107 protein-coding genes and 5 pseudogenes (1 of these 112 running past the window's edge) are annotated in these 115,343 nt (G+C 33.5%); 38 read left to right on the top strand and 74 right to left on the bottom strand.

The annotated features are described in order from the left end of the window. The 7 genes from KA909_RS08605 to KA909_RS08575 all read right to left on the bottom strand — a co-directional run. A protein-coding gene (locus tag KA909_RS08605; protein WP_193839048.1) for an FAD-dependent monooxygenase crosses the window boundary here: on the bottom strand, positions 1 to 117 show its start. Its footprint begins 1,008 nt before the window's first position; the window shows 117 of its 1,125 coding nt (coding positions 1-117); its start codon is at positions 115 to 117; its stop codon lies beyond the left edge, outside the window. Positions 118 to 213: 96 nt separating this feature from the next. Further along, positions 214 to 993 carry an N-acetylglucosaminidase gene (locus KA909_RS08600; protein ID WP_193839047.1) on the bottom strand — a complete coding sequence of 260 codons (780 nt, stop codon included), beginning with the start codon at positions 991 to 993 and terminating at the stop codon, positions 214 to 216. Between the two features lie 27 nt (positions 994 to 1,020). Next, a complete protein-coding gene (locus KA909_RS08595; protein WP_053029047.1) occupies positions 1,021 to 1,239 on the bottom strand; it encodes a hypothetical protein in 219 nt (72 codons plus the stop codon). A 164-nt stretch (positions 1,240 to 1,403) separates the two neighbouring features. Continuing rightward, entirely contained in the window at positions 1,404 to 1,877 is a 474-nt protein-coding gene (locus KA909_RS08590) for a helical membrane plugin domain-containing protein (protein ID WP_053028601.1), read from the bottom strand. Further along, a complete protein-coding gene (gene fdhF / locus KA909_RS08585; RefSeq protein ID WP_070855310.1) occupies positions 1,877 to 4,831 on the bottom strand; it encodes a formate dehydrogenase subunit alpha in 2,955 nt (984 codons plus the stop codon). Before fdhF ends, KA909_RS08590 begins: the two co-directional genes overlap by 1 nt. A 367-nt stretch (positions 4,832 to 5,198) precedes the next feature. Then, positions 5,199 to 6,140: an LCP family glycopolymer transferase gene (locus tag KA909_RS08580; protein ID WP_193839046.1), complete on the bottom strand. Its 942-nt coding sequence runs from the start codon at positions 6,138 to 6,140 to the stop codon at positions 5,199 to 5,201. A 110-nt stretch (positions 6,141 to 6,250) separates the two neighbouring features. Beyond that, positions 6,251 to 7,042 carry an inositol monophosphatase family protein gene (locus KA909_RS08575; protein WP_193839045.1) on the bottom strand — a complete coding sequence of 264 codons (792 nt, stop codon included), beginning with the start codon at positions 7,040 to 7,042 and terminating at the stop codon, positions 6,251 to 6,253. 388 nt (positions 7,043 to 7,430) lie between these two features. On the opposite strand from KA909_RS08575, the gene KA909_RS08570 reads away from it, so the two are divergent. The 6 genes from KA909_RS08570 (at position 7,431) to KA909_RS08545 (ending at position 13,034) form a co-directional block, all read left to right on the top strand. Continuing rightward, positions 7,431 to 8,129: a helix-turn-helix transcriptional regulator gene (locus tag KA909_RS08570; protein ID WP_193839955.1), complete on the top strand. Its 699-nt coding sequence runs from the start codon at positions 7,431 to 7,433 to the stop codon at positions 8,127 to 8,129. A 74-nt stretch (positions 8,130 to 8,203) separates the two neighbouring features. Beyond that, on the top strand, positions 8,204 to 8,554 hold the full coding sequence (locus KA909_RS08565) for a hypothetical protein (protein WP_193839044.1): 351 nt from the start codon (positions 8,204 to 8,206) through the stop codon (positions 8,552 to 8,554). Between the two features lie 221 nt (positions 8,555 to 8,775). Further along, positions 8,776 to 9,828 (top strand): MupG family TIM beta-alpha barrel fold protein, encoded by a 1,053-nt coding sequence (locus KA909_RS08560; RefSeq protein WP_193839043.1) that lies wholly within the window; start codon positions 8,776 to 8,778, stop codon positions 9,826 to 9,828. Then, entirely contained in the window at positions 9,828 to 10,715 is an 888-nt protein-coding gene (gene murQ, locus KA909_RS08555; RefSeq protein WP_210130102.1) for an N-acetylmuramic acid 6-phosphate etherase, read from the top strand. Before KA909_RS08560 ends, murQ begins: the two co-directional genes overlap by 1 nt. A 12-nt stretch (positions 10,716 to 10,727) precedes the next feature. Then, a complete protein-coding gene (locus KA909_RS08550; RefSeq protein ID WP_210130101.1) occupies positions 10,728 to 12,161 on the top strand; it encodes a PTS transporter subunit EIIC in 1,434 nt (477 codons plus the stop codon). Next, on the top strand, positions 12,162 to 13,034 hold the full coding sequence (locus tag KA909_RS08545) for a MurR/RpiR family transcriptional regulator (RefSeq protein ID WP_053028609.1): 873 nt from the start codon (positions 12,162 to 12,164) through the stop codon (positions 13,032 to 13,034). 274 nt (positions 13,035 to 13,308) lie between these two features. Here KA909_RS08545 and KA909_RS08540 read toward each other — a convergent pair whose 3' ends face one another. Further along, a complete protein-coding gene (locus KA909_RS08540; protein WP_075108046.1) occupies positions 13,309 to 14,697 on the bottom strand; it encodes an amino acid permease in 1,389 nt (462 codons plus the stop codon). A gap of 422 nt (positions 14,698 to 15,119) precedes the next feature. Between KA909_RS08540 and KA909_RS08535 the strand changes: the two genes are divergently transcribed. Together KA909_RS08535 and KA909_RS08530 are read left to right on the top strand one after the other, a co-directional pair. Next, the gene (locus tag KA909_RS08535; RefSeq protein ID WP_193839040.1) at positions 15,120 to 15,470 is read left to right on the top strand and encodes a hypothetical protein; all 351 of its coding nucleotides are present in this window, start codon (positions 15,120 to 15,122) and stop codon (positions 15,468 to 15,470) included. Then, complete coding sequence (locus tag KA909_RS08530; protein WP_053028612.1) at positions 15,470 to 15,661, top strand: hypothetical protein; 192 nt, start codon at positions 15,470 to 15,472, stop codon at positions 15,659 to 15,661. The genes KA909_RS08535 and KA909_RS08530 overlap by 1 nt, the downstream gene beginning before the upstream one ends. A gap of 122 nt (positions 15,662 to 15,783) precedes the next feature. On the opposite strand, the gene KA909_RS08525 is transcribed toward KA909_RS08530, so the two are convergent. Both KA909_RS08525 and KA909_RS08520 read right to left on the bottom strand, forming a co-directional pair. After that, the gene (locus KA909_RS08525) at positions 15,784 to 15,975 is read right to left on the bottom strand and encodes a hypothetical protein (RefSeq protein ID WP_053028613.1); all 192 of its coding nucleotides are present in this window, start codon (positions 15,973 to 15,975) and stop codon (positions 15,784 to 15,786) included. Positions 15,976 to 15,980: 5 nt separating this feature from the next. Beyond that, complete coding sequence (locus KA909_RS08520) at positions 15,981 to 16,625, bottom strand: HAD family hydrolase (RefSeq protein WP_193839039.1); 645 nt, start codon at positions 16,623 to 16,625, stop codon at positions 15,981 to 15,983. Positions 16,626 to 16,934: 309 nt separating this feature from the next. Between KA909_RS08520 and KA909_RS08515 the strand changes: the two genes are divergently transcribed. Beyond that, on the top strand, positions 16,935 to 17,465 hold the full coding sequence (locus tag KA909_RS08515) for a hypothetical protein (RefSeq protein WP_075108049.1): 531 nt from the start codon (positions 16,935 to 16,937) through the stop codon (positions 17,463 to 17,465). Between the two features lie 254 nt (positions 17,466 to 17,719). On the opposite strand, the gene KA909_RS08510 is transcribed toward KA909_RS08515, so the two are convergent. Continuing rightward, positions 17,720 to 19,321 carry an alpha-glucoside-specific PTS transporter subunit IIBC gene (locus KA909_RS08510; RefSeq protein ID WP_075108050.1) on the bottom strand — a complete coding sequence of 534 codons (1,602 nt, stop codon included), beginning with the start codon at positions 19,319 to 19,321 and terminating at the stop codon, positions 17,720 to 17,722. Between the two features lie 190 nt (positions 19,322 to 19,511). On the opposite strand from KA909_RS08510, the gene KA909_RS08505 reads away from it, so the two are divergent. After that, positions 19,512 to 20,273: a MurR/RpiR family transcriptional regulator gene (locus tag KA909_RS08505; RefSeq protein ID WP_075108051.1), complete on the top strand. Its 762-nt coding sequence runs from the start codon at positions 19,512 to 19,514 to the stop codon at positions 20,271 to 20,273. Between the two features lie 154 nt (positions 20,274 to 20,427). On the opposite strand, the gene KA909_RS08500 is transcribed toward KA909_RS08505, so the two are convergent. From KA909_RS08500 to hutG, 7 genes are all read right to left on the bottom strand, one after another. Then, a complete protein-coding gene (locus tag KA909_RS08500; protein ID WP_075108115.1) occupies positions 20,428 to 20,943 on the bottom strand; it encodes an SRPBCC family protein in 516 nt (171 codons plus the stop codon). A gap of 127 nt (positions 20,944 to 21,070) precedes the next feature. Further along, entirely contained in the window at positions 21,071 to 22,381 is a 1,311-nt protein-coding gene (locus KA909_RS08495) for a Na+/H+ antiporter NhaC family protein (RefSeq protein WP_053028618.1), read from the bottom strand. A gap of 118 nt (positions 22,382 to 22,499) precedes the next feature. Then, positions 22,500 to 23,111, bottom strand: coding sequence for a flavin reductase family protein (locus KA909_RS08490; protein ID WP_075108052.1), 612 nt, complete (start codon positions 23,109 to 23,111; stop codon positions 22,500 to 22,502). A gap of 80 nt (positions 23,112 to 23,191) precedes the next feature. Beyond that, a complete protein-coding gene (locus KA909_RS08485) occupies positions 23,192 to 24,073 on the bottom strand; it encodes an SDR family oxidoreductase (RefSeq protein ID WP_075108053.1) in 882 nt (293 codons plus the stop codon). Between the two features lie 126 nt (positions 24,074 to 24,199). Continuing rightward, complete coding sequence (locus KA909_RS08480) at positions 24,200 to 25,324, bottom strand: amidohydrolase (RefSeq protein WP_193839038.1); 1,125 nt, start codon at positions 25,322 to 25,324, stop codon at positions 24,200 to 24,202. Beyond that, on the bottom strand, positions 25,321 to 26,496 hold the full coding sequence (locus tag KA909_RS08475; RefSeq protein ID WP_210125341.1) for a SulP family inorganic anion transporter: 1,176 nt from the start codon (positions 26,494 to 26,496) through the stop codon (positions 25,321 to 25,323). Before KA909_RS08475 ends, KA909_RS08480 begins: the two co-directional genes overlap by 4 nt. A gap of 221 nt (positions 26,497 to 26,717) precedes the next feature. Further along, positions 26,718 to 27,653 (bottom strand): formimidoylglutamase, encoded by a 936-nt coding sequence (gene hutG, locus KA909_RS08470; RefSeq protein WP_070854612.1) that lies wholly within the window; start codon positions 27,651 to 27,653, stop codon positions 26,718 to 26,720. A 255-nt stretch (positions 27,654 to 27,908) separates the two neighbouring features. Here hutG and sdpC point away from each other — a divergent pair, with 255 nt between their 5' ends. Further along, a complete protein-coding gene (gene sdpC, locus KA909_RS08465; protein ID WP_193839036.1) occupies positions 27,909 to 29,000 on the top strand; it encodes a peptidoglycan release complex CPBP-like subunit SdpC in 1,092 nt (363 codons plus the stop codon). 202 nt (positions 29,001 to 29,202) lie between these two features. Here the strand turns inward: sdpC and KA909_RS08460 are convergent, their stop codons facing one another. After that, positions 29,203 to 29,904 carry a ribose 5-phosphate isomerase A gene (locus tag KA909_RS08460; RefSeq protein WP_075108057.1) on the bottom strand — a complete coding sequence of 234 codons (702 nt, stop codon included), beginning with the start codon at positions 29,902 to 29,904 and terminating at the stop codon, positions 29,203 to 29,205. A gap of 161 nt (positions 29,905 to 30,065) precedes the next feature. Here KA909_RS08460 and KA909_RS08455 point away from each other — a divergent pair, with 161 nt between their 5' ends. Beyond that, entirely contained in the window at positions 30,066 to 30,728 is a 663-nt protein-coding gene (locus KA909_RS08455) for an MOSC domain-containing protein (RefSeq protein WP_193839035.1), read from the top strand. 77 nt (positions 30,729 to 30,805) lie between these two features. Here KA909_RS08455 and KA909_RS08450 read toward each other — a convergent pair. The 4 genes and pseudogenes from KA909_RS08450 to KA909_RS08435 form a co-directional block, all read right to left on the bottom strand. Beyond that, positions 30,806 to 31,816, bottom strand: a pseudogene (locus tag KA909_RS08450) (aldose epimerase family protein). Between the two features lie 30 nt (positions 31,817 to 31,846). Further along, entirely contained in the window at positions 31,847 to 32,173 is a 327-nt protein-coding gene (locus KA909_RS08445) for a YnfA family protein (RefSeq protein WP_070854607.1), read from the bottom strand. 200 nt (positions 32,174 to 32,373) lie between these two features. Beyond that, on the bottom strand, positions 32,374 to 33,129 hold the full coding sequence (locus tag KA909_RS08440) for a hypothetical protein (RefSeq protein ID WP_193839033.1): 756 nt from the start codon (positions 33,127 to 33,129) through the stop codon (positions 32,374 to 32,376). Then, entirely contained in the window at positions 33,116 to 33,313 is a 198-nt protein-coding gene (locus tag KA909_RS08435; protein ID WP_075108061.1) for a helix-turn-helix transcriptional regulator, read from the bottom strand. The genes KA909_RS08440 and KA909_RS08435 overlap by 14 nt, the downstream gene beginning before the upstream one ends. Positions 33,314 to 33,526: 213 nt before the next feature. On the opposite strand from KA909_RS08435, the gene KA909_RS08430 reads away from it, so the two are divergent. Both KA909_RS08430 and gltS read left to right on the top strand, forming a co-directional pair. Continuing rightward, positions 33,527 to 34,135 carry a DNA-3-methyladenine glycosylase gene (locus KA909_RS08430; RefSeq protein WP_053028630.1) on the top strand — a complete coding sequence of 203 codons (609 nt, stop codon included), beginning with the start codon at positions 33,527 to 33,529 and terminating at the stop codon, positions 34,133 to 34,135. 313 nt (positions 34,136 to 34,448) lie between these two features. Then, entirely contained in the window at positions 34,449 to 35,660 is a 1,212-nt protein-coding gene (gene gltS / locus KA909_RS08425) for a sodium/glutamate symporter (RefSeq protein ID WP_075108062.1), read from the top strand. Positions 35,661 to 35,743: 83 nt separating this feature from the next. Here gltS and fni read toward each other — a convergent pair whose 3' ends face one another. Both fni and corA read right to left on the bottom strand, forming a co-directional pair. After that, positions 35,744 to 36,793, bottom strand: coding sequence for a type 2 isopentenyl-diphosphate Delta-isomerase (gene fni / locus KA909_RS08420; protein WP_193839032.1), 1,050 nt, complete (start codon positions 36,791 to 36,793; stop codon positions 35,744 to 35,746). A gap of 44 nt (positions 36,794 to 36,837) precedes the next feature. Further along, positions 36,838 to 37,785, bottom strand: coding sequence for a magnesium/cobalt transporter CorA (gene corA, locus KA909_RS08415; protein ID WP_053028633.1), 948 nt, complete (start codon positions 37,783 to 37,785; stop codon positions 36,838 to 36,840). Between the two features lie 120 nt (positions 37,786 to 37,905). Between corA and KA909_RS08410 the strand changes: the two genes are divergently transcribed. Continuing rightward, positions 37,906 to 38,382, top strand: a complete 477-nt coding sequence (locus KA909_RS08410) for a thioesterase family protein (RefSeq protein WP_075108064.1) — start codon at positions 37,906 to 37,908, stop codon at positions 38,380 to 38,382. Positions 38,383 to 38,385: 3 nt separating this feature from the next. After that, on the top strand, positions 38,386 to 38,790 hold the full coding sequence (locus tag KA909_RS08405) for a hypothetical protein (RefSeq protein ID WP_193839031.1): 405 nt from the start codon (positions 38,386 to 38,388) through the stop codon (positions 38,788 to 38,790). 271 nt (positions 38,791 to 39,061) lie between these two features. On the opposite strand, the gene KA909_RS08400 is transcribed toward KA909_RS08405, so the two are convergent. Beyond that, positions 39,062 to 39,961 (bottom strand): alpha/beta hydrolase fold domain-containing protein, encoded by a 900-nt coding sequence (locus tag KA909_RS08400; RefSeq protein ID WP_210130100.1) that lies wholly within the window; start codon positions 39,959 to 39,961, stop codon positions 39,062 to 39,064. 194 nt (positions 39,962 to 40,155) lie between these two features. Between KA909_RS08400 and KA909_RS08395 the strand changes: the two genes are divergently transcribed. Then, positions 40,156 to 40,803, top strand: a complete 648-nt coding sequence (locus KA909_RS08395; RefSeq protein ID WP_075108067.1) for a hypothetical protein — start codon at positions 40,156 to 40,158, stop codon at positions 40,801 to 40,803. A 127-nt stretch (positions 40,804 to 40,930) separates the two neighbouring features. On the opposite strand, the gene KA909_RS08390 is transcribed toward KA909_RS08395, so the two are convergent. Then, positions 40,931 to 42,985, bottom strand: coding sequence for a DHA2 family efflux MFS transporter permease subunit (locus tag KA909_RS08390; protein WP_193839028.1), 2,055 nt, complete (start codon positions 42,983 to 42,985; stop codon positions 40,931 to 40,933). Positions 42,986 to 42,997: 12 nt separating this feature from the next. Then, complete coding sequence (locus KA909_RS08385) at positions 42,998 to 43,645, bottom strand: HlyD family secretion protein (protein WP_053028639.1); 648 nt, start codon at positions 43,643 to 43,645, stop codon at positions 42,998 to 43,000. A gap of 128 nt (positions 43,646 to 43,773) precedes the next feature. Here KA909_RS08385 and KA909_RS08380 point away from each other — a divergent pair, with 128 nt between their 5' ends. Beyond that, positions 43,774 to 44,340, top strand: coding sequence for a TetR/AcrR family transcriptional regulator (locus tag KA909_RS08380; RefSeq protein WP_210130099.1), 567 nt, complete (start codon positions 43,774 to 43,776; stop codon positions 44,338 to 44,340). A 58-nt stretch (positions 44,341 to 44,398) separates the two neighbouring features. Here the strand turns inward: KA909_RS08380 and KA909_RS08375 are convergent, their stop codons facing one another. From KA909_RS08375 to KA909_RS08365, 3 genes are all read right to left on the bottom strand, one after another. Beyond that, a complete protein-coding gene (locus tag KA909_RS08375) occupies positions 44,399 to 45,607 on the bottom strand; it encodes a putative multidrug effflux MFS transporter TcaB (RefSeq protein WP_193839027.1) in 1,209 nt (402 codons plus the stop codon). Positions 45,608 to 45,930: 323 nt separating this feature from the next. After that, the gene (locus KA909_RS08370; RefSeq protein ID WP_075108070.1) at positions 45,931 to 47,307 is read right to left on the bottom strand and encodes a membrane-associated protein TcaA; all 1,377 of its coding nucleotides are present in this window, start codon (positions 47,305 to 47,307) and stop codon (positions 45,931 to 45,933) included. A gap of 111 nt (positions 47,308 to 47,418) precedes the next feature. Then, positions 47,419 to 47,877 (bottom strand): MarR family transcriptional regulator TcaR, encoded by a 459-nt coding sequence (locus KA909_RS08365; RefSeq protein ID WP_107629005.1) that lies wholly within the window; start codon positions 47,875 to 47,877, stop codon positions 47,419 to 47,421. Positions 47,878 to 48,042: 165 nt separating this feature from the next. On the opposite strand from KA909_RS08365, the gene KA909_RS08360 reads away from it, so the two are divergent. Beyond that, entirely contained in the window at positions 48,043 to 48,999 is a 957-nt protein-coding gene (locus tag KA909_RS08360; RefSeq protein WP_193839026.1) for a YdcF family protein, read from the top strand. Between the two features lie 172 nt (positions 49,000 to 49,171). On the opposite strand, the gene KA909_RS08355 is transcribed toward KA909_RS08360, so the two are convergent. Both KA909_RS08355 and KA909_RS08350 read right to left on the bottom strand, forming a co-directional pair. Continuing rightward, on the bottom strand, positions 49,172 to 49,837 hold the full coding sequence (locus KA909_RS08355) for an ABC transporter ATP-binding protein (protein ID WP_075108072.1): 666 nt from the start codon (positions 49,835 to 49,837) through the stop codon (positions 49,172 to 49,174). Further along, positions 49,837 to 50,892: an ABC transporter permease gene (locus tag KA909_RS08350; RefSeq protein ID WP_075108073.1), complete on the bottom strand. Its 1,056-nt coding sequence runs from the start codon at positions 50,890 to 50,892 to the stop codon at positions 49,837 to 49,839. The genes KA909_RS08355 and KA909_RS08350 overlap by 1 nt, the downstream gene beginning before the upstream one ends. 135 nt (positions 50,893 to 51,027) lie before the next feature. On the opposite strand from KA909_RS08350, the gene KA909_RS08345 reads away from it, so the two are divergent. Genes KA909_RS08345 through KA909_RS13510 form a run of 3 tightly spaced genes read left to right on the top strand, consistent with a single transcriptional unit; the run spans position 51,028 to position 53,367 of the window. Further along, positions 51,028 to 51,702: a response regulator transcription factor gene (locus KA909_RS08345; protein WP_053028646.1), complete on the top strand. Its 675-nt coding sequence runs from the start codon at positions 51,028 to 51,030 to the stop codon at positions 51,700 to 51,702. After that, entirely contained in the window at positions 51,695 to 53,068 is a 1,374-nt protein-coding gene (locus KA909_RS08340; protein WP_193839025.1) for a sensor histidine kinase, read from the top strand. Before KA909_RS08345 ends, KA909_RS08340 begins: the two co-directional genes overlap by 8 nt. Next, positions 53,056 to 53,367 (top strand): DUF3021 domain-containing protein, encoded by a 312-nt coding sequence (locus tag KA909_RS13510; RefSeq protein WP_075108076.1) that lies wholly within the window; start codon positions 53,056 to 53,058, stop codon positions 53,365 to 53,367. The genes KA909_RS08340 and KA909_RS13510 overlap by 13 nt, the downstream gene beginning before the upstream one ends. Positions 53,368 to 53,441: 74 nt before the next feature. Here KA909_RS13510 and mqo read toward each other — a convergent pair whose 3' ends face one another. After that, positions 53,442 to 54,920 (bottom strand): malate dehydrogenase (quinone), encoded by a 1,479-nt coding sequence (mqo, locus tag KA909_RS08330; RefSeq protein WP_070854589.1) that lies wholly within the window; start codon positions 54,918 to 54,920, stop codon positions 53,442 to 53,444. Between the two features lie 308 nt (positions 54,921 to 55,228). Between mqo and KA909_RS08325 the strand changes: the two genes are divergently transcribed. After that, a complete protein-coding gene (locus tag KA909_RS08325; protein ID WP_193839024.1) occupies positions 55,229 to 56,380 on the top strand; it encodes a glycosyltransferase family 4 protein in 1,152 nt (383 codons plus the stop codon). Between the two features lie 511 nt (positions 56,381 to 56,891). On the opposite strand, the gene KA909_RS08320 is transcribed toward KA909_RS08325, so the two are convergent. Beyond that, positions 56,892 to 58,493: an L-lactate permease gene (locus tag KA909_RS08320; RefSeq protein WP_075108078.1), complete on the bottom strand. Its 1,602-nt coding sequence runs from the start codon at positions 58,491 to 58,493 to the stop codon at positions 56,892 to 56,894. Positions 58,494 to 58,868: 375 nt separating this feature from the next. On the opposite strand from KA909_RS08320, the gene KA909_RS08315 reads away from it, so the two are divergent. Continuing rightward, on the top strand, positions 58,869 to 60,557 hold the full coding sequence (locus KA909_RS08315; protein WP_193839023.1) for a CDP-glycerol glycerophosphotransferase family protein: 1,689 nt from the start codon (positions 58,869 to 58,871) through the stop codon (positions 60,555 to 60,557). Positions 60,558 to 60,633: 76 nt separating this feature from the next. Here KA909_RS08315 and KA909_RS08310 read toward each other — a convergent pair whose 3' ends face one another. Continuing rightward, positions 60,634 to 61,149 carry a GNAT family N-acetyltransferase gene (locus KA909_RS08310; RefSeq protein ID WP_193839022.1) on the bottom strand — a complete coding sequence of 172 codons (516 nt, stop codon included), beginning with the start codon at positions 61,147 to 61,149 and terminating at the stop codon, positions 60,634 to 60,636. 162 nt (positions 61,150 to 61,311) lie between these two features. Here KA909_RS08310 and KA909_RS08305 point away from each other — a divergent pair, with 162 nt between their 5' ends. Together KA909_RS08305 and tatC are read left to right on the top strand one after the other, a co-directional pair. Continuing rightward, positions 61,312 to 61,545, top strand: coding sequence for a twin-arginine translocase TatA/TatE family subunit (locus KA909_RS08305; RefSeq protein WP_107629235.1), 234 nt, complete (start codon positions 61,312 to 61,314; stop codon positions 61,543 to 61,545). Further along, positions 61,487 to 62,242, top strand: coding sequence for a twin-arginine translocase subunit TatC (gene tatC / locus KA909_RS08300; RefSeq protein WP_075108082.1), 756 nt, complete (start codon positions 61,487 to 61,489; stop codon positions 62,240 to 62,242). The genes KA909_RS08305 and tatC overlap by 59 nt, the downstream gene beginning before the upstream one ends. 67 nt (positions 62,243 to 62,309) lie before the next feature. Here tatC and KA909_RS08295 read toward each other — a convergent pair whose 3' ends face one another. From KA909_RS08295 to efeO, 3 genes are read right to left on the bottom strand one after another with little or no spacing between them, the layout of a single operon-like run. After that, entirely contained in the window at positions 62,310 to 64,055 is a 1,746-nt protein-coding gene (locus KA909_RS08295) for an FTR1 family iron permease (protein WP_193839021.1), read from the bottom strand. Continuing rightward, a complete protein-coding gene (efeB, locus tag KA909_RS08290) occupies positions 64,036 to 65,262 on the bottom strand; it encodes an iron uptake transporter deferrochelatase/peroxidase subunit (protein ID WP_193839020.1) in 1,227 nt (408 codons plus the stop codon). The genes KA909_RS08295 and efeB overlap by 20 nt, the downstream gene beginning before the upstream one ends. After that, positions 65,259 to 66,119: an iron uptake system protein EfeO gene (gene efeO, locus KA909_RS08285; RefSeq protein WP_053028659.1), complete on the bottom strand. Its 861-nt coding sequence runs from the start codon at positions 66,117 to 66,119 to the stop codon at positions 65,259 to 65,261. The genes efeB and efeO overlap by 4 nt, the downstream gene beginning before the upstream one ends. Before the next feature lie 334 nt (positions 66,120 to 66,453). On the opposite strand from efeO, the gene KA909_RS08280 reads away from it, so the two are divergent. Next, positions 66,454 to 67,449, top strand: a complete 996-nt coding sequence (locus KA909_RS08280; protein ID WP_210130098.1) for an acrylyl-CoA reductase family protein — start codon at positions 66,454 to 66,456, stop codon at positions 67,447 to 67,449. A gap of 56 nt (positions 67,450 to 67,505) precedes the next feature. Here the strand turns inward: KA909_RS08280 and KA909_RS08275 are convergent, their stop codons facing one another. The 8 genes and pseudogenes from KA909_RS08275 to KA909_RS08240 form a co-directional block, all read right to left on the bottom strand. After that, a complete protein-coding gene (locus tag KA909_RS08275) occupies positions 67,506 to 67,907 on the bottom strand; it encodes a GNAT family N-acetyltransferase (RefSeq protein ID WP_075108086.1) in 402 nt (133 codons plus the stop codon). A gap of 21 nt (positions 67,908 to 67,928) precedes the next feature. Then, the gene (locus tag KA909_RS08270; RefSeq protein WP_053028662.1) at positions 67,929 to 68,960 is read right to left on the bottom strand and encodes an NAD(P)/FAD-dependent oxidoreductase; all 1,032 of its coding nucleotides are present in this window, start codon (positions 68,958 to 68,960) and stop codon (positions 67,929 to 67,931) included. Between the two features lie 196 nt (positions 68,961 to 69,156). Further along, on the bottom strand, positions 69,157 to 69,573 hold the full coding sequence (locus tag KA909_RS08265; protein WP_075108088.1) for a DUF2871 domain-containing protein: 417 nt from the start codon (positions 69,571 to 69,573) through the stop codon (positions 69,157 to 69,159). Positions 69,574 to 69,780: 207 nt separating this feature from the next. Next, the gene (locus KA909_RS08260; protein ID WP_053028664.1) at positions 69,781 to 70,392 is read right to left on the bottom strand and encodes a YcnI family protein; all 612 of its coding nucleotides are present in this window, start codon (positions 70,390 to 70,392) and stop codon (positions 69,781 to 69,783) included. A 14-nt stretch (positions 70,393 to 70,406) separates the two neighbouring features. Next, complete coding sequence (locus KA909_RS08255) at positions 70,407 to 71,654, bottom strand: copper resistance protein CopC (protein ID WP_075108089.1); 1,248 nt, start codon at positions 71,652 to 71,654, stop codon at positions 70,407 to 70,409. A gap of 417 nt (positions 71,655 to 72,071) precedes the next feature. Then, positions 72,072 to 73,427 carry an MATE family efflux transporter gene (locus tag KA909_RS08250; protein ID WP_193839017.1) on the bottom strand — a complete coding sequence of 452 codons (1,356 nt, stop codon included), beginning with the start codon at positions 73,425 to 73,427 and terminating at the stop codon, positions 72,072 to 72,074. A 112-nt stretch (positions 73,428 to 73,539) separates the two neighbouring features. After that, on the bottom strand, positions 73,540 to 73,968 hold the full coding sequence (locus KA909_RS08245; protein WP_053028667.1) for a MarR family winged helix-turn-helix transcriptional regulator: 429 nt from the start codon (positions 73,966 to 73,968) through the stop codon (positions 73,540 to 73,542). 159 nt (positions 73,969 to 74,127) lie between these two features. Then, a pseudogene (locus KA909_RS08240) lies at positions 74,128 to 75,404 on the bottom strand (YhgE/Pip domain-containing protein). A gap of 165 nt (positions 75,405 to 75,569) precedes the next feature. Between KA909_RS08240 and KA909_RS08235 the strand changes: the two are divergent. Beyond that, a complete protein-coding gene (locus KA909_RS08235) occupies positions 75,570 to 76,184 on the top strand; it encodes a TetR/AcrR family transcriptional regulator (protein WP_002487365.1) in 615 nt (204 codons plus the stop codon). Between the two features lie 31 nt (positions 76,185 to 76,215). Next, positions 76,216 to 77,157, top strand: coding sequence for a magnesium transporter CorA family protein (locus KA909_RS08230; RefSeq protein ID WP_075108091.1), 942 nt, complete (start codon positions 76,216 to 76,218; stop codon positions 77,155 to 77,157). A gap of 47 nt (positions 77,158 to 77,204) precedes the next feature. On the opposite strand, the gene KA909_RS08225 is transcribed toward KA909_RS08230, so the two are convergent. Next, a complete protein-coding gene (locus KA909_RS08225) occupies positions 77,205 to 78,647 on the bottom strand; it encodes a sucrose-specific PTS transporter subunit IIBC (protein WP_075108092.1) in 1,443 nt (480 codons plus the stop codon). A 180-nt stretch (positions 78,648 to 78,827) separates the two neighbouring features. Between KA909_RS08225 and KA909_RS08220 the strand changes: the two genes are divergently transcribed. The 4 genes and pseudogenes from KA909_RS08220 to KA909_RS08205 all read left to right on the top strand — a co-directional run bounded on the left by KA909_RS08220 (position 78,828) and on the right by KA909_RS08205 (position 83,388). Further along, complete coding sequence (locus tag KA909_RS08220; RefSeq protein WP_193839015.1) at positions 78,828 to 79,205, top strand: YbgA family protein; 378 nt, start codon at positions 78,828 to 78,830, stop codon at positions 79,203 to 79,205. Positions 79,206 to 80,228: 1,023 nt separating this feature from the next. Next, positions 80,229 to 82,334 (top strand): annotated as a pseudogene (rsp, locus tag KA909_RS08215) (AraC family transcriptional regulator Rsp). A gap of 67 nt (positions 82,335 to 82,401) precedes the next feature. Next, entirely contained in the window at positions 82,402 to 82,824 is a 423-nt protein-coding gene (locus KA909_RS08210) for a pyridoxamine 5'-phosphate oxidase family protein (protein ID WP_193839013.1), read from the top strand. A 210-nt stretch (positions 82,825 to 83,034) separates the two neighbouring features. Continuing rightward, entirely contained in the window at positions 83,035 to 83,388 is a 354-nt protein-coding gene (locus KA909_RS08205; RefSeq protein WP_053028691.1) for a DUF4889 domain-containing protein, read from the top strand. A 154-nt stretch (positions 83,389 to 83,542) separates the two neighbouring features. Here KA909_RS08205 and KA909_RS08200 read toward each other — a convergent pair whose 3' ends face one another. Next, complete coding sequence (locus tag KA909_RS08200) at positions 83,543 to 84,820, bottom strand: cation:dicarboxylate symporter family transporter (RefSeq protein WP_193839012.1); 1,278 nt, start codon at positions 84,818 to 84,820, stop codon at positions 83,543 to 83,545. 162 nt (positions 84,821 to 84,982) lie between these two features. After that, positions 84,983 to 85,342 carry a DUF3139 domain-containing protein gene (locus KA909_RS08195; protein ID WP_193839011.1) on the bottom strand — a complete coding sequence of 120 codons (360 nt, stop codon included), beginning with the start codon at positions 85,340 to 85,342 and terminating at the stop codon, positions 84,983 to 84,985. Between the two features lie 281 nt (positions 85,343 to 85,623). Between KA909_RS08195 and KA909_RS08190 the strand changes: the two genes are divergently transcribed. After that, a complete protein-coding gene (locus KA909_RS08190) occupies positions 85,624 to 86,067 on the top strand; it encodes a MarR family winged helix-turn-helix transcriptional regulator (RefSeq protein ID WP_075108098.1) in 444 nt (147 codons plus the stop codon). Positions 86,068 to 86,290: 223 nt separating this feature from the next. After that, positions 86,291 to 86,707, top strand: coding sequence for an Hsp20/alpha crystallin family protein (locus tag KA909_RS08185; protein WP_075108099.1), 417 nt, complete (start codon positions 86,291 to 86,293; stop codon positions 86,705 to 86,707). A gap of 74 nt (positions 86,708 to 86,781) precedes the next feature. On the opposite strand, the gene KA909_RS08180 is transcribed toward KA909_RS08185, so the two are convergent. The 19 genes and pseudogenes from KA909_RS08180 to KA909_RS08090 form a co-directional block, all read right to left on the bottom strand. Beyond that, positions 86,782 to 87,939: a nitrate/nitrite transporter gene (locus KA909_RS08180; RefSeq protein ID WP_193839010.1), complete on the bottom strand. Its 1,158-nt coding sequence runs from the start codon at positions 87,937 to 87,939 to the stop codon at positions 86,782 to 86,784. Positions 87,940 to 88,306: 367 nt separating this feature from the next. Then, positions 88,307 to 88,960, bottom strand: a complete 654-nt coding sequence (gene nreC / locus KA909_RS08175; protein WP_011274985.1) for a nitrate respiration regulation response regulator NreC — start codon at positions 88,958 to 88,960, stop codon at positions 88,307 to 88,309. A gap of 21 nt (positions 88,961 to 88,981) precedes the next feature. After that, complete coding sequence (gene nreB / locus KA909_RS08170) at positions 88,982 to 90,016, bottom strand: nitrate respiration regulation sensor histidine kinase NreB (protein ID WP_053028697.1); 1,035 nt, start codon at positions 90,014 to 90,016, stop codon at positions 88,982 to 88,984. Between the two features lie 9 nt (positions 90,017 to 90,025). Continuing rightward, positions 90,026 to 90,475 (bottom strand): nitrate respiration regulation accessory nitrate sensor NreA, encoded by a 450-nt coding sequence (gene nreA, locus KA909_RS08165; RefSeq protein WP_210125911.1) that lies wholly within the window; start codon positions 90,473 to 90,475, stop codon positions 90,026 to 90,028. A 23-nt stretch (positions 90,476 to 90,498) separates the two neighbouring features. After that, a complete protein-coding gene (gene narI / locus KA909_RS08160) occupies positions 90,499 to 91,182 on the bottom strand; it encodes a respiratory nitrate reductase subunit gamma (protein ID WP_070854659.1) in 684 nt (227 codons plus the stop codon). Next, entirely contained in the window at positions 91,175 to 91,750 is a 576-nt protein-coding gene (gene narJ, locus KA909_RS08155) for a nitrate reductase molybdenum cofactor assembly chaperone (RefSeq protein ID WP_053028699.1), read from the bottom strand. Before narJ ends, narI begins: the two co-directional genes overlap by 8 nt. Further along, positions 91,743 to 93,296 (bottom strand): nitrate reductase subunit beta, encoded by a 1,554-nt coding sequence (gene narH, locus KA909_RS08150; RefSeq protein ID WP_053028700.1) that lies wholly within the window; start codon positions 93,294 to 93,296, stop codon positions 91,743 to 91,745. Before narH ends, narJ begins: the two co-directional genes overlap by 8 nt. Next, entirely contained in the window at positions 93,286 to 96,969 is a 3,684-nt protein-coding gene (locus KA909_RS08145) for a nitrate reductase subunit alpha (RefSeq protein ID WP_193839008.1), read from the bottom strand. The genes narH and KA909_RS08145 overlap by 11 nt, the downstream gene beginning before the upstream one ends. A gap of 207 nt (positions 96,970 to 97,176) precedes the next feature. Then, positions 97,177 to 98,121 (bottom strand): uroporphyrinogen-III C-methyltransferase, encoded by a 945-nt coding sequence (cobA, locus tag KA909_RS08140; protein ID WP_075108102.1) that lies wholly within the window; start codon positions 98,119 to 98,121, stop codon positions 97,177 to 97,179. Continuing rightward, positions 98,112 to 98,426, bottom strand: a complete 315-nt coding sequence (gene nirD, locus KA909_RS08135; RefSeq protein ID WP_011274977.1) for a nitrite reductase small subunit NirD — start codon at positions 98,424 to 98,426, stop codon at positions 98,112 to 98,114. Before nirD ends, cobA begins: the two co-directional genes overlap by 10 nt. A gap of 3 nt (positions 98,427 to 98,429) precedes the next feature. After that, positions 98,430 to 100,841, bottom strand: coding sequence for a nitrite reductase large subunit NirB (gene nirB / locus KA909_RS08130; protein WP_075108103.1), 2,412 nt, complete (start codon positions 100,839 to 100,841; stop codon positions 98,430 to 98,432). 248 nt (positions 100,842 to 101,089) lie between these two features. Then, positions 101,090 to 101,806: a sirohydrochlorin chelatase gene (locus KA909_RS08125; protein ID WP_193839007.1), complete on the bottom strand. Its 717-nt coding sequence runs from the start codon at positions 101,804 to 101,806 to the stop codon at positions 101,090 to 101,092. Positions 101,807 to 102,012: 206 nt separating this feature from the next. Continuing rightward, the gene (locus KA909_RS08120) at positions 102,013 to 102,834 is read right to left on the bottom strand and encodes a formate/nitrite transporter family protein (RefSeq protein WP_075108105.1); all 822 of its coding nucleotides are present in this window, start codon (positions 102,832 to 102,834) and stop codon (positions 102,013 to 102,015) included. Positions 102,835 to 102,976: 142 nt separating this feature from the next. Next, positions 102,977 to 103,159, bottom strand: coding sequence for a hypothetical protein (locus KA909_RS08115; RefSeq protein WP_053028706.1), 183 nt, complete (start codon positions 103,157 to 103,159; stop codon positions 102,977 to 102,979). Positions 103,160 to 103,218: 59 nt separating this feature from the next. Then, positions 103,219 to 103,687, bottom strand: a pseudogene (locus KA909_RS08110) (SRPBCC family protein). 158 nt (positions 103,688 to 103,845) lie between these two features. Next, positions 103,846 to 104,361: a YceI family protein gene (locus KA909_RS08105; protein ID WP_053028707.1), complete on the bottom strand. Its 516-nt coding sequence runs from the start codon at positions 104,359 to 104,361 to the stop codon at positions 103,846 to 103,848. Between the two features lie 136 nt (positions 104,362 to 104,497). Next, positions 104,498 to 106,048: pseudogene (gene adcA, locus KA909_RS08100) on the bottom strand (zinc ABC transporter substrate-binding lipoprotein AdcA). A 442-nt stretch (positions 106,049 to 106,490) separates the two neighbouring features. Then, entirely contained in the window at positions 106,491 to 107,084 is a 594-nt protein-coding gene (locus tag KA909_RS08095; protein WP_075108110.1) for a DsbA family protein, read from the bottom strand. 22 nt (positions 107,085 to 107,106) lie between these two features. Beyond that, positions 107,107 to 107,466, bottom strand: coding sequence for a DUF4467 domain-containing protein (locus KA909_RS08090; RefSeq protein WP_053028710.1), 360 nt, complete (start codon positions 107,464 to 107,466; stop codon positions 107,107 to 107,109). Positions 107,467 to 107,720: 254 nt separating this feature from the next. On the opposite strand from KA909_RS08090, the gene KA909_RS08085 reads away from it, so the two are divergent. Continuing rightward, on the top strand, positions 107,721 to 108,965 hold the full coding sequence (locus KA909_RS08085; RefSeq protein ID WP_193839005.1) for an aminoacyltransferase: 1,245 nt from the start codon (positions 107,721 to 107,723) through the stop codon (positions 108,963 to 108,965). 73 nt (positions 108,966 to 109,038) lie between these two features. Here KA909_RS08085 and KA909_RS08080 read toward each other — a convergent pair whose 3' ends face one another. The 4 genes from KA909_RS08080 to KA909_RS08065 all read right to left on the bottom strand — a co-directional run bounded on the left by KA909_RS08080 (position 109,039) and on the right by KA909_RS08065 (position 112,984). Next, positions 109,039 to 109,770 carry an amino acid ABC transporter ATP-binding protein gene (locus tag KA909_RS08080; protein ID WP_193839004.1) on the bottom strand — a complete coding sequence of 244 codons (732 nt, stop codon included), beginning with the start codon at positions 109,768 to 109,770 and terminating at the stop codon, positions 109,039 to 109,041. Continuing rightward, complete coding sequence (locus KA909_RS08075) at positions 109,767 to 110,486, bottom strand: amino acid ABC transporter permease (protein ID WP_053029051.1); 720 nt, start codon at positions 110,484 to 110,486, stop codon at positions 109,767 to 109,769. Before KA909_RS08075 ends, KA909_RS08080 begins: the two co-directional genes overlap by 4 nt. Continuing rightward, a complete protein-coding gene (locus KA909_RS08070; protein ID WP_053028713.1) occupies positions 110,467 to 111,267 on the bottom strand; it encodes a transporter substrate-binding domain-containing protein in 801 nt (266 codons plus the stop codon). The genes KA909_RS08075 and KA909_RS08070 overlap by 20 nt, the downstream gene beginning before the upstream one ends. Before the next feature lie 265 nt (positions 111,268 to 111,532). Further along, positions 111,533 to 112,984, bottom strand: a complete 1,452-nt coding sequence (locus tag KA909_RS08065) for an MDR family MFS transporter (protein ID WP_193839003.1) — start codon at positions 112,982 to 112,984, stop codon at positions 111,533 to 111,535. Positions 112,985 to 113,152: 168 nt separating this feature from the next. Here KA909_RS08065 and KA909_RS08060 point away from each other — a divergent pair, with 168 nt between their 5' ends. After that, positions 113,153 to 113,266 (top strand): putative metal homeostasis protein, encoded by a 114-nt coding sequence (locus KA909_RS08060; RefSeq protein WP_142237115.1) that lies wholly within the window; start codon positions 113,153 to 113,155, stop codon positions 113,264 to 113,266. Positions 113,267 to 113,361: 95 nt separating this feature from the next. Here the strand turns inward: KA909_RS08060 and KA909_RS08055 are convergent, their stop codons facing one another. Beyond that, a complete protein-coding gene (locus KA909_RS08055) occupies positions 113,362 to 114,048 on the bottom strand; it encodes a 2,3-diphosphoglycerate-dependent phosphoglycerate mutase (RefSeq protein WP_011274961.1) in 687 nt (228 codons plus the stop codon). A gap of 512 nt (positions 114,049 to 114,560) precedes the next feature. On the opposite strand from KA909_RS08055, the gene KA909_RS08050 reads away from it, so the two are divergent. Further along, entirely contained in the window at positions 114,561 to 115,082 is a 522-nt protein-coding gene (locus tag KA909_RS08050) for an aggregation-promoting factor C-terminal-like domain-containing protein (protein ID WP_193839002.1), read from the top strand. Positions 115,083 to 115,343: the final 261 nt, after the last annotated feature.

Below are 115,343 nucleotides of genomic sequence, written 5' to 3'. Positions count from 1 at the left end.
GCCAACTTCACTAATGCTTGGTTGTCTTTCAAAGATAGAAACGTCATGTCCTTTTTCTGAAAGTAGTGCACCAGCGGTTAAACCACCTATTCCTGCACCAATTATTGCAATTTTCATTTATTTACACCTCAGTATTAAATTCTACTAAATTTTATCATAACTATGCTTTATCATTGCAGTTGGAAATGTAACATCCTGCAATTGTTAACCTAATCAAGAGGTATAGAAGTTTTTGCGAATATCATCTTTTTTAATACCAAATTCATCATAATATGATTGCATAAATGTTGCGATATGATCTGCCCATAAGATATCGCTCGCATACTGATGCTGCCCTGGATTCTTAGGATTCCATCGCATTTGATAGAGCGTAATTTGGTCATTATCAAAATAGTTCGCACGAATAAATTTGGCACCACCTAGTATGGCTTTGCGTGGTGTCGTCCATGCTGCTTCTTTCGCGTAGCTTTTACCTGTATGTATCGCATTTTCATCGAAGGCACCTACACCAAAAAAATTATAATAGCGTGTCTTGCCATCTTTGATACCACTAGCAAGTTTAGATTCACCATTCGCCGTTTCAACACGTGCATGGCTTATTAAGTAGATGATATTCACTTTATATTTATCTTGCGCCTCTATAAAAGCATCGGCTTGATTTTCAAGAATACCGTATCCTTTTAGCATCTGATTTACTTCTCGTTTCGACATTGGAACTTGCTGAGAAATATCCATGTATTTAAAGTTATTATCATCTCGTGATATGCGCATCGCCTTCTCTATGTCTTGGTTATTCGCATTCACAAATTGACCATTGCTTTCAACTGTATTTAACACACTTGCATCTGTTTGTTTCTGTAATGCTTCTTGAAAGCTATAATGGCGATCATTTTTCAACAAATCCGAGTGATTAATAATTAATAAAACAATGAAAATAATGATGATAGTGCCTAACAATATGATTGGCAAACGTAAATGGGATAATTGTTTCATGTCAGTGACAATCCTTTATATAGCTAATTAAGATAAATATAAGTAAGTAATGATAATAACAATTAAGACAATCGCAAACGATATGTTGATGACAATCTTCATGCCAGTTCGGTCTCTGAATAACACATTGAAGATAACCAAACTAATTGCCAGTGATACAGCAAACATTGAAATTGCTAGCACCATTTGCATCATCACTAAAAAAATAATTCCTAAAATAATGAACACATTAGAAATCACTGTCATAATTTTAATTGCGTTTGGATGAATTGTTCTCACCCCTTTTTATTAATATATAGTCCACCTTACCATAATTTAAGTTGAAAGTACTTATAAATTTATTTAAAGAAACGAAGTAAGGAGTGAGACTGAATTCATCGTCTCACTCCCTACTTATTATTTTAATTACATTATTTCTCGTCTCTTGACATACCTTTCAGCAAGTTAAGCATATATGTTAAGCTACGATTCATATCATCGTCTTTAAGGACACCCATTAGACTACGAATACTTGTTTTAGCATTAGGATTAGCTTGATTTGCAACATGTAAGCCTTTATTCAGTTTATTTAAGAATTGGCTTAATTCTTGTACATTGAGCTCTCCTAACATAAAGACCATTGGTGCTAAATTTGTAATTAAACCTGCGTATAAGTCTTTATTAAGCTCGGTCATAAATTTATTAATGATCACTTGACGACCTCTAATGCCGCCATTCATTAAATCAAGAATTTTCGCCTCATCTAAAGCTTTCACTATACGAATTGCTTTTAAAATACTATCTTTATTTTCAGCAATAGCATCTGTGACTTCATTAATACTTTCAAGTTTAATTTGCGCTTCAGACTTCTCTAAACGTTTAATTTTTGTTATTCTTTCAGCCATTATTTATCCACCACATTTCCCGGGAAAACATAATCAGGACGTTCCCATTTTTTCTGTACTTGGACACTATATTGCGGATTACGTTGCTTATCGACACGGAAGTTAGTTGGATTTAATGGTGACTTACCTTTACGTGTCAATACTTCCATACGACAACTTGTTCGTTTATATGATGGTGTGTCTGTATATTGATCGACATCACTGTTCGTTAATTTATTGATAGCACCTAAATCACCATTTGACATAGCATCATTATTTAAAGGAATATAAATTTCTTTACCTTTAACTCGATCGGTGATTGTGGCAATCAATGTTGCTTCCCCAGTTTCAGAAATCAATCGTAGTTCTGCACCTTCATGAATATCACGTTCTTTTGCTAGTTCTGGTGAAATTTCAACAAATGCATTAGGCATTTTATATTTAATCATTTCAGTTTGATATGTCATATTACCTTCATGGAAATGTTCAAGTAAACGACCGTTATTCACATGTAGGTCATACACTTCGTCTTCTTTAAAGAAGTTATCAAATGTTAATGGGAATAATTTAGCACGACCATTTTCAAAATTAAATCCATTCATATATAACGTTGGTTCATCTGTACCGTCTGGTGCTACTGGCCATTGAAGACTGTTGAAACCTTGTAATCGATCATAGCTTACACCTGAATAAGATGGTGTTAATCGCGCGATTTCATCCATGATTTCACTTGGATGTTTATAATTCCAATCCGCACCCATACGTTGTGCAATTAATTGGAAGATTTCCCAGTCTGGTTTAGACTCACCTAATGGTTGTAATGCTTTGTTAATACGTTGAATACGACGTTCTGTATTTGTGAACGTACCATCTTTTTCTAATGATGGACTTGCTGGTAAGACAACGTCTGCATAAGTTGCTGTAAATGTTAAGAATTCATCTTGAACTACTAGGAAGTCTACTTTTTCTAAAGCTGATTGAACAAAATTAATATTAGAATCTACAATACCTGTATCTTCACCGTATAAGTATAATGATTGAATATCTCCATTATGGATACCTTCCATCATTTGGTGATTGTCACGTCCAGGTGTTGGGTTTAATGCAACACCATATTCTTTTTCAAATTTCGCTCTAACTTCATCGTCGGCCACTTTTTGATAGCCTGGGAATTGGTCAGGCATACTACCCATGTCACTTGCACCTTGTACGTTATTGTGACCACGTAACGGATACGCACCTGAACCTGGTTTTCTGTAGTTACCTGTGACAAGTAATAAGTTAGAAATGGCTGTACTTGTATCACTACCAATATCTTGTTGCGTAACACCCATTGCCCAACAAATTGACATTGATTCAGCTTTTGCAGCCTCTTCAGCAAAACTAATGATTTGTTCTTTTGGAATACCAGTTGCTTCTTCCGCAAAATCCATCGTAAATAATTCTAATGATTTGTAATATTCATCATAATTATCTACCCATTCATTTAAGAAATCTTTATCATGTAAATCATGATCAATGATGTATTTCGTAGCCGCACCAAGCCATACTAAATCCGTACCAGGTTTCGGTTGATAGAAGGCATCCGCACGCTCTGCCATTTCATGTTTTCTGATATCGAATACATGCATTTTTTGTCCGAATAATTTTTGTGCACGTTTCATTCTTGAAGCAATAACTGGGTGTGCTTCAGCAGTATTGGTACCGATTAAAACTGTCATTGCTGCTTTTTCAAGATCTTCAATTGAGCCTGAGTCCCCACCATGACCAACTGTTCTAAATAGGCCTTTTGTAGCTGGAGCTTGACAATATCTTGAGCAGTTATCAACATTGTTAGAACCGAAAACTTGTCTTGAAAGTTTTTGCATTAAATATGACTCTTCATTTGTTCCTTTAGAAGATGCGATAAATGCTAGGTGATCGCCACCGTATTCATCTTTAATACGTTTGAAGTTAGATTCAATTACATCCAATGCTTCATCCCATTCAACTTCATGGAACTCGCCGTCTTTTCTCACAAGCGGTTTTGTTAAACGTTGGTCTGAATTAATATGACCCCAAGAGAATTTACCTTTCACACATGTAGCAATTTTGTTTGCTGGTGAATCGTGTGATGGTTGAACTTTAAGCACTTCTCTATCTTTAGTCCATACATCAAATGAGCAACCTACGCCACAATATGTACAAACCGTTTTCGTTTTCTTAATACGTTCTTTACGCATTTCCGCTTCAGAATCTGATACTGCGAATAATAGACCATCACCTGGTTCAGCTTTCTTAGTTAAATCAATCATTGCTGCTAATGAACCTGGTTCAGTATCTGTCATATAACCAGCATTGCCCTCCATGTTAACTTCCATCATGGCATTACAAGGACAAACAGTTGCACATTGACCACATGATACACATGATGACTCATTAATTGGAACATCATTATCCCAGATAACTCTAGGATGTTCACGATTCCAGTCGATTGAGATGGTTTCATTTACTTCGATATCCTGACATGCTTCGACACATCGACCACAGAGAATACATTGATCTGGGTCATATCGATAAAATGGACCATAGTCTTTTTCATATGGCTTCGTCTTATATTCGTATGACTGCTCCTCTAACCCCCATGCATCCATGGCATTATGTATTTCACAGTCACCGTTGTTATAATCACATACTGTACAATACAACATGTGTTTTTCTAATATACGATCTAAAGCTTCTTTTTGACTCGCTTTCACATCGCTATTTTGAGTATTAACTGTCATAGGTCGATCTACAACAGTGCTACACGCACGTTCAATTTTGCCGTCAATTTCGACCATACATGTATCACATGTTTGGATTGGTCCCATTGACTCGTTATAACAAATTGAAGGTACGAAAGTATCACGAGATTTTATAAACTCGAGCAAACTTGTTCCTGGTTCTACAAGATAATCTGTGCCATCAAGCGTGACGATTAAATGTTCTTGCATACTCTCCACCCCATCTATATTAAAATTTTCCGTAAAATGACTTTAACGACGTAACCATTCCATTCCAATACCCCACATATATTGAACATAGAATTACATTAATTGTATTACTTATTTCATTAAATGTTAAGCGTTTCATAAATTTTTGCAATTTTAAAAGAATTAAATATTAATAATACATTCCACTACTACAAAATTAATTTTTAAAGATTTATTATATTTTAATTTTTTAGAGTATATAAAAAGAGGTAGGACCAAACGCTTTTGAGTTTGATCGCCTACCTCTATAAGTATAGGTTTACTTGAATGGCAAAAGTAAAGGAGTGGAACAACGCATTTATTTTAACTTTTGTCCCGCTCATTATGCTTACAAGTTATTATTTAACACATCTGTAGCATTCTGTTTTGAGTCATCATTTGGTATAAAGTACCAAAGGCCATCATCTTGAATGCCACCTTGCCCTTCTAATTGATGACGGTTCACTGTTGCATTGGCATTTTTATAATTTTTTCTAATATCGTTCATGTCATTTAATGTTAAATCTGTTTTTACATTTTTCTGGATTTGATTCATTAATGATGGGAAATGTGTCAATGCTGACGCACTTGTCATCTTATTAGCCATCGCTTGAAGGATCAATTGTTGTCGTTCTTGACGACCGAAATCTCCACCAGCGCCCTCTTCTTTACGACTACGTATAAAGGCCATTGCAGTATCACCATCTACGTGTGTAGATTGTCCTTTTACAAAGTTTGTTCCTTTCGTAGTGAAAGTATCATTACTCGTAACATCGACGCCACCTAAAGCATCAATCATATCATGTAAGCCATCCATATCAACCGTCGCATAATGATCGATAGGGACATTCATTAGTTTCTCTAATGATTTAACAGCCATCGTCGGCCCACCATAAGCATAAGCATGATTGATTTTCTCTGTTGTACCTTTACCTACAATGTCAGCTTGTGTATCTCGAGGCACACTGACGATTTCTGTTGTTTGTTTCTTCGGATTAATAGAAAGAAGCATGATTGTGTCACTTCTTTCACCATCATTTTGACTTTTACGTTGTGCATCTGAGTCAACACCAAATAATGCAATGGTAAATGGGTCACCGTTAGATAAACTTATATTCTTTGATCTCAATTCTGAATGTTGTCTATTTAATGGATTATGAATCTTACCACTCGTGATAAAAATACTAGCCACCACAAAAATTGTCGCTACAATTGCTAGTACAAACAATATCCCTATAAACCATGTAACTATTTTTACGGGCAGGCTCATTCGTTTATGCGTTCTACGCATCCTACCACTCCTATTCTTTTTTATGAATTAATATTATAATTATATATTAAAATGATTAACTTGCTATACGTCTTAAGAACTAACTTTTCTTAAACTAGCGATTATGAGTGTTAAATATGATAGCCACCATCTCGATTGAAAATAGCCAAAATAGCTTTATAACAACCACGGTTACTAATAATGAAAGGACCACTCTTAGCAAAGTCTAACGGTTCGCCATTTAATTGTGTCATTTCCAGATTTAATTCTTTTGCAAATAAAAATTGTGCTGCTATATCCCACGGTTTAGGGTTTGTATTCATATGTGCGCCAAATTGCCCTTTAATGACTCTGACTGAATCTAATCCACATGATCCAATATTTCTCACGCTAAATGACGCATCATATAATGCTTTACTTGTATCATCATTTATATATTGTGTTCCAAAAGAAATGATTGCATCACATAATTGTAATTCACGAGGTGGCAATAATGGCTGACCATTAACATATGCCCCCTTACCCGCTACAGCCTTGTACAATTTATCATGAGGATAATCATATATGTACGACAGTTTAGGTTCCCCATCAACGAAATATGCAATAATAATACAATAATCTTCTTGTTGCTTAACTAAATTTGCCGTGCCGTCAATTGGATCCATAATCCATAAATGACCCTCGTATGGCTGAATCGTATCATTATCTTTTTCTTCAGCTAACAATTGATGTCCAGGAAAGTATTCAGATAAATACGTTTCAAATTTGTTTTGAAGTTGCTTGTCTACATTAGTAACTAAATCAAAGCGATTTAGTTTGGTATCCGTAGACATATCTTTGATTAATTGTGGAATAACATCATCTAAGTGTGTTAACCAATTCATAATATGTGTATCTATATAATGAAGTTCATTTTGCATCATTTCACCTCAACGATCTATTTCACTTTATTGTATCTTACTGTATTTATTTGTCATAGGTATTTTTAAATTGCGACACAAAAAAATCGGCTAGTCATCTGCTAGCCGACAAATAGAAAGGAAAGTAAGTAATAAATATTGAAGATGTTTCGATGTAACTCGAACGATTCACAACAAGCTATCTGTTATATAGCTTCTACCCCTTTGTTTGAATTCGTTCTCCCCTGTTACAAATAATATATTAGCATAAAACACTTTAATTTGTAAGCGTTTTCTAAATAAAAAACGTTTAATTTTACACACATAATCTACGAATATTCTCAAAATGTCTTCAATATCAGTGTTATGTTATAATTAATGTAATATGTAATGGTTATAGGTGGTGTTTATGTTGAAGAAATTGGATCGCCAAAATCAAATTATTTCATTGATACAACAAGGCAAAACAATCAATGCATCAGAATTGGCACAACACTTAAATGTTTCTGTTCGTACAATTAGTCGCGATATTGCTGATTTAGAAAATCAAGGTGTTCAAATATACGCACATAAAGGGAAACATGGTGGCTATCAAATTCAGAATACTGAGGATAAAATACAAATTCATTTTAATGAACAGCAGTTGGTATCTCTATATTTAACCTTAATAGAAAGCCAATCTTATTCAACATTACCTTATACGAAAGAGATTGAATCTATAATTAATCAGCTTATCAATATACCTAACACGCATGTTCGTAAATCACTCACCCATATGACTGACTTGATTAAATTTGAAGATACAGAACAAATTACTTTACCTCGTCTATTTACAGACATATTAATCTATAGTTCTGAACGAAATGTTATGCTGATTGACTTCAATGATAATCATGACACTATTGCTGAAAATGTGATATTTATTGGTTTACTATGTCGTAATGGTGAATGGCTAGCAATTATATATGAAATCGGTTTAGGTCGAACACGGGAACTACCAGTACTCGATATTTATGATATTTCTTATTCCTTCGAAAAGACGATTAAAACATACGATATTTCAATACAAAATTATACTCAATTTTTAAATCCAATCGAGCATACTGAATAATATGTTCGGTTGGGTCCTCTACGTTCTACCTCTTTTATGACTTAATACCTTCAAAGTAAGGAGTTTCACATACCATGGATCAATTAACTCAAATTCGTCAACAACTCATTGTGCTACTCACGCACATCGAAAAGATACGATATTACTATCTAATGGATGACCGGTACTTAAATCAAGAAATTGACGCGTATCATACTTCGATTCATCATTTCAGTCTTGATTTAGCTTTAACACTTCAAAATGACGCTAACAACAGTCACACATCATCTTCCCTTGAACTCAAACATACTTATCATAAATTACTAAATCATTTATCCTCACACCCGTTACATGATTTTCAACAAGGAACGATATTAATTGATTTACAACAACGCCAAAATCAAATTCATCAAACATTCGTTCACTTGTCAAATGCGTTCCAGTAGTTTCATTCCCCCTGTACAACCATCGATGCCCATTATTTCTTCAAACTTTTATGCATCTTTCTTAGTTATAAATTAACGTCAATTCTGTCATTCAATCTCATCTTTGAATACGTAGCGATTCACCAATTAAATATAAAAATTATATAATATATATGTAAATTGTAATAAAAAACGTGAAACGCTATAATTGTAAGTGATTACAGTAATTAAGGAGGATTCACATGCTAGGTTTCTCAGTCTATTTAGGTCAACCATTAAATATTTCTTATATTTTAGATATGGTTCATCATGGTTATGACGTTATTTTCACATCATTACAAATACCTGAGGAAAATGATGAGACAAAATTGACGTATTTGGGAGAATTATGTCAATTACTAAAAGATACATCAGTAACCTATATCATTGATATCAATCCTTCATTGCTGAATCAAAACGTTTACCGTTTTTTCGATCAATTTCCAAATGGGGATTTTGTTATTAGAATAGATGAAGATTTTAAGCGTAGTTTAATAGAAGACTTATATCAGCATCATTTAAAGTGTTGTTTAAATGCTAGTACGATTACCGCTCATACCCTTGATACACTTTACAATCAAAAATCATTACCGAAAATTTATTTTTGCCATAATTACTACCCTAGACCTGATACAGGTTTAGCTTTAAGTTTCATTGAACAACAAAATGAACTTATACGAAAATATGATGAACATGCTCCGATTATGGCCTTTATTCCTGGAACTACTTTTAGAGGTCCAATGTTCAAGGGACTTCCAACTATTGAGCAACACAGACATATGACGTTACTTCAATCTGCACAAGCTTTAGTTGATTCTAGACTAAACTATATTCTTATTGGTGACACTGCTATCACCCGCTCAGAGGCAATCGCTTTACAGCAGATGATTGATCATCGTCATTTCAAGCTTCGTCTAACTTATTTTGATGAATCATACGAGCAACTCATCTTCAAACATCATACATCTCGTCTTGATGCACCAGAACATGTCATACGATCTAAGTATTCTAGATCAACAAAGGTCAATATTCCTCCTAATAATCAGTCGAATCATAATCGTACTAGAGGAGATATTACAGTGGATAATTCACTTAACAAACGTTACGAAGGTGAGTTGCAAATTATTAAATCAGATTTGCCTAGTCATAAAGCGATTAATCATGTTGCTTCAATATGTGCTGAAGATATAGCAATCATTGACTTAATCCAACCTGGTGACACATTTGAATTTATTACTGAAAAGGAGAAACGCTAATGGAACATTTAACAACTGAAAGTAGAAATACACAAACGATGCATTTAGATGAAATGTCTATTTTTGAAGCTTTAAAAGCAATGAATCAAGAAGATCAATTAGTAGCTAAAGCAGTAGCCTCTATACTGCCACAGTTAAATAAAGTCATTGAAGCAACCATCACTCGATTTCGCGATGGTGGTCGCATTATATATATTGGAGCAGGTACAAGTGGTCGTTTAGGTGTATTAGATGCAGCCGAATGTGTTCCAACCTTTAATACACAGCCAAATGAAGTAATCGGTTTAATTGCTGGAGGTCAACAAGCTATGACTGAAGCAATTGAAGGTGCTGAAGATAACGTAGAAATGGGAATGACCGATTTAAAAACAATCCATTTAAATCATAAAGATGTTGTCATAGGTATTTCCGCAAGTGGACGTACGCCTTATGTTAAAGGAGCGTTAACGTACGCTAATGAAATCAATGCAATGACAGTCGCTCTATCATGCAATTCAAATAGTGACATCAGTACAATCGCCAATCATGCACTTGAAGTCAATGTTGGACCTGAAGTATTAGCTGGCTCTACGAGACTAAAATCAGGCACAGCACAAAAGCTTGTGCTTAATATGATATCAACCATTACTATGATTGGTGTTGGAAAAGTGTATGATAACTTGATGGTTGACTTAAAGGCGACAAATTACAAACTTGAACAACGCTCTATACATATTATTGAAGACATTTGTGGCTTAACTTTTGAAGAAGCGCAATCACTATATCAACAAGCCGACAATGATATCAAAGTTGCAATCGTTATGAATCTATGTGACACAACGAAAAGTGATGCTAAATCGAGACTAGTAAAGCATAACGGTATTGTGAAACAAGCAATTCAATCTTAAGGAGGCAATGATATGAATAAGGATCAACAATTAGCCCATCACATCTTAGATGCGGTTGGTGGCATTGATAACGTGGATAATATCATTCATTGTATGACACGTGTGCGTTTAAAAATAAATGATGAGTCAAAAATTGATTACTCAAAACTTAAAAATATAGATGGTGTACTCGGCGTAGTACAAGATGAGCGTCTTCAAGTCGTGGTTGGACCCGGTACAGTTAATAAGGTATCAGCTGAAATGGTCAAGCTAAGTGGTGTGCAACTAGGAGAAGATATCCCCCATCATAGCAATAAGTCTAATATTGAAGCGCAAGCTAAAGAAAATAAAAGTGACTATCAACAAAAGCACAAACAAAGTAAACTAAACAAGATTTTAAAGTCTATTGCTAACATCTTTATACCATTAATCCCTGCATTTATAGGTGCTGGTTTAATTGGTGGTATTGTAGCAGTACTCAATAACTTTATCACAGCAGGCACTATTTCAGCCGATTGGGTCAAACAGCTTGTAGCCGTACTTAATGTCATTAAAGATGGTATGTTAGCGTATTTAGCTATCTTTACTGGATTTAATGCTGCTAAAGTATTCGGTGCAACACCAGGTTTAGGTGGTGTTATTGGGGGTACCACATTATTAACAGGTATTACTGAAGACAACCCAATCAAAAATATCTTTACTGGTGAACCTTTATTAGCAGGTCAAGGTGGTATTATAGGGGTTATCTTAGCAGTATGGTTATTAAGTATGATTGAGAAAAAGTTACATAAAGTCGTTCCAAATGCGATAGATATTATCGTAACACCAACAATTTCATTACTCATTATAGGTTTGCTAACGATATTCTTAATTATGCCTATTGCCGGATTTATATCTGACGGTTTGGTGGGCGTCGTAAATTGGGTCATTGGTGTAGGTGGCATATTTAGCGGATTTATTATAGGTGCGTTCTTCTTACCACTTGTTATGTTAGGCTTACATCATATATTCACCCCGATACACATCGAATTAATTAATCAATCTGGTGCAACTTACTTACTACCTATCGCAGCAATGGCTGGTGCTGGACAAGTAGGTGCAGCTTTAGCTTTATGGGTAAGATGTAAGCACAATACAACACTAAGAAATGCGATTAAAGGTGCATTACCTGTTGGTTTCTTAGGAATTGGTGAACCGCTTATTTATGGTGTGACTTTACCATTAGGTCGACCTTTTATTACCGCTTGTATCGGTGGTGGTATTGGCGGTGCTGTTATCGGTGGAATTGGTCATATCGGTGCTACCGCAATAGGACCTAGTGGTATTTCATTATTACCTTTAATTGCACATCAGAAATATTTAGGCTACATTATAGGATTACTATCTGCGTACCTAGGTGGTTTTATTTTCACATACTTTTTCGGTACGACTAAAGAAATGAGAAACTTAAATAAACTAGGTGATTAGATGACAAACATTTTATATTTAATCGACGACAATTATCCTTCTTTTTCTAAAAATGAAAAGAAATTATCACGATTTATATTAAACTCACCACATAAAGTGATTCGCATGTCGAATCAGGAGATTGCTGAAGAACTGGAAATGAGTGTTTCAACATTAAATCGATATAGCCAAAAATTAATTAATCAAAGCTTTCATGAAGTCAGAACACAATTAGCAACATTATTCCCTAAACAGGAAACACCGTATAAGATTGAACTGCTTAACAATGAGTCGGTAGACACTTTAAAAAAGAAGTTATATCATCGTGCAGAAGAAGCACTTCAAAAGAGTTCTACCTTTGCGGATAATGCAACAATAGATAACATATGCAAACAGTTTAAACGTGCGAATACGATTTTTATATTTGGCTATGGCGCATCATACGTCTGTGCTACGGATTTATATCAAAAATTATCGCGTATTGGGCTAAATGTTCAACTTGTACAAGAAACACATTTATTCACAACGATGTTGTCTACGCATGATAAAGATGATTGTGTAGTATTTATAACGAATAACGGCGATCAAAGTGAACTTCGAGCGATGGTCAAAGTGGTTTCAGATTACCATATTCCAATTATTACCATCTCAAGTTCTGAGCATAATCATGTAGCCAAGCTTTCTGATATTGTTCTAACGTATGGCCATTCAGACGAAAATGAATTGCGTATGGGGGCAACTACTTCTTTATTTGCTCAGATGTTTACGATTGATGTTCTTTTCTATCGTTATATTGCATTAAATTATGAAACGTCATTAGATTTCATTACGCAATCAAAAATGGCACTTGATAATTATCGTAAGCATTTATCAAATGTGGAATTTAAGCATTAATCTTTTCAAACAAGAAATAAGATATAGAAAAGCCAGTAAGTGAATTTAATAAAAATTCTCTTACTGGCTTATTTAATGTAACCAAGACATTATGACTTGGGTTTTAGCTCATTTTGTTACGACGCTTTCTTTCGGTAAAAGCGTTAAAAAGAGAGCGGTACAGAATTGATTTAAATTCATTGTACCACTCCCCTTCATATGAATCTAAGCACTTTGTGTCTTAGTCCATTTTGAATCATGTGTTGATGATGTTTGATTTGATTGATTTATGCGCTTATTTAACTTTACGGTATCCATCATTTTTGTGATGTCCACGAACGAAGTAGTAAGTCGTTACCGCTGCTAAGAAAATAATACCAATGACAACTGAAACAACTGTTTCTTTGTTGAATAACATGCCAATTAATACAATTAATAAGAATAAGATTGTAATTGCACTCGCAAACGTTCCACCTGGCATTTTAAATGGATGACCTTCAACTTTCTCAGGATGCAATCTTCTGAAACGAATGTGACTAATTAAAATCATAAACCAAGGAATCATACCAGGTAATATAGATGCACTATATACATATACGAAAATACTATCCGCACCTTTAATAAATAAAGGAAGAATAACATTTAATAACGCACCTACTAAGATACCTAAAGCAATGGCTAATACTGGATAGAATGGCACACCATTTTTCATAACTCGTGTAAAGATTTTAGGCATTTGACCTTTTTGAGCTAATGTAAAGATCATACGACTTGCACTAAAGATACCTGAGTTACATCCAGATAATGCTGCAGTTAAAACAACGAAGTTAATTAATCCAGCTGCAAAAGTGATACCAATTTTAGCAAATGTAGCTACGAATGGGCTACCGATTTCACCTAATTGATCCCATGGATAGATAGTAACAATTACGAAAATCGCACCAATGTAGAAAATTAATATACGCCAGATAACACCGTTTACTGCACTTTTAATATTTTTCTGAGGATCTTTTGTTTCTCCGGCAGTGATACCAATTAATTCAACGCCTTGGTAAGAACCAATAACAATTGATAATGCAAAGAAGAAACCTACAAATCCATTAGGCATAAAGCCACCATGAGACCATAAATTTGAAAGTCCAATCGCATGGCCACCATTACCAATTCCAAAGAAGATTAATCCTAAACCAGCAATGATCATTAATATAATTGTTACAACTTTAATCATTGCAAACCAGAATTCAAATTCACCGAATGCTTTAACAGAAGTTAAGTTAGCTGCTAATAATAACAGCACGGCAACGACACCAGGAATCCATTGTGGCAAGTTCGGGAACCAATAATTCATATACTCGCCCACTGCAATAACTTCACTCATTCCTACAACAATCCATTGGAAGATATTACTCCATGCTGTCATATATCCTGCTGCAGGGTGAATGTAATCACTCGCAAATGTAGCGAAAGATCCAGTAGTTGGATTTAAGTAAATCATTTCCCCCATTGCTCTCATGATTAAGAATAAAAAGATCCCTGCGATTAAATACGCAAAAATAACTGATGGACCAGTCCATTTAATCGTACTTGTTGCTCCCATAAATAAACCAACACCAATAGTACCACCAAGTGCGATCATTCTAATTTGACGTGCACTTAGCCCCCTATGTAATTCATTGTTATCCATTAAAATAACCCCATCTCTATTAAATCTAAGGTTCGAATACTTTTGTCTTTCAGAAAACCCTCTTTTGCTTTCCTTCTTTTCCCTTAAAAGTTCCTTTACCTTAATGAAGTTATTATACTATAATTTGACAAAATTAAAACATAAATTTTACAACTTTTTGAAATCGCTTCCATTACTGTTGTAATAACTCTTTTCAAATTTTTAAAAACCTTGATTTTACAGTATTTTTGCCATTTAAACAAAGTTACTTTTTACAATATTTTTTATTGAGATTTTTCACTTTTACAAATAATCTTTTTTTAATTCAATTGTTTATAATCATTTTCTATGCGTTTGATTGATGGGAATGTCGTAAAAATGAATTTAGAGTGTGATATACTTTTGTTAGAATTTTTACTGATCAATACAAGGAGTATTAATGAATGCAAGCATTGTTAAAAAAGAGTGTTAAAATTTCTATTATATTTGGCATCGTTTTCTTTCTATTAAACTATTTCAGTGCCAATCATGATACCGTTAATCCACTAATCATAAGAACAATTATCGCAACTTTAACTTTTTTCTTATTATATTTTGCTGTGTTTACAATTTTCAATTCAGATGAGCGTAAGTTAAAATTTGGCATTACGTTGCCAATCGCTTTAATTCTTTTCATAATTATAGGTGCCCTCTTCTTTACACTGGAAATGGGTGTTATAGCGGGTCTCATTGTTGGTCTTTTAGCAGGATTTATTTGGGAATGGATTGATAAACAGAATGGAGGTACAAAATAATGTCTGTCACAATAGGTATCATTTTAATTATTGTCTTACTTATACTAAGTTTAGTGCCTAATTATAAAGCGATGCAACAAGCTAAATCACAAGGTCAAAAATCCACACGTTATACAATTATGGTAGGTATTGATTTAATTCTCATCGTCTTATTAATCGTCACTATTATATTAAAAGTATTTATGAATTAAGCGGTAATCATAATCTAATCGTAAAACTAGATTTTTATAGAAAGAGGGAGTGGGACGACGAATTTAAAAGAATTCTGTCCCACTCCCACTCTTTTCTATTTACTAACTATCATACGAGTGCTTTATATTCTTCCTTGTAACAATAAGTAATAGCCTATAGTAGCTAAAATCAAATAGATCATTGTACCGACAACGAAAGAACGCACTTGAACTTTAAAAGGTATATGTTTACTAAATATAGGGCCTAATACTAAATTTCCTATGCCTATGATAATAGGACCTGCTAAAAAGAATATGATAATTTGCCACGACATCATATTTACTCCTTATTCGCTTCAAAGAATGTATTTACTATCTCTTCAAAGCTTAAATCTTTGCCGACATAAGCGATGTCAGAAAAGTCTTGTGCTTCTGTCATCTCATTTGTATTAATAATTACATCTAACCCAGCATTCATTGCACCAGTAGCACCATTAGCTGAATCTTCAATAGCTAAGCAGTGTGCAGGTGAATAATTTAAGCGTTGTACAGCCGTTAAATAAAGCTCTGGGTCTGGTTTCACCGCTTCAACATCTTCTCTTCCTACAATCACATCAATATAATCGTTAATACCTAACGTTTGAATCGTAGGCATAATTTCTTCCCTATAACTACTTGTCGCAATCGCCATAGGTATGTGTCGTTGCTTTAAATATTTCATTAATGAAGACACTGTGTCGATAATATCTAATTCATGACTCGTATTATTATGTTCATCATATATTTTTTGTTTCTTCTCAATGCCAATTTGTTGTTCAAGATAGTCATGTAACCCTTGCGCATGTCCCCCAATGTGACTTCTGTAAAACTCAAGTGTTACAGGTTTCACGCCATGAAATGAAAGATGTTTATTAATTATTTCATATAAGTGTTTCTCAGTATCTATTATGGTACCGTCGAAATCAAATACTATAGCTTTATACATAAGATTGCTCCTTTAATTACTCCAATTATTGCTAAGTTTATCATATGACATATGAATTTCATACTTCGCCGAATACGTACTAACACGTTTAGAAGAAAACGCTATTTGAATGCGCAAATTTAATTCCATGTTAAATCGCGTTACGATTAGATTACAAAATAATTAAATCGAAGTTCATTCAAAAGTCCTAGTGCTAATATTAATAAAGAGTGATACAATCAGTGTGTATAAAAGAACGGTGTACGACTTAAGGGAATTTACAGGCTAAATGCTTTTTACATACGTTAAATAAATATAGGAGGTCATTGCATGTTGTTAGACAAATTTGAAACTTACATCATCAACATTGTAGGTTTAAAATCTAGATCAACTCGAAAACATTTAATTAAAGTCTGCAAAGACGTTAAATTTTGCGATTCATTTCAATATTCAATAATCAAATACGATGATATACCCGTTTTAGAAGTTAGCTTACCTAAGCAGCAACTGCCATATTTTATTAGCTTTTTAAGTTTTTATCAATTCTCAATTTATCAAATTTTATCTCCTAAACGAGTAAATACGTTACTAGATACTGAACAACCTTATCAATCATCTAAACGTTTCGATTTAGCAATAGACGGCCTCCAAGATGCATTCATTAAAGATAAAGTTATTGATATTATGACTTATTTCTCAAATAACTTTGATATCAAATACACATTAAATAACAACTGTGCAAGCGTATGTTGTGCACCTGAAACATTCAGCAAATTACTACAAACGATTGCATGCAGAAATATTGATATTCTTTCTGCATCTTATAAAACACGTGTACTACATAAAGCAAACATTTCTTAATTAACTATCATCATAGTAGTTCAATAATACGTAGAATAACCAAACTAGTTAGGAGTGGGACAAAGAATTTAAATAGCATTCTGTCCCACTCCTTATGCATTTTCTTTTTATGATAACAATGGGTTTAAATCCAAGTGACGCTCTGTTTAAGGTGAGTAAGTGATAGAAACGTTTTACCAAAAAGGATTGTACACAAAAAAAGACCAGTAGAAAATCTTATTCCAGATTTTCTACTGGTCTTTTAATTAAATACATTATTTTTTATCATTGTCATCATAAACTAAATGTTCAAATGCTTCACGTACTTGTGGGACAGTCATTCCAACTACCACCTGAACGTTTTTACCACTTTTCACGAGTCCATGAGCCATTTGTTCATGAGTGAAGTAACCACTATCTTCAACTTTTGATTCATCATTAACTGTTAGGCGTAAACGCGTTGTACAATTTGTAACGTCTTTAATATTTTCTTTTCCGCCTAATCCTTCTAGATAATAATGTGCTTTCGCTTCATATTCATTGCTAGGTTCAAAGCCTGAATTATCCGTACTTCCATCGCCTTTTTTCTCTTTATAATCTTTCTTAGAGAATAATTTAACTTCTTCTTCAGCTCGACGTCCTGGTAATGGAATATCAAATTTCAAGATTAAGTATCTGAATACAACGAAATAGATACCTGAGAAAATCAATCCTATCACAACTTGAGCTACATAAGTTAACCAATGATTTTGTCCTAATGGAATCCAGTTCGTCGCGATGAAATCGAGTAAACCACCGCCCATGTTACCAACAACGCCGAAACCATACATAATTGTATCCATTGTCGCTGCTAATAATGCATGAATTACAAATAAGTAAGGTGCGATAAATAAGAATGTAAATTCTAAAGGTTCAGTAATACCAACAACTACCGCAGTTAAAGTAGCTGGTACTAACAATGCTGCAACCTTTTTACGGTTTGCTTTAGGCGTTGTAGAATACATTGCTAGTGCAATACCAATCGCACCAAACACTTTACCGTTACCTTGTAACATGAAACCATAATGGAATTGTTCTTTTAAAGGTTTACTACTTTCAGCAAACTCATTTAAATGTCTAAACCATTCTGCTTTAAGTCCATCTTTTGCTACAACTGGACCTACTTCAATTGGTGCATAAATGAAGTGATGTAAACCAGTTGGAATTAACACACGTTCTAAGAAATGATATAACCAAACACCAATATAACCAGATGCGATAATGAAATGTTGCATTGATTCAATACCACTTTGTATTGTTGGCCATACAACACATGTGATTGCTGCAATTGGTAACATAACAAAGAATGATATTGTTACAACAAATGTTAAACCTTGGAATACACCTAACATTTCTGGTAATTTCTTGCTATAGAATCGGTTATGTATCCATGTCACGATGGCAGAAATAATGATACCACCAAGAATATTTGTATCTAATGTTTCGATACCAGCAATTGCTTTTAACCCAGTTACATTTTCAACACCTTTTTCTAAGTTGGCACCAAATGTATGTGGCCATTGCGTTAAAATCGCGTTGATAAATGTATTGAACATTAAATAGCCCATTAATGCAGCTAAAGCAGCATGACCAGGTGCTTTCTTAGCTAATGATAAAGGCAATCCAACCACGAATACAATTTCCATATGATTGAAGATAACCCAACCACCTGATTCAATCACAGACCAAAATTTAAACCAAAATGTATGATCATTTGCTAATCCGCCCATGATAGTTGGATTTTTGAATAATGTCGCAAAACCTAATACAATCCCAAAGAATGCAAACATTAATACGGGAACGATCATAGCACTCCCAAATCGTTTAATAGCGTTCATAATTTAACCCCCAAATCTTTCTATGTTGTACTTAAGTCCATCGTACATATAAAAGCGTTTTCTTAATATCTATTATAGTAAACGCTTACACATATACAATGACGTTGACCGATTTTGAAATAATTTTGTATAATCAGTTTATGTTTTCTATACATGAAAATATTTTCAGGAAAGAATGAGAGGTGTCTTTGTGCTATTAGATGAAAAAGTAAATGCTAATTTCGACAAGTTAAATGATAACGACCTTCAAATTGCACATTTTGTAAATACGCATGTCAATCAATGTAAAACTTTAAAAATACATGAACTCTCGCAATTCACTCATGCATCTAATGCTACGATTCATCGTTTCACACGAAAATTAGGATTTGATGGTTATAGTGACTTTAAATCCTATCTTAAATTTGAAAGCGAACATTTAAGTCAACTGCCCAAAGATTCAATGGATGCTTTTAAACAAGAAATAGAAACAACATTTAGCTATTTAGATCGCATCGATTATAATTTGATTACAGATAAACTGAATCATGCATCTACTGTTTATTTATATGGCACCGGTCGCGCGCAAAAAAACGTTGCGGAAGAAGCGCAACGAATACTGTTAACAATGCATAAAAATATCATTGTCTTACATGACGTGCACGAATTAAAGATGGTACTGAACCGTTCAGTAGCTGAAGATTTATTTTTCATTATTTCTCTTTCTGGTGAAAGTCATCAACTTTCAGATGTAACTAATCTACTTCAATTACGTCAAAAATATTTTATCTCAGTGACAACAATGAAAGATAATACACTAGCGCAAAAGGCTAGCTACAACGTTTATGTATCAAGTAATACGTTCTATTTATATGATGGTACAGATTACTCAAGTTTTATTAGTTATCATATTTTCTTCGAAACATTACTACGAAAATATAACGAACGTAAAGATATCGGTGAACTCAGTTAAGCACGATTAACAAATTAGGGGTGGTACACCATTCGTAATGAATGTAGTGTACCACCCCTACTTTTATGACTGACTTATCTTGAGATATCATGAGACCATTGTTAACTGAAATCAACCAACTACTGTCAATGTTTGTAGTCGTTTCAGTCATTGATTATAATAATTGATTATCTTCTACATATTGTTCAAGTATTTGATGCATTTTATCGAACATCAATTCTAGACCATGAACAGTTGAGTCATGATATTCTTTTTTCTTTTGTTTATATTCTAATGTTGTTAAACGTCTTTCACGTTCGACTAATGACTGATAATAGAAGAACATTTGTGTACCGCCACTTTCACGTTCTTCAAATTCGACTTCAATAATATCTTCTTGATCACTTAATTCAGGCATACCAATTGTCATTTTAATATACTCGTTATTAACGAGTTCTTGATATGTACCTTGAATTATATTTTGACGCCCATTACGTGAATCTACAATTCGATATGAACCGCCTTCTTTCATATCTACATCAATAGATTTATTTGTACGTTGAGAAGTCATAAACCATTGTTTTAATAAATCTGCGTCTGTCCAAGCTTGATATACTAATTCTGGTGAGTATTTCAATAAGCGTTCGATATGAATTTCAACATGTTCATTCTCTACATTATATTTTGCCACTTGTTTCACCTACTTTCACTCTTACTTCTATTTTAACGTATTTCAATACAGTTCCAAACTTTGAACTATTAAAATGTTTAATTATTTTAAATTTCTTAATAAAAAACAACCTACACAACTGAGCTGATTACTTAGGATTGCTGTTCGGCTTAGCTTTAACACGTGGATATCTTAATATAATAGCTAAAATGCCACAAATTCCTAGTAAAAAGGAATAAATACAATACGGCATAACACTAAACGGAGATATACTTGCCACGCCAGCCGCTGCAATGACTTGTGGACTATAAGGTAAAAAGCCTTGGAAACATCCCGCAAATATATCTAACAAACTTGCTGATTTACGCGGATCAACATCATATTCATCAGCAATATTTTTCGCAAGTGGCCCCGACATGATAATTGAAATTGTATTATTAGCTGTTGCAATATCTGCAGCACTCACTAATCCAGCAATACCAAATTCTGCGCCACGTTTCGTTTTAACTTTAGAACGAACAAAATTCAATAACCATTCAATGCCACCGTTGTGTTGAATGATTCCAACTAAACCACCAATTAGCACTGCAATGATTGCAATATCCTCCATACCAATAATTCCTTCTGATACTGCTTGTAATAATCCCTTCCAACCAAAAGAACCATCAAACAAGCCAATCAAACCAGATAATAATGTACCACCGATTAAAACGATGATTACATTCACACCAATCAGTGCTAAGGCTAATACCAATACGTAAGGAATGACTTTAATTAGATTGTAGTCATAGCTTTTAGAGTGATCTATTGAAATGCCATTAGTAAGGAAGAATAAGACAACGATTGTTAATAGTGCTCCTGGTAATACAATCCAAAAATTCACTTTAAATTTATCTTTCATTCGTGTCTTTTGCGTTCGAACTGCAGCTATCGTTGTATCAGAAATCATCGATAAATTATCGCCGAACATGGCACCACCTACAACCGTACCCATTGCTAACGCTGCTGGAATATCCGTTGCTTGAGCAAACCCAAAGCCAACAGGTGCTAATGCCGCAACGGTTCCTACTGAAGTACCCATTGAAATAGAAACAAACATACATATTACAAATAAACCAACGATAATTAAATTTTGCGGTATTAATGATAAACCTAAATTTACAGTTGATTCAACGCCACCCATTTTTTCAGTTGTGGTTGAAAAGGCACCGGCCAATATAAAGATAAAGACCATCAAAATAATGTTTGAATGACCTGCACCTCTTGTAAATACCTCAACTTTATTTGCGAATGTTTCTTTTCTATTCATAATTAAGGCAACGATAACAGTAATTGTGATTGCTACATTAAGGGGCATATTTGTAAAATCACCTGTAACTGCACCAACACCTAAAAACAAGGCAATAAATAATACTAGTGGCAGTAATGCCCATGCATTGCCTTTTCTTTGTTCTTCCATACTTAACCTACTTTCCTTATAAAAATAATTTTATTATTAAAGTTACAAGAATACTGTCATAACGTCAATAAAGTTTTATGGAAATTGCATATTTAAAACCATCGTTTGTGACATGACATTAACGATTAGGTCGTTCAATTGTAAATTGCTCTCCTAATTTAGCGTAATCATTACCTGCTAAACGTGCAACAGGTTTGAGTTGATTTGCATTAATTTTACTGTCTCCAAAATATACATCGTCCTGTATATGATACTTAACAATTGTTCCAATAATTAAATCGGCGCCCTCATCTTCAGAGCCTAATAAAATCATTTGTTCAAGTTGACACTCAAATCTAATTTTGGCTTCTTTGATTGCTGGTACATCAATAATATCAGAAGTAATCATATGGAGTTCAGTCAAATCAAGTTCATTGTCTTCAGGTTGGATTGGCGCTGCAGTTTTATTAATTTCTTCAACATTATCTTCATCCGTAATATGAACAACAAATGATTTAACGTTTTCAATATTGATTGCAGTATCTTTGCGTTTTCCTGCTTTTCTTTGTGCGGAAATAGCAATCATAGGTGGCGCATTATTAACGATATTGAAAAAGCTAAATGGCGCGGCATTTAAACGCCCTTCACTATCTGAAGATGTAACAAATGCGATAGGTCTTGGAATAATCGAACCACTTAATAATTTATAATTTTGAACATCTGATAATTGGTTAGGATCAATGTGCTTCACGTTCTATCACTCCTACTCATTTCATTATAAAAACGCAAGAGTCTTATTCAAACCCTTGCGTTGGATTTACAATCTTATATTTAATTAATTTGAATACCACCAGTTACACCGAAGACTTGACCAGTTGTATAACTTGAGTCCTCAGAAGCAAGTAAGACGTATGTGCCAGCGAGTTCTACAGGTTGTCCTGCTCTACCTAGTGGTGTATCTTGACCAAATTGCGGTATCGCAGACTGTGGTTGACCTCCAGTGATTTGTAAAGGAGACCAGAATGGACCAGGTGCAACGCAATTCACTCGAATCCCCTTCTCTCCTAATTGTTCAGAGAAGCTTTTCGTGAGTGAGATGATGGCTGCTTTTGATGCTGCATAGTCGTGAATGAGTGGATTTGGATTATACCCTTGAACAGATGATGTTGTTGTTATAGATCCTCCAGGTTGTAAATAATCTAATGCCTTTTGCACGGTCCAAAATACTGGATATACATTGGTTTCAAATGTTTCTTTAAACGATTGCGTATCAAATCCTTGTAATGTGTCATGATACTGTTGATGACCTGCTACTAATGTCACATTATCTAAACCACCTAGTTCATTATACGCTTGTTCAACTAAATCATAATTAAATTGTTCATCACGAACATCCCCAGGTATTAAGACAGCTTTACGCCCTGCCTTTTCAATAACGTCTTTAACTTCTTGCGCATCCTGTTCTTCACTTGGAAGGTAGTTAATGGCAACATCGGCGCCTTCTTTCGCATAAGCGATGGCAGCCGCACGTCCAATTGCTGAATCGCCTCCCGTTACAAGTATTTTATAATCCAATAAACGATGATGTCCCTCATAGGAAGTTTCGCCACAATCAGGCTGTGGTGTTAAATTGGATTGAAGTCCTGGTAAATCTTGTTCTTGTTTTTCATAATCAGATGACTTAAATTTAGTTCTTGGATCTTGTGCGCCCATTTTATTCAACTCCTAAAGCATGTTTAGTGTTTGTTTACCCGTTCTTATTGATTTTTAAATCAATTATTGAAAAATATCATACAGCCACACACCATATTTAAATTTCATCATTGACGATGAATTAAATTAAAGTTCTTCAAACAACTGATCAATGAGCGTTATAAAATATTCTGGGACTTTCTCAAGTATACGTTCATCTGGATCAAATTTCGGATGATGTAGATCGTATTTACTATTTGAACCAATAAATGCAAACACACCAGGATGATTAGTTAATAAACCAGAAAAATCTTCGCCAATCGTATATGGATTCTCTAATTCAATGATGTTATAACCGACCTTTTTAGCGGCTTCTTTAGCATGTTGCGTTAAGTACGCATCATTGACTACCGTTCCTGGAAGTCTAGTGTAAACAACTTCAATTTCTACATTAAATAATTGCTCTAACCCTTGGGCTATCTCATGAAATCGTTGTTCTATATAATTTTGAATCTCAGGTTTAAACGAACGCACTGTGCCTTGGACATAAGCTTGATCAGCAATTACATTCCATGTATTACCAGATGATACTTCTCCAACCGTCACTACCGCGCTATCAAAAGCCGATATATTTCGACTTACAATCGTTTGTAGACTTGTAATTAATTGACCGAGTACCATAACTGGATCATTACCTTGTTCAGGTTTCGCAGCATGTGCACCTTTACCGTGAATTTTAAATTCAAAACGATCAACAGCGGACGTAATAGGCCCAGCCTTAATTGCAAATTCTCCAATATCTAATGTTGGATAGTTATGGAATCCAAGAATAGCTTTGACATCATCCAAGACGTCTGTCTCTGCAATTGCTTTAGCACCATAACCCGTTTCCTCTGCAGGTTGGAATATCAATTTCACACGACCTTTAAGCGTTTGCTCTTGTTCTTTTAATTTAGTGGCAATAGCTAAGATGCTAGCCATATGAATATCGTGGCCACACGCATGCATCACGCCTTCATTAGTTGAAGTGAATTCATGTTCAACTTGCTCTGTAATCGGTAACGCATCTATATCTGTACGTACAGCAATACATGGTTCTCCTTGACCAATTTCAGCTATGAGACCTGTTTCTAAAGGAAGGTCAATGATTTTAATATCATATGCTTGTAATATACGTTTTATACGTTTCGTCGTTTCGTATTCTTTCTGAGATACTTCAGGAAATTGATGAAATGTTCGTCTCCAATTGACATAGTCATTAAACGTTGTCATATCGATTGTCGTCCTTTCTTTTTAAAAATAAAGTGAATACCATAATAAATCAATGTCCCTATAACGACACCAATAGCTAAATTGTGAGACATTAAAATTAAAATCATCGTTATCATCATAACGATGCCATGTGTAATTGGTGCTTCTCTCAAATGTTTAAATGTACGTCTATCAAACGTATTTAAGGATATCGTAATAAGTACCGATGCCAAAACTGCCATAGGAATTAATCCTACAATTGGGCCCAAAATGACAACACAAGATAAAAGAAACATTCCAGTAATCAATGTCGCTAACCGTGTTGTGGCGCCCATTTTAAAATTAAACTTTGACTGACCTACTAAAGCGCTTGAACCATAGCCACCTAGAAATCCAACTAACACATTAGCTAACCCTTGACCCATCACTTCACGATCTTTATTCGATTCACTTTGCGTTATGGTGTCCATCATATCGTTAGTAAGATTGGTTTGAACGACAGAAATGATAGCCATGGTTAATGCATATAACATGATAATACTAAGTGCATGTGCATTTAGTAATTCTGTATAAACAGAAGGCTTAGGGAGGGTGAGTCGAATTTGTGCTAAATCATGTACCAATTGAACATTGGGTTTAATTAAATAACTTACTACTGTTAATACGATGATGGCGATTAGTGGCGCCGGTATCAATCGTATCAATTTCGAGGATAGATAAATGATAAGAAATGTTGCAATTGCTACATAATACGTTGCAGTTGTAATGCCAAAGATATATTTTATTTGTGTCGTAAGTAGTAAAATCCCCAATGCATTCATAAATCCTATAACGACAGTATCGGGAATATGATGGAGTATCTTATCAATACGACATAACCCAAAGATAATCAAAATGATGCCCATAACAATTGTTGACATAACTAAATAATGAACATTGTATTGTTCAACAAGTGGTGCACCTACAATAGAAATACCACTACTCGGACCAGATACCATACTAATCCGTTCTCCTAATAAACTTATAAACAACATCATTAATCCACAACTCATCAGCCCTACAGTAGGACTAATATGCACGATAAACGAGAAAGCTATAGATACTGGGAGTAATGCTAACCCCATTAAGATACCAGCCAAGATATTTTGTGCAACATCACCACGCCATTGTTGCTTATAGCTTAATCGTTTCATTACCAGTCACTCCCCTATTAGTTTATATCGTAACATAATTGTCAAACTTTTCTATCAATTTAAATTTAAAAAAGAGCGCAACAGGAGTGGGACAGAATTCTTTTTAAATTCGTTGTCCCAGCCTCACGTTCCGCTCTCACATATATGAATACATGATTTATAAGCAATTGATACGTCATCGATAACGATATAATCTTATCATTCACGTTAATTATTGATACTTATACTAAGAAATGATGAATTAAATTTGCTGCTAATTTAGATGTACGATCATCTACATCATAGTCAGGATTGGTCTCTGCAATACTAATGGAAGATACCTTCTCACTTAATATGATTCGTTTACTAATTTCAAATACTGAATGCGGATATAATCCCAACACACTTGGTGCACTAACGCCCGGCGCAAAGGCACTATCAATCACATCCATACATATCGTAAACATAATCGTATCGTGATCGTGAATAAATCGTTCTACTTTATCTTTAATGGTTGGTGATACTTGATGTAAGAGTTCATCCGCATACACATAGATAACATCGTTGTCTTTCGCATAATCATACAATGCGCGCGTATTGCCACCTTGAGCTAATCCTAGTACTAAATAATCAGCCTTATCATCATTATCTAGTATTTCTCGAAACATCGTGCCAGATGTAGGTGGTTCATCAGGTCGTGTATCGAAATGCGCATCAATATTTATAATGCCAATTGAAGCATCTGGATAGACATCTCTTGTCGCTAAATATTGGGCATAGGCAATATCATGTCCACCACCAATGAGAAAGGCTTGCTGGTGTTGTTGAATAACTTTAGCGGATAACTGTGCCATCTCTTGTTGCGTCTCTCTTAGACAGTCATTCGTATGTGAGACATTGCCATAGTCAACAAGCATATCACACTCACTTAAATCCGGAAGTTTCGCAAACTCACGTTTAATAGCGTCTGGTCCTTTTCTTGCTCCGACTCTCCCCTTATTGTTCTCTACACCTTTATCAACCGCATATCCTAAGAAACCAACGCCTGTCTTCTCTCCTACATTTTCCATTTTTTCTAAATTAGCAAATTGTACTGTTTGAAAATGTCTAAACTGTTTGGGATCTGTGTCGCTATCTAAACGACCTGTCCAAAGTTGCGGATTACCTTGTGTATACATTTCATTGCCCCCTATTGATTTACTCTATACCATTATCTTACACCACAATGTAATGCATCGTTAATGTTACGTTATACTTTTGCTTACCCTTTTCAAATTAATTTAAGACATTAAAAATTGTTTTCAATCATATAAAAATAATTCAAGACTATTACATTTTAATGATATTTAAAATGGACAATTTATTTATACCCTTGTAATATGTATAATATTAAAGAAAGAGTTTTTACGGTTACCCTAATGGAGGTTACATAAATGAAGACGAATCGTATATCAGGATTTCAATGGGCGTTAACAATATTCGTATTCTTCGTAGTTACGATGGCGCTATCATTAATCCTACGAGATTTCCAAGCAACAGTAGGTATCAAGCGTTTTGTATTTGATCTTACTGACCTTGCACCGTTTATCGCAGCAGTTGTTTGTATTATTGCATTTAAAGATAAACGTGCTCAATTAGCTGGATTAAAATTTTCAGTTGATATCAGAGTTATTGAACGTATATTACTAGCACTAATTTTACCGCTAGTGATTTTCATGATTGGCATGTTTAGTTTTAATACTTTTGCCGATAGTTTCATTTTATTACAAGCAACTGATTTATCTGTATCAGTGCCAACAATCATTATCGGTCATCTTTTAATGGCACTTTTTGCGGAATTTGGATTCCGTTCATATTTACAAAATATTGTTGAAAATAAAGTGAATACATTTTTTGCTTCAATCATTGTTGGTTTAATTTATTCTATTTGGGCAGCAAATACAACTTACGGAATGGAATATGCAGGATATCACTTCTTATATACATTCATGTTCTCAATGATTATCGGTGAATTAATTCGTGCAACAAAAGGACGTACAATCTATATTGCAGTTGTATTCCATGCCGCAATGACATTTGCGCAAGTGTTCTTATTTAGCGAAGAAACTGGTGACTTGTTCTCAATGAAAGTCATTGCTTTGAGTACAACATTAGTGGGTATTATCTTTATCATTTTAAGTTTAATCATCAGATTTATTGTATATAAAACAACAAATCGTTCACTAGATGAAGTCGAACCTAACAATTATTTAGATCATGTGAATGATGACGACATTACAAACTCAGATAGTGAAGATGTAGCTGATGACACAAGTGCTGACAAAGAAGACAACAAGACCGTTCATCCTAACTATGATGACAGTGTAAGTCACGCATCACAGTCTGAGACATCTTCAAGTAGTTCAGATGTAGAACTTAAAGAGAATACGGCTTATAAAGAAGAAAGACGTTCATCTGTTGTTGATGATGCCAAAGATGAAATCGACCATGTAAATGACACAGCGAATCATAAAACGGATAAGTAAAGCTTATACGCCTTGTGATTTCTTATAAAGACTCACAAGATATTTAAAAAGCCTAGGACATAATTAATATGATGGTGCTATTTTGCAAATTCGCAGTAGCTGACTGAACTGAAAATGCACTTAAATCAAGCTTTTTTCAGTTCTAGTCATCCTTGAGGGGGTGGGACGACGAATTTTAAAAGAATTCTGTCCCACTCCCTTATTATTCGTTTAAACTCGTTTTATTTATAATTTTAACCCCATCTTGTGTACCAACAATCACTTGATCAGTAATATTTAAAAAATATCCTGTTTCCAAGACGCCAGTTAAATGAATTAAATAATCATGAAATGTAAATGGATCAATCTGTTTATTTAATTGACAGTCTAAAATATAATTCCCATTATCAGTAATAAATGGTACATCATCACTCATACGACGCTCTGTCACGACATCTTCATACATTTCAATTTTTTTAGCAATATGCAACCAATTAAATTTATCTACTTCGACTGGTAGTTTAAAACCTTCACCTAAATAATTAACGAGTTTGCTTTCATCCGCTAAAACAACAAATCGATGCGCCATTTCATCAATTACTTTTTCACGAAATAAAGCACCGCCACCACCTTTAATTAAATTAAGGTTAGGATCAACTTCATCAGCGCCATCTATAGCCAAGTCAACGTGATCAACATCATTGATATCAACAATATGAATATCTAACTTCTTCGCAATTAATGCACTTTTATTAGAGGTACACACACCTGTAATATTTAATTGTTCATTATGAATTCTTTCAGCAATCTTTGGGATAAGCAATTCTATTGTGCTCCCCGTACCAATTCCTAGTATCATATTGTCTTTGATTTGAGCTACAGCATCATCTACTGTCATGAATTTAAGTTCTTTAGCATCTTTCATCTTAACTGTGACCCCTTTTCAATTATACTCAACTATTATTTTACATGACGTTGAAACAAATACCTAGTTCAATATGAGAAATTCTTTTATCATTTTTCTTATCTTTTAATTGTGAGTATAGTAAAATTTTGCTTATTAACTTTATCTGGGGGGAGAAGGCAATGATTTCAGTCTATGCAATTTCAGTAGGCAAAATTGAACAATTAGATTACGGTCAAAAAAGAGAAATGCGATCAGCTTTAAACAAGGCACCTATTTCAGGAAAAATGTGGTTATCCAAAACTGGCTTTGCAGAAGATGAACAAGCGTACAAAGACCATGGTGGGCCTCATAAAGCAGTATGTTGCTTTAGCAAATCGCATTATAACATGTATAAACATGCGTTGGACACAGTTCCAGATTATGCAATGTTTGGTGAAAATTTAACTGTAGAAGACTTAGATGAAGCAGATGTCTATTTTGGAAATCAATATCAATTAGGTGAAGCAGTGATTGAGGTGTCTGAAATTAGAGAACCGTGTTGGAAGATTCAAACTAAGTATGGCATTACAGATTTGGTTAAACGAATGACTTCGAGTGGCAAAACTGGCTTTTACTTTCGAGTCATACAAGAAGGCTATGTAGACCAAGATGATGATTTAAAATTAATTCATTTAGCAGATGAAACAACACGACTCTCTGTACAAGAACTGAATGAAATTTATTATAACGACCGCAAAAACGTCAATCGATTGCGCTATGCGTTACAAAATCCATATTTAAGTGAAACTCGTATAGCTAAATTACAAAAGCTATATCATCATGCACTTAAAACAACTTCATAAATGACTAGTAAGGGACAGAAGTAGAAATACGATTTTCACAAAATTTATTTCTTCCTCTGTCCCTTACTATTTTTATATTATTTTTCGGCTACGTGATACATTGTCTTAGCGTAAAATGTGTCATTCGCTTTTAAAATAGATTGTGCTTTATTACCATACACATTAATATCATTAGGTAAAAATTGCGTTTCTAGAGATACACCTGAGTGCGCTTTATAAATATTAAAATCACTATCCCAACTTGTCGTATCATTAAACGTAAAGATGACGACATTCGGCATTGTTGTAGTAACATCTAATAAGAACTCATCATTCTCAATGAAAAATTGCTTATTTCAAACATCGAATGGATGATCCAACCCATTTCTTGCACCAACCTGTTCTTTCAATTGGGCATTATCTGAGTTAAAAATATCACTAAACGAAATGCAATTTGATTTAAATATATTTACTAAATCAATTGGACTTGTGCTTGTAATTAAATTATGACTGTCAACTGGATACATATTTAATTGTTCACTCTTAATCTTGTGATTATCTATAACATTGTTATCTCTATTTAAATTGAAATAGACGTGATTCGTTGGATTAAATAGTGTATCTTGATTCGATTGTGCTTCATATTCTACTGTCCATCGGTGTTCTACATCATATGTATGAATCACTTTAATAAACATATCTCCTGGGTACCCATCTTCCATAGACTTAAGTTGAACAGTAAAGGTAATCTTTATATTTGTAATGTTATCTTGGATGTCGTAATTAAAAAGTCTTTGATCTAAACCATTATTGCCACCATGAAGGTGATGCAGGTGATTATTAGCTTCAAGTTGATATGTTTCACCATTTAAATTAAAACTGGCATTACCAATACGACCTGCATAGCGACCAATTGTGGCACCAAAATGAAAAGGATTAGATGGATAAAATTCATCCGCTTCAACTTTATTGCCTAAAACGATGTTGTTATCATGGTATTTCCACGAAACGACGCGCGCACCAAAGTTGGTGAATACAATATTCGTTTCATCGTTATCAATTTTGATTAAGTCAATACCATGTCTTTGCTTTTCTACTTCAACTATCATTACTTACGTCTCCCTCTTAAACACGCTTAATCAGGTTCTGTTCGGTAATATCATAACGCATACACCAATCACACAGATGCATGCCCCAATTAGATCATACTTATCAGGTGCTTGTTTATCGACAATGTATGCCCATATTAAGCTCATTACAATAAACACGCCACCATAAGCAGCATAAACACGACCGAAAGTTGGAAACGACTGGAATGTTGCAATGACACCATACATCATTAATATAACGCCACCTATAAATCCCAACCAACTTGATTGTCCTTCCCTTAACCACAACCAAATTAGATAGCCACCACCAATTTCACAGAGACCTGCTAATAAAAAGATAAAGATTGAATAAAGCATAGAAATGACCTCCAACGATTACTAAAGTTAGCCTCATTGTATCAATCCAATCATACCTTTATCTATTTAAATTTTAAGCACTGACTTTTCCACATACATATTGTTACACTTTTTTTATTAATATTCCATAGATTTTATATAAATTAAAAAATGAAAACGCTATCTATTAGGAATTTAATAGATAGCGTTTAATGACTATTTTATTCATCATGCAACTTACATAAGTGCTTCGTCTTAACTTTGACAATAAGCAATAAAATGACACTATATATGAGTGCTATGATAGCGACTAAAGGGAATCGATGCATGGCGAATTCAATAATGACATCAATCACACTCACAATGCTTAATCCAATCATTATCCAATTAAAATTTGTCGCATGGACATTTAATATGACAAATTTTTGTTGTTCATCAGCATATCTATAATTGGGGATTAAATTCAATATGCCTCTTGGTGTAGCGCCACGATTCTCTAAGTTTGGTGTGTTCATATCTGTATATTTAATACGTTTATCATCAAACATATATAATGCAACTATGACACCGACACCAATGATTAGCCAACTTGGTTGAAATACCCACTCATAATGACTCGTATGATTAAGGTTCGGCGTTAAAATATTAGCGACAACAATGATATATATTATCCATACGATGAGATAAATAATTCTTTTTAATTTGGCGTAATGATTGAGTTTTGATTTGTCACTAAAATCATGAACATAAATATGAATGTCATCTATGGTTTCTGAATGAATCGTTAATTTACTCACGATAACGATTAAAAGAAATACACTACCAATAAAAAATGGTGAAAGATACTCACGTTGCAAGTCATTAAACATTGCGAAGGCGATAATGGCGCATAAGAAATTTAAACTTAAGATGCCAAGTTTTGCTTTCAATGTTATGATTTGTACTTTCAAAGCGTCATTATCTTTAATCTTCCTCATCCTCCCAGAATAAATCATTTAAAGTCACTTCTAGTGTTTTAGCGATATTAATACATAATTTTAATGACGGATTATATTTGTCATTCTCTATCATATTGATGGTTTGACGTGATACACCAACCGAACGTGCAAGCTCTAGTTGAGAGATTTTCTTTACACCTCGATATACTTTCACTTTATTCATTTTTCCACACTTCTTTCAACATCCCATATTCATCATCATAACGATTTAACAGGCTAATAGTCAATTATATATGACATATATATTAAGTCATTTCATTATTCGTTCACTTCAATTATAATTGCTATCATAATATATTGTCATTGTGTTATACCAGTCAAAACTTTATCTTTATGATATACATGCATTTATTATTACAAGAAAGAAGGTGAATTTGTGGATTTTGTATCAAAACCGACGATAGAAACTGCTAAAGCGTTACTCGGTGTCAAAGTTATCTATCAGGACGAATTTCAAATGTATAGTGGCTATATAGTCGAAACTGAGGCTTATTTAGGATTTTCAGATCGTGCTGCTCACGGGTTTGGCGGGAGACAAACACCGAAAGTAACGTCACTCTACAAAAAAGGTGGTACCATTTATGGACATGTGATGCATACGCACTTATTGATAAACTTCGTAACACGAAATGAAGGTGTCCCTGAAGGTGTATTGATTCGTGCTATTGAACCTTTAGACGGCATTGAAGCGATGAAGCAGAATCGTAATAAATCAGGATATGACTTAACGAATGGTCCGGGTAAATGGACAAAGGCCTTTAATATCCCTAGGGCAATTGATGGTGCCACATTGAATGATTGTCGTTTATCTATAGATACGAAACATCGTAAATACCCAAGAGACATTGTGGAAAGTGCTCGAATTGGCATACCCAATAAAGGCGATTGGACAACTAAACCATTACGATACACCGTCAAAGGCAACCCTTTCGTTTCTCATATGCGTAAATCTGACTGTTCCAACCCCGATGAAACTTGGAAATAAATAAAGCTAATACGCGTTATTTTTGCTCTAGAAATGTGACTTGCACGTCAAATTCTAGAGCATTTTTTTACAAAATAATATTAATTGCAATCGCTTTAAAAATTAATATTAATTGCAATCACTTTAAAAATTAATATTAGGATTAATTTTTTATACTTTTATAAACTTATTAAAAGTTCTTATTATACAAAAATCATAATTACTATCCTAGAAATCTATATTTTTTATATGTATAATGTTATATATGGGGATTTATAGCGCTTACATCAAGTGCTATTTATTTTTTAAATCGTTTCTTAAGGGGGCTATAAAAATGGAATTAGATGCAGTCACAACATTATGTCTCGCCTGTCTTTTATTTTTATTAGGTGAATTTATCGTCAAACACGTTTCATTTTTACAAAGAATTTGTATACCACCTCCCGTAATAGGAGGCTTATTATTTGCAATTCTAGTTGCGATCTTAGATACATTCAATATTATTCAAATTAAATTAGATGCTAGCTTTATTCAAGATTTCTTCATGATGGTGTTCTTTACTACCATTGGCTTAGGTGCATCATTCAAATTATTTAAAATTGGTGGAAAAGTATTAATATTATATTTTGTATGCTGTGCTTTTCTAGCAATATGCCAAAACTTCATTGGTATCTCATTAGCTAAAGTATTACATATTAAACCATTATTAGGTTTAACTGCAGGTTCAATGTCAATGGAAGGTGGGCATGGTAATGCTGCCGCTTATGGTAAAACATTAGAAGAAAGTTTTAATATCGATTCAGCTGTTACAGCAGCACTTGCTGCAGCAACTTTAGGTTTAGTATTTGGCGGATTAGTAGGTGGACCTTTAGTAAAAGCACTCATTAAACGCTATAATTTAAAACCAGAAAATAGTGACGATACGTTTAAAGATTATAGTAAAGTTGAATCAAATGAAGTCCTGCACGGCAAATACGAACCAACGCAAGTATTCTTTATTCAATTAACCATTATTGCAGTATGTATGTCTGTAGGAACATGGATAGGCGATCAGTTTTCAAATTTAACTGGTCAAAGTTTACCTATGTATGTCGGTTCTATGTTTGTAGCCGTAGCAATTCGTAACATATCCGAATATGCGAACCTACAACTCATTGATTTAAAACTCAATGACCAAATTGGTGATGTGGCATTAGGATTATTCTTATCATTAGCATTGATGAGTATTCAACTTACGCAAGTATATTCTCTCGCATTACCACTTATCGCCATCGTCTTAGTCCAAGTTGTATTTATTTCATTATTTGCATTCTTTATTTTATTTAGAGTGCTTGGTAAGGACTATGATGCTGCAGTCATGGCCGGTGGTTTTATTGGTCATGGTTTAGGTGCCACACCAAATGCAATGGCGAACCTAGATGTGATCACTAAGAAATATGGAAGTTCACCTAAATCCTATTTAGTCGTGCCAATCGTTGGCGCCTTCTTAATTGACCTAGCTGGTGTACCAATCGTCATGGGCTTTATGAATATTTTTGGAAATTAAAATTGATGTTTGCACTATTTAAAAAGCAAGTTGAGCATTTGTACGCTCAACTTGCTTTTTTATCTAATATTAATTATTTTAGATTATCCTCGATGAATGTCTAAACCACGTTGGTCTATCCATGACATTAACTTCTGGTCGAATACTAACTTACTTTGTTTTAATTCGCTAATATCTCTTGCATTTAACATCGTCATTATTGATTTCGTATGTGCAATAAATGATTCAACATATTCAATCGTTGTTGTAATGCCGCCATTTTCAACTTGGTTTAAAAATGGTCGAGACATCCCTACTGCTTTCGCACCTAAAGCCAAGCTCTTAACGACATCTAATGGTGTTCGCACACCACCACTAGCAAAGAAATTGAGTGAATCTTGATAAGCCGAACTTTCTAGTAAAGACTCAACGGTTGACTGTCCCCAATTTGCAAGATAGTCCATGTCTTTGTTTGTGCGACGTTCATTTTCGATTGTGACAAAGTTCGTTCCACCTTTACCACTTACATCAACATAAGTCACACCTACATCAATTAAGTCTTTGTATAATTCTTTACTCATACCGAAGCCAACTTCTTTAATAATGACCGGCACATCTACACGTTGAACGATAGATGCTACATTATCTAACCATGTTGAAAATTCTCGGTTTCCTTCAGGCATAACGAGTTCTTGCGGTGCATTAACATGTATTTGTAGCGCTTGTGCATCTAATAATTTCACCGCTTCAACTGCTTTATCTACAGGAACATCTGCACCAACATTACTAAAAATAGTACCTTCTGGGTTGGTTTGACGTGCAATACTAAACGATTCAGCCATTTTAGGATTTCTTAACGCAGCATGTGTTGACCCTACTGCCATCGCTAATCCAGTTTCTCGAGCCACGATTGCAAGTTTCTCATTAATTTGTTTCGTCCACTCACTACCACCTGTCATCGCATTAATATAAATTGGATACGTCATATCAAAATCCGTCGTGCGACTTGTTAAGTCCACATCATTTACATTAATACTAGGGATAGAATGATGTACAAATCGCACTCGATCAAAGTCTGATTGCGGTGCATCACTTTGAGCCATTGCTATTTCGACATGTTCATTTTTCCTCTGTTCTCTTTGAAAATCACTCATCTTTGTACCTACCTTTACTTTAAATAATAAAATTTCAAATTATATTAGAACCATTTTTTTCTTTTGAAAAAGATAATCAATGCGATAGCTATAATTAACATGACCACCATACAAATAGGATAACTATAGTGCCATTTAAGCTCTGGCATGTACTCGAAATTCATGCCATATACACCTGCAATAAATGTTAAAGGAGAGAAAATAACTGACACTAACGTAAGTACTTGCATAATACTGTTCATTCTAAATGATGAATAAGATTCGAAGTTTTCTCTTATTTCATTAGCCATCTCTTGTGATGTTCTGATGATATTATTCTGTTTAATAAGATGGTCGTCGATATGTTGAATATACATTGAATGCTTACTATCTACAATTAAATTACCTTCTGTTTTAATGGTATTTACCAATTCTTGCATAGGGAACAATACCCTCTTAATCTTGATTAAATCGGATTTAATTTGAAAGACATTATCCATAATCTTTTTACTTTGAGTGTCATCTACATGCGCGTCTTCAAAGTTATACGTTTTATCTTCAATTGTATACACGAACTCAAAATATTTATCTACCATCATATCTAATATATGTATCACTATATCTGCACAATCTAAGTCAGGATCATGGTGATGTGCGTTCATCTTTGCCACTTCATTTAATGATTCGAAATGTTTATGATGATACGTAACCAGTACTTTCTCATTTAGAAATACATTCAAAGAGATTGGAGAAAAATCATCTCTATACATGCTATGAAAGACTAAATATTGATATGATTCATAGGATTTATATTTTACACGTGGTACACCAGTAATGGCATCCTCTAACTCTAGATAGTTAAATTCAAATTGACTGACTAAGTAATCATTCTCTGCTTGTGTTGCATTTTCAAAATCGAACCAAACAATTGTTGCTGCTTCAGGAATATCGTCAACACTGTCAACTTGTGTAAGTGATTGATTTTTAGTTTGATATCGAATCGTCATTGTCATTGTTACATTTACCTCCTGCATGACCATACGTCTTTCATTCTACCATGAATTAAATCATGTGTATGTGTTAATTTTATTTAGTAAAATAGAAGCATCTATATATGAGTGAGGTCTGATAAGATGAGCAATCCATTAGTTATTAACAATGTTGTACATGCATCTCAAATTGATCATAACAATCATATGCATGATTCAGAATATAATAAAGCATTTAGTGCAGCTGTAAACGAATTTAATTACACACATGGACTTTCTTTAGAAGAACGCGAAATCCTTCATTACACGATGTTTACATTAGAAGAACATACGACGTATCTTGTAGAGTTGTCCCTTGATTCCACTTATCGAATCGAAGTTTATATTTATGACTATGACTATAAACGTGTGCATTTCTTTTTAATGCTTTATAACAATAAGGATGAGTTAGCTGCAACGAACGAAGTCATGATGATGGGGATTGATGCTAACAAACGCAAGTCAGCACCGTTTCCAACCGACTATCATCAAAATATTGCGCGTTATTATCAACAGCAAGGTACGATCGATTGGCCTAAACAATTGGGTCATCAAATTGGCATACCTAAAAAGGAGAACTAAAACATGGGACGAACATTCCGCAATCAACTATTAGAATTATTATATGATTTAAACGATGATTTAAAAGTAAATTTAATCGCACTCAATACGACAAAACAATTATTTATGAACGGTCCAAGTCAAGAATTACTGAAAAGAGCATTTAATATAAGTTATCATCAAGGACAAAAGCAAGCAATTGAAGCTCTACGAAATATCACTGAAGCGGAAAATGATGATCAACACTTACAATATGTTGTGCATCGTTATATCAATGAATTCACTGATGCTTCTTTAAATTTAAATGCATTATCGGAACAACAACTAGCATCACAAACAGATTTAGCCCAAGTGATAGATAACCATTATCATCACTTAGGCCAAAAACAAATCATGATTCAAGTACAGCACTTGCTTAAACAGTATTAATGTACATAGATACGAATAATTTATGATATAGAAATAGAGAAGCGCATAGGACAACATTCTTTTTAAATTCGTCGTCCACTCCCATTCTGCTTTGTTTGTAAAATTGCTTGGTGAAACGCTCTTTGTTGGAGCCCCGCATGCAAAGCATACCCGTGCAAACGCATACTGAATTTGCTTGCCTTATTAATTCAGTCGATTACGACGCATTTGCTACGTTGCCCATATGATGTTGAGGATTTCAAACGCTAAACGTTATTTAATTTAATACCCATTATACGTCAATCGTTTTAGCGATTTGTTTAATTACTTTGTGAGATTCATGTATAGGAAATAATGGGAAATCATGGAACATTTTAGGATATTCAAAGAATTGAACAGATTGGCCATTCTCCTCCATATTATAGACAAAACGTTTCATATCTGGATAGTAAATTTCTCTGCCACCACCAAATATCACAACTGGTGGTAAATCTTGAAGTTGTCCATAAATAGGTGAAATTAATGGATTAGCCAAAGCTTCCCCTTGCGTCCATACATTGAATATGCGATGTAAACCATCTCTATTTACGAATCGATCTTTATTCATTAAGTCCTCAGTAATTTCTGGGTTAGTTAGCGTCGCATCTAACATTGGTGACAGTAGATAAACTTTATTAGGTAGTGGTTGCTTTTTAGCTATAAGTTGTTGAACGTAACTTAAAGCTAAAGCACCTCCTGTACCATCGCCCATAATGACAATGTGTTTTGGATCTACTTCTTCTAATAAAGACTGATACACAGCATCTATCGCATTAAATGTGTCATCCATATGGTGTTCTGGCGTTTTAGAATAAATAGGCAGTACAACTTCATACAATGTACTTAGTGTCAGTTTATCCATAAATCTCCAATGAAATGGAGAGGGTTGTAGTGTATTATAGCCACCATGAATATAAAGTATTTTCTTTTTGGTTTCATGGCGGAAGTTGAATCTAAATACTTGCATCTCATCGAGTGACAACTTATCTAAATTAGACTTAACATTTAAACTTGAAGGTTGTTTATGTTTAGCTTGATTAATGTCTTTTCTCTTATCCATAAACTTATCAAAATCCGAATCATTATCAAACAATATTGAGCGGTTGTGCAGTAAGTATCGATTGATGATTCGATTAACCATGTGTGATCTCATAAAATTCTACCTTCCTTAATTAATAATAAATTACTTAAACGTTATTACATTAAGCTCAAAAAACGATATAATTGAAATTACGTTCTAAAAATTCTCGATTAATTTTTTAATATAATATTGTTATTTGCATATTAAATTCAGTATAAATTAGTCAAACTTAGAAAACAATGAATTATAGTAAAGGAGTTAGAAAAGTGTCAGAAAGAAAAACAATCCAATATGATGATAGACCACCTATTCATAATCAATATTATCCTCGTTCTCATCGTTACAATCGAAAAAGAAGATCTTGGGTGAGTTTGATGATTCAAATGATTATTTTCGTATTAGTAGCTATCACTGGTTATAGTATGTATAAACAACCTATCTTCAATTTAGCCTTTGCCAACCAACCTATCAGTTATGCTCAAATCAAAGATTTTCAAAATACGGTTACACAAATAGGCGCACTCAACATTAATTTAAGTCAATTAACTAATTTAGAAGACATAGCCAATCGCCTTGTATTAGTATTTAATGTATTTTTTATTTTAGCAATTATAAGTTTGATCATCTCTGCTTTAACGATAATCTTTAATCGAACTTTACTAAAGCTTTTTAATTTTATTATTATTTCTATTATGCTCATAATGTCCATTTATTTTGGTTACGCCATACAAGTGATTGGTCAACGTATTGCAGATAAATTACAAAGCTTTTCTTTGAATGTTTCAGCTAACCAAATTATTAATGAAGCTGACGCCATTCATAACGCGCTCATTCTATTAGTATGTAGTTTAGCCTTATTAATAATTAGTTTCTTTTTTAGAAATCGTAAAACAAATCAATACACTATTAAATAATCTCACTTATGCCATTGTAGACGTTAAACTCAAGTCACAATGGCTTTTATTGTTGTAATAAAAAAAGTATCGATCACACTTATCAAAGTGTACCGATACTTTAAAAATAATGTCCCCCAACATCATTTTATTTAAATTTATTACTTTCCGCATGCATCATTCTTTCATGTTCTGCATCAGCGCCTTTTTTGCCTTTTAAGAATAAACTTAAAACAAATGCTAAGAAAGCTAATCCAGTCGCAATCCAGAATGCATCGTTAATGCCTTCGATATATGCAAGCTGATTAACATATTTCAAGATAGCTTGTAATGCTTCAGATTGACCGCCATATTGTGCCGCCATTTGACGTACATGATCTTGAATCACAGGGTTTGTTTTATCTAATTCATCTGCAAACGCACCAACATGATTTGTTGTTTGCGTTGTCATAACAGTAACAAGAATCGCCGTACCAATTGAACCTGCTAATTGTCTCATTGTATTAAGGAATGCGTTACCGTGAGAGATTAGTCTTGGTGGCAGTGCGTTAATCGCTGCTGTCATAAGTGGCATCATAACGAATGCCATACCAAATGATCGAATAACATAAATACTCATAATATGAAGATATGGTGTATCCATATTTAATTTAGTAAGTTCCCATGTTCCATAAGTCATTACTGCTATACCGAATAATGCTAATGGTTTTAAACCGATTGTATCAAGTAGCTTACCAGTAATTGGGCCTAAGATACCCATTACTAACGAACCAGGAAGTAATAATAATCCTGAATCTAGTGCTGAGAAGCCACGTAAGTTTTGCAAGTAAATTGGTAATAAAATCATACCACCGAATAAACTCATCATTACAACCATATTAATAATAGTTGTAAGTGTAAATGTTGATGATTTCAACACTTCAAGGTTTAACATTGGTGCTCTCATTGTTAATTCACGAATAACGAATGCAACAATAAATATTACACCAATAATAAACATAATTACAATTTCAGTTGAACCCCAGCCTTTATTTCCGGCTTCACTGAAACCATATAATAATGCACCAAATCCAATCGTACTATAAACAATACCTTGATAATCGGCTCTTGGATTTGTTGTTTTTTGGTACAGTCTGAACCAGAAGTAACCAAAAATCATTGCTGCAATACCTAGGAAGAACATACCATAGAACATAACATTCCAATGATAGTTTTGTACGATATAACCTGATAACGTAGGTCCAATTGCTGGTGCCAATATCATTGCTATACCCATTGTTCCCATTGCAACCCCACGTTTTTCTGGTGGGAAGATTGTAACGATGACGTTAGAACCTAATGGCATTAATACACCAGCACCAATGGCTTGAAGTACACGTCCACCCATCATCATTGGGAAGTTATTCGAAAGTGCACAGACTAAAGACCCAATCGTGAATAATAAAAGTGCAATAATAAATAACTTACGATACGAATATTTATTAAATAAGAATGCACTAATCGGGATTAAAATACCATTAACTAACATGAAACCTGTCATCAACCATTGTCCAGTTGATGCCGAAATATTGAATTCTGTGTTGATTTTAGGCAATGCAACGTTAAGCAATGTTTGGTTTAAGATGGCAATAAACATACCAAACAACATTGCAGCTAAAATTTTATTTCTTGTAATCCCTTTTCCAAACACAAAATCTTCTTTTTGTTTTTTGATGCGTTCGTTAACGCGTCCTTCTTGAGAAGCGGGATTAATTGGTTCATAAATTGAATCTTTTGGTAGATGTTGATTATTTACATCATCATCTTGTTTATCATCCTCAGTAGCATCATCAGAATAATGTAAGGAATGTGATGCTTGCTTTTGCTCAGGATGTATTTGCTCTGAGGCATGATCTTGTTGATCTTGTTCATTCTCGAAATGATCTTTGCGTTTATCATTTTCAATGTGTCGATTTTCTGTGTTTAAGTGACGAAATTGATGATCATCATGGTGAGCATCTTGCGTACGTTCTGACGCTTGATCTCGGTCTAAGTCACTGATTTTAAATTTAGATGGATTAATTTGACTTTTAGATTCTTCATTTACGTGTTGTCCCTTAGTTTGGTTCTTACGTTTCTTGCGTGATTTCAACACAAGAACGTTAACTAAACCAACTAAAATGACCGCTAAAACAATATATCCAACAATGAAGGTCGTTGTCATTCTATGACCCCCTTAGTTTTTATGAATTTTAACTTCAGCGTTCATTCCAGGAACAACATTTTTAGATGGTGCAGAATCTAAAGAAATTTTAACTGGTACTACTTGTGATACTTTAGTGTAGTTACCGTCAGTGTTAGATGATGGCATTAATGAGAAGCTAGCTGCAGTCGCTTGGCCTACTTCTTCAACTTTACCGTCAATATCAGAATCTTGACCGTCAATAGTTACATCAACTTTGTCGCCTTTTTCTACACTGCTAACATCTTTTTCGTCAATATTTGCCGTAATATATAAATCATCTAAATTGTAAGCATAAGCAATTGGTGAACCTGCTTGTGCAACTGAACCTTCCATACCACTTGTTTTAACGATTGTACCGTTTTGTGGCATTTTGATATCCATAGTTTGTGACTCACCGCTTTGGCTTTGACCACTCACTTCTGCTACTTTGTCACCTTTTTTAAGTTTGTCCCCTTGTTTTGCATCAAGAGATTTAATTTGACCTGAAGTTGGACTAGAGATTTGAATTTGATCTCCATCAACTTTGGCATTATCAGTTGTTACATAACTTGTAGCATTATGATATAAGTAGAAACCTACGATACCAACTACAACTAGAACAACGATAGTGATGATATTAATTAACACCATTTTTTTCATTGAACATTTCCTCCTATTTGCTTTTCAAAATCACTTTTAATATTATAAAGACATATACATAAAAATAACACCAACAATTATCGTTAAATTGTCGGCTATGTGAAGTTATAGATAAATTAGGTGACACGATGAAACAAAATGCTAAATATAAAATAATCAAAAGCTTAATCGATTTATTAGAAATTCATCCCATTGAAGATATATCCATCAAGATGATTTGTGCAAATAGTAATGTCAATCGCTCAACTTTCTATGATCACTTTCAAGATAAATATGATTTGCTATCTAAAATTCAAAATTATCATTTAAATAAATATGAACATCTACTAAACGCATTTTCTTTTAACTTCGATAACATTAAAAAGAATCCTGAGAAAGTTTATAAATTCTTTCATATTATTTTAAAATATATTTATAGAAAGAAAGCATTTTACCATGCCATTTTTATTTCTCATCCAAACAAAGCATTAGTAATGGAATATATTGAGATTACGAAACAATATTACACAAACATTTTAGGAGAAAATCATACAACCATTCAAAATGTACCCTTCTTTATTACGTACACAATGAGTGGGCAAATCGGTGTAATATTAAATTGGTTACGATTAGGGTGTCAAGAAAGTCCTGATGAGGTCGCAAGTGCGTTACTCGCTAACACGTTAAAAGTCAAAGATAGTCGTATGGAAGTTTAAAAGTCAATATCAAACAAAGTAGCCAATAAATGAACCTTTCATTTATTGGCTACTTTGTTTATGCTTTATCATGTTTGAACACTTTAACATTTAATAATTGTAAAATAATAAGTAACATGGCTGTGAGACTAATTATAATAATGTACGGCATGCTATTATATTCACCTTTTAAATTAACAAGCGGTGTGACAAGTCCGCCTAATAACGATTGCAATAATCCTAATAAACTTGATGCACTTCCGCTTCCAGTCGTACGCTCTTCCATTGCAATTGAAAATCCTAAAGTTGCTACACCGGTTACTGGGGCAACTAATACAATAAACCCTATAACTAATAATGCAAAATGCCAGTGATTCAACAATGTTAGTGACACGATAACGACGCCTAGAATTTGAACAGCTGTAAATGCACGTAACAATGCTTGTGGATGAAAATAGTCTACCAGTTTACCTGCAATTTGACTTGCAATGATGAGTGTAATACCTATGCCAGCAAACATCCAACTGAAATGTAATGGTGAAACACCATATATTTTTTGAACTAAAAATGGCGACGCTGATATATAACTAAATAACATAATAAATGTAACACCTTGTATTAACATTGGTAACACAAATCGAGGTGTTGTAAGTAAACTTTTAAAATTACTAAAAATGACTTTAACTCCACTACTATCACGCTGGGCTACTGATAAAGATTCAGGAACTTTAAATACTGAGCCTAGTACCATTAACACACCAAATATCGTTAAAATGGCAAATACCATTCGCCAAACAGCAAAACTTAAGATTAATCCTCCTAAAGCCGGTGCTACTACAGGTGCGACACCATTAACAAGCATGAGTAACGCTAAAAACTTCGTCAGTTCGTTCCCACGATACATGTCACTCGCAACGGCTCTTGATATAACCGCGCCAGCACCACCTGTAAATCCTTGAACAAATCTTAGAAATATCATAACCCAAATATTCTCAACGAATACTATACCTAAACTTGCTAAAGCGAATACAACCATAGAAATTACTAATGGTTTTTTACGTCCCATACTATCAGATATAGGACCTACAAATAAGTTACCTAATCCTAAACCTATCATAAATAAAGATAGTGTAAGTTGTGCATTAGCTGTCGTCGTATTAAAATCATTCTTTAATTCAGGTAGTCCTGGTAAAAACATATCTATCGATAAGGCACCTATGGCCGTTAAAGCACCTAATATAATAATAAATAAGGGTGAATGTTTTCTTTGGTTTTGCTCTATATCCATTAACGTATCCCACCTTTGTAGGTTTCATATTTTCTATGTATTAAAAAAAGAACGAGCGGGCGTAGGACGGAATGATTTATTCAATTCGTTGCCCCACCCCAGCTTACGTTGCTTATAGTATTTCTTAATGACATGCTTTTTAGTAATCCCCGCATGCAAGTATGATTAAAACTGAGAAAAGCTTGATTGAAGCATTTTCTCAGTTTCGTCAGTGACTACGAATTTACAAAATAGCATCATTACATGATTGATAAGCGAGGCTTTATTGTTATAAGCAATCATATTAAACTATTTCTTATCCTAAACACTTGGTATTGTTCAATTTATTTTGAATCAACGAGTTGAAGATTCCCGGTATGATGATCCTCAGTTAATTCATAATCCGTAATTTCATATTGACCATTACTATTCAGATGCTGCACTTTAGTGTTAATCGTGTTACCTTGTTGACTGGCACTAATAATTTGTGGATTTATGAAAGCAGCTGAATGATTTAAATTATTTTCTATCATTTTATAGATGCTGGATTTATCTTTTAAAAATGTGCTTACTAAATTAAAGTTACCTTGAGAAATAGCGCTATTTAGTGTTAAAGAATAATTGTTAAAAAAATGACTCAATTTTGTTTTTAAGCTATTTTCTTCAGCTTCTTTTTCTTCAATATAATCACTAATCTCTTCATCATCAAACTCTAATACTGCACTATTAATATTACCTAAGTCTCTTGCTTTAATTGTTTTAGTCTCTGTACGGAATGTTTTTCCTTTAGCCTTTCCTAAGGCAGATACGGTCACATCTTTCGTTTGAGGATACGGTCCATACTCTCTAGATCGACTGTATTTCATTTGTTTATCATTAATTTCAACTTTTAGTGAGTTTTTGTCTAAGTCACTTTTTCCTTTTAATTTTACGGTTAATAGTGCTTCATTGAAATTTTCATTTACTTCAACTGTGTTTCCTTTACCATATCTAAAATCAAATTTAAGCTGACCGCTAAATGTGCCATACTCTGTTTCCTTTTTAGCATCAATAGAATATATGCCTGGAATATATCTACCAAGTGACGTTGTTTTATTGGCATCAGCAATAACCGTTTTCTTTTTACCGCCATCTTTGAACTCATATTTCGTATCAAGCTTAGGTTTAACAATTGCTTGTTTTGTTGGTGCGGTGTAACTCATATTATCAAATATGAGTAATCGAGTTCCGTTTTTACTCACACGTAAGTAATTATTACCCGCACGTGTTTTTAAATTAATTGCCTCTTTGGAATCACTTTTATTTAATGTTTCAACAGTTGATCTAATATCATGTGCAAATTTTTTCATACCGACTTCACTTCTAATGTAGTCAATATAGACGCTCGCTTCATCCGAATCGATATGAGAATTTTTAGAACTTAATAACGTTGCGACCTTTTGTGAATCATTATTATCAATAGCATTAACTAAAATTTTAGTTTGCGCGTCAGGCGTGTTATAATTCCTTACCAATAAAAATACAATGATGAGCAATATAACAATAAATGCAACGATTGCCCAAGGAATAAATTTTTTAATCTTAATATTTGATGTGTTGGTTTGAGGGGTATGGATTTGCTTGTCTTTGCTGTCTGATTTTTTATATTTCTTCCCACAATTAGGACACTTGTTCAGATTATTATTGTCAATTTTCTGTCCACATTTCGGACATGTACTCATTTAGTCACCAACTTCCCCACTACTATATTAAATTTAACGATTGATATTGTACGTTCAAGTTAAGAATATGATATCTATTATATAATAATCGGTCTAAAGCTTCATACTAATTTAAACTTTTGAATTAAATTTTTTTACTCTTTCATCTATTATATATAATACACTTAACGCTTTCTCAATATCTTTACTTGATAAGTCTGCCACCATATCACTGACAATGTCACTAACAATCTCATTATTTTCTTCAGTATATTGACGACCTTTGTCTGTTAAAACAACATATTTCAGGCGTTGATCGATATTGTTATTAGATTTTTGTAATGCTACGAAGCCACTGTCAATGAGTTTCTTGATACGTCTACTCACCGCTGCTTTATTAACACCTTGCTTCTCAGTTATTTCTGTAATTGATAATGCATGATGATGGCTTAGTAATCTGAGTACATTGGATTGTTCCATTGAAATGCCATACTTACTTTGTTGATCTTTTAATAGCTTGGCGGTTAAAGTATTGGTATCATCGATGAATTGTTTCATAAATTCGATGTGGTTTCTAGAAATTCTGCTCATTGCTTTACTCCTTGTTAATTAGTCATCCATTACGTTTATACATACTCTGTTAAATCATATCAATAAACAATTCTCTTGAAAACCTCATTCCGTGGTTAATAGTTGCTAAATGGTAAGTGGTTCGATTACATTTATATATATATAAAGAAATTCGAGGTACTTCCTATGTTCGCAATTATTTTAGCTCTCATTGTGTTATGTATTGTAGTAGGTGTATTATTCAATGTAAAACAACTTTTAAATTTAACAACATTTATAATAACTGTCATATTGTGCATGATGATTACCGTCATAAATGTATTAACAATGACAATACCTACTACACTCATACTACTTATGATTATTACTACGCTTGGTTTACTACTGAAACATTATCATCTTTTTACACTTAAAAAAGGAAAAACATTTTTAAATAAAATGATAAAACATCTCATATTAGGTGTACTATTCACGGCGATTCTTGCATACCTTAGCACGATGCCCATTCCTATCATCAATGGCATCTTCCTATGGCTTACGATGGTTGCTATAAGCACATGTTATGCATTCTTACTCTATATGGCTTGGTCTTCGGCTTTAGGTCGTATAACCACGCAAAATCAATACGCGTTAATTATGGTATTGGGTGCTGGTATATTCACAAAGAACGTTACACCGATGTTAGCTGATAGATTAAATCGTGCACTAAGCGTTTATCATCAACAAAAAGGGACATGCAACGTGCTTGTGAGCGGTGGCCAAGGACCTGATGAACCAATATCTGAAGCATTGGCGATGAAACATTATTTAATTGATCACGAGGTTCCTGAGTCTAATATTATCGTAGAGGAACAATCAACCAATACCTTTGAAAACTTTTATTATTCTAAAAGAATCATAGGCAATCTATATAAACATCCTCCTAGTATACTTTGTGTCACAAGCCAATTTCATATTTTACGCGGCATGAGATTTGCACAAATAAATCAAATGAAAGTCGATGGTATTGGAAGTCATACACCCTATCATTTCTTTAATGTTGCGTTGATTAGAGATTTCTTAGCACTTATGTATCAATATAAACTACTCTTAACCATTTACTTTGCAATTTTATTTTTTGCATCAATTTATATCTTATTTTAAAACATAAAGATGGGAGTTGGATAGAATTCTATACGAATTCATCATCCAACTCCCAATTGATTATGCTTGTATCATCGTTTAATGACATATGTTAGTCGTGCTCGCTTCTTGTCTAACTATTATTATACGATTTACTTTATACAATGATTAACTACTTCAATATTTGTACTTTTTATAACTCTATTTTACCATCTTCTATTTTAACCACTCTATCTGCATATTCAAATAATCTTTTATCATGCGTAATCATAATACCAATCATATCTTTGGTTTGAACTTGAGATTTAATCATTTGAACAACAGATGTCGCTCTATCCGCATCTAAACTTGCTGTCGGTTCATCCGCTAATATAATTTTAGGTTCATTCATAAAGGCCCTCATAATCGCCACACGTTGTTTTTCTCCTCCAGATAACAAATGTGGATAAACAGCTAGACGATGACTCAAGCCTATTTCATTGAGTAGTCTCTGCGCTTTCTCTTTAGCCTCTTTACGTTTACTTCCCGCTTCTTTAGCTACAATCGTTAATTGTTCCTCCACAGTTAAATAAGGTACGAGATGCGATGATTGAAAAATAAATCCGATATCATTTAATCTTAGACTGGTTTTATCTACATCATTAGAGAATAATTGCTTATCATTATATAAAATATCTCCACTTGAAGGACTTAATAATCCCCCTAAAATATTTAGAAGTGTTGATTTACCTGAACCAGATGCGCCACTAAGAATAATAAACTCGCCTTGATTGACCTCAAAATTAATCCCTTTTAACACTTCAGTTCGAGCATCTCCACTACCAAATGTTTTAGTAATTTGATTAAGTTGTAATGTCATTATTCCATACCTCCAATTGCCTCTATCGGATCTACTCTTAGTACTTTTATAAAGGATAGTAATGCACCTATTAATCCTACGATTAGAAATACGGCAATCATTAATAATACCTGACTATAATTTAAATAAAATGGCATTGTCACTGGCATAACCGTATTCAAAATAAGTATGACAATAAATGCTAAAATAACGCCAACCATTGTTGTTAAAACAATTTGTAGTAAAAGTGCAGTTAATAAATGTTTGGTCTTAATACCAATAGCTTTTAGAATACCTATTTGAGGGATCTTTTGAATCGTCATCACATAAAAGAATGCACTTAATACGATAGCTGTAATAACAAATAAGCTAATAATCATTAAATTAAGTGGCATTTGCTCTGCCTGGTAACTAGCAATGTTATCTGTTAACGTCTTTTCGTTCACTACTTTTATACCGTCTATTTGATTAAGTGACGCTTTGTCATCTTTATTTATATTTTCAACAGGGTAGAATGTTGATATTTGCTTATTCATTGATTCAAACGCTTCTTTATTCATTAATATCATTGAACTATGGGAATACATGGTTTCATTCATTATCCCGCTTATTTTATAGCGCGTGTCATGCCCTTTAAATGAAACGTAATCTCCAACTTTCAAATCATTTCCAGTTAATTTTTCACTTATAGCGATTTCATCTTGTTGAGTTGGATAGCTACCAGTTATAAGTTTTGGCTTAAGATGTTTTGGTGTGCTAAATGTAATAACATCTTGCTCGTCTTGATTGATTTTAAGTGTTTGTGTGCCTATTTGCGTGGCATCTTGATGAATGATATCTTCTATTTTATCTTTCTGAGACTGATTCATCTGTGAACTTTCTAACTTAGGCTCTTTATTATCTTCAACAATATAATGTTCTGCCGGCATATTGTTTAAATATGATATATTTTCTCGTGCTAATCCTTGTGCTAATCCGCTAATAAATAGAACCATACTTCCTAATAAAAAGATGATTAACATGATTAATGTGTAACGAAATTTATAAAATTTTATTTCTTTCCATGCTAAATTCATACTTACTACCTCCCACTGCTATTTCAATACACAGTTTAATGACACAATATGAACTGAATATGAACTTTAATGGAATTTGTTTTTTGATATAGTTATTCATATAATCATGTTAAATATATTAAAGGAGTAATAATGATGGTGAAGTGTTTAATTGTGGATGATGACTACAAAATATTACATTACGTTTCTCAGCATCTCGAAGCGGCTCAAATTCAAACCGTTACACATGCCAGTGGAGAAAACGCATTACAATACCTTACAAATAACCAAGTTGATATTGCTGTAGTCGATATTATGATGACTGGTATGGATGGATTTGAACTGTGCCAAGTGCTAAAAAATGACTATGACATACCTGTTATTATGCTAACAGCACGAGATGCGCTAAGCGATAAAGAACGTGCATTTGTGAGTGGAACAGATGATTACGTTACGAAACCATTTGAAGTGAAAGAATTACTATTTAGAATTAAAGCTGTACTAAGACGTTATCAAATTAATTCTCAAGATATTATAAAATTAGGCAATGTAACTTTAATTCAAGAATATATGGAAGTCATTGTTGGATCCAAAAATGTAAATTTACCTACTAAAGAGTTTCAATTATTATTTTTATTATGTGGTCAGCCAAAACATATTTTTACGCGCAACACATTAATAGAGCGCATTTGGGGGTTCGATTATGAGGGAGATGAAAGAACGATAGACGTACATATCAAACGACTACGTCATCGTCTAAATCAATTAAATGCCACGATTGAAATACAAACGGTTCGTGGACAAGGATACAAGGTGATTACCCATGTTTAAATCTCTTTATACACGTATTGCAATCTATACAATTACCGTTATTCTATTTAGTGCTTTAGTAAGCTTTCTATTCGCTAATATATATTACCATTTCAATTTAAAAGCACATAATGATACTAAGATAATGCGTACTTTAAAAGAAGCACGACAATTTCATGCCTCTTCAAATCAGTCTGAAAGTCAAGCCTATTTCAAACACCTAGGCGATATGAACTATCAAATTATGATTGTAGATCGTGCACATCATAAAACATTTTATGGTGAACCATTTCGCCAAGACACGATTTCAAACGCCGCGATCAACCAAGTTCTACAAGGCGAGGACTATCACGGTATCAAAAATAAGCCATTCGAATTATTTGTAACTGGATTTTTTGATAATGAAACAGATAATACTGTAGGCGTCCGCTTTACCCAAAATCATCAACCGCTTGCCGTGTTTATGCGTCCAGATATAGGCGAAACCTTTAGTGAGTTTCGTACTTTCCTTTCAGTATTATTAATTTGTTTATTAAGTATTTCAATCACCCTAGTTATCGCATCAACTTATTCAATCATTAAACCTATAAAAACGCTAAAGCAAGCTACAGAGCGTTTAATACACGGGGATTTCGATACACCCATTTATCAAAGTCGTCATGACGAAATCGGCACACTACAATATCGATTCGACGCTATGCGTCAAGCATTAAAACAAGTCGATGATATGCGACAACACTTCGTTCAAAATGTTTCACATGAAATCAAAACACCATTAACACATATTCAACGTTTACTTACAGAATTACAATTTACAGCGACGCAAGAAAAAAGGCAGACATACATTGATGAAATTCACGACGAAGTAACTCGATTAAGTAATCTCACAAAGGAATTACTTCTCCTATCAGAATTAGATAATGCCAATCATTTACGCTTTGATGATCATATGCACATTACTACGATGATTAAAGAAATTATACGTCATGAGCAATTCGAATTAGATAATAAAGATTTAATGTTGTTGTCTGATTTAAGTGACGTTTATTTCCAAGGAAATAGTCGTTTATTACATCAAGCATTCTCTAATCTTATTCAAAATGCGATTAAGTACGCTTCAATTGGTGGTACAGTTGAAGTTAGGCTTTCTCATGAGCATAATGATTCAATTTTATTTAGTGTCAATAATGAAGGAAATACGATTCCATCAGAAACTCAATCACATATTTTTGAGCGATTTTATAAACTGAACGAGCAAGATAATAGTAATGGCTTAGGCCTAGCCATTACGCAATCAATTATTAAATTACACCAGGGCGAAATTAGCGTGTCTAGTGACGTACAACGAGGTACTACCTTTACGATTAGACTGACATCAAACTTATAAATATATGCCATTTATATCATCATTTAAACCACTTACACAGTGAGAACGACCGGATACTTATTTTTACGCATACAGACTGGAGTATCACACGTGCTACGCTATTACATTTCATATTTAGCTATATTGGTTTACTGCCCATTGGTATTTTAGCCGGATGGTTTTCAATTAAAATTTCAAATATTTTGATATTCACATTTTATTTCATCATTATATATTTGATGATTTGGATTAAATCTTACTTTACAAACAAAAAGTACGTTACAGAAATTAATCGACAACTAAATAAAAGGGAGAAATAAAAATTGGCTAGTTACTCATGGAATTGAATTAGAGTAGCTAGCCAATTATGTGTTATCTATACAAACTAGTGCGATTATTTAACATTTAAATATTTTTGAATTTCTTTATTTACTGCACGATAAACGTCTTCATGTTCAGTTAATTTAAGACCGAATGAAGGTACCATTTCTTTAATCTTAGGAATCCAGTTTTTAAACTCATTACCATAACAACGTTGTAATAAATCAAGCATAATATCTACTGCAGTAGATGCACCTGGAGAAGCGCCTAATAAGGCAGCAAGTGATCCATCATCCGATGTGATGACTTCTGTACCAAATTGTAAGTTCCCTTTGCTATCTTCGGTATCTTTGATCACTTGTACACGTTGTCCTGCAACAATAACTTCCCAATCTTCATCTTTCGCATTAGGCACAAATACACGTAAATCATTCATACGATCCTCATGCTTTAACATCAGTTGTGAAATAAGGTACTTCGTTAAATCCATTTCTTTGATACCTGCTGAAAGCATCGTTAATACATTATTTGGTTTTACTGAACGTATTAAGTCTAAATTTGAACCTGTTTTTAAGAATTTAGGTGAAAATCCTGCAAACGGTCCAAATAATAAAGCACGTTCACCATTTACAAATCGCGTATCTAAATGAGGCACTGACATTGGTGGTGCACCGACACTTGCTTTACCATATACTTTCGCATGATGTTTCTCAATCACGTCTTTATTCGTGCAACGCAAGAATAAACCACTTACTGGGAAACCACCAATATGTTTTGATTGCTTAATACCTGTTTTTTGTAGAAGTGGCAAACTTGCACCGCCAGCCCCAATAAATACAAATTCTGATTCATATGCCTTGCTTTGACCAGAATTTAAATCTTTAACTGTCACTTTCCAGTTTCCATTATCAAGTTTCTCAATATTTTCAACTTCTTGTTTATAAGATACTTCTACATTTCTATCTTTTAAATTAGAAATAAGTTTCTTTGTTAATGCACCGAAGTTTACATCTGTACCACTCTCATCACGAGATAATGCTATAGGCACATGTGATGTTCTTCCTTCAACCATTAACGGAACCCATTCTTTAATTTTGTCACGATCTTCAGTAATATCCATTTTTTCAAATAGAATATTTTCTTTTAATGCTGCGACTCTGTTTTTAAGAAATTTCACATTAAAGATACCTTTAACAAAACTCATATGCGGCACAGATTGAATAAAGTTAGCAGGATTCTCTAATTGACCTGTTCTAACTAAATGTGCCCAAAACTGCTTAGAGACTTGGAATTGTTCGTTGATTTTAATTGCTTTCGTAATGTCAACGGAACCTTCCTTACCTTCTTTAGTGTAATTTAATTCACACAGTGCAGAGTGCCCTGTCCCAGCATTGTTCCAAACATTTGAACTTTCTTCACCAGATTGTTCTAATTTTTCAAATATTTTAATTTCTTTGTCTGGAGATAATTCTTTTAATAACGTTCCGAGTGTTGCGCTCATTATACCGCCACCTATTAAGATGACATCTGTTTTGCTATGTACTGAACTCATAACAATACAGTCCCCCTTTTTTTCACATCTTTAGTCGATAGGATATTGACCTTGGCTTAATAAATTAAAACGCTTTCTTTATTTATTAAAATTTTTAATATTAACTTTACGCTATACGTAAAATCGACTTTTTATTAACTAGTTTAATTATATACATAATCCCCCCATGAAAAAAGTGTTTACATAAAGTTTTCATCTTTTAATAGATAAAGCAGGGTCGATAGACGATTCGAATGATATTGCTATTACTATTAGACATACATAAGAAATGCTATAATTCACTATTATGAATCATTAGAGGTGTAACTATGAAATCATTCACATTTTTTATGCATAATGTCTATGCTTTAGGCGGAACTGTGAAAGCTGTTTCTGAATTAGCTAATACACTTTCCGATAAGGGGCATCACGTAGAAATTATTTCTGTTTTTCGTGCGCAAGACGAACCTTATTTTAAAATAAATAACAATATAAAAATAAAAACACTAATCGACTATCGTTTAAAACCTCAGAACATTAAAGCAATCATTATGAATCGTATTAATAAGTATACTTCCCTATTGAAACCAACCGAAATAAACCATCATGAACCTGGATTAAATCAATTTTCAAAATACGTAGAAAATAAAATGATTAAAGCGATTAAAAAAGTAGATACAGATGTGCTTGTAGGTACTAGAGCGAGTTTTAATATTTTAATATCAAAGTATCATCCTAACGATGTGATGACGATTGGAATGGAACATATGAATTTACAAGCACATCCAGAACACTATCAACAAGATATACTTGATGCGTGTCGTAAATTAGATCTTATTACAACGTTAACGAAACAAGATCAGTTAAATTATGCGCAACATATCAACACACCTGTTTATACCGTTCCGAATATCATCAGACCAGTTAAAAATGATACTAACAAAGAGAATATTATCATGAGTGCGGGTAGATTAGAGTTTGAAAAAGGCTTTGATATTTTAATAGAAAGCATTCGTCGAATTCAAGATGATCTTAAGCGACTCAACTTTAAAGTAGAAATATATGGAGATGGCCAAGAACGCGAGTCTTTGCAACAACTGATTGATCAACATCATTTAAACGATTTAATTACACTTTATAACGCAACGCAACAACTTAATACTAAATTAGCTAAAAGTAAAATCACCGTCGTACCGTCAAGAAACGAAGGGTTTGGTATGGTTGTATTAGAAGCAATGGCGCAGGATAATATTGTTATCAGTTTTAAAGATACACTAGGGCCTGCAAGTATCATCACACATCAGGTTAATGGTTACTTAGCAAATTATGGTGATGCTGGTTCATTAGCAAAATACATCGACATCGCTATGAATCATATTGATGATGCCGACCAGATGGTTCATGAAGGACATGTTACTTTAAAACAATATACACCTACCACTGTTTATGAAACATTTATGTCCGCTATAAATAGCATTTAAACTTAAAGCACTACTCCGCCTCGGTAAGCATCTCAACTTAAGTGAAACGAGAAGTCAAATAAGCCCTACTTTATAAGCTGTCCCCTATGAATGGCCCCTGCACTGAGAAACCGGGTTAATCAGGTTCTACAAGCAAAGCAAGTCGGGGCCCCAGCAAAGAGAATTTCATCAAGAAATTCTACAAACAAAGCAAGCTGGGAGTCGGGGCCCCAACAAAGAGAATTTCACTAAGAAATTCTACAAGCAAAGCAAGCTGGGAGTGGACGACGAATTCAAAAGAATTCTGTCCCACTCGCTGTTCTGCTATCTCTTTTTATCTTTCCGTATATCGCTTGTCTTAAATGACGGTGAAACCTTTTCTAAAATATACACACAACGTATAGTTTGTTTATACAATAAAGAAGCCAGTAAATGAATTTATAAAAAACTCATTTACTGGCTATTTTTCTAGGAATTATGTGCTGCTCTCATCTTCATAAGAACTATATTTATAAGCACTCATTTATATTGATTACAGAATTAGAGATAAGATAAATGTCCAAATACAGATGAAGATTAATAATCCAACACTGTAACGTAATGTCATTTTAAGTAATTCTGATTCTTTACCTACTTCTTTAACAGCAGCAGTCGCGATTGCTATTGATTGAGGTGAAATTAATTTCGCTGCTACACCACCCACTGTATTTGAGGCTACGAGTAATGAACCGCTTGTACCAATTTGTTGTGCAACTGATGCTTGAATTGGTGCGAATAATGAGTTGTTATTAACCACTGATCCAGTCATAAATACACCAATCCATCCTAAGATAGGAGATAATACTGGGAAGACATTTCCAGTTTTAGCAATACCTTGACCCATTGCTGCACTTAAACCACCATATGTAGTGATTTTAGAGATCGCAAGAATGAAACAAATTGTTAATACTGGCAACCATAATTCTTTAAATGTGACACCAAATAAACGTCCTGCATCTCCGAAACTTACTTTCTTAGCCATTAATACTGTGATAATGATTGTGATTAAAATTGCTGTACCTGTTTGTCCAATGAAATTGAAACTTAACATGATTGATTTATTAGCCACTTCACTGAATGTACCTGGTAAAGTGAAGTTAAGCACTAATGCTGATAATTTACCGTTTGGTAAGAATAAGTTTTTAAAGAATGGTGCACTCCAAATCATAACTACAATTGTTAAGATAACGAATGGACTCCATGCATATATAATTTCTTTAGCATTATGGTGTTTCGCCGGCTCAGGTTCCACATCTTTTTGCACTCTGAAAATATGTTTTGGTTGGAATTTTCTTGAGAATAAAGCTAAAGCACCCATTGTTACTAATGGTGGGATGATATCAGCTAATTCAGGTCCGTTGAATACTGTTAATAATCCTTGCAATAATGTATAAGTTACTGATACAACTAAGATAGCTGGTAATGTTTCTTTAACACCTTTTAAACCATCAATGATAAAGATAAGTAAGAATGGTATAAAGAAGTTAATAATTGCTAATGTTAATGTAGAAGTTTGTGATACACCCATTGCATGTACGCCACCTGGTAAGTGGAGTGTATCTACCACACCAACTGGAATTCCGATGGCACCAAAAGCACCAGAAGCAGCATTCGCTACTAAACATAACATTGCAGCTTGTAATGGTCTAAATCCTAGTTGAGCAAGTAATAACGCACAAATTGCGATTGGTACACCAAATCCAGCTGCACCTTCTAAAAACGCATTGAATGCAAAACCAATTAATAATAATTGGATACGTTGGTCTTGTGAAATACTTGTAATACTATCTTGAATCGTATTAAATTGTCCAGATTCTTGAGTGATTTTGTAAAGTAATACTGCCATCATGACAATATAACCAATAGGTATAATACCTTGATAGAAACCTTCTACAACGCCACCTGTTGCAATACCAAGTGGTAATTTAAAGAATGGGATGGCAATAAGTAATGTAACAACCAAAGTTGTGATTGCAGCGTAAATACCTTTCATTTTAAATACAGTTAAGCATAATAAGAATAGAATAATAGGTACTGCTGCGATTAAGCTAGATAATACCAAATTATCAAATGGATCAAATGTTTGAACTAACATAATTTTGACTCTTCTTTCCTTTAGTTTGTATTAATGAACATTCTAGCGATTTAACAATTGAAATGTGAGCATATTTCTAATTGTTATAAGGTAAATTAGTTTGTCGACAAGTTAATCGTGCTAGATTTCACAAATTTAAGTCTTGTGAACTTTTTCACAATAAAAATATACCATCTTTCTACTTAAATGACAATACTATATAGTACTTTTTATAAAATTTTTGTTAAATTTTTAACAAATTAAAAATCCTCTTTTTTCAACAAAATTTCCCAAACTTTTTAATTAATCAATGCTACCATTTTTGTAAATATGAATTTTTCTTAGTCACATGGTAAAATATATTTAAGAAATTTAAGAGTTAAAGGACAATGTATGATGATTAAACAAATAAATATTTCAAATATGCGCCATCTTGCATTACAACTAAACAAAGCGAAATCAGCTGGTTATTCACATTTCATTCCTTATTCAAATGATATTAAAATCAATCATGATATGTTGGAAGCTGTCGCTGCAACACATAATTCAATCGCAGTAGACTATACGATAAATGACTTATATTTAAATGACTGTCGCTATTTTGGCGATGATACATTAATTTTTTTATCATGGATGAAAAATATCAATCATTATCCTAATATCATTTTCAATATTGAACGTGCTTTATTCCATTTATCTAAATATGATATCCATTCTATTATGGATTTAGCCGTCGTTACTGTTTTGAAAGATGAAATCGATATTGATAATCATGTCGTTTTTAATTTCATTCATGAATGTCCGACAAGTAATGCATTTTGGAACTCCTTAGATACATTTGATATTAAAAAAATTAATCACTTTGATTTAAATAAATTAGCTTATATTCATGGACACCCTATTCCATATTCTAAGTTTAAATATCCGGGTAAAGAAGATGAAATGCGCTTTGTAGATAGTTGGCTTATCACTACTAAATTTAAATTACCCAAATGGATTTATAGAAAGATGCAAAATCATGCATTAAAAAAGCATCGTAATCTAAGCTATGTATATGATAAAGATCCTTCAAAAGTTAAAAATCATGTTGTGTTTTTAGGATTTGATTATGGTTATAGAGGTAACTCTAAATATTTATTCAATTATTTTGTGAAGAGAAACCCTACTACTGAAGCTTATTTCATCACAAATGATCGACGTGGACCATACTTTTTACCTACTGATGCAGAAAATAATAAAGAATTAATAGAAACTGCCAAAATTGTCGTTATCGAAAGTTATATGCCCGATGAATTCAAACCAAATGGCACTGTGATTCAATTATGGCATGGAACACCAATCAAAAAGCTCTTCTTAGATAGTAAAGAACCAGACCAAAATAAAAATATCTACAATTATAAGGCCCGTAAGTATAATAAATGGCTTAAACAAGACTACCTTTTAACAGATTCCGAGGCAGCTACGGGCTTGTTTGAAACAGCATTTCCAAATCAACATACGGAACTGATTTCATATGGTTATCCAAGAATAAGTTATTTATGCCACTATCAAAATGACAAAAATCATCAGAAGAAAATTAAAGATGCCTTAAATGTGGATCGAACAAAGCCAATTTTATTATATGCACCTACGTGGCATGCAGATAAAGATGCTACAGAATTAATGACCATCTCTCCAGAATTATTGGAAGCATACCATGTTATTTTCAAAGGTCATGTTGAAGATGATATGACCCTTCCTGAAGGTGCAATTGAAGCACCAAGTCATATTGAAACCCAAGATTTATTATTAGTATCGGATGTTGTAATTACCGATTATTCTTCAATTATCTTTGATGCTTTAACGATTGGCAAAAAGGTATGTCTTTACACACCAAATCATGCGGCTTATCAACAAGAACGTGGTGTATATGATGATGTTATGAATAGTTTATCTAAAGTTTGGTATACAGATGAGGCATTATTGCACAATAATTTAATACATCATTCATTATCTGATATTTCTAACCATCCACTCGTAAACGATAATAATATGTCATTAAAAAAATTAACGCAATTGATGCGAGATATCATTAATCATAAATAAGTATGATAAGGGAGTGGGACAGAATTCTTTTAAATTCGTCGTCCCACTCCCTTATCTAGTTTCAACATATTCTATGCTAAACCTTTCTTTCCATGATTAAATCTATATCAACGACATCACCAGTTATAAATTCATGTTGCCCAGTCACTTTGAATCCATGTTTCTTATAAAATGATAATGCTTGTTGATTATGTTCCCACACACCTAACCAAACTTTACTTTTACTGAGTTCTCGAGCTTTATCGAGTGCCAGCTGGATAAATGTGTGCCCTCTTCCTCCACCTTGATAAGTTTTATAGAAGTAAATCCTTTGAATTTCTAAATAGTCCTCACCCATTGTTTCTGTTTGCGCGTCACCAATATTAAGCTTCAAATATCCGGCAATGTGATTATCTACTTTATAAAAGTAATGAAATGAATTAGGATTATTCAATTCATTTAATAATACTGTTTCGTTATAACTTTTCTTAAAAAATTGTTCGAAATCAGCCTCTGTGTATTCACCCTCAAATGTATCGTAAAACGTTGTTTCTGCAATTTGTCTTAAATCACTAACATCTGTAACTTGAATCATCGTTATTTGTTCAGTCATCATTCAATCCCCCTCATTCATCATGAATTACGTATTTTTATTGTATAAATTATTCCCTATAATCGTCTCGCTATTCAATAAATTCGTTTAATTTGTGAACGGCGAAAATTCCTATTGATAATATTTATCAATGAGTATAAAGTAAAGATGATATTATTATATATGATGAGTGAGGTAATAAACATGTTTGTATTAGGAATTACAGGACCAACCAGTTTAGTTGTAATTAGCATCATTGCTTTGATTATATTTGGCCCTAAAAAGTTACCACAATTTGGCCGAGCAATTGGTAGTACTTTGAAAGAATTTAAGTCTGCTGCAGAAAATATAGATACAGATGAAAGTCACGATACGCCCAGTAAAGAATCAAAACAACAACGAGAACATACAAAATAGCAATACGCTTTTAGGACACTTTGATGAATTACGCGCTCGTCTCGTCAAAGTGTTTATCGCTTTTATTGTTGCAACCATTATTGTATATATTTCATCACATTGGTGGATGAAACCATTTATACATTATATTAAACGTGCACACGTAACATTACATGCCTTTTCTTTTACAGAAATGATTCAAATTTACATTATGATTATCTTTTTTGTAGCTTTATGTTTAATCATACCCATTGTGTTTTACCAATTGTGGGCGTTTATTGCACCAGGACTTCATGCGTATGAACGAGGTTTTATCATTAAATACAGTTTATGGTGTGCGTTATTATTTATCATTGGCGTTGCGTTTGCGTTTTTTATAGGCTTTCCATTGATTATTAATTTCTCTTTGACATTATCTGCCATTTTAAGCATTGAACCAGTTATTGGATTTAAGGCTTACTTACATGAATTAATACGATGGCTACTCATTTTTGGCATTTTATTTCAACTTCCTACGTTATTTATGGGACTTGCTAAATTTGATTTAATAGATGTTAAAGCACTTAAGCACTATCGTAAATATATTTATTTTGGTTGCTTTGTAATAGCGAGTATTATCGCACCACCAGATATCACTTTAAATTTACTCTTAACATTACCACTAATCATCCTGTTTGAGTTTAGTATGCTTATTGCCAGACTATCACATCGCGCCTAAACACAAATAAACCTCAAGCCCTTGTTACATACAGGGCTTGAGGTTTTTATTTGATTATTAATATGTCTTAATGATGCTCAGAAATAGTTTGTTTGTGCTGACGATTTTTGAAAATGAAAAACACAATCAATATAATGTAAATTAATTGCGCTACAATTGACTCAACATTAGGATAAAATCCTATAAAACCAATTGTAGGTAAACCTTCAATGCCATGTTGTGGTAATGTTCCTAACAATTGAAGTTTCTGAATACTTACACCAAGCATTTTGAATGCCATTACAAAAATTAAAATTGAAAGCACTCTAAAGATGTAATAAATAGGTATAAGTTTGACTATGAATCTAAATAGTAATGCAAAAATGATCAATATAACAATCGCTAATGCAATACCAATCACAAAATCCATTGTCGTAATGCTACCTATCATACCCATATAGAAAATGATAACTTCTACACCTTCACGCAGAACAGAAATCAAACCAATTGTACCTAACAATACTAGGTTGCCATTACTTATCGCATTTTGGTACATATTTTGAATCATGTCATTCCAACGTTTAGCACTTGAACGTCTATGCATCCAAATACCAACCACATACATTAAAATAACTGCGATAATGCCAAGTGTAGCTTCCATGCCTTCACGTAATAAGCCATTATTTCCAAGCGTTTGAATGAAGACTACAGCTAAGGTAATACTTAGAATTAATCCCAATATTGCCCCACCAATAACACTAGCCGTACCTTTATTGTCCTTAACGTTGCGTGTCATTGTCGTTAATGTCATAATGACTAACAATACTTCTAACCCTTCACGTAAGAAGATGATCATGACATCTACAAATGTATAGCCTTCTTGACCTACAGTGTCTTTAATATCTTTATTAATATCTTGTAAGCCTTCTTTAACGCGATCTTTATTGCTTTGATCTAAAATACTTTGGTAATAAGGTATCTTATCTTCAATTGTCGTATATAATGTGCCATTTTTAGTTTGAATTTTACCCTCTACATACGGCCAAATTTGAACAAATTTAGATAATGCTGCATCAGTTTGATCTAAGTGATTGTCTTCTATCCCTTTAATCGCTTTATCTAACTCATCATTAAGTTGTGTTACTTTATATTTTCCATTATCTGCGCTAGATTGTTTTTGATCCACTGTATCAATACTTGTTTTGAATGTTGTCCAAGCATTGTCTACTTTTTTAGTATCTAATGGTTCTTTTTGAATGGCAACACGTAACTGCATTAAATTAACTTCAATTTGACCATATTTACCTTCGTCATAATTTCTGATGGCAGTTTCATGCGTTGTCCAAATTTGATTCAAACTATTATTAATTGATTGTAATTCGGCATCATTTTTATGTTTAATGGCCTTCTTGATTGGTTCATCTTTAGCATCAACTTGTTGCTTTAGTGTTTTAATTTCACCGCTAATATCTTTTGTAGAGACTGCTTCTTCATAAGCGATTAATGATTTTGTTAAATCAGAAAGTTTGTCAGCTTTCGCTTCAGTTGAAGACGCTTTATCTACCGCTTCTAATTTTGACTTTACGTCTTTACCTTCTTTGTTATCTTTAATATTTAAAGATTTCACTTTTTCTTTAATATCAGCGAGTGCATTTTGCTTTTCTTGATTGCTTTTAGCTTTATCTTCTATCGTTGATTTTGCATCAGTTATCGCCACATACACATCACTGATTTTACTATCATCTGCAGCACTAACTTGATGTGGTGGAACTATTCTAATAACGGTGAGAATAAGGATTAACACAGCGATTAATTTAATTAAATAAGGTTTCACCGATGTAACCTCCCTTTTTGACACCTGGCAATACAAGGAAGGATGCAGAACCTCGATGTGTAATATATTCATTAAGCTTATCACTATGACCTAAATTATTTTGAATATCTATAAACTGTTGTGTTGATTTTTGGAAACAAATAAACATTAAACCTGTTTCTAACGCGCCAGTTTTCGCATTTGTTCCATCATTATAATTATAGGCACGACGTTTAATAGATGTTTTAACTTCACGTGCTAGACGCGCATGCGCATTAGGATCGATAACATATTGGCCACTGCTATCTTTCGCATCTAAATCAATATTGTCGAATTCTTTTTTTCCAGTTAATGGTGCACCTGATGCACGTTTACGACCAAATGTTGCTTCTTGTTCTTCTAATGACGTTCGGTCCCAAGTTTCAATATGAATTTGAATACGACGAATAATACAATATGTACCATTTTTAGCCCATCCATCATCGATAAACACATACTTTTTAAGTTCATCATTTTTGCGTGGATTCACTGTACCATCTTTAAATGCCATTAAATTCCTTGGTGTTTCTTCAAGCTTTCCAGATACAAAGCCATTCTGAGACCACTTCATTTTAACTACATCTCTAAATGGTCGAATCAAGTTGTGAATTGCATGAAATGTAACTTGCGGATCGTTTGAACATGCTTGAATCATGATATCGCCATCACTGTACTCATCATCTAACTGATCATTTGGAAAATGTGGTAAGTCCTTAAATCCTGCTGGAATTTTAGATGACATACCGATTTTCTTTAGAAAAGATTTACTAATACCAAACGTTAATGTTAATTTACTAGCCCCTAATCCTATTGATTCGCCAGTATCTACGGGTGGTAATAATTCATTCTGACTATCTTTAGCAGCTGGCGCACCATCTGTCATGTTTACTGACATTTGCGTCCATTTTTTAAACATATCTTTAATTGCATTTTTATCTTTGGTTTTTAAATCTAGTGCGACAAAGTTACAATTTTTTTGTGTTGGCGTTGTGATACCTGCTTGTACACGACCATAAAATTCGAAAGCATCTTTGTCTTCATTCTCAGGTGTATCGAACATCGATTTAAATGAAAGAATACTACCTGCGCCACTAGCACCGATCACAACACCGGCGCCACCTATACCAAGCATTTTTAAGAATGAACGGCGGGAAACTTGGTCATTTTGTTTATCATCTACATTACTCATTCTGTAACCACAGCCATTTTACTTAGTGGTTCACCAAGTGAATTCACAGCATCTGATAATGCTTTTCTATCTTCTTTGGTTACTGCACTATAATCTTTATAACCGTCGCCATCTTTATACTTATCTAGCAATTGATTAACTTTATCGAAATTCTTTTGAATATCTGAACTTAATTTTTTATCTTTTTTATCCAATTCTGGTTTGAATAATTCATAGATTTTTTGTGCACCTTCAATATTTGCCTTGAAATCATATAAATCAGTATGAGAATAAATTTCTTCTTCTCCAGTAATTTTAGAAGTTGAAACTTCATTTAATAAATCAACTGAACCTTGTAGCATTAATTTAGGTGTAATATCTAAAGTATCTGCTTTCGCATCTAATTCTTTAGCATCTTTTAATAATTGATCAGCATCTTTTTTAGTTGTTTCATCTATTTTATTGTCTTGATAAAGTGACTTTTCAATTTTATGATAGCCTGTCCATTGATCTTCTTTTTTCTCTTCTTTCATATCTGCTAAACGCGCATCAATCTTAGGATCTAAATCACCAAAAGCTTCTGCGACAGGTTCTGATCTTTCATAATACATACGCACTTTAGGATATAATGCTTTAGCTTTATCCATATCATCTGCTTTAATTGCCGCAACAAATTTTTCTGTGCCTTCTAAGAATTTATCAAGTTGGCCATCCGTATATTTTTCATATTCTTTGGTAGCTTTTTGTAAAGCGGCTTTGTTCTCACCTTTACTGCTTTGTGACTGCTTGTCTTTGCTACTATCGTCACTGTGACCATTATTGCCACAAGCTGCTAAAAGTAACGATGATGCAAGTAAAATAGTTGGTAATTTTTTCATTATGTATTCACCTCAATATAGTTTAGGCGATTATCCTTTGAAGATGATTCGTGTTAGTAACCTTACGCTATATTTAACACCAACTCACAATCATGGTTATAACGTCTTTTATATTCATATAAACACTTTTAATTTTCAATTGATAATCATTATCAAATTTATTATAGGTTTACCCCTTTGATGTGTCAACAACAATTCAAATACAATTTTAACTTAAAATTTTTTTATCTTTTTAAATTATTCATCTTTACTCATTTAACTAAGAGAAAGTATAGAACAATTGAGATGCGGGTATTATATACTTACGAAGTTTAATATAAAGGAGTCACATAATATGAAAGAACAATTTAAAGCTTTTATAGTAGATAAAACTGAAGATGGAAGTGTGAAACCTGACTTTACTCAAATAACTATGGATGATTTACCAGAAGGTGACGTCTTAATCAAAGTTCATTATTCTGGAATTAATTATAAGGATGCCTTAGCTACAACAGATCATAATCACATTCTAAAATCATACCCGATGGTACCTGGTATCGATTTAGCAGGCGTTGTAGTTAAATCAGAGGATCCAACGATTGATGAAGGCGAAGAAGTGATTGTTACAAGCTATGATTTAGGTGTCAATCATTATGGTGGTTTCAGTGAATATGCACGTGTAAAATCGGATTGGGTCGTTCAATTACCTGACAATCTGTCGTTAGAAGAGGCTATGATTTATGGTACAGCAGGTTATACAGCTGGATTAGCAATTGAGAAATTAGAAAAAGCTGGTTTTATGACATTAGAAGGCGGTAAAGTCCTTGTACGTGGGGCATCTGGTGGTGTTGGTGCATTAGCTGTTCTGATGTTATCTAATTTAGGATATCATGTTGTTGCTAGTACTGGTAATAAACATGCAGTAGATAAATTAGAAACCTTGGGGGCAAATGAGATTATTGATCGTATTACACAAAATAATGATAAGCCACTTGGTTCTAGAACTTGGCAAGCTGCCATTGATCCAATCGGCGGAAATGGTACACCTTACGTCACAAATCGTATCAATAATAATGGTGGTGTCGCATTGATTGGGTTAACCGGTGGTGTGTCATTTGATGCAACTGTTTATCCATTTATTTTGAGGGGTGTCAGCCTTGTCGGAATTGATTCTGTATTTACACCTATGAAACTCCGCGAGCGTGTTTGGAGACGTTTAGCGACGGACTTAAAATCGAATCAACTACATGATATTAAGCAAATCATCACATTTTCAGAATTACCAGAAGCGATTGAAACCGTATTAAATCATGACAATTTTGGTCGTATTATCATCGATTTTAATGCATAATAAACAAGCACTAGGACAATCAAGTATGATTTGATTCGTCCTAGTGCTTGTTATAGTTAAAATACGATATACATACCACCTGATTTTGGCTCTGTGGATGTAAACCCAAATTTTTTATAGAGTTGATCGGCTGGGTAATCCGCAATCAAACTCACGTAAGTCCCCTTTTCAGCGACGGAATGTAAATATGACATAATTTGCTCTAATATGATTCTGCCACAACCTTGGCCTTGATAGTCTGGATCAACGGCTATATCTACAATTTGAAATGCCGTTCCACCATCACCAATGACTCTGCCCATGCCTATCAGTTGTTGGTCATCATAAATGGTAATATTAAAACAACTATTAGGTAATCCTTTGCGCGCTGCAGCTATTGACTTTGGGCTCATACCTGCCTTAACTCTTAAATGACAATACGCCTCAGCTTCTGGTGCTTCATGAGAATATCTAATCATCGTAATCCCCCTTGGTTAATTTTATAAATATTGTTTAATAACAGCCTTATTAGATTCTTTAAATACGTCATTATGACTTGAAACATATCCTTCTTTGTATGCATCAGGGTCAATATACGTTTTAGCTAGATTCGCTGCATTTCCAGCATCACTAAAAGCACTTGCGATAAGATGCACTTTAGCATCATGGTGTACGATATCGCCACAAGCAAAGATGCCAGGAATACTCGTTGTTGTATTACCAAATCCTTTAACACGATAGTCATCATATAAATCAAGTTTAGATGTACAATCTGTTAATAGTGGATTCTCATGATCAAAGCCATGACTAATAATAACGTCGTCAAACGCTCGAGTGATTACTTCACCAGTCTCACTATTCTCAAGTGTCACTTCCTTGATACATTCACATTGATTGTCACCAATTAACGCTTTAATTTGTGTTTTAGGCATTAATGTCACATTTAATGATTCAAGGACTTGAATCATCGCTTCGTACCCTTTAATATCTGACTTTCTATAAACTAATGTAATTGAATTGGCGATATTTGCTAAATCTCTTGCCCAGTCTAAAGCCGTGTTACCACCACCAGAAATCAATATATCTTTACCTTTAAATTTAGAAAATGATTGAACAACATAATGTAAATTCGTTAAACGATATCGTTCAGCATCTTTAATTTGAAGTGGTTTTGGATTAATTATGCCACCACCAACTGCAAATATGACAGATTTTGATTCATAGATGTGTCCACGATCTGTTTCAACTTCAAAATGTCGTTCGGCTATTTTACGTATATCTGTGACACGTTCGTTTAAATTCACTTTAGGGTTAAAATGTAATCCTTGGTCGATCAAGTCTTTAATAATCTCAAAGCATGGTTTCGGAGCGACGCCACCAATATCCCAAATAATCTTTTCTGGATAGATTTGCATTTTACCACCTAGTTTATCTTGCACGTCAATGATTCGCACTGACATACCTCTTAGTCCCGCATAGAAACTTGCAAATAACCCAGCAGGTCCGCCTCCAATAATTGTTACATCTTGCATCATTTATCCTCCCAAGATTGTGTCCCTTTTCAAATGATAATAATTATCATTATTTTGCCTATATTATACAATATGTGCATATATTATTGAAGAAAATCATATTTTCAAATCATCGTAACAATACTTTATTTATAAAAAAGACTTTCCATACATAACACTCACGTGCTATTAATATGAAAAGTCTCCCTATTATCAATTAATCTCTTGGTTCTTTTATAGCTGCTTGTCGAATTAAGAAAAATAATAATAATAATCCGGCTAGCATACCTGTATGACCGATACCGGCAAACCCAGCAAATGCTTCCGGGGAAAAGCTTTTTCCTAATACTTGGAAAGTGCCTTTCGTTACCATCATACCAATCGTTACAATGACACTGATGTTATAAACATAGTAGAACCAGTTAAATAAGTAATAACTACTTAATTTGAATACCTTCTCTAGGGGTATAAGAATTAAAAACATAAACATACCTAAAATAAGTGTATGCGTATGTACAATAGATAATTGTGTATCGCCCGTAAAATCATGTGCTTTTGTCAACTCTCTATAGTAGAACCCACTAATGAGCCCTAAAATCATGTAGACTAAAAACGCATATAATAATCGTCGCATAAATAATGCCTCCCTCACACTAATATTATAATTTATTATCGTTAACTTTAAAGTGACAATATATGCAATATTGCGTTACATCATTGTCATTGCAGTAGCGTTTAGGGAGTTGGACTAGAACAGACAAATTATAAAGTAACGCGCTTAAGTGTTAAGTTAATTACTTTATATTGACTAAGTATCCTTTTGTCCTTGACTCACTTAACATTATTTATTTCTTGAATGTTTAAATAGTGCTACTAATGATAATATAATGGCAATAATTGAAACGATCCATAAAGCAATTGAACCACCTGAAGATTGTTGTGCACTAGCAGTATCTTGTGATTTTTCATCTTTCGTTTCTACTGCATTAGCGTTCTTTTTAACTTCTAACGTTGGTGCTGGGTGTTCACTATCTTCTTTACCAGTCCATTTGACTTTATCATCATTATCATAGGTTTGAATAGCTTTGAATTCATACTTGCCTTCATCTTTAGGGCTAGCTACAACAATTGGGAAATCCATAAATTCATCAGGTCCAATCCCTTTACCTTTAGCTGTCCAAGTAATTTTAGTGATATTACCTTTTTTATCTTTATCTATTTTGTGTTTATAACCATCCACTGGTTGAATATTAACAACTTGTACTTCTTTTGGAACTTCTAATTCCACTTTTTCAGTATGATCTTTTTGTTCTACTGGTACTCTTACATCTACTTTTTCATAGGATTCAGGATCCACTGCTTTAGGATTCAAAGTGACGTGTGCGTCTGCTACTTTAAAGAAACCTAGTGCAAAAAAGAGTATGAAACTTGTCGCTAATAATTTTTTAATCATCTTTTTTCTCCTTTTTATGGAATACTAATTTGGCTCATAATTACGCCGATCAAAATAAGCACAATACCAATTACAACTTCTATAATAAGTGAAGATTTATTGACTCTATGACGTTTGTTAAGTGCACGTGTTGTTTGCAATAATCCTAGTATCATCATGATTAACGTACCAATGACTTTAACTAATAAGAATACCGTCCACGTTTGCATGTTTGTCCAAATTGATAAAATATTTGTTTGATCAATAGACATTAACACGCCTGAAATAATGATAATCCCTACTGCTGCAGCATTAACTTTAAACAATATTTCACGTAATAAATCTACAGCGTCTTTCTTACGTGTAAATACTGAAATTAATAAATAACATAGTGCGCCTAACCATAAACTGATACCTGTTAAATGAAGCGTTCTAAGTATAATTGACCATAATGGCACACTTTGTGACCATGCATGACCTGACATACTCATTGCTAAAATCATAGCAATAGAAATCATCCAATACCATGATTTCTCCATATTTCTTAAGACGAATAAGCCACTTAATACGATTAACGCAATGGCACTTAATATATATGGAAATTGCGTTATCACGCTAGGTTGAAGTGATAATATGTCATCTAGTACATCTGAAGATAATGTCATTAAGTAGAGTATAAGCGACATTAAATAGGCCATCATCATGATTAAAGATACTGCAATATGTCTAGGAAAAACATCAAATGTTGATAAATTATTACGACGTGCAATACCATTCAACCAATATAGCCCTACAAGTATGATTGTTGCACCTTCCGCTATGTATCTAAATAGACCAAACCAGAAATCAGGTGTTTCATAAAAGGCTGGAGATGTATCGACACCACTTGCTGTCTTTTCACCTACTGAAAATTCAAATCGATCGCTAATCTCATGCCCATCAGCGGATACGGTATGCCATTCTATTTGCTGTGTACCATGTTGAACTTTATCAGTTGGAAATGAGAGCGTTTTGGAATGTCCCGTTGTAGTAGGATCTATATCGCCTACTTTATCCCCTTTATCATTGTATAATGTGATTCCCGAATATTCAGCATTCACTGGCTCATTAAATGTTAACTCTATAGCATCAGGTTGCTTTGATATCACCCCATTTTGTGGTGGTGTTGTTTTTTCCAAAGTTGCATGCGCAGATGCGACATTTTGAAGTGTTGGAATTAACAATAATAAAAACATCATTACCAATGCCAAAGCTACTTTAGAACTTCGTTGTAAATTCACCATTGCCATCCTCCCATAAAATTTTGCTCATCCATTTATGATAAAATAATGTGTGCTATTTAACAATAATTATTCTAATTTGTCACTTTTTATCCAAAAATAAAAACTGGCAGTAGTTGGGACATAAATAACATAGTGATGCTATTTGGGAAATTCGCAGTAGCTGACTGAACTGAAAAGGCGCTTAAAGCAAACTTTTCTCACTTCCAGTTATCCTTGCTTACGAGGCCCCAGCAAAGAGAATGTCACTAAGAAATGCTACAAGAAAAGCAAGATGGGAGGGGACGACGAATTTTAAAAGCATTCTGTCCCACTCCCTCCTTATTACTAGACTTCTATTAACTCAAATTTCAAGCTCAATCTTCATTATAAATCGTTTTATGCGCTTGAATTTATATTGTTAATCTTTTAGTCATTTTATTAAGCTTCAATTAAAGATGCTGTATCAACTGTTAAGCGATTTCTTAAGGCATACACAATAAACATTGCTAACAAAGCACAAACTGTTTCAGCGATTAATAACGACCAAATGACACCAGCTAATCCAAATAAACTATTTAAAACAAATAGAACTGGAATAATAACTGTCCCTTGTGCGATAGCCATAATCGTAGCACCGCGACCCTGTCCTGTAGCTTGCAACATACCTGTAAATAAGAAACCAATACCATTTAGAAGTAATGATGTCATAGTAACTTTTAAGATAAATGTAGCTAAGACGACAATTTGTGGGTCTGTACTGAACAATTGAACGATGGTATGACCAGCTAAAAGAACGACAGTCATACAAATGGCAAATATAACTGCAATAGACATGATGACTACTTTAATTGTATCTTTCATTCTAGTTTTATTCGCTACGAAATTGTACGCGATAAGAGGGACAACACCTTCAGAAAGCCCCATAATAATTAATTCAGGAAATTGAACGAGTCTAAATGAGATACCGTAACTTGCGATGGCATAGTTACCATACGTTGCCAAGAATAAATTCACGACCAAACCTGTTACGCCCATCAAGACAACCATTAAGAATGCAGGTATACCAATTTTAAATATTTCTTGCATTATCGCTTTAGTCGGTTTGGCATGTTTAATATTAAGTGATAACGTTTCATTTTTTCTAGAAAAGTAAACAATGAAAAAGATTGCTGCGACCACGTTTGAAATAGCAGTACCTAATGCTGCACCGACGACATCTAAATGTAATCCAAAAATCAAAATCGGATCTAAGATGATATTTATGCCAACACTTGAAAGCATACCAATCATCGAAATAATTGGTTTACCGATTGCTCTAGCAAATTGCTCTAAAACAAAAAATAAAATAACAAACGGTGTACTTAAAAATTCAATTTTTAAATAGTCACTCGTATAGTTCAACGTTTCACCACTGGCACCAAGTATACTCGCAATTTGGTCCGTAAATGGTAGCGTTATGATAGCAATAACAAGTCCCAATACCAAACTACTATATATTGAGAAGCTACTTACATAATGACTTTTAGTGTAATCTTTCGCACCAAGTAAACGTGATATGTAAGTCCCGCCTCCTACACCAAATAAATTACCAAATGCCATGAGTACTGCAAATATAGGTAATGTTAAAGATATCGCTGAAATCATGTGACTATTATCTAAAAAGCCAATAAAGTATACATTTAAGATTCCGTAAATCACACTTAATAATGAGCCTATCATCATCGGTAATGAGAAATGCATCATTGCTTTAAATATAGATGCTTTCTCAAAGTAAAATAATTGTTCGTCTTTCATTTCCATAATCTCCTTATATTAGATATCTAATAATTAGATATCTAACTATATTGTCAAAATAATTGCTAGCTGCTATTCCAACATTACTTTAAATTACAGCTAGCTTTAATAATCAATTTTCTGTTTTAATATTATTCAGCATGCGTTCAAATAAGCTTTTAAGTTGTTGCTTTTCATTCTCATCAAAATCTTTGACAAGTATACTTTCAATATCGTCGAAGATGCTGACAAAAGATTCAACCAGTTGCGTTCCTTCTTTAGTTAATTTCAAATTCTTACGTCTGGAATCCTCAGGATCTACCATCCTATAAATAAGTCCTTTATTCTCCAGACCTTTAAGTATTGAACTTACCGTTGACCCTTTTCGTTTAAATGTCTTTAATAATTCATTTTGTGTTATGCCTTGGTCTTTATGTCTGTATATATAACCTAACGTATGACTTTGTTCTTGTGTAACATTATACTCATCTAGTTTCCGATCAGCGTAATGTTTCATCTCATGCGCCAACATTCTGACTAAATATTGATAGGTAGCCTCCATCGTCTCACTCCATTTCGTTAGATGTCTAACGAATATAATACGCCGATTCTTATAATAGTCAACCGATATATTAAAGTTTAAATTTTCAGTTTATTTTATTTTCAAAAAAGCCTCAAATTTAGCACGTTCATGCCAAATTTGAGGCAAATAACTACAGTCCTATGATGGAATTTCAGTACGTTTATTACTATGTTTTCTTACGATAGCAGCAGTTAAACTAGAAACTGCACCAAAAATAATAAATCCTATCATCATCCACATCGTTGCATTCATTTCAATATGACTACCCATGTAGATAATTTCTCTAAGGGTATTTGTATAATGTGTGAATGGATCAATTTTATAAACCCAACCTTGATATGCTTTAGGTAGCATTTCTTTAGGTAATGTGACTAATTGCATACTAAAGAACATTAAAATGACAAAGATTGGAATAGATTTCATTCCTAACCAGACCATAATACCTAGAATTAATCCGATAAATCCAAGTATTGAAATAGCTAAGAAGAGTGCTACTCGGTTTGTATGATTAAAATCGAATCCTAATACACCATGCATGAAGTACACATAAGCGAAACTTGCAGCAAATGCTGTGATTACAGCTAATAACATTTGGCCTAATGACGCAATAATTCTGTGTTGAATTTTAAAGTTATTACTTGTTCTGAAAGCAAAGAATAATAATACAGATGTTACAAGTGATCCCATCCATACTGGCATGAACATTAAGAACGGTGCATTACCGCCACCTTGATGGTCTTTAACTTTATTCAACTCTTGATTATCCACTTTAACAGGGTTAGTGATACCTTTAATGTCTGATGCGCTCACTTTTATATCTTGTTTTTCTAATGTGCTAAGACTTTGTGATGTAATTTGTTTATTCAAATTATCACCCATGCCATCAAGCACATTACCAGTAATCGTAGCTGCTTGCATGCTTGCACCTTTATTTACAATCGTTTTAAATGTTGCTTGTTTCACATCAACTTTTTGGTTACCCATTTTTTGTTGCATTTGTTGAACGGCAGCTGCAGGGATTTCACCTGATTCAACTTTTTCTTTCATTTCTGCCTTTTTACTATCCATCACTACTTTTTGTGTTTTACTCATTGCATTTTTAGAAAAGTCTTTATTAAAAATAGCTACCCCATAGTATTTTTCATCTTTAAGACCTTTTTTAATATCTGATTCTTTATCAACTTTAACCCATTTAACTGTATCAGAATCACTATCCATTAATTTATCTTCAATTTTTTCCCGATATTTACTTTATTACCTTGAATGTCTACACCTTTATCATTGTTTAAAACGGCTATTGGCAATTGTTTTGGTTTTGGATTAAACGCTGGATAAAATGCCAAAGAGAAAATAACTAATAATAATATCGCTGCAATAGGTGCAAGCCATAATAGTTTACTTTTAAAAATATTCATGAAATCTAACCTCCTACAATTTATTGAACAATGTGTTGAATATTTAATACTTTGTAAATTATAATGAGATAGTCAAAAATAAACAATAATCAATTATTCAAATACTGTGTGTTATTGAACAGATTGTACATTTTTGTCTATTTATTATTAGGAGGTCGATATTTTATGAAAGAAGATAGGAGAATACGAAAGACGAAGTCAGCTATTAAGCGTGCTTTTACTGACCTTTTAAAGCGTAAAGACCTCGACAAAATTACTGTTCAAGATATTTCTGATCAAGCAGATATTAATCGTGGTACATTTTACTTACATTATGAAGATAAATACATGTTATTAACCGATATGGAAGATGAATGTATATCCCAAATTTGGACATCGACTCAATTTAATCAACTCGATATTAGTTCACCAGAAAATACCGCTGAAGATTTTATAAATAATGTTTTGACTAAGGTATTACAACATATCTCTGATAACATGGAGTTTTATCATACGATTCTTCAGCTAGAACGTAAAAGTAGACTTGAAGAAAAAATTCATTCCTTAATGAAAGAAAATATGCAAAAATATATTAGTATTAATCATGAGATTGATGGTATTCCTGAAATGTATTTTCATAGTTATGTTTCAGGTGCTACCATTTCAATTATCAAATATTGGGTACAGGATGATCATCGACTCTCTGTAAATGAGTTAACCAAACATATTTTTAATATCATTTATAATGGGCCGCTACGTATTATGATCCAAAATCATTATGAACGTACTCAATCCAACTGAGACTAAATGAATATGAAAGGAATCATTAACCATGCTAACTGCATATAAACATTCAACAAACAATGACATCGTTGAAACGACTTTAGACCACTCTGCATCATGGATTAATGTTGTAGAACCTGATAGAGAAGAAATTGAACAATTAATAGAAACGTATAACGTACCTGAAGATTTTATCCGAGATCCATTAGATGCGGATGAAAGTGCACGTATCGAATATGATGATGACACAGGTTACTCACTTATCATTATTGACTTACCCATCGTCAGTTCAACCAATCGTCGTGTCTTATCATTCGTTACCATTCCATTAGGTATTGTTATTGGAAAAGGACTCATTTTAACAATCTGTGATGCTGAAAATGAATTTTTAGAAAATTATGCGCGACAAGATAATGTGAATTTAAATTTCCATAGTCGTTTTGCATTGGATATCTTATTAACAATTTCAAACCACTACAACAGAAATTTACGACTCTTAAATAAATCGCGAATCCGAATTGAACGTGAGTTAAAAAATAATATTACAAATAAACAATTATATAAATTAATGGAAGTTGAAAAAAGTTTGGTTTACTTCCTTGCCGCTTTAAAAGGTAATGACACAATCATTAAAAAATTGTTCCGATTACCTGCCATCAAACGCTTTGATGAAGACGAAGATTTATTGGAAGATTTAGTGATTGAGAACAACCAAGCGATTGAAACGACAGAATTATATACGGGAATTCTGGAGAGTATCACAACGTCATATTCTTCATTATTATCAAACGAAATGAATAATATTATGAAGACACTGACGCTCTTTACAGTATTACTCACTTTACCAACACTTGTCTTTAGTTTCTTCGGGATGAATGTCCCACTTCCACTCGATGAAAAAAGCTATACATCATGGCTATTTATTGTAGGTATTTCACTTATACTTGTTACAATTGTGAGTATCTTCTTATGGCGAAAACAAAAATTATAACAACAAAAAACCGGTCTTCTGACACATTCAGAAGACCGGATTGTTATCTATTCAGCGGTAGCTCGATAAGCGTTTCGTCGAGATAAAATAAATGTTATCGCTACAGATACGATAAAGGCAATCAGCATACCAACAAAGTAATGTAACCACCCTGCGTGTGCTGGATTAATTGAAATAAACCCTGGTAATCCTGCTGTACCTAAAGCGATGGCTTTAACTTTAAAGAATGAAATATAAGCCGAGCCAATAGCAGAACCAATAATTGCGCCAATAAATGGATATCTTAATTTAAGATTCACACCAAACATCGCTGGTTCTGTAATTCCTAACAATGCTGAAACACCTGCTGCTGAGGCAACACCTTTTAACTTTTTATTATTTTTAATGATGATAAATGCTGCGAGTGCCGCACCACCTTGTGCCACGTTAGACATGGTTGCGATTGGGAAGATAAATGATCCGCCTGTTTTCGCTTGATCAGCAATTAACGTTGTCTCTACAGCAATAAAACTATGATGCATACCTGTAATAACAATTGGTGCATAGAATAGACCAAAGATAAATCCACCAATGGCACCACCAAAGTCATATAACCATGTTAAGCCATCTGATAACCAATACCCAAGTTGTCTAGTTATTGGACCTACAAATAAAAATGTTAGAAAGGCTGTTACTAATATAGATAATAATGGTGTTAATAAATTATCTAATACTGTAGGAATCACCTTTCGTAAGCCTTTTTCAATCGTAGCTAAAATGTAGGCAGCGACCAACATTGGTAATACTTGTCCTTGATAACCAACTTGATTAATATGTAGACCAAACAAGTCCCAATGTGGAATGGCTTTACCCGCTTCTACAGCTTTAGGAAAATCATAAGCACTCATTAATGATGGATGTACTAGAATCATACCTAGTGCTGCACCCAAGAAAGGGTTACCTCCGAAGCGTTTCGCTGCACTAAATCCAATTAGTATAGGTAACAGCGTAAACGGTGCATTCGCAAAAATATTAATCATATCTGCTAAGCCAGCAAATTGACTATGAACATCTATCAACGATTGATGATCATAAAAGAGATCAGGTGCAGTTAATATATTGTTAATCCCCATTAATAACCCACCAGCTACAATGGCTGGAATAATAGGAACAAAAATATCTGAGAGCATCTTCACGAATCGCTGTAATGGATTCATATTTTGCGTTGATTTATCTTTTACATCTGACGTTGTTGAAGCTTCTTTACCTGTTATACGTTCAAGTTCATTAAACACCTTATTAACCGTACCCGAGCCAATAATAATTTGGTATTGACCACCTGTTGAGAATGTTCCTTTAACAACATCCATGTTTGATAAAGCATCTTCATCTACCTTACTTTCATCGTTGAGCACAAGTCTTAATCTTGTAGCGCAGTGCGCCATTGCATCTAAATTGTCTTCACCGCCTATAGCCTCAAGAATATCTTCAGCTGACTTTTTATAGTTCATTACTTTCCCTCCTATTGAATGGAACCGGTTCTATTTATTAATTTAATTGTAACCGGTTCCAAAAAATAACGCAATACGCTTTTTTATTTTCACCATTTGTTCATATTTAAGGTTCATGATATAAACTTTCGGGAACGAAATAAATGACGATACAACATTTAGTAAGCGAGGCGATATTTGATGAAAGAACGTGGCTATATCGAAAAATTATGGCGCGAAGAAAAATATAATGTGTTATACCACAGTCAACAACATTATAATGCTATTCGCGAACTGCTTAAACAGTCCCCTACTTTACCAGACGTTCAGCAGGCAATTGATGACGCACTTAACACAACACCATCACATGGAACGATGATAAATGCGTATGATCATATGTGGGGATATTTCAAACATAAAGCAAATGACCTTGAAAAAGAGCGCGCAGCCAAGCTTAAAGCTGATTTTAATCAAGGCATCATTCAGAGCACTGATTTGTTAATATTTTTAAAACATTTAGCCGATAAATATCATGTGTCCTACTTACAAAATAGTACACTTCTTAATATAGAAGCATAGCGAATCATGTTGAGATTGACTTGCGTTACATAGCATTTCAAACTTTTTATCAATACCGTTAACTAGGCATGTTCATCTGTCATTCCAGCTATAGTTCAAAACACGTTTGTTGTGTTCTTAATTCTATAAAAAAAGTTGAGACGACGTAAATGTTGTCCCAACTTTTTTTAAATTAATTCTGTTTTTCTGCAAAATATTATTCTTGATGGTTTCACTTATAATTAAATCTGTATATTTAAGGAAAATAGATATAAAAACTGTTGCTTATGCATTAGTGATTTAGTAATTGGGGGGAGTTAGGCTCCTTAATAATATACACTAGCATGCTACTGCTAATACCTGTGCTAATGACACATATACATTTCTTATTCTATGATGTATCAATCTAAGCTGTGATGTCTGACTGTTATTTCACTTATTCGTGCTCATATTCGGTCTTGTTGTTTAATCGTGTTGTTCATGAGCAAAACTTCTATATGACCTATAAAGTTATAATAAACTTCAATTGTGTAGGATGGAAATTTCATGATGTTATGTCTTAACGTCATATAGAAGTGATAAGTTTAAGTTATTGATTGTATATGCATCATTAACATGAATGTGATGGCAGATTTTAATCTCAATCATTTAATTATAGGCTTATCTTGATGTATCAATATTTTATGTTGTGATGTCATGATGTTGATACAGAATTAATAAATATAGGATTTCGTAATTATTAACTAAATCAATGAGAATGGTATTTAATTAAAGCTATCGCGAAATCTATATATAGTATGCCTTAAATTAAGTTGTTCTACGCTATTAAAATTTTCCAAATAAGCGACGCTATATTTTCAATTTTTTAATTAAGTTGCTTCTAAGAGAAAATTTTTACCGCTTTCACAAGATAGTAGCGAAATTTTTTTATTTTTAGTTATTAATTTTTTCTTACTTTTAATTTATAATTACTTTTATTATTCACAATTCAATTGAGCCGTATTGTTTAGCACATAAATATAAAAAGCTAGGAGAACAACAAATATGAGTAATTCCCTTCGATTACATGAACATTTAACAACCGCCCCTTTACGTAATATTAATTATGTGATTTTATATTTTTCTTTGACAAATGAATTGACGATGACCATCAATGGTAGCAAGATGGAAATCCATAATCATATTGCCATCGTCAACCAAGGGGATTTATATAATATTAATCATGCTAATGATTTAATTGAGTTAAAGATACCTATCGCTTATTTCTATATAGAAGATAACGATTTCTTTAACTGTTATTTTGATCGGCATTTATTACAGTCAAATCATTTTATAAAATCTCAAATTTTGCAATGTGTTTCTAATTATTCAAACGAAGAAGCACAAGATAGTGAGACAATGTCTAAAATTATCCGCACATTATATAAGGAAGCTGTAGTGAGAAATGCAACATTATATGTACCAACCATGTCCATCGATAATCAATTATTATCTAACATCGTTCTATATATTAATGACAACATTACATCTCATTTATCTCTAATCGATATCGCACAACATGCACTGATTTCAGAATCGTATTGTTCTAATCTATTTGCGCGCATGTTGAATGTCAATTTCAAAGATTATTATACGAGTTTAAAAATTAATCAATCCGTCCGTTTATTAATGACAACGAATCATTCCATTACAACCATTTCTGAAATGTCAGGGTTTAGTAGCCACACCAATTTCACTAACCAATTTAAAAAACACCTTGATGTGAGTCCTAAGCAATTTCGTACAAAGTTAAATCAATTAGAACCATTACCTTCAATCGCAATACGTAGTTCAGTCAGTCAATCATTTTTAAATTTAATTTCACAATTTGAATTTACCGATTACTTAACGACAGAAACAACACAAATTAATATGGCCCATTATAATCCGAAAGACCAAACTCAATTTTCTACTGCTTTTATTGATTTTTAAAACATCAATGAACTCTTTCAATTTGTATTTAATGATTACTTTGATATTGATTTATCCTATTTACCTAGACCAGCCATCTTAATTAATGATGTTAGTGACATGGTAGGCCGGCATACAAATTTAAATTTATTAAATCGTTGCTTTGAAAAATTATTCGAAAAAAATATTAGACTGGCAGTAACAATTAAAAACAATCAAGAATTTAAGATGATATATCAATTGATTATGATTTTCTTACAAAATAACCGAGATTATAAATGGAATAAAAAATTAGTGAAATTTATGCTTGTATTTGATACTGAAACAATGTCTGTCCATGATATTCACCTTGCACACCTTAAACTTAAAAATAAAAACCGCGCTATCAAATTTAGTTTGATGGTGGACGGTTTGTTAAGACAAACAGGTTCATTACAAGAAACCTATGATATTATGCACCGTATGAATTTTGATTTTTATTTTGTAGATATTGAAAATATCGATACCAAAAATGTGTTAATTGATAAACAACAAGGCTTCACTCATTCATCTACACACTTCGAAAATTATTTACGTTTCATAGAAGGATCGAATATACCTTCCACACAATTTATTTATAGTAATTTATCATTGAAATGTTTCAAATACACCAATAATGGTACACAGTCACTTCAATTATCAGATATCGTTTGTCATTTGTATCAATTAATGAGACATGGTGGCGGCGTGTGTTACAAATTAATAGAAACTGACCCAATGTATATTTCCTTATTTAATAATCATGGAAGTCTGCTACCCATCATGCATTTATATCGTTTTGTCGCGACATTTAGTAATGAGTCATTTCAAATAGCAAAAAATTATTTAATGTGCTATAAAGATGGTGATTATCATTTGATACTTTTCAACAAAATTAATGATCGCTATTTATCAGATAGTCAACAGCATTATATTTTTGAAAATGATTTTAAAGAAAATACACTCTTCATAGTCAATACACTTAATAATGAACACGGCTCAATACAACATTTAATTCCTCAGGATAAACTCGATGTGTATATTGAGAAAGATATCATTCAACAACTAGACCAATGCAACCATCCTAAAACAGAATTATTAATTCAAGAAAAGGATTACGCAACATTTCAAGTAACACTTAAACATGACGAAGTTAAATATATTTGTATTAAACCTTCATAGTATTCACGTTGATATGAGTTTAGACATATGTCATTTAGGATATATGTAAACTAAGGAGATGATGATTGTGGAACAACAACAAGCGATTCAAGCAATTGAAAAAGTGTTAGACACTTCTAAAGTTGGTGTATTGTCTACTGCTTACAACAATAAACCAAACAGTCGTTACATGGTCTTTTATAATGACGAATTGACTTTATATACGAAAACAAGTACTGAAAGCACTAAAGTTGAAGAGATTAAACATAATCCTAGCGCATATATTTTATTAGGTTACAATGAAACAACAAACAATAGTTTTGTTGAAATAGAAGCCAATATCGAAGTCGTAGAAGATCAAAAAGTGATTGACTGGTTATGGGAAACACAAGATAAGACTTTCTTTGATTCAAAAGAAGACCCTAAATTATGTGTACTTAAAGTCATTCCTAAAACGATAACATTAATGAACGATGACGATGTCGATACGCCTGTAACGATTACTGTGTAATTTAAAAAGTGTATTATGAATTTGAGCGTGGGACGATGAATTCCAAAATGAATTCCGTTCCACTCTTTTTTGTCAATTTTATTAATTCAACATCTTTGTGTCATTGATATGATTCATTGCGTGTTCAATTTAATATCGTTTATTATTTTATTGCAATTTAATACTATTTTTTGTATAAAAGAGATAGAACTTTTTAAAGGAGTCTATAACATGAAAAATAAAAAAGGTTTAGGTATTGGTATTGCACTGATTGCTATCATGCTTATTGTATGTATTGTTCTAGTGGTCATGATGATGACGGGTGGTCAAAAAGAAACCTATTATGGTTATATGAAGAATGATCATACAATTGATAAAATGGTCAATGAACAAACTGAAAAAGTTGAAAAGAATATCGAATTACCTTCTGATAGCAAAGCGAATGTCAAAAAAGGTGACTTTGTATTTTTAGTTAAAGAAAAAGGATCAGACAAATTCTCAAGAGTATCTAAAGTCGATCATGATGATGTACCACATGGATTAATGATGAAAATTCATGAAATGCATGATATGAAAGGTATGTAAATGGTCATAGATGACTGCCAATGAAGCCCATTGCTTCGTTGGCAGTTTTTTTATGCAATAGTTGTGCTCCAATACAAATCATTGATGTTTTCAAGTAGAACAAAAAAAGTACCGAACGCATTCGCTCGGTACAAAAAATGTCAGATTTCTTTTTTTAAATTGATTGTAAATACTTTTTACCTTGTTCTTTATCATAAACCTTTTCCCATTTAGAGATAACAATAGCAGATAATGCATTACCTACTACGTTTACACATGTACGAACCATGTCTAATAAACGGTCTACACCGATAATTAATGCAAGACCTTGTGCTGGTAAGCCCATCGCACCTAATGTCGTTAATAATACTACGATTGAAACGCCTGGTACCCCAGCCATACCTTTAGAGGCAACCATCAACGTTACCATTAAGATAATTTGCTCTGAAATCGATAAATGGATGCCATACATTTGTGCAACGAATAACGCTGCGATAGATTGGTATAGCGCTGATCCATCAAGGTTAAATGAGTAACCAATTGGAATGACGAAAGATGTGACATCTTTAGGTGCCCCGAACCTTTCCATTTTCTTCATCATAACTGGTAATACTGCTTCTGAACTAGAAGTAGAGAATGCTAATAATAATTCATCTTTCAAAATTTTAATAATTGAGAAGATACTTATACCGCACATTCTTGCTACAATACCAAGAACGATGATAACAAAGAATACCATTGCGAACACAACTACAAGTACTAATTTTAATAACGGAATTAAAGCGGCTGCTCCAAACGTCATTACTGTTGTACAAATAAATGCAAATACACCAATTGGTGCTAATTTTAAAATTTTATTAATCATCCAGAAAACTGCTTCAAGTGTTCCGTTTAAGAAACCTTTTACAGGATCTGCTTTTTCACCTATTGCAGCTAATCCTAAACCAAAGAATACTGCGAAGAAGATGATTGGTAATAATTCACCTTTAGTTAATGCTTCAAATATGTTTGTTGGTACAATGTTTACAATGGTATCAATAAAGTGATTGCCATATGTAGATTGTTCTGCAGCTGATGCAGATGATTGATATTTAGAAATATCGCCTTTAGGTAATTTCGTTGGATCTAAACCAGCACCTGGTTTGAATAAATTACCAATAACAAGTCCTAAAGCAATTGCGATTGTCGTTATAATTTCAAAGTAAAGAATTGCTTTCCATCCATAGCTACCTATCTTCTTTGAATCCCCTAAGTTAGAAATAGATAATGCTAAAGCACAGAATACAATTGGGATGATGATCATTTTAATTAAATTTAAGAAAACGTCACCGAAAGGTTTAATATAATTTGCTACGTTATCTTGGCCAAATAATAATAAACCTACAACTACACCTAGTACCAATGCGATGATAACTTGCATCGGCAAACTAATTTTTCTCTTGAACAGAGCCATGTTGGAACCCCCTTCATCTGACATCGCTTAATTATATCAGATAATTATAAATTGGGATATAAATTTTTTAATAGCGCACGCTACCATACACGTATCCAATAGCACAAAAAAACTGTACATAGACAATAAAATAACGTCTAAATACAGTTTTATAATCAAATGCTATGGTTTAAAATTTTGATCGAAATCATTATATTTCGCATCTTTCATACTTTTTTTAGTTTCAGTATCAAAGCCCTCTGCAAAGATACCTTTACGCGTACCAATTGGTTGAATGACATAAGTCATATGTGGTTCATCTTTAAATACAACTTCTTTGTAATAAACACCTTTTTTGGCACTATAAAGTGTCTCCTCTGATTTAATTTTATCAGTTAAATTCCTTTGCTCTAAATAACTATCAACCGTTTTAATGTTTCTGTGGCCTTGATATGTTTTCATTGCAAAAAAGAAAGCGACTGCTACTACTAATGAAATAGCTAAAATAATACAAATTCTAATCCATTTTTGTTTTTTACTCATTTTGAAACTCCTTTGCACACAACCTAGTCTCAACATATTTAATCACTATCTAAATTATTATGAATGATAGTTTGAAAATTTTAAAGTATTTTTATATTTCTGTAACAAAATAGCCTAACAATTTATCTCTAATTCAAAATAAATCTACACTTACACCCTTTATGTAGATGTACTTTAAAATAACGTTTAAATGACTTGAAAAGTCCATAGAATACTATGATAACGGGCTTGACAATACTTTTAGTTCATACTATCTTTAAATAAGTTAAGGGGGGAAATATATGTATGTAAAGGATAGTTATTTAAGTAATCAATTATGTTTTTTATTATATGTTACTTCTAAAGAAGTCATAAAAAAATATACTCACTATTTAAAAAAGCATGATTTAACATATACAAGCTTTATGGTCATCATGGCTATCGAAAATGATGAAAAAATAAATATTAAATCACTTGGACGTCGTGTCTTTTTAGATTCTGGAACACTTACACCTCTCTTAAAGAAATTAGAGAAAAAAGGCTATGTACAACGTATGCGTGAAAAAGAAGATGAACGAAATCTTCAAATTACCCTCACTGAAAATGGTATTAATATTAAACCAACGTTGGAAGCTATCTCTGACCAAGTCTTTGATGATTTTGATATTACACATGAAGAAAACGAAGAACTCGTTAATAGCTTAAAACATGTAATTTCAAAAAACTTCGATTATACAACTAACTAATATTTAATCATGGCAAAAGCATGAACTACTGATTTATCGCAATGACTAGGCTTTATACATAATAGAACTTTTGCCATGTATTTCTTATTCCACACCACTATCTTCTTCTCCTGTTCTATAATACCTTTCGCTTTACGTTAATCGTCTCTATTACTATAATGTACTTTAAAAGTAGCATTTTACAACTATACTATGCTTACTTAAATAAAGGAGAGACAATCGTATGAATAATAGAGATTTTTTCGATCAATCCATTTTTAAAAATAACCCAAAAGATGTATTTCGTGATTTAGGAGAACAAGTATTCAATCAATTTTCATCAAAAAGTTTCCCAACAAATATTTATAATCAATCAAGCCAATATGTATTAGAAGCTGAATTACCAGGCGTTAATAAATCAGAAATTGAACTTAAATTTGAGCATTCTGCACTAACGATTAAAGTACAAAAGCATGTATCAGAACAAACAGGTAGCGTCCAATTAAATGAGCGTGCAAGTGGTGAGCTAGTCAGACATTTCGAATTTAATGATATTGATAAATCACAAATTAAAGCAAGCTATGAAGATGGCATTTTAGTCGTTACTTTACCTAAAGAAGTAAGTGCACAAGATCAGACGACTACCATTACAGTAGAATAATCACTGATACAGTAATATTAAAGAGCAATACAAAGCTATCATTAGCCTTGTATTGCTCTTATGAATGTATAAACTTATTTTGCGTATTCTTTTTTATATAAGTGTCCCATTGTAATAAATGCTAAGATACCGAATATTGCTAAAAGAATAAACGCTAAATGACTTGAACCTGTTAATCCTGTTACGTAAGTAATCACTAGTGGTGGGAAGAATCCGCCTAAACCACCCATCATTGAAACAATACCATTGGCTGCACCAGATTCATTTGCAAAGTATGAAGGCACGAGTTTAAATATTAAACCATTACCTAACCCTGCACAGATACTGATTGTTAAACAACCAATCGTAAATAATGCGATATGACTTGAAATGCCTAAAATAACGGCACCTATAACCATAATAATAAAGTCAATCATTAGTACTTTAACCGCATTAAACTTATCTCCAAGAATCCCTCCGACCGGTCTCAAGAATGTAGCTAAAGCTATAAATACACCTGATCGAATCCCTGCATCTACTTTATCAATACCAAAATTATTTACTAAGTAGTTAGGTAAGAATAATCCAAATGCTACAAAAGCACCAAATGTAATAAAATACCATAGACTTAAATAATATAATTTGTAATTTGATGATAATTTTTTAAATTGAGATGCTAAAGGTACTTTCACTTTTGGTTCATTTTTATCACCAAAAAAGAACATTAAAACGGCAAAAATAGCAATGATAATCAAATAGCTTCTTACTGTTGTTTGCCAACCAATAATACCTGCAATCGGTGGTGCTAAGAATGATGATACTGCTGTACCAATGTTACCCATACCATAAATACCATTCGCAAGTCCTACTTTATCTTTTGAAAAATATTTTGGTACAGACGTTACACCGACTGAGAAAATCGCGCCACCAACACCTAAAAAGAATCCTGATAGCATTAACATGCCTGGTGTTTGTGCTTGTCCTAAAAAGAATATTGGGAATAATAGAACGACAAAACTACAGAAGAATACCCATTTCGCGCCGATAACATTCGTTAAATAGCCAAATGGTACGCGTAGTATTGAACCTAATATAACCGGAATTGCCAGTATAATTGATAACTGACCAGGATTAACCTTAATATCTTGTGAGATATACGGCATTAATGGAGAAATGATACTCCAAGCCATAAATCCTACTACAAGACTTAACGTTTGTAATGTAAGTTGAAAGCCACCTTTTGTCTTATACATTTTTTCACCTTCATCATTTCATTTTCTTTATCAGTAATTGTTATATAAAAGAGGTCAAAAATTTATATTTCAATCACATTACTGATTACATTTAAATTTTAGTAGATTTGTGAAAAAATGAACATAAGGACATTCCCTTATACTGCCGGGGAATCCCCCTATATTTTCTATCCCGAAATGAACATAAATAAAGAGGCCAGGATGGCATTCTTCTCGAATTCGTCTTCCTAGCCTCTTAAGGATGATTAGATTTGAGAACGGCTTAATTTAAGAACCTTCTCAATTCAGTCAGCTACTGCGCATTTGCCATGTAGCTTAAATGATGTTTTTACCTATAACACATTCGTTTTTAGAGATGTAAATGTAATTAAAAATCCAACAATTTCTTTTTCAATGCATATTCAACTAACTCGGGCTTAGATTTTAAATCCAGTTTCGTCATAATATGTGTCTTATGTGCCTCGACCGTTTTAACCGACACAAACAACTTTTCGGCAATATCTTTATTGCCATACCCCTTAGCAATGAGCGGTAAGATTTCTAGTTCTCTTTTAGATAAAATTTTAAAAGGATCATTCGTAGATACGTCATCTGAATGCTTATGATTCACAAATTCATTAACTAACGATGTCGTCAACTTCATATCTACATAGGTTTCACCTTTATAAACTGTGCGAACTGCTAACAATAACTGTTCGTCAGGTGCATTTTTTAAAATATAGCCTTTAGCGCCATTACGAAGAACGTGGAACAGATATTCTTCATCATCATACATCGTTAATATTAAGATTTTAGTTTCTGGAAAGCTTTCTGATATCTTACTTGTCGCTATTAAACCAGATTCGCCAGGTGGCATACTTAAATCCATAATTAAGACATCTGGTTTATGTTCCATCACTTTCTGATAAGCCTCTCCCCCATCAGCAGCGGTTGCAACAACTTCCATATCTTCTTGAAAGTTTAATATCATTGAAAATCCTGTTCTAACGACTGCATGATCGTCTGCGATTACAATCTTCACTTTATATTCCCCTAACTTACTTTAAACTGGTACTTCTAACGTTATAATTGTCCCCTTGCCAATGTGCGTTTCAATGTTCACTGATCCTTTGACAAGTTCTGCTCTTTCGTTCATACCATATAATCCTAACCCTGTTCCTTGTGGTTTCAAATTAGGATCAAAACCATTACCTCTATCAATCACTTCTGCGATAAGACCCTCTGGCGTTTGTTGGACAGACACATCTACTTCATAAACGCCAGCATATTTCAATGCATTAAATATTGCCTCTTGAACCACTCGATAAACGACTGTTTCAATTTCACTATCGAAACGTTGATTTTGAATATTTGATTGATACACAACGTTAAATCCATAATTTTGTTCTAATTGCTTGAAATACGATTTAAAAGCCGCTTCCAATCCTAAATCATCGAGTGATGAAGGTCTTAGTTCAACTGACATGTTTCGAATGTCATTAATTAAATTAGACATTAAAACTTCAATGTGCTCAGATTTCTCAATCAGTTGTGACATATCTTGTTGATATTTTAACAATCTCAACTCAACATCTACATTTAACATTTCTTGAACAACACTGTCATGTAGTTCTCTAGAAATACGTTTTCTTTCGTTCTCCTGTGCGGCAATCGTTTTACGTAACATTTGACGTTGATACATTTTTTCTTGACGCTGAATTTGTGGTGATATGTCTTGTAATGTAAAGGCATAGATTTGAGCCTCTTCATCAATACATTGATAAGACGCTGTAAAAGGTTGAATCTTATTATCCACAGTCTTCATGAACACTTGGAAGTTCATATCATTCGGCTTTGTTGTATCTAAATAACAATTAATACAACTTTGTAATGCAAATTCATTAGAGTAACCTTCACAACGATTACATATTGCATTTGTCATAGCACTATAGTTATTGTCCTTTGAAATGATTTCTTCAGCAGCATCATTCATCGCAATAACTTTACCATCTTTATTCACAAAGACGATTTTTTCGTTCGTTTTTTCATAATATTTTTTTAGTAAGTTCTCTAAATCGAGATTATAAACATCCAACATTAGGATCACCTACATTTCTTCTGAAAATGTCCATAGCTTACCATGAATATCCAACGTTTCATAATCGGGTAACGCCTTACCATCTCTTTGACCTAAGAGTAAGACGCCATATACTTGATTATTGTAACATAATGGAATCGCAACCATTGCTGTCAAGTCTTCAGCAATTAAAATAGGATATTTAATCTTATCTTCAGGTGATAAGATTGAAGCAACGTCGTCAATAATCATTCGTTTACCAGTCTTCATAACCATACCCGCTAAGCCACGGCCTTTACGTAAGATAATCATTTTATAACGTTGATTCGTATTGCCTGAAACATAATGCCATTTAATAGGCGCTGAACTATTATGGTGTTCATATAATGCTACACCTGCAAAATCGTAGCCTTCGTTAACCCTTAGATCATTCAATTGTTGTTGGAAATCCTGCTTCTTAAAAACTGGAGTGGTCGTAATCACATTTGAATCTCCTCTCATACTCATGAACGTGTTTTATGTTTACGATAAACAATATATCTGCGATTAGTATACGATAGTGGCACACTCCATACATGTACTAAACGTGTGAATGGCCAGCAAGCTAAAATTGTAAATCCTAGTAAGATGTGAATTTTAAATGATAAAGGCACATCTGTCATTAAGCTTGCATCAGGTGAGAAAGTAAATAAGTGTCTAAACCAGATAGATATCGTTTGACGATAATCAAAGTCACTTACCACCGCATTCGTAACTAATGTTGAATAACAACCCATGAAAATAATTAATATTAATAAAAAATTGACAAAAATATCAGATGCTGAACTTAGCTTTCTAACATTTTTAATTGTAATACGTCGTGCTGTTAAGAGTAACATACCAATAAACGTCATTATACCAAAGATACTACCAATGTATACAGCACCAAAATGATACATTTCTTCACTAACGCCTAGGCCATCAATCCATTTGGCTGGTATCGCAAGTCCTACGACGTGACCAAAAAATACTGGAATGATACCTAAATGGAATAATAAGCTACCCCATTTTAATTGTTTCTTTTCTAGGAATTCACTAGATTTCGCAGTCCATGAGAACTGATCATATTTATAACGTGCAATGTGGCCAACAATAAAGATAGCTACACACAAATAAGGAAAGATAATCCATAAAAATTGATTAAGCATGAGATGTCACCTCATTTGGAATTTCTAAGCAAGCTTTCAATGTATTTCTTAACGCACGTATCACGTATGCATAAGGATTGTTGTCTTGCGCTAATTGATTGGCCATTTCATACGTACCATCTTCAATAATCATAATAACCAATTCAATATTTCCTTCAGCACGTGGATCGTTTTGCCATGTTGCTACATGCAAGAACTGCAACATCAACGGTAGATAATCAGATAACTCATTATCTACCATTTTCAAACCAAACATTTCATATAACACTTTAAGTTTGGCTAACATTTGGCCACGCTCTTTTTGCGTATCAAATTTGTTATAAGTCATATAGAGTGGTGATTTTTTATTGAAATCAAATGTATCTGTATAAATCGCTTTAATTTCTGATAGTGTGAATTGATGCATAATTTCTCTATATTTTACTAAATCATCGTAACCAGGATGTGATGGCTCAATCGTTTCTTCAAATGTTTTTGGATGGAACGTAAGTTTCTCAGGAAAATTAAGTTGCTGTGCAATATATCCAAAGCTTTCTTGATAATAATGAAATTGTTGTAAATTAATCACGGAAAATACCTCCATAGAAATTCTCATTATAAATTTCTTGTCCTGTTTTTCCTGAACCTACTGGAACACCACAGCCTTCACAATTATCACCAAAGTACTCGCCACCGTAACCTTGACTACCTTGTGCATGATACGTATCTAAATAAGTTTCTTTATGAGATGTTGGTACAACAAAGCGGTCTTCATATTTCGCTAAACCTAATAATCGATACATATCTTTAGTTTGAATTTCAGATAATCCAAGTCTTTCTAATTTCGATGTATCAAATTCTTTACCTGTAACTTGAGAACGCATGTAGCTTCTCATCATTGCCATCTTTTGTAGTGATTCCTTAACAGGTTGAACATCACCAGCGGTAAATAGATTTGCTAAGTATTCGATTGGTAAACGCATTTCTTCAATTGCTGGGAAAATCATATCTGGATTTTGACCAGCATTTTTACCTTCGAAATAGCTCATGATTGGGCTCAATGGTGGGCAATACCAAACCATAGGCATTGTTCTAAATTCTGGGTGTAAAGGAAATGCTAATTTATATTCGATTGCTAATTTATAGACTGGTGAGTTTTGCGCTGCTTCAATCCATTCATAGCTAATACCATCTTTTTCAGCTTGTTCAATCACAGCTTCATCGAATGGATTTAAGAAAATGTCTAATTGTTTTTCATATAAATCTTGTTCATTTTCAGCTGAAGCTGCTTCATGAACTCTATCAGCATCATATAATAAGACACCTAAATATCTCATTCTACCTGTACATGTTTCAGAACAAACAGTTGGTAATCCCGCTTCAATTCTTGGGAAACAGAATGTACATTTTTCTGCTTTATTTGTTTTCCAGTTGAAGTAAACTTTTTTATAAGGACAGCCTGTCATACAATAGCGCCAACCACGACATGCATCTTGGTCAACTAAAACGATACCGTCTTCATCACGTTTATACATGGCACCTGAAGGACATGACGCAACGCAACTAGGGTTTAAGCAGTGTTCACATAGACGAGGCAAATACATCATGAACGTTTCATCAAATTGGAATTTAATATCTTCTTCGATTTTTTGGATATTTGGATCTTCTGGACCAGTAATATGTGCGCCAGCTAAGTCATCTTCCCAGTTAGGTCCCCACTCGAGATTAAGTTTTTCGCCAGAAATTAATGAGTGTGCTTTAGCCACTGGTGAATGTTTACCTTCTTTAGCAGTTGTTAAATGTTCATAGTTATATGTCCATGGTTCATAATAGTCTTTAATCAGTGGCATATCTGGGTTGTAAAAGATTTTACCTAACGCCATTTTTGTCCAACGACTACCAGATTTAAGTTCTAATTTTCCTTTTTTATTTAAGACCCAACCACCTTTATAATGTTCTTGGTCTTCCCATCGTTTCGGATATCCGACACCTGGTTTTGTTTCTACGTTGTTGAACCACATGTATTCCGCACCTGGACGGTTCGTCCAAGTGTTCTTACATGTTACGCTGCAAGTGTGGCAACCTATGCATTTATCTAAATTTAACACCATTGCAATTTGCGCTTTAATCTTCAAGCCAATTTACCTCCTTCATTTTTCTCACTGCTACGTATACGTCACGTTGATTTCCAATTGGTCCATAATAGTTAAAGTGATAGCTAATTTGTGCATATCCACCTACAAGTTGGGTAGGTTTTAAGTGAATTCTTGTTGGTGCGTTGTGTGAACCACCGCGTGTATCTGTAATTTCTGACCCTGGTGTTTCAATATGTTTATCTTGTGCGTGGTACATGAACATTGTGCCTCTTGGCATACGGTGTGATGTGACAGCTCTTGCAGTTACAACACCGTTTCTGTTGTATACTTCTAACCAATCATTATCGTTAATGCCATGTTCTTCAGCATCTTCATTAGATAACCAAACGACTGGGCCACCTCTAAATAATGTCAACATACGTTCATTATCTTGATATGTTGAGTGAATATTCCATTTACCATGAGGTGTTAAATAACGTAATACTAATGCATCTTGTCCACCTTTAACTTGCTTATCTCTCGTACCGAATACCATTGGTGGTAACGTTGGTTTGTATACTGGTAAGCTTTCACCAAATTGTTGGAACACTTCGTGATCGATATAATAACTTTGTCTACCTGTGAGTGTTCTAAATGGTACAAGACGTTCAATATTGGTTGTAAATGGTGAATATCTACGTCCATTTTTATTTGAACCAGGGAACACAGCTGTTGGTATTACTTCACGTGGTTGTGACGTAATATTTAAGAATGAAATCTTTTCTGATGCGCGTTCTTTTGAAATATCTTTCAATTCCATACCTGTTTGATTTTCTAAATCTTCATATGATTTTTGTGATAATTTACCATTTGTCGCTGAAGATATATTCAAGATGGCATCTGCTACTTTTCTAGCTGTATCGATACGTGGACGATTCGTTCTAACTGATTCAGCATCTTCATCATTCCAAGTACCTACCATACTTTTAAGTTCTTCATATTCGTCTTTAACACTAAAGCTTACGCCGTGTGCACCAACTTTTGCTTTTTCAAGTAATGGACCTAAAGTCACATATTTATCGTAAATTTTAGTGTAATCTCTTTCTACAACTGCGAAGTTTGGCATTGTTTTACCTGGAACAGCTTCAACTTCACCTTTAGACCAATCTTTGACGATACCATATTCAGAACCCAACTCTTGTTTAGAGTCATGGCCAAGTGGTGTCGTTACAACGTCTTTAAATGTACCTGGTAAATAATCTTTTGCCATTTCAGAAACAGCTTTACTTAATGTTTTATAAATATCCCAGTCTGAACGTGATTCCCATAATGGATCAATAGCTGGATTAAATGGATGAATGAATGGATGCATGTCTGTTGATGATAAGTCATGTTTTTCATACCATGTTGCTGCTGGTAAGACGATATCTGAGTACAATGGTGTCGCAGTCATTCTGAAATCCAACGATACTAGTAAATCTAATTTACCTTCTGTATCTTCACGCCATTTAATTTCTTCTGGTTTATCTTCTTCATTAGGTTTAGCCATTAATCCTGAACGTGTACCTAATAAATGTTTCATAAAGTATTCTTGCCCTTTAGCAGAACTTGAAATTAAATTTGAACGCCAAACAAATAATGTTTTTGGATGGTTCTTTCTTAAATCTGGATCTTCGATCGCAAATTGCGTTTCTTTATTTTTCACAGATTCTATCGCTTTATTTAAAATAGCTTCATTTGAATCATCACCCTCATCTTTGGCTTCTTCCCCGAATAATAGACTATTTTTATTAAATTGAGGGTAAGATGGTAACCAACCTAATCTCGCTGCCGTCACATTATAATCAGCTGGATGTTGATGTTTAATATTATTTGCGAGTGGTGATTTCAATTTATCAACATTAGATTCTTCGTATTTCCATTGGTCCGTTGCAAAATAGAACCAACTTGTACCATTTTGTAAACGTGGTGGTCCTTGCCAGTCTTTAGCAAAGGCTACAGTATTCCATCCCTCAATTGGTCGACATTTTTCTTGTCCAACGTAGTGTGCCCAGCCACCACCGTTCACACCTTGACAGCCACATAATAGAACTAGATTTAAAATCGCGCGATAAATCGTATCTGAGTTGAACCAGTGGTTAATACCCGCACCCATGATAATCATTGAGCGCCCTTCTGTATCAATAGCATTTTGCGCAAACTCTCTTGCTACTTGTGTCACTAATTCTGGTTTAATACCTGTTACACGTTGCTGCCATGCTGGTGTATATTTTGATTCTGCATCATCATAAGATGTTGCTTCTAATTCATGGTTAAATCGTTTAATACCATATTGACTTGTCATCAAGTCATATACCGTCGCAACATACACTTCTTTGCCGTTAGCTAATGTGACTTTTCTAGCTGCAATCGGTCTTTCAAAGATGCCATCACCTTGACTATCAAAGTAAGGGAATTGAATCGTTTTGATTTCATATGTGTCTTCCGCCATAGACATTGCTGGATCAATCTTAGAACCATCTTCATTTTCTAATTTTAAGTTCCACTTCTTGCCTTCTTCCCAGCGTTGACCCATTGTGCCATTAGGTACTACAAATTGACGACTATTGATATCGTGAATGACCGGTTTCCATTCGCTATTTTCACTATCCATACCTAAATCACTTGCACGTAAAAATCGTCCTGCTTTATAACCATTGTCGTCTTCATCTAACATAATGACGAAAGGCATATCTGAATATTGTTTAGAATAGTTAATGAACATATCACTCGGATTATCTTGATAATATTCTTGTAAGATAACGTGTGTCATCGCTTGTGCTACCGCTGCATCTGTACCTGGATTAGGTGCTAACCAGTTATCTGCAAATTTAACATTTTCTGCGTAGTCTGGTGCTACAGAAACCACTTTAGTTCCTTTGTATCTTACTTCTGTCATAAAGTGTGCATCCGGTGTACGTGTAAGTGGTACATTTGAGCCCCACATAATAATATAAGCAGCATTGTACCAGTCACTTGATTCAGGTACGTCTGTTTGTTCACCCCAAATTTGAGGTGACGCAGGTGGTAGATCGGCATACCAATCATAGAAGCTTAGCATTTCTCCACCAAGTAAATTAATAAATCTCGCACCTGCTGCGTAACTAATCATTGACATCGCTGGAATAGGGGTGAATCCAGCAATTCGGTCTGGACCATCCTTTTTAATGGTATACAAAATTTGTGCAGCGATGATGTCTGTTACATCTTTCCAGTTAGCACGAACATGGCCACCTTTACCACGTGCTTGTTTATACATTTTCGCTTTCTCTTCATCTTCAACGATTGAAGCCCAAGCAGCAATGCGGTTACCATTATTTTCTTCTAATGCAGTCGTCCATAAATCTAATAATTTTCCTCTAATGTATGGATATTTCACACGAAGTGGACTATATTCATACCAAGAAAATGATGCACCACGAGGACAACCACGCGGTTCAAATTCTGGCATATCAGGACCACAACTTGGATAATCAATTTGTTGGTTCTCCCATGTGATCACACCATTTTTTACGAATACTTTCCATGAACATGATCCTGTACAGTTAACACCATGTGTTGTTCGAACTACTTTATCGTGACTCCATCTTTCACGGTACATTTTTTCCCATTCTCTACTTTTGCTCTCAAGAACTGACCAGTTTCCATTAAATTTTTCAGTTGGTTTGAAAAAGTTTAATCCAAATTTTCCCATCTATATGAATCCTCCTACCGTTAAAGGTATTAACTTATTCCGATTTGCCGTTTTACTTTTGAATTTATAATGATTGTACAATTTTTCACATATGATAGGTATTAGGGAATGTCCTAATTTGAATGGGGGAATCCCTAAAAAATAAAAAAAGCAGGCAGTGGTACTTAACTCTCTAAGAATTTGTAGTACCACGCCTGCAAGGATGACTTAACAATTAATATATTTAATTTTATTGTCATTGATAATTTGTTGATGTAAGTGTTGTTGTGTTGGATGGTAACTTTCATCAACGTCTATTAAACAGCGATAACCTGTTTCTGACATTTCTTCTGCTTTTAATAAAGCATCTTCTTTAGAACCTTTTATCACATATAATGTATCATCAACATTGCGTTCATGTTCTTGTGACACAACGTGTGCTTTATCGATATGATCAACAATCGCGCCTAATATACAGATACCTGGTTCACCTTCAAGTTCATGTTGTTGTAATTGATGTTCAATTGTACTTAATTTACCAATAATTACACGTTGGTTATAACACGTTGCATTAAAGACAATTGCAATCGAATAATCTTCAGTTGTATACGCAGTAATTTGTTTGATAATATGACCTAATCGCTTAATTCCCATATAGATAGCTAACGTACCACCATTAATGAGATTACGAATATCCGTTTCTTGATTGATTGAATCTTTGAAATGGCCTGTCGAGAACGTAACACTTGGTGCTACTGATCGTAATGTCAAACCTAAATCCATTGTTGCAACAGCTGCACTTGCCGAAGTGACACCAGGAACAATTTCGTAGTCAATGTCATAGTCTTTTAAAGTATTCACTTCTTCAGTAACACGACCAAATATCGCTGGATCGCCACCTTTAAGACGTATCACCGTTTGATATTGTTTTGCAGCCTCAACGATTTTCAAATTGATTTCATCTTGCTGTATATGTTTCGCATAAGGTTTTTTACCGACATCAATGATTTCAGCGTCAGCTGGTGCATATTGTAGGATAAGCGGATTAACTAAACGATCATACAGAATAACGTCTGCTTTCTTAATGCATCGCTCTGCTTTTTTAGTTAAAAGGTTGGGGTTCCCAGGACCCGCACCAATCAAATATACCTTTGCCTTCTCATTTATAGACATACATATACGTCTCCATCAATGACTTCCACTTGATATGTTTCAACACATCCCGTATCTGGTTCTTGGACTTCTCCACTTCTTAAATCAACTTTTTGATCATGTAATGGGCAATAAACATAGTCACCACTCACTGTTCCTTCTGATAAAGGCCCTTGTTTATGAGGACAAATATTATTAATTGCATGAATGTCTCCACTTTCAGTTAAGAAAATGCCAATTTCTTTACCATCAACAATTACTTTTTTACCAATTAATGGTGTTAATTCTTCTAATGTCGTTACTTTAACTTTTTCCATAGATTTCATCGTTTACACCCTCTCAACTTCAAAGATTTTTTGAGCTTCTTTATCTTCAACGATTGCTTCCCAAGGTTCGCCATGTCCATCAATCGCTTTTTTAGCATCCATAATTCTATCGAATAATTCTTTTTGACGTTCAGGATCTAATAACACTTCTTTGACGTTTTCAAAGCCTAAACGATTTAACCAAGGTGCAGTTCTTTCTGCGTAAATACCTGTTTCACGATAATATTGCATTAATGCACCACATAATTGGATAACATCATCTTCAGTTTCAACAGTAGTTAATAATTTACCTACAGTAACGTCTGTACCACCGTTACCGCCAATATAAATTTGATATCCATTTTCTACTGAGATAACACCGAAATCTTTAACACCAGATTCAACACAACTACGTGGGCAACCAGATACACCCATTTTAAATTTATGTGGTGTGTCGATATATTCAAATGTTTTTTCTAAACGAATACCTAAGCGTGTAGTATATTGTGTACCAAATCGACAGAATTCTTTACCGACACAACTTTTAACAGAACGTGTTTTCTTACCATAAGCTGAAGCTGAACGCATACCTAAATCTTTCCAAACTTGAGGTAATTCTTCTTTTTTCAATCCGTATAAACCGACACGTTGTGAACCTGTTACTTTAACTAAAGGTACGTTGTATTTTTTAGCAACTTCGCCTAATCGAATCAATTGATCAGCATCTGTTACGCCACCACGCATTTGTGGAATAACAGAGAATGTACCATCGTTTTGAATATTAGCATGGTAACGTTCATTTGCGAATCGTGATTCTTTTTCATCCTGGTGATCATGTGGATATACCATATTTAAATAGTAGTTAATTGCTGGTCGACATTTAGGGCAACCATTTTTATCTTTAAAATCGAGAACATGACGCACTTCTTTAGAAGTTTTAAGCCCTTTAGCTCTGATTTGCGTTACAATTTGGTCGCGTGTTAAGTCTGTACATGCACAAATACCAGTTGGTTTTGCTGCTACAAAGTCATCACCTAATGTGCATTGTAATAACTCGCCGATTTGACCTTTACATTTACCACAAGAGTTACCTGCTTTAGTTGCTTTTGTAACTTCGTCAACAGATGTTAAACCTTTCGTAGTAATTGCATTCACAATCGTACCTTTATCGACACCATTACAACCACAAATCGTTTCATCGTCTGGCATGTCAGCAATTGATGTTACCGCTTCTTCGCCACCTTTGTATAATAATGAAACCAATGTATAGTCTTCTAAAGATTCATGTTTTTTCATCATGTTATAAAATCTTGAACCATCATCCGTATCACCGTACAACACTGCTCCGACAACTTGACCTTCACTTAAGTACACTTTTTTATAAATGTTATCTACACTATTGAAAATTTCAATCCCATGGACATTATCATTTTCAACAATTTGTCCTGCGCTGTATAAATCACAGCCAGATACTTTTAATGAAGTGAATGTTGTAGACCCTTTATAACCTTCTGTTTCTTTGCCAGTTAAATAGTCGGCTAACACTTTACCTTGTTCATAAAGTGGTGCGACTAAACCGTATACTTTGCCATTATGTTCTGAACATTCACCGACAGCGTAAATATTTGGATCTGATGTTTGTAAATAGTCGTTAACGACAATACCTCTATTTACTTCTAAGCCAGCGTCTCGAGCGACTTGTGTAAATGGACGGATACCTACTGCCATAACGACTAAATCCGTCTCAATCACTCTTCCGTCTGCTAATCTAATCGCTTCAACATCATCTTTACCTATAATTTCTTTAGAGTTTGCTTGTAACTCGATATTCATACCTTGACGTTCTAAATCTGCTTTAAGCATACCACCAGCTTTACGGTCTAGCTGCATTTCCATTAGCCATTCTGCTAGGTGTAATACAGTAACTTCCATGCCTTGGTCCATAAGACCTCTTGCACATTCAAGTCCTAACAATCCACCACCAATGACGACTGCTCTTTTTTTCGTTTTAGCGATGTCAATCATACGTTCAGTATCTTCGATTGTTCTCCAACCAATTACACTTGGTAAATCTGAACCAGGTATAGGTAATACAAATGCACTTGAACCAGTTGCAAAAATACAGATATCGTATTTAACTTCAATACCTTTTGAAGTTGTTACCGTTTGAGCGGAACGATCAACTGTTTCCACTGGGTCATTAACGATTAACTCGATGTTATTTTCTTCATACCATTCATATGGATTCATGATTGTTTCTTCAACAGTCATTTTCTTTTGTAATATATTTGATAACATAATTCTGTTATAATTCGGGTAAGGTTCTTTACCAATAATCGTGATATCAAATTGTGAATCAGAACGTTCAAGAATTTCTTCGATCGTTCTTAAACCTGCCATGCCGTTTCCAATCATTACTAATTTTTGTTTAGTCATAAAATATGCCCCTTTTATCACTTAAAATTTACTTATTTTCCATTTGCAATATTTGTTATTATTAAATGTTTGAATTTATACATTTGTTTCTTCACTGTTATTCTATAACAAATCCCCTTAAAAATGTGATTAAATTCACAAATATTAGTAAAATCGGGGAATTCCCTAATACGCTATTTGCACATAAAATAATAGGAGTAGGACAATGCATTCAATACGAATGGCGTCCTACTCCTTATAATCTGAGTTTATTTATTATCTAATTGTTCTAAACGATCACTAATAATTAATTTTAAAATGTTATCAAAGTTGATAGATGGCGTAATATGCAGTGTACCTTGAATATCCATTTCCGAAATCAGGCGTTTCACTTTATTAACAAGGCGTCCATCATATAGAAACATAGGTACAACAATTAATGTTTCATACTGCTCAGCTAATTGGTCTAAATCATTTCTGAAGGTAATATCACCATATAATGTTCGACAAAAGACAGGTACGTCTTGCTTTAGCTTCTTACCAAAGGATTTCAACTCATCATGCGCTTGCGTATATGAAAAACTACCATGCGCAATAAGAACAATGGCATGATTTACCGAAGCATCCACATTAACGTCTCGAATTCGTCTTTCAACTAAATCGACCATTAAATCGTGTGTGCCAAGTGGTTCACTAATCTCGTAATGAATTTGTGGGTGTGTTTGTTTAATGTGCGCAAGTATATTCGGCACATCTACAATATAGTGCATGGCTGAAAAAATTAATAACGGCACCACTTTAAAATGTGTTTCTCCCGCTTGAATTAAACGCCCTATTGTATTCTCAATACTTTTCTCTTCACTCTCTATAAATGCGAGTTCATATTGATAGGTTTCATCTCTTAAGAGCGACTCTAAAAATGCTTCTAACGCTTGATTTTGGTCACCTTTTCTCATACCATGTGCAACTAAAATATTGGCTACCAATCCTGTCATCCCCCTTTAATCCATGTGCAATCACAATCCATTGAATGCGTCATTAAACTTTAAATGTTGATTAAAATCATATGTTTTTCTACTAATCAAGTCAAGTCTGTTGGTTAATTTGTCACTAATAAAAAAAGTTGAGACAAACATAGGGTAGAATTCCTAATGAATTCATTATCCTAGCCGTTAATCTCAACCAATCCGCCTTATTTATTAATTAAACTATCACGTGAACCATTCAAATAGGCATAAACTAAACCAATAAAGATACCCCCACCGATATAGTTACCAATTAAAGCAAACACAATATTTTTGATAACATCTAACCATGAAAGTGCATCTAAATTATAAAACACCATGCCTGCATATAAACCTGCATTAAAGACAACGTGTTCATAACCCATAAATACGAACACGACAACTCCTGCCGCAATAAAGAACGCTCTTGCTAATCCTTCTTTAAATAACATAGATACATAAATACCAATATTAATAAAGAAGTTACAAAAGATGGCTTTAACTAAAATATTTAGCCATGTTGATTCTACTGTCTTCATATGTACTGTTTTACTTAAACTGGCAATCATTTCCGGCGTCATTATATGTGTCCCTTTCATTAAGAAAAATAAAATAAATCCGCCAATAATATTTCCAATAAAGCAGAATAAGAAAATGAGTAGCATCTTATTAATAGTAATCGCTCTGTAATACCAGCCTACCGTTAAATACATAAAATTACTGGTCAATAATTCTGAATTAGTCAATACAATTAAAACTAAAGCTAAACTAAACGCAATCGCACCCAATAAATTAACTAATCCTTCGTTAGTTCCAGCAAATTGTGTTTTAATTGCTAACATAAATACAGTTACGATTGCTAATAAAAAACCTGACATCATCGCTTTCAAAGCGTATCGTCCAGGCGTTTTCTTTGCCATGATTTCTTTCGTCTGTACTTGTCCAACAGCCGCTTCTACAATATCACGAGTTGCGTGGGTATCTTCAACCGTTTTATTGTTCTTCAACATATGTATGCCCCCTACATCCTTTTCAAGTTATGTTTCAATTATATATTTTTTAAGAAAACATGAATAGATTAAATTTCAAACATCAAAAAAGTGAGGTGAGCTCGTGTCGTGTAAACACGATGCCACCTCACTTTGAGATTTACTATTTTTGTGATTTAAGTCTAGATAAATAACGCAATCCTGTAGCAAAGATACCATAGCCTAATGCAGTTCTTAACACATATTTAATTGCACTATTATCAATCGCTTTTGAATTCAATAGGATTGTAGGGATTAAAGTACTAACTGAAAATAAAGCAAGTACTTTCAAATATCTTTCCTTCATTTCATCAACCTCATTTCATCTACATTATAACGTAAATTTAGTGAGATTTTTTGACATCCTTATGACTTTTTACGTTTCAATAGTGCATCAAGTTGGTCTAACGTAGAATTCATTCCCGCTTCTACACCCATATCAAGTGCTTGTTGCGCAGCATCTTTCGTTGGTTGATGTAACACGCGTGCGTTCCTCTGATTCTGAAGTAAAATCCATGAAAATTTGCATACCAGGTAATGTTGTATCTTTTTCACCTTGAGGCGTAGCAAAGAAATCAAAATATTCAATGTGATGCGGTTTTTCGACTTTTTTATATTCTGTAAGTGTATAACTTGTTTGTTCTGGCATTTCAATCGCAAAGAAAGCATCCCCACCGGCAACCGGATTAAAACGATATACCTTTGTTTTGCCTCCTTGAGGATGGAACCATTGCTCAAATAACGCTTTCGTTGTGTACGATTCAAATACTTCATTGATTGGTGCTTCGAACGTTCTCGTAAATATAATTGTATTATCTTTGATCTGAATTGACATGTTAATCCCCCTACTTTAAAAAATGACTCACTCTGAATTTACCAGTTATTTATTTTTAATACAAAGATATAAAAAAACTCCCTTCAAAATTCACATGATCTCAATGTCTACTTTGAAGGGAGTCTATGCTTATATGTCGTATTTATTGTGACGAATGATTAGTCTTCAAGTGGAAATTCTAAATCGAATTCAACATGTAAGTCTTTGCCTAATAAGAATCCGCCAGTTTCAAGTTGTTGGTTAAATGTAATACCATATTTTTCACGATTAAGATTACCAGTAATAACTAAACCAGCTGTATTTTTACCGTTAAGTGGGTTTAAGCTAATACCTTTATAATCTAAATCAAATGTTTCTTCATGTGTTTGGTCTTTCATTGTTAAGTTACCAGTAACTGATTTTTCATCTACTTTTGTAATTTCAAATTTAATTTCTGGATAGTTTTCAGCGTCTAAGAAATCTGCGCTTTTAAGATGATTATCACGATCTGCTACTTTCGTATCAATTGAATTTGCTTTAACAGTAAACGTACCTTGTAATGAACTTAAATCGTTAAAATCACCTGAGATGTTAGCGTCAAATTCGTTAAAACGTCCTTTAACATTTGATACAACTAAGTGTTGAATAGAAAAGTTAACTCCTGAATGTGCTGGGTCTAAATTTAAATTAGCCATGTTTACATACCTCCAATATTTAAATTATGAAACTACGTAGCTGAAAACCAGTACGATAGTTTGTATAATTATTATACTTAGTATAATAAAGCAACTTAAATAGAAATACAAGTAAAACGACTCACATTTAAATGATTTAATGTGCTAACATTTCTTCTTTGATATCATCCTTATCTAATGAAGCAGGATAGTACGTTGGCCAGTGATCCATTTCTTTAAGTAATGTTTCATTGTTATCACCCATAAAGATATGGAAATGTTCAGCTTTCTTAGGTGCAATATTATGATCACTAAACTGAACATATTTCGGTAATGATGGCGTATCATTGTTTTTCAATTTATAAATAAATCTCACACCGCGATTACCTTTCTTATAATCTAAGATTTTTTTACCAACATATTCATACGTTCCAGTTACCTTATTCCCATTTTTTTCAAAAGTAATGTTGTCACCTTCAATATGAATGTTAGAAATATCAGTTTTATAACCTTTTTCATAGTATGCTTTATATTCTTTTGCGGTCATACTGCTATCTTCTTCAGATTTATGTTTCATAACATCATCTAAATCACCATTTTTTAAATAAGGATAAACTGATTGCCATTCACCTTCATAATCTGATAGCGCACGATCTTTAACTTGCTCATCTTTAAAATAACCATCTGAAATTGCTTTGTCATGCTTATGTTCAGCTTTGTCATCTTGCACTTTTATATTGGAATCCAATGCTTTATCTAAAGCTTCAATATTTTTGTTCATTAATGTTTGATAATTTATTGATGTGTCTTTAGATTGTTCTTTATTTAATCACTCCATATTATAGAATTTTAATGGCTTGGCGTTGGTTTCTTTTCTGATTGTCTCAGTCACTTTGTTGGCAACATTATCTTCGTATAATATGTATTTAACATTTTTATCATTTATCTCTTTAACTAATTGTGTAAGTGCTTTTTGAGAAGGGTCTTCAGCGTTCATATTTTGAATTCCCTTTTGAACAAAGCCATAGCGATCTGCGAGATAACCTAATGATTCATGTGAAATAAATACAGCATTACCTTGTTTATCTTTAGTAATGTCTTTTAATTTATTGTCAATGTCATCTAATGATTTTTCTAATTTTTTATAATTTTTCTCATATTCATTTTTATGTTTTGGATCTTTAGCTACTAACTGTTCTTTAATTTCTTTAGCAAAGATTTTATTTTTCTCAGGATCTAACCATACGTGTGGATCATATCCGCCATGATGATGGTGGTGATGTTCATGTGCATCTGCATGTTCTTCATCACCGTGTTCATGCTGATCTGTGAGTAATGTTGAACGGTCTAATTTATCTTGTAATGATACTTTCTTTTTATCATCTTTAATTGTTGCTGCAACTTTCTTAGCGACTGGATCTAAATCGTCACCTGTATACACGAATAAATCAGATTTATTAACCTTTAACATGTCTTTCTGAGTTGGTTCATAATCATGTAAGTCTGAGCCAGCAGGATAAATGGATGATACATTCACATGATTACCACCTATTTGTTCTATAAAAGATTGTAAAGGATAAACGGTTGTAGACACATTGATTTTATCGCCATCCTTTGACGCCTTATTAGAACTATCTTCTTTTCCGCAAGCTACTAAAACACATAATATTATAGATAATAAAACGGTAAGACTTAAAAATCGCTTCATAATGCTCCTCCTAAATAGTAATAATTACGATTTAAAAGTATAGCTTCATTTGTATAAAATTACAATAGTTTTTTTAATTTTCTTATTCATCGTTTTAAAGAAATGACATCGATTAAAATTGATTTATTATATTAATCTCTCGATACATGGTTATCATTATTAGATTCAATGCTTTTGAAATTTAAACCTTCACTTCACGCTAGTAGCATGATTTTCTATGCTGGGCCACCCCATTCTGTTTTGCTTGTCGAATTTCTGGGTGAAATTCTCTTTGCTGGTGCCCCCACCCCAGCTTGCTTTGCTTGTTGAATTTCTGGGTGAAATTCTTTTTGCTGGGGCCCCGGATGACAAAAACGCCCTTCAAAGTTTCATTTTTCAATGTTTACTTCGAAGGGCGTATATCAATTTTAGTGTTAATGCTTATGACACGTTCATTTCAGCATTATAAGTATTTCGTCCACTCTTTAACTTTGTATGGATCTTTTACTTTTTTACCATTGATAAAAACAGTTGGAACTGTGTCAATTTTATTATCTTCTGTTAGTTTCTTTTGTTCGTCAGCTTTTTTCCAAGCGTTACTATTTTTAGTTTTATATTGTTTTTTAATTTCTGTTTTCTGTTGACTTGTAATATCTAATTTATCAATTTCTCTATCTAAAAAGTCTTCAGTCAGCCACTTTTTATTTTCGTCTTTTTGGTTGGCAAATACATTACGTTGAAATGTTAAGTATTTATTAGGCGCAACCTCTTGTACTGCATTGCCAGCTCTTGAACCAACTATAGAGTCTTTATCTAGAAAGCCAGCATTTACAAATTGGTACTCGACTTTATTCGTATCAATATAGTCTTTTTTTATTGTAGGCATGACGTTCTCTTCAACTTTTTTACAGTACGGACATTTAAAATCTCCATACTCAACGATTAAAATCTTCCCGTTTTTTGTTTTAGGTGGTTGTTTCTCTTTGTTGTTAGTACATGCACTCATGATGACGATGATAACCATCAACATGCTTAAAATTGAAATGATTTTCTTCATAGATGCTCCTTTTCATTTTGTATTAATTCATGTTTTCTTCTTTATAATCAGCATCATGTGATTCTATATATTGCTTTGTATCGAAGTTATCCAAATATTTTCCCTTTTTCCCATCAAATTGATATGTGTAGTAATGAACTTCCTCATTATTACTTAATGGCTTATAAGCTAAAACAACATACTTACCATCTTCATAAACATAAATATTCGCATCTTTTTTATCAAAGTGCTTAACCATATCGCCTGTATCATGCTTAGCCATTTGTTCTTGCTTTTGATCTTGCATTTTTACAGCTTTATCTATTTTATCTACATATTTATCATTACCGCATGCTGCTAGCAATACGATACCTAAAGTTAACATAACTAATATACGTTTCATACATTCACTCCTATTGCCCAATTCTATAAATCTCACCTTATACTTCTGTTGCAAATACTATCATACAATGGTTTTAGATTATGCGCTAGTTCATAAAAATTTAGTTTTGTAAAAATATTTATTATTATAAATTAAATATAAATTTCCATCTACAACTAAAGTACGATGTAATTTAATTAGTTATTATGTGTAATATTTAATGTAATTTGCTAAAATGAAATGTAATTCTTAAAAATACAGAGGAGTAGATGAATATGAAATTCGTAACTTTAACATCGGGGGAATTTGAGAAATTTACGTCCAGTCATTTCTCACATTATACGCAATCACGAATTCACTTTGAAAATAGAAATGAATTAAAGGGTGATGTACACATTGTAGGTGTCAAAGATGACAGTAACAACGTTATCGCCGCTACATTAATGACTGAAGCGCGTGCATTAAAAGTATTCAAATATTTTTATACACATCGTGGACCGGTAATGGACTACAGTAATATTGAATTGGTTCACTTTTTCTTTAAATCATTAACACGCTATTTAAAAAAACACAATTGCCTATATGTCTTAGTTGATCCATATATTTTAGAGAACTTACGTAACGCAGACGGAGAAATTTTAGAGAGCTATGATAATCGTGCCGTAATCAAAACGTTGGAAGAACTGGGTTATAAACATCAAGGATGGTCAGTTGGTTACAGTACAATGAGTCAAATACGTTGGTTATCTATCTTAGATTTAAAAGATAAATCAGAAGATCAACTGCTTAAAGAAATGGACTATCAAACTCGTCGTAATATTAAAAAAACGTATGAAATGGGTGTAAAAGTAAGAACACTTCCTATGGATGAAACAGATACTTTCTTCGAATTGTTCCAAATGGCCGAAGAAAAACATGGCTTCAAATTTAGAGACAAACCTTACTTTTATGAAATGCAAAAAACATACAAAGACCATGCTATGCTAAAACTTGCTTATATCGATTTAAAAGATTATTTATCTACTCTTCAAGAAAAGCATGATACATTAACACAACAATTAGCGGACGTTGATGCAGTGTTGAAAGAAAATCCGAATTCTAAGAAAAATAAAAATAAGCGCACGCAAATACAACAACAAGTTGATAGTAACGAACGTAAATTAAATGAAACGAAAGATAAAATCGCCCAAGAAGGCGAAATACTTAATCTAGCCGCTGCTTTATATTTATATAATGACCATGAAGTTTATTACCTATCCAGCGGTTCTAACCCTAAATATAATGCGTACATGGGTGCGTATCGATTACAATGGGACATGATTAAATTCGCGAAAGAACATAACGTTGATCGTTATAATTTCTATGGTATTACTGGAGATTTTAGCGAAGATGCTGAAGACTTCGGTGTACAACAATTCAAAAAAGGATTCAACGCGAATGTGTATGAATATATTGGTGATTTCATCAAACCTATCAAACCTTTCGCATACCGAGTTATGCAACTTTTAAATCGTAAATAAGCACGATAAAAAACATTTCAACTAAAAAACACTTCCTAAAGCACATGTGAGTACTTTAGGAAGTGTTTTGTTATTAGTCTTCATTGATTACATTTAAGAAACGACGTAATTCTTCTGTTTTGGGATGTTCGAAGATGTCTTCCGGTGCCCCTTGTTCACCTATACGTCCTTCATGTATAAAGACGATTTTATTTGAAACTTGACGTGCGAAACGCATTTCATGCGTAACAATGACCATTGTCATTCCTTCATCAGCTAATTCTTTGATTACACGAAGTACATCATTCACTAATTCTGGATCTAAAGCAGACGTTGGCTCATCAAATAGCATTACTTGTGGATTCATTGCTAATGCTCTAGCAATGGCTACACGTTGTTGTTGACCACCTGATAGCGCATGTGGGCGTTGATCTTTAACACTTGTTAAACCAACTTTTTCAAGTAACCCCATCGCTCTTTCTTTAGCATCTGCTTTATTCATTTTCTTAACCGTCACTAACCCTTCCATAACATTTTCCAATGCTGATTTATGCGGAAATAGGTTATAACTTTGAAATACCATACCCGATTGCTTGCGTACGCTTATTTGAGACTTTTTATTGTTAGCTGTGTAGCTTTCACCATTAACCGTTACGTTACCTTCAGTTGGAATTTCTAAAGCATTAATCATACGTAGTAATGTCGTCTTACCTGAACCAGATCGTCCAATCAGTGTCACGACTTCCCCTTTATCTACATTTAAATCAATACCTTTAATGACTTCTTTATCATTGAACGATTTATGGATACCACTTAATTCAATCATGAGTTATACCCTCTTTCAATATATGATTCATAGAAGCTTTGAATAACTGAAATGATGAAACATACTACCCAATACATAACAGCTACAAGTATATAAATTGTGAAATACTCATAAGTTGTAGAAGCGACTTCTTGAGCTTTACGGAACATTTCTGCTACCAAGATAAAGCCAAGTAATGATGTATCTTTAATTAAACTTAAGAATGTATTACCTAAAGCCGGAATTGAAACACGAATCGCTTGTGGCAATATAATTCTTTGAATGGTTTGTCTATAGTTCATCCCTATAGAATAAGCCGCTTCAGTTTGACCTTTAGGTATTGAAATAATTCCACCACGTATAATTTCTGATGCATACGCACCAACATTAAGAGATAAACCAATGATAGCTGATACAACGGATGATAATGTCCATTGTTCATCAGCGTTACCCGTTAATAAACGCCCTAGTTCAGGAATACCATAAAAGATAATGAATAATTGAACGATCATCGGTGTACCACGAATAATTGACACATAAACACGTGCAATACCTTTTAAAACTTTACTTGTTGAAATACGCATTAACGCTGTAAATAAAGCAATGATCAAACCTAAGATAAATGTAACAATGGTAATTGGAATAGAATATTTTAATAATCCTTCCAACATCGGTCCAAATGCTTGCCCTGCCGCATCTAATGCATGTTGTTGTTGACTATTTAGGCTCAGAAACATTTTCACCGAACCATTTCTTACCAATTTTTGCTAATTCGCCATTTTCTTTTAATGTTTTAATGCCATCATTGAAATCAGATACAACTTTTTCATCAACATCTTTATTAAATGCAAATGCTGATTTACTTTGTTCTGCATTACCTTTGATTGCTTTGATTTTAGCATTTGGTTTTTGTTTTTTATAGTCTAAGTAAGATAAGCTATCGTTAAATGTACCATCAACACGATTAGATAATAATAAGTCCATCGCTTGGTTAAAGCCATCAACTTTCGTAATATCTGCACCTTTATCTTTAGCTAATTGACCATAGTTTGACGTAAATGTTTGCGCCATTTTCTTACCTTTAACATCATCAAATGATTTGATATCTTTTTCATTTTCACGAACTACTAAAACTGCGCTTGAATACGTGTAAGGTGTAGAGAATTTATATTTATTCTCTCTTTCTTTATTTACACCTACTTGGTTAGCAATCACATCAAAACGTTTAGCGTCTAAGCCAGCAAACATTGAATCCCATGATGTTTCATTGAATTTAAGTTTGTAACCTTTTTCTTTTGCAACTGCTTTGATGACATCAATATCGTAACCAGTTAATTTGTCTTGTTTATTATGGAAAGTGAATGGTGCATATGTACCTTCAGTTCCTACTTTCAGTGTTTTACTATCACTATTGCTACTACTTGATTTAGAATCACTATTTTTATCTGATGATCCTCCATTTCCACAAGCAGCTAACACAAAGATAAGTGCTAAAGCAACAAATAAAAGTCTTTTCATCTACCTTGTCCTCCATATTCCTATTAGATTAGTCAGAATAAATTAATTCTAATCTCATAGGTAGGAATAGTCAACATTATTTTTATGTTTAATTAAGTGTTCAGAATGTTTGGATATTAATGATAAAGAAAAGAGACCAAGACATAAAGCGTTTATGTTTTAGGGAAGACATGGATTACATTCCTAAAGCTACATTGGAATATCAAGTATTTTCCAAATCACGCTCATCTTGATCTCTTATCATTTCGTGCAATACATTATTAACTTATTGATCTTGCAACTTCGCTTCAGCCTTTACTTTTTTCTTGCTTTTAATTAAAAATGTAAGCAATAAACTAATAATCGTAATGATTACAGCAAACATAAACCCTGAATGGTAACCATGAAGCATAGCATCAATCTGTATTTGTCCTGCCGTTTCAGTTTTATTCATACCGTGATAATCATGCATTGTCGGTTGAAAGTTTTTACTTGCTGTACTTAATATCGTAATCAAGCCTGCTGTTCCAATTGAACCGGCAATTTGTTGAATGGTATTTGTCATTGACGAACCATGTGCATTAAGTTCTGGTGTTAGTTGATTCATTGTATGTGTCATAATTGGCATTAAGCCCAATGCGATACCAATCATACGAATCGCATAAATCGTTGCTAACATAATGGTTGACGTATGCTCGTCCATCACTACAAAGTACGATGTCGTTACCAGTACAATAAACATGCCTATAATCGCTAATACTTTAGCCCCAAACGTTTCATATAACCATCCTGAAATAATCGACATGATGGCCATCACAATGGCACCTGGAAGTAAGATAAGTCCTGAGTCAATCGGTGTTCGACCTAGCAAGTTTTGTACAAACATTGGCAATACTGTTTCAGAACCAATCATTGAAATCATGGTTGCAGCCATTATCGATAACCCAACTGCAAACTCTTTATTCTTAAATACTTTAAAGCTTAATAACGGATTATCAAGTTTTTCTTGGCGCCAAATAAACAAACCTACTAATATTAAGCCACCAATAATCGTGGTTAAGACAAGCGGATCATCCCATCCATCACTCGAAATAGAACTTACACCGTATAACAATCCACCAAAACCTAGTATTGATAATGTGATAGAAATGAGATCGATAGGTGTTCTAACGGTTGTTCCTACATTTTTAATAATTTTTAATGCAATCAGAAATGTGATTGCTGAAATCGGTGCAACGACATGGAACAGTGATCGCCAATTAAAATATTCCACTAAATAACCAGATAATGTAGGTCCAATGGCTGGAGCAAGACCTATAACGAGTCCAAACATCCCCATATATTTACCACGTTCATGCGGTTGAAAGATATCTAGAATGGTCGTCATCATCAATGGCATCATAATACCTGAGCCTAAAGCTTGTATAATTCGAGCAATTAAAAGTATCGTAAAGTTCGGACTAAAACCACCTAGCATCGTCCCAAGGAAGAAGATGACAATTCCAGTTAAGAAGACTTGTCTCGTAGAGTATCGCTGTATAATAAATGCAGATAACGGAATAACAACGCCATTAGTGAGTAAGAATGCTGTTGTTAACCATTGAACTTGTGAATATTCAATATTGAAATCTTTCATGATACTCGGCAATGCTGTAGTAAGTAATGTTTCATTAAGTAATCCAAAGAATCCACCTAATAACATCGTAAATATCATTGCTAATTTTTGTTTATGTGACATACTATTCCCCTTCTATCTATTTATGCGTTCAATAGATACATTTGACTATTATACAATATCATTTTTTGATTTTCATATAAGATATTAATATTATTTTTATAAATCGTAATAATTACTATTTACATTTTTACTATTTTCCTTTATGCTTTTAAAAAGGAGGAATCAAATATGAAACTAGATTTACAAACAGCACGTCGTAATTTGAACAGTCCTAATATCAAAACGCGCAAGCGTGCATTAAAAGTCATCAAACAACATAAACGCAATCGTAAATCAGCTTAATACAATCCATTTCTTCCATAAATAACTCCTAAAAAAGGAGTAGCACATGTAATCTATCGCATAGCATTACTTGTACTACTCCTTTAATTTATGAATTATAAATAATAATGATCAATGACATTTAAATTGTCATCTAATTCGTAAATTAGCGGTGCACCTGTTTTAATTTCATATCCAATAATATCTTCATCAGATACATTATCCAAATATTTAATTAACGCACGTATTGAATTACCATGTGCAGCGACTAAAACCGTTTCTCCATCTAATAGATGTTGAGAAATTTTATCTGTCCAAATGGGTACCACTCGTTCTAATGTCGTTTTTAAACTTTCTGAATAAGGCATCATGCGATGATCTAAATGTCTATAACGACGATCTTTTAAATAAGATTCACGTTGTTCTTCAGTTTGTGCAGGTGGTTTAACATCATATGAGCGTCGCCATTGATGCACTTGTTCTTCACCAAATTCTTTACGTGCTTCATCTTTATTAAGTCCTTGTAATTTACCATAATGGCGTTCATTTAAACGCCAACTCTTATGGACTGGAATCCATTCTTGATCTGATTCAGCTAATAAAAACTGAGTTGTTTCTAATGCTCTCGTTAATAATGAAGTAAACGCTACATCAATTTCAATGCCATTTTCTTTTAATTTACGCCCAGATGTTATGGCTTCATTACGTCCCTGTTCAGATAGTTGAACATCTTCCCAACCTGTAAATAAATTTTTAGCATTCCATTCACTTTGACCGTGACGACATAAAATTAATTTTGGCATATAAAACACCTTCCTATACGTTAGATCGATTGTATGATTTCATTTAGCATGTCATCAATCAATGCCTAACTTCTAATTTAAAATTTACTTCCCTATGCTTTGCAACAAGTGACTTACTCTTTTTCTATTACATTTATTATAAAACTATTTCGCCAAATTTCATAATATCTAAGATTCAGTCCCTTAATGCCATAAATGACGTCATTTTGTCATGTTCGTTATCTTCAGTACATCTTTGATATGTTTTTTTGATTTTGTAGTAACCTATGTCATCAATTAAGGTGCTATAGTGTATCTACCGTAATCAACAGCAAGACTTATTGGGATATCGTGATTAAATGCTATTAATTCAAAGAGCTAACTAAAATTGTGCATCGTTTCGTTTTAGTCCCTATGCATTTAAGTCAGCTACTGCGAATACTTTGGTTAATTCATAATATTGTATTGCCTTAGCCTAAATTTAGTATTTTTAGTTACATTACAAAAACCAATTTTAAAGGAGATTATTTAATATGAAGAAATCAATATTTACGTTAATGACGATGGTATCTTTAGGTGCCGCAGGATTGCAATCAGGTCAAGCGCACGCAAGTGAAATGACACACAACCAACAACAATCATGTCAATATAATCAACATACACAGTTACAACAAACTCAACCTTCACAACAAAATCAATATTCAAAGGTAGCATCAGCAGCAACTACAACTTCAAATACTACTGATACTTCATCAGAAAATACTGCATCAACAAGTAATACTACAACTTCTAGTGATGAAAGTTCATCTTCAGTATACAAACAATTTATCGCAGCTGGAGGAACGCAAGAACTATGGGAGAAAATTGTCTTACCTGAATCCGGTGGAGATCCTAATGCGTCTAACGGACAATATCATGGTTTAGGACAAACCAATCAATCTTGGGGTTATGGTTCAGTTGAAACTCAAACTAAAGGCATGATTTCATATGCTAAAGAACGCTATGGCTCTATTGAAGCTGCGATTAGTTTCCGTGAATCAAACGGATGGTGGTAACATCCAATATAAATAAATGAACATATATTAAGAAAAAGCTGGGACAAAATAAAATGTCCCAGCTTAATTTATCATTTTGGCAGTAGCTGACTGATTTGAAAATGCGCTTAGATCAAGCTTTTTCAAACCTAGTCATCCTTGCGCGCGGGGCCCCAACAAAGAGAATTTCACTAAGAAATTCTACAAACAAAGCAAGCTGGGAGTGGACGACGAATTCAAAAGAATTCTGTCCCGCTCCCATTTGACGAAGCGCCTATAATT

The sequence above is a fragment of the Staphylococcus sp. GDX8P54P genome (assembly GCF_017893165.1).
Classification (GTDB): domain Bacteria; phylum Bacillota; class Bacilli; order Staphylococcales; family Staphylococcaceae; genus Staphylococcus; species Staphylococcus borealis.
Note: the sequence above shows the minus strand (reverse complement) of the source record. Positions and strands in the feature narration are given on the sequence as shown.

Excerpts from the sequence above, each read along its gene's own strand:
- KA909_RS08600 (WP_193839047.1), bottom strand. The coding sequence starts at position 993 with ATGAAACAATTATCCCATTTACGTTTGCCAATCATATTGTTAGGCACT.
- KA909_RS08595 (WP_053029047.1), bottom strand. The coding sequence starts at position 1,239 with ATGACAGTGATTTCTAATGTGTTCATTATTTTAGGAATTATTTTTTTA.
- KA909_RS08590 (WP_053028601.1), bottom strand. The coding sequence starts at position 1,877 with ATGGCTGAAAGAATAACAAAAATTAAACGTTTAGAGAAGTCTGAAGCG.
- fdhF (WP_070855310.1), bottom strand. The coding sequence starts at position 4,831 with ATGCAAGAACATTTAATCGTCACGCTTGATGGCACAGATTATCTTGTA.
- KA909_RS08580 (WP_193839046.1), bottom strand. The coding sequence starts at position 6,140 with ATGCGTAGAACGCATAAACGAATGAGCCTGCCCGTAAAAATAGTTACA.
- KA909_RS08575 (WP_193839045.1), bottom strand. The coding sequence starts at position 7,042 with ATGATGCAAAATGAACTTCATTATATAGATACACATATTATGAATTGG.
- KA909_RS08565 (WP_193839044.1), top strand. The coding sequence starts at position 8,204 with ATGGATCAATTAACTCAAATTCGTCAACAACTCATTGTGCTACTCACG.
- KA909_RS08560 (WP_193839043.1), top strand. The coding sequence starts at position 8,776 with ATGCTAGGTTTCTCAGTCTATTTAGGTCAACCATTAAATATTTCTTAT.
- murQ (WP_210130102.1), top strand. The coding sequence starts at position 9,828 with ATGGAACATTTAACAACTGAAAGTAGAAATACACAAACGATGCATTTA.
- KA909_RS08550 (WP_210130101.1), top strand. The coding sequence starts at position 10,728 with ATGAATAAGGATCAACAATTAGCCCATCACATCTTAGATGCGGTTGGT.
- KA909_RS08545 (WP_053028609.1), top strand. The coding sequence starts at position 12,162 with ATGACAAACATTTTATATTTAATCGACGACAATTATCCTTCTTTTTCT.
- KA909_RS08540 (WP_075108046.1), bottom strand. The coding sequence starts at position 14,697 with ATGGATAACAATGAATTACATAGGGGGCTAAGTGCACGTCAAATTAGA.
- KA909_RS08535 (WP_193839040.1), top strand. The coding sequence starts at position 15,120 with ATGCAAGCATTGTTAAAAAAGAGTGTTAAAATTTCTATTATATTTGGC.
- KA909_RS08530 (WP_053028612.1), top strand. The coding sequence starts at position 15,470 with ATGTCTGTCACAATAGGTATCATTTTAATTATTGTCTTACTTATACTA.
- KA909_RS08525 (WP_053028613.1), bottom strand. The coding sequence starts at position 15,975 with ATGTCGTGGCAAATTATCATATTCTTTTTAGCAGGTCCTATTATCATA.
- KA909_RS08520 (WP_193839039.1), bottom strand. The coding sequence starts at position 16,625 with ATGTATAAAGCTATAGTATTTGATTTCGACGGTACCATAATAGATACT.
- KA909_RS08515 (WP_075108049.1), top strand. The coding sequence starts at position 16,935 with ATGTTGTTAGACAAATTTGAAACTTACATCATCAACATTGTAGGTTTA.
- KA909_RS08510 (WP_075108050.1), bottom strand. The coding sequence starts at position 19,321 with ATGAACGCTATTAAACGATTTGGGAGTGCTATGATCGTTCCCGTATTA.
- KA909_RS08495 (WP_053028618.1), bottom strand. The coding sequence starts at position 22,381 with ATGGAAGAACAAAGAAAAGGCAATGCATGGGCATTACTGCCACTAGTA.
- KA909_RS08485 (WP_075108053.1), bottom strand. The coding sequence starts at position 24,073 with ATGGGCGCACAAGATCCAAGAACTAAATTTAAGTCATCTGATTATGAA.
- KA909_RS08480 (WP_193839038.1), bottom strand. The coding sequence starts at position 25,324 with ATGACAACGTTTAATGACTATGTCAATTGGAGACGAACATTTCATCAA.
- KA909_RS08475 (WP_210125341.1), bottom strand. The coding sequence starts at position 26,496 with ATGAAACGATTAAGCTATAAGCAACAATGGCGTGGTGATGTTGCACAA.
- hutG (WP_070854612.1), bottom strand. The coding sequence starts at position 27,653 with ATGTATACACAAGGTAATCCGCAACTTTGGACAGGTCGTTTAGATAGC.
- sdpC (WP_193839036.1), top strand. The coding sequence starts at position 27,909 with ATGAAGACGAATCGTATATCAGGATTTCAATGGGCGTTAACAATATTC.
- KA909_RS08460 (WP_075108057.1), bottom strand. The coding sequence starts at position 29,904 with ATGAAAGATGCTAAAGAACTTAAATTCATGACAGTAGATGATGCTGTA.
- KA909_RS08455 (WP_193839035.1), top strand. The coding sequence starts at position 30,066 with ATGATTTCAGTCTATGCAATTTCAGTAGGCAAAATTGAACAATTAGAT.
- KA909_RS08445 (WP_070854607.1), bottom strand. The coding sequence starts at position 32,173 with ATGCTTTATTCAATCTTTATCTTTTTATTAGCAGGTCTCTGTGAAATT.
- KA909_RS08440 (WP_193839033.1), bottom strand. The coding sequence starts at position 33,129 with ATGAGGAAGATTAAAGATAATGACGCTTTGAAAGTACAAATCATAACA.
- KA909_RS08435 (WP_075108061.1), bottom strand. The coding sequence starts at position 33,313 with ATGAATAAAGTGAAAGTATATCGAGGTGTAAAGAAAATCTCTCAACTA.
- gltS (WP_075108062.1), top strand. The coding sequence starts at position 34,449 with ATGGAATTAGATGCAGTCACAACATTATGTCTCGCCTGTCTTTTATTT.
- fni (WP_193839032.1), bottom strand. The coding sequence starts at position 36,793 with ATGAGTGATTTTCAAAGAGAACAGAGGAAAAATGAACATGTCGAAATA.
- corA (WP_053028633.1), bottom strand. The coding sequence starts at position 37,785 with ATGACAATGACGATTCGATATCAAACTAAAAATCAATCACTTACACAA.
- KA909_RS08410 (WP_075108064.1), top strand. The coding sequence starts at position 37,906 with ATGAGCAATCCATTAGTTATTAACAATGTTGTACATGCATCTCAAATT.
- KA909_RS08405 (WP_193839031.1), top strand. The coding sequence starts at position 38,386 with ATGGGACGAACATTCCGCAATCAACTATTAGAATTATTATATGATTTA.
- KA909_RS08400 (WP_210130100.1), bottom strand. The coding sequence starts at position 39,961 with ATGAGATCACACATGGTTAATCGAATCATCAATCGATACTTACTGCAC.
- KA909_RS08390 (WP_193839028.1), bottom strand. The coding sequence starts at position 42,985 with ATGACAACGACCTTCATTGTTGGATATATTGTTTTAGCGGTCATTTTA.
- KA909_RS08385 (WP_053028639.1), bottom strand. The coding sequence starts at position 43,645 with ATGAAAAAAATGGTGTTAATTAATATCATCACTATCGTTGTTCTAGTT.
- KA909_RS08380 (WP_210130099.1), top strand. The coding sequence starts at position 43,774 with ATGAAACAAAATGCTAAATATAAAATAATCAAAAGCTTAATCGATTTA.
- KA909_RS08375 (WP_193839027.1), bottom strand. The coding sequence starts at position 45,607 with ATGGATATAGAGCAAAACCAAAGAAAACATTCACCCTTATTTATTATT.
- KA909_RS08370 (WP_075108070.1), bottom strand. The coding sequence starts at position 47,307 with ATGAGTACATGTCCGAAATGTGGACAGAAAATTGACAATAATAATCTG.
- KA909_RS08365 (WP_107629005.1), bottom strand. The coding sequence starts at position 47,877 with ATGAGCAGAATTTCTAGAAACCACATCGAATTTATGAAACAATTCATC.
- KA909_RS08360 (WP_193839026.1), top strand. The coding sequence starts at position 48,043 with ATGTTCGCAATTATTTTAGCTCTCATTGTGTTATGTATTGTAGTAGGT.
- KA909_RS08355 (WP_075108072.1), bottom strand. The coding sequence starts at position 49,837 with ATGACATTACAACTTAATCAAATTACTAAAACATTTGGTAGTGGAGAT.
- KA909_RS08350 (WP_075108073.1), bottom strand. The coding sequence starts at position 50,892 with ATGAATTTAGCATGGAAAGAAATAAAATTTTATAAATTTCGTTACACA.
- KA909_RS08345 (WP_053028646.1), top strand. The coding sequence starts at position 51,028 with ATGGTGAAGTGTTTAATTGTGGATGATGACTACAAAATATTACATTAC.
- KA909_RS08340 (WP_193839025.1), top strand. The coding sequence starts at position 51,695 with ATGTTTAAATCTCTTTATACACGTATTGCAATCTATACAATTACCGTT.
- mqo (WP_070854589.1), bottom strand. The coding sequence starts at position 54,920 with ATGAGTTCAGTACATAGCAAAACAGATGTCATCTTAATAGGTGGCGGT.
- KA909_RS08325 (WP_193839024.1), top strand. The coding sequence starts at position 55,229 with ATGAAATCATTCACATTTTTTATGCATAATGTCTATGCTTTAGGCGGA.
- KA909_RS08320 (WP_075108078.1), bottom strand. The coding sequence starts at position 58,493 with ATGTTAGTTCAAACATTTGATCCATTTGATAATTTGGTATTATCTAGC.
- KA909_RS08315 (WP_193839023.1), top strand. The coding sequence starts at position 58,869 with ATGATTAAACAAATAAATATTTCAAATATGCGCCATCTTGCATTACAA.
- KA909_RS08310 (WP_193839022.1), bottom strand. The coding sequence starts at position 61,149 with ATGACTGAACAAATAACGATGATTCAAGTTACAGATGTTAGTGATTTA.
- KA909_RS08305 (WP_107629235.1), top strand. The coding sequence starts at position 61,312 with ATGATGAGTGAGGTAATAAACATGTTTGTATTAGGAATTACAGGACCA.
- tatC (WP_075108082.1), top strand. The coding sequence starts at position 61,487 with ATGAAAGTCACGATACGCCCAGTAAAGAATCAAAACAACAACGAGAAC.
- efeB (WP_193839020.1), bottom strand. The coding sequence starts at position 65,262 with ATGAGTAATGTAGATGATAAACAAAATGACCAAGTTTCCCGCCGTTCA.
- efeO (WP_053028659.1), bottom strand. The coding sequence starts at position 66,119 with ATGAAAAAATTACCAACTATTTTACTTGCATCATCGTTACTTTTAGCA.
- KA909_RS08280 (WP_210130098.1), top strand. The coding sequence starts at position 66,454 with ATGAAAGAACAATTTAAAGCTTTTATAGTAGATAAAACTGAAGATGGA.
- KA909_RS08275 (WP_075108086.1), bottom strand. The coding sequence starts at position 67,907 with ATGATTAGATATTCTCATGAAGCACCAGAAGCTGAGGCGTATTGTCAT.
- KA909_RS08270 (WP_053028662.1), bottom strand. The coding sequence starts at position 68,960 with ATGCAAGATGTAACAATTATTGGAGGCGGACCTGCTGGGTTATTTGCA.
- KA909_RS08265 (WP_075108088.1), bottom strand. The coding sequence starts at position 69,573 with ATGCGACGATTATTATATGCGTTTTTAGTCTACATGATTTTAGGGCTC.
- KA909_RS08260 (WP_053028664.1), bottom strand. The coding sequence starts at position 70,392 with ATGATTAAAAAATTATTAGCGACAAGTTTCATACTCTTTTTTGCACTA.
- KA909_RS08255 (WP_075108089.1), bottom strand. The coding sequence starts at position 71,654 with ATGGTGAATTTACAACGAAGTTCTAAAGTAGCTTTGGCATTGGTAATG.
- KA909_RS08250 (WP_193839017.1), bottom strand. The coding sequence starts at position 73,427 with ATGAAAGACGAACAATTATTTTACTTTGAGAAAGCATCTATATTTAAA.
- KA909_RS08245 (WP_053028667.1), bottom strand. The coding sequence starts at position 73,968 with ATGGAGGCTACCTATCAATATTTAGTCAGAATGTTGGCGCATGAGATG.
- KA909_RS08235 (WP_002487365.1), top strand. The coding sequence starts at position 75,570 with ATGAAAGAAGATAGGAGAATACGAAAGACGAAGTCAGCTATTAAGCGT.
- KA909_RS08230 (WP_075108091.1), top strand. The coding sequence starts at position 76,216 with ATGCTAACTGCATATAAACATTCAACAAACAATGACATCGTTGAAACG.
- KA909_RS08225 (WP_075108092.1), bottom strand. The coding sequence starts at position 78,647 with ATGAACTATAAAAAGTCAGCTGAAGATATTCTTGAGGCTATAGGCGGT.
- KA909_RS08220 (WP_193839015.1), top strand. The coding sequence starts at position 78,828 with ATGAAAGAACGTGGCTATATCGAAAAATTATGGCGCGAAGAAAAATAT.
- KA909_RS08205 (WP_053028691.1), top strand. The coding sequence starts at position 83,035 with ATGAAAAATAAAAAAGGTTTAGGTATTGGTATTGCACTGATTGCTATC.
- KA909_RS08200 (WP_193839012.1), bottom strand. The coding sequence starts at position 84,820 with ATGGCTCTGTTCAAGAGAAAAATTAGTTTGCCGATGCAAGTTATCATC.
- KA909_RS08195 (WP_193839011.1), bottom strand. The coding sequence starts at position 85,342 with ATGAGTAAAAAACAAAAATGGATTAGAATTTGTATTATTTTAGCTATT.
- KA909_RS08190 (WP_075108098.1), top strand. The coding sequence starts at position 85,624 with ATGTATGTAAAGGATAGTTATTTAAGTAATCAATTATGTTTTTTATTA.
- KA909_RS08185 (WP_075108099.1), top strand. The coding sequence starts at position 86,291 with ATGAATAATAGAGATTTTTTCGATCAATCCATTTTTAAAAATAACCCA.
- KA909_RS08180 (WP_193839010.1), bottom strand. The coding sequence starts at position 87,939 with ATGTATAAGACAAAAGGTGGCTTTCAACTTACATTACAAACGTTAAGT.
- nreB (WP_053028697.1), bottom strand. The coding sequence starts at position 90,016 with ATGTTGGATGTTTATAATCTCGATTTAGAGAACTTACTAAAAAAATAT.
- narI (WP_070854659.1), bottom strand. The coding sequence starts at position 91,182 with ATGCTTAATCAATTTTTATGGATTATCTTTCCTTATTTGTGTGTAGCT.
- KA909_RS08145 (WP_193839008.1), bottom strand. The coding sequence starts at position 96,969 with ATGGGAAAATTTGGATTAAACTTTTTCAAACCAACTGAAAAATTTAAT.
- cobA (WP_075108102.1), bottom strand. The coding sequence starts at position 98,121 with ATGTCTATAAATGAGAAGGCAAAGGTATATTTGATTGGTGCGGGTCCT.
- nirD (WP_011274977.1), bottom strand. The coding sequence starts at position 98,426 with ATGAAATCTATGGAAAAAGTTAAAGTAACGACATTAGAAGAATTAACA.
- nirB (WP_075108103.1), bottom strand. The coding sequence starts at position 100,841 with ATGACTAAACAAAAATTAGTAATGATTGGAAACGGCATGGCAGGTTTA.
- KA909_RS08120 (WP_075108105.1), bottom strand. The coding sequence starts at position 102,834 with ATGTTGAAGAACAATAAAACGGTTGAAGATACCCACGCAACTCGTGAT.
- KA909_RS08115 (WP_053028706.1), bottom strand. The coding sequence starts at position 103,159 with ATGAAGGAAAGATATTTGAAAGTACTTGCTTTATTTTCAGTTAGTACT.
- KA909_RS08105 (WP_053028707.1), bottom strand. The coding sequence starts at position 104,361 with ATGGCTAATTTAAATTTAGACCCAGCACATTCAGGAGTTAACTTTTCT.
- KA909_RS08095 (WP_075108110.1), bottom strand. The coding sequence starts at position 107,084 with ATGAAGAAAATCATTTCAATTTTAAGCATGTTGATGGTTATCATCGTC.
- KA909_RS08090 (WP_053028710.1), bottom strand. The coding sequence starts at position 107,466 with ATGAAACGTATATTAGTTATGTTAACTTTAGGTATCGTATTGCTAGCA.
- KA909_RS08085 (WP_193839005.1), top strand. The coding sequence starts at position 107,721 with ATGAAATTCGTAACTTTAACATCGGGGGAATTTGAGAAATTTACGTCC.
- KA909_RS08080 (WP_193839004.1), bottom strand. The coding sequence starts at position 109,770 with ATGATTGAATTAAGTGGTATCCATAAATCGTTCAATGATAAAGAAGTC.
- KA909_RS08075 (WP_053029051.1), bottom strand. The coding sequence starts at position 110,486 with ATGTTTCTGAGCCTAAATAGTCAACAACAACATGCATTAGATGCGGCA.
- KA909_RS08070 (WP_053028713.1), bottom strand. The coding sequence starts at position 111,267 with ATGAAAAGACTTTTATTTGTTGCTTTAGCACTTATCTTTGTGTTAGCT.
- KA909_RS08065 (WP_193839003.1), bottom strand. The coding sequence starts at position 112,984 with ATGTCACATAAACAAAAATTAGCAATGATATTTACGATGTTATTAGGT.
- KA909_RS08060 (WP_142237115.1), top strand. The coding sequence starts at position 113,153 with ATGAAACTAGATTTACAAACAGCACGTCGTAATTTGAACAGTCCTAAT.
- KA909_RS08055 (WP_011274961.1), bottom strand. The coding sequence starts at position 114,048 with ATGCCAAAATTAATTTTATGTCGTCACGGTCAAAGTGAATGGAATGCT.
- KA909_RS08050 (WP_193839002.1), top strand. The coding sequence starts at position 114,561 with ATGAAGAAATCAATATTTACGTTAATGACGATGGTATCTTTAGGTGCC.